This is a genomic window from Bradyrhizobium sp. CCBAU 11434, assembly GCF_028128895.1.
GTDB classification, from domain to species: Bacteria; Pseudomonadota; Alphaproteobacteria; order Rhizobiales; family Xanthobacteraceae; genus Bradyrhizobium; species Bradyrhizobium zhengyangense.
Genome location: NZ_LBJX01000099.1, coordinates 171,916 through 285,016, shown reverse-complemented (window position 1 = coordinate 285,016; position 113,101 = coordinate 171,916). Strand labels below are relative to the sequence as shown.

Below are 113,101 nucleotides of genomic sequence, written 5' to 3'. Positions count from 1 at the left end.
CAACGCCAAGACCGAAGGCTATTTGAAGATCCTGCGCGAGATCGCCGGCCTCGACATGTTCTGGATCGAGATCGACAGCTTCAATCCAGAGGCCCTCGGCTATATCCGCCGCCAGAGCCCGCATCCGATCTCATCTTGCGAGACCCTGCTCGGCTTGCGCGAATTCCTGCCCTATTTCCGCGAGCAGGCAATGGATGTCGCCATCATCGACACGCCATGGAACGGTGTGTGGCAGTCGATGAAGATCGCCTCAGCCGCCGAAGCCTTCGAGGTCAACGTCGCGCCGCATAATTTCTACGGCCACCTCTGCTCGATGATGAACGCGCATTTCTGCGCTGCGGTGCCGAACCTGCGCATCATGGAGATCGACATCGATCGCCTCGCCTGGGATCGCGACCTGTTCACGCATGAACCGGACATCCAGAACGGGCACCTGATCATTCCCGACAGGCCCGGCTGGGGCACCGAGCCGAACGAGGAGGCGCTTCGCGCGCATCCGCCAAAGACCACAGGCGGGCTCCTCAGCTACGGCCGCAAGAGCTGACGTTTATGGCTGCACCGGATTGATGGTCGGGGACGTCTTGGGCCCCGGCCGTTCCGGTTCGACCGGCGATTTCGGTTCGGTCGGAAGCACCTTGGCGCCTGCCGCGCGGGCGGCTTCGCCTGTGGTCGCATACATCGCGACATGAGCCGGCTGGGTCTTGGCGCGGCTCCACGGCCCGTGGTCGACGATCAGCATCGCAGCAATCGTCACAGTGGCGACGACCATCGCGATCACGCCGGGATGCCGAAGCGCTATTGAGATCGAGTTTGCGAAGCGACCTGTTGCCATCGAATAATCCGCACCTTTTCCTCTCGTGGACCAACGCAAAGCTGGCCCGACGAGTTCCGCTTCCGAATAGGCAAGTTCCGAGCCAATGCGAGGGGAACTAACGGCACCTCTGCTCAACGCTTGACGTCGGGCCGCGCGTCGCCGACGAATTTGTCGCGGTTCGGCATTTTGATCGCTGCGAGCGACTTGGCATCGAGCGTGGCATCGTCTCGCACCAATCCGTTCAGGTTCAGGATGTAGGCCGACACTGCGTACACGTCTTCATTGCTGAGCGATTGCGGCGCGTTCTGCGGCATCGCGCGGCGAATGTAGTCAAACAGCGTCGGCGCATAAGGCCAGTAACTCCCGACCGTGCGGATCGGCTTCGGTGTCCCGATCGTGCCTTGTCCGCCGACGAGTCGATCGCCAATAGCGCCCTCGCCCTTCTCGCCATGGCACGACGCGCATTGTTGAGCGAATACATCGCGTCCCTGGCTGACCGAGCCGCTTCCTGCCGGCAGATTGCTGCCGTCGGGTCCGACATCGATATTCCAGCCCGCAATCTCCGCCGCCGTGGCCTGCCGCCCGATGCCATAGGTACTTTGCGCCTGCGCGCTCCTCGCTGAGGCGCAGAGCAAGACTATGAGAGCAACGCCGCAGATCTCACGCCAGCGCATTGGTCACCTCCCCATCGGCGCTGATGTGCCAGGGCCAGATAGCATTGTTGTGGTAGAAGTAATTCTCGCCACGCACTGCGAGCAGTTCGGCGAGCGTCGGCTGCACATAGCCGGTCTCGTCAATCGCACGGCTCTGGATCACCGCAGGCTTGCCATCCCAATGCCAGGGCAAGCGGAAGCGCGTGAGCGCGCGCGTCAACACCGGCTCCTGCAATCGCGCATCCTGCCAGCTCTTGCCGTCATCGACCGACACCTCGACCCGCTTGATCTTTCCGTGGCCGCTCCAGGCGATGCCGGTGATTTCGTGGAAGCCGGGTGCGTTGAGGCGCTGACCACCGGAGGGACGGGTGATGATCGACTTCGCCTCCATGTAGAAAGAGAACTCGCGTGCCGTGCCATCAGGCAAAAGATCGGTGTATTTCGAAGTCTCTTCGCGCGAGTACGCGGGCTCCGCCGTCACGTGCAGACGCCGCAACCATTTCACATTCATATTGCCTTCGAAGCCCGGCAACAGCAGCCGCAACGGATAACCCTGCTGCGGGCGCAGCCGCTCGCCGTTCTGGCTATAGGCGAGCATGGCATCCTCAAGGCATTTCTCGATGGGAATGCTGCGGGTCAGCGCGGCCGCGTCGGCGCCTTCGGCAATGATCCATTTGGCCTCCGGCTTCAGCCCGGCCTCCTGAAGCACCAGCTTCAGGCTCACGCCCGTCCATTCCCCACAGCTTAACAGACCCACCAGGTCCGATGCCGTCTTGCCGTAAGGCTTGGTGTATCCGGGATTTCCGGAGCACTCGAGAAAGTGGATGCGCGATTCCGAAGGAAAACGCCGCAGATCGTCCATCGTGAAGATCAGAGGGCGCTCGACGAGGCCGTGAAGCATCAAGCGGTGCTGCGCCGGATCGATGGTCGGCACACACCGCCGTGGTGACGCTCGTAGAACAGCCCGTTCGGCGTGATGGTGCCGTCAAGTTCCTGCAACGGCGTACGGCCGGACGCGGAGATGTACTGTTTGAGGTTCTTCGAGATGTTCTTGACGACGCCCTTCTCGAACGGCGACGGCGCACCATAGGGCTGGCTTCCCATGGGATCGCCGGGGGCCTTCATCCAATCGGGGACGTTGGGCGGAAGGTTTTCCGTCTCCGCTGCAGCCGACGCACCGGTTCCCAGGACAACGCCTGCCACGACACCGCTACTTTGCAGGAAGCGGCGGCGTGTGGTCCTATTGGGTTTGTCGCTTGTGTCGATCTTGTTGCTCATGGCGGACCCTCGGCTGAAGCTGAGCCCGCATAAGACCTTCCGCGAAGCGCATTTGCAATTCGCGCACGTTTCAAAAGCAGGCGATTTCGATCAGGGCTGATCTAATCCGCCGACCGTGGCGGCAGTTCCGTTCTTTGCAATGCACAAACGGACCGTAGGTCACTCACCCGGCGCGATCGCATTGCTGGGCGTCGGCCGATCGGTGATCTGCTGGCCGAACAGGCTGCCGATCAGTTCGACCGCGGTGCGCGCGGTGCGCCCGCGCTCATCCAGGAACGGGTTGAGCTCGACGATGTCGACCGATCCCACCACCCCGGAATCATGCAGCAGCTCCATGATCAGATGGGCTTCGCGATAGGTCGCACCTCCCGGCACCGTGGTCCCCACGCCCGGCGCCACGCAGGGATCGAGAAAATCGACATCGAAGCTGACATGCAGCACGCCGTTATTCGCCTTGACGCGCTCGATTAAGCGTCGGATCAGCACCGCCACGCCAAACTCGTCGATCTGGCGCATGTCGACGACCCTGATCCGGCGCGCGCGCATCAGCTCCTTTTCGAGCTTGTCGATGGAACGCGCGCCGAACAGATCGAGCCTGTCAGGATCAATCGAGGCGCGAGGATCATCGCCCAGGAGGCCGTCGAGGCCCGCCTCGCCGCACAGGAAGGCGGCCGACATGCCGTGCATGTTGGCCGTAATCGTCGTCTCCGGCGTGTTGTAGTCGGCATGCGCGTCGAGCCAAAGCACGAACAGCTCGCGCCCGTGCTCCCGCCAATGGCGCGCCATGGCGTTGACCGATCCCATCGACAAGGTGTGATCACCTCCCAGGAAGATCGGCAACGCACCGGTTTGCGCGATTTCATAGCCGCGACGACTGAGGATACGCGTCCAGCGCTGGATTTCACGGTAATGATTGGCGTTTGCCGGCGGCCTGTCGACGAGATCCCTGATCTCGGCCACCGAGAGATCGCCGTAATCGACGACTTCGAAATCCAGGCTTTCAAGCAGTGTTGCAAGACCAGCGGTCCGCAGCGCCGCGGGGCCCATCAAGGTGCCGCGCTGCGAGGCGCCCATGTCGATGGGCGCGCCCAGCAACGCGATGCGCCGGGCTCGATCCGTGATGGCTCGATCGGTCACGGCAATCTCCTGAGGTCAGCAAGGCTGCACCAGCGTAACAGAGATTCGCACCCGTCGTTTCACGGGGGAGCCGGAACAAATTCCCGCGCGCGGCATTTTCACTGCAAGGCCGGTACCCGCCGTTCAAAACGGCGCCTGTCGCGGATAGCCAAAGGCCCTCGGGCCCGCTGTTCAAAACGAGCGCACGCGCGGATAGCCAAAGGTGCCGGCCTCAGTTCTTCCGTCAGGTCTGGAGGTCGCGAGCTTGAGCACGGACATACCGCAGCCCAATCCCCAGCCCGGCATGGCCGAGCGCGCCATCGATGCAGCCGCCGACATATCTCATACCATCGGCGAGGTTGCTGGAGGCTTGCGTACCGCCGTCGATCGCCTCACTTACGCAATCGACGAAGCGCGAAAGCCGGGCCGGCCGCTCTCGACAGTGGCGGCGATCACGCGCGAGGCCCCCCTCGCCAGCCTGTTCGTCGCGTTCCTCTTTGGCGTGGCGATCGCGCGCCGGCGCTGACGATCAGTTCAGGCGGCGCTGACGGCTTCGAGCTCGGCCGCCAAGAATGTCTTTTCAAACGCGTCGGCAGGCATCGGGCGACCGAAGAAATAGCCCTGCCCTTCTTCGCATCCCATGCTGACCAGGAAGTCGGCGGTGGCGCGGTTCTCGATTCCTTCGGCAACAACCGTCAGGCCGAGCTGCTTGCTGAGGCCGATGGTCGAGCCGACGATGGCGGCATCGTCGGAATCGGCGAGCAGATCGGTCACAAACGAGCGGTCGATCTTGAGCCCGTCGAGTGGAAATTTCTTCAAATAGCTCAGGCTGGCATAGCCCGTCCCGAAATCGTCGAACAGAATGCGCACGCCGAGTTGCTGGATGCGCTTGAATATGTCGAGCACCCGGACCTCGTCGTGCAGCAGGATGTCCTCGGTGACCTCTATCTCGAGCAGCGAAGGAGTAAGTCCTGTCGTCCTCAGCAGCCCCGCAACGGAATGCGCGAGATCGCCGGAGTGGAGCTGCGATGGCGAGAGGTTGATTGCGACGCGGACCGCATTGCCCGACAATTCCCACGCACGCGCCTGCCGGCCGGCGGTCTCCATCACCCAGCTCGCGATCCGCTCGGACAGCGCCGAGGTGTTGACCACCGGCATGAACTCTCCGGGCGAGACGTAGCCGCGCACCGGGTGGCGCCAGCGGATCAGCGCTTCGGCTCCGACCAGGCTGCCGTCGATCAGTCGGACCTGGGGCTGATAGAACAGCTCGAACTCACCGCGGTCCGCGGCAAGCGCCAGCTCGCTCTCCAGCGTCAGCCGGCTTTCCAGCTCCTGCCGGATCGCGCTTTCGAAGATCACGTGACCTCCGCGCCGCGTCAGCTTCGCCTTGGTGAGCGCAAGATGGCCGTTGCCGAGGAGATCGTCCGCGTTCTGTCCACCGTCGGGGTAGACGGCGACACCCATGCTGATCCTAACGCGGTGCTGGCGCGCACCCGTTGCGAGCGGCGCATCGAACGCGCGCCCAATCCGCTCGGCGAACCCGGCAACAGGCTCGCCGATACCGGCGCAATCCAGCGCAATCGCAAACTCGTCACCGCTGAGCCTGGCGACAAGCGCCTTGCCGTGGACTTCGGTTCGCAGGCGCTCGGCCACTGCCCGCAGCACGAGGTCGCCGGCTGTGTGTCCGAGCATGTCGTTGATCTGCTGGAAGCCGTCGAGCCCGAGCACGAGCAATGCGACCTCGGAGGATCGCCGCTCCGCAGCGGCAATCAGACCGACGAGACCGGCGTGCAGCGTGTTGCGGTTGGCAAGTGCAGTCAGCGCATCGTATTCGGCGAGATATCTGACACGTTCGGCCTCGCGCTTACGCACCGAGATGTCACGCAAGATCGCGCCATACTGGAAGCCGTCCGTTCCCTGCCAACCCGAAAAACTCGCCTCGACCGGGAAGCTTTCGCCGTTCTTGCGTCGTCCTTCGAACTCGACGACCACGGCGCCGCCGGGAACCAGCAGCGCCTGCCGCGCGGCGTCTCGGATGGCGAAGGCCTTCGCGCCGGCTTCCGCCGGAAGCGCGCAAAGCGTTTCGAACGGGTGACCGATGATCTCGGTCGGCATATAGCCGAAGATTGCGCTTGCACCGGGATTCCAGACCGTGATCCGGTGATGCTCATCGGTGCAGACCAGACCGTCACCGAGCGACATCGCGATACGATGAAACCGGCTTTCGGCGATGCGTCCCAGAAGGCTGCGGAAGTCGATCTCATCCAGCGCGATGGCTGCCAGATAGGCGATGACCGCGATGTGGAAGAGCGAGGTGTCGATGATGAGCGGCCAACGCTGCTGCACCAGGACCGCAGTCAGTTCGATACCGGCTCCGGCTGCAACCAGGATGACGACGCGGGCACCCGGCGCAACACGGCGCCACGAATACATCATCAGCAGACAGATCACGGCAAGGCCGACAACCATGCCGACATCGGACGTCCAGCGCAGCATACGGTTCTGAAGGACCGATTCTGCCGCCAGCGCCTGCAGCACGGGCCCCGCGACGATGCGGCCATTCGGGACACTGAAGCGGTCGCCCAGTTCGAGCGCCGTGGCGCCGACGATGACCTTCTTGTCCCTGAGCTTGTCGAGTGCTGCGGCGTCACCCCGCAGCACGTCGATATAAGAAACAACCGGAATAGATCCTGCCCGAATGCTGAAGTCGATCAGGAAAGGCGGACGCCGATCGACGTTCTGCCCGGCCAAGACGACCGCCATCGACGGTATCTGCGCATCGCCGAGCTTCTCCCCGACCGGATAGCGGCGAACCAGCCCATCGGATTCAACCGCGACGTTGACGACGGCCGGCCATGACTGATTGCTGAACGGCTTGAGGGGACGATTGATGTGAGCCGCGCCGCCATTTGGCGTGGGCTGCTTGAAGGACGGCAGGATCGTCGAGCCGCCGACCGTCCGAAGCGCGGTGAGGAAAGCCTCGTCGGAGGCTGGATCCGATGGCGTGCTGAAATCGATGTCGAAAGCTATATCCTGCGCGCCGGCGGCCTCGAGCCTGTGCAGGATGTCGGCGTGCAGGGTGCGCGGCCACGGCCATACGCCGATCTGATCGATGGAGGGAGCATCGATCGCCACCACGACGACGCTGCCGGTGGCGGAACGCGACTGCCAGGCAAAGCGCAGATCGGTGAGCGCGTTACGCAGCGCGCCGTGCCATCCCGTGGACAGCACGACCGCCAGCGCGATCACGACAAGAATATGCGGCCGATAGCGTTTCACCCGATCCTCCCGCGCACCCGCTCAGACAGGTGCGCCCCCATTCCGCTAGAATATCGCCCTATTTTTTGTGGCCATTCGCGTTGCCGTTTCCATTCCCATTCCCATTCCCATTACCATTGCCGTTGCTGCCGTTACCGCCGCCGTTTCCGTTGCCGTTACCGTTGTTGCCCTTACCGTTGCCGGTGGCAGCACTGTTGCTGGCGGCATTGTCACCGTTGCCTTTGCCAGGATTGCTGTTGCCGTTGTTGCCCGACGCCGCATCGTTGGTCGACCCGGCACTCGTCGCAACATTGGTTGTTGCACCTGACGACGTCGACGAGGCGCTGGCCGCGGATCCGCTGCCGCTGACCGTGACCGCCGTGACGCTCGTACTATTGCCGTTCGTGGTCGTCGTGCTCGACTTGCCATCGCTCCACACGGTGTCCGTGCTGGCCTTCGCATTGCGCACCTGTCCTGGTGCGACGGCGCTATGGGCGAGCCCGTGCGTAACCTTGTCGAAGTTCAGCTTGACCTCGCCGAGCGAGCTCGAGATGTGCACGACGCCGGCCCTGGGCGCGTGAGCTCCACTTGCCTGATGCGAACGGGTCGGCGCGCCGGCGACCTTGGCCCCCTTCTCGATCGTGCCGAGCGCATGGATGGCATGGCCATTGGCCGCATTGCGGGGCGCGGACAAGCCCGACTTCGGCACGGGGACGCGCTCGATCGTCGATGCGCGCGGCTTGCCTTGCTCGATCGGATTGAGCGTACCAGGCCCGTCAAGCTTGAGACCGGACTTGCCGTGTTCGAAGGCGGTGGCCACCTGGCCGGGCATCACCTGGGCGATCTGGCCGGTCTTGAAATCGGACACTTCAACCTGCCCACGGAGCACGCCGACCTTGGTGCTGCCGGCGCCCACCGTGACGCTGAAATGCGTTCCCTTGACCACGGCGGCGAGATACGGCGTCTCGACCTCGAAATGCTTGACGTTGCGCTTCTCGACCTCGAGCAGGATCGAGCCCGCCTGCTGGATGATGGTGGTCGAAAGACCGTCCTTCTTCTCGGCCGGCACGCCGACCACCGAGTTGGGGGAGATCAGAATCGTCTCTTCGCCGCGGACGAGCAGGACGCGCCCGTTCCGGCCGGTGCGGATGGTATCGCCCGGCTTGAGTGTCTCTTCCTGGTTCAGCGAGACCTGATGCGCGCCGTTCGTCGCAAGCCAGACCTCACCCGATGACTTGCTGACCGACCAGACGCCGTCATCAGCAGCGGACGCACCGGACACCGTTGCCAGGACCAGCGCTGCCAGGATGGCGCACCGCATTCCAATTCGGATGAGCATGATGACCCTCAGCCTCAGTTGCTGCGAGCCTTCTGCGTATCCGAGATCACTCAAGATTAGCTTAGCGGGAACCCCGGAGTCGGGCGGCCGCATTAACGGATCATTGACCATAAAAAACTATGAAAAATCATGCGGCTACTGAATCCTTACCGGAACCAGGGGACATCTCCGTCAAACTACGGAGAGCGATCCGTGCGTGGCGCCGCCGGGCGGTATCTTGCTGCCGCATTGGTATTGTTAGGGCCGACATTTACGGGCATTCCCCAAGCATTCGCGCAGCAGGCGAACCAACCGGGATTTAATCCGCTTCAGCCGGAGAAATACTTTGAAAACCAAACCAAGCAGGAATCCCTCGGCCGCCCGCCTGTGAAGCTGCCTTCGGTCGGCCAGCCCAATACTGGCGGGGATAGCAAGCCTCAATTCGTGCTGCGCGACGTCAACGTCACCGGCGCCCGCGCCATTCCCCACGATCGCATCGCCGCAGTCTACCAGTCCTATCTCGGCAAGCAGGTCTCACAGGCCGACCTCGCGACGATCGCCGGCGCGATCAGCGATCTCTACCGGGCCCAGGGTTACCATCTGAGCCGGGCGATCGTGCCGGCGCAGGACATCGCCGACGGGCGCGTCCGGATCCAGATGATCGAAGGCTCGATCGTCGAGGCCGAGCTGAAGGGTGATGGTGCCGAACAGTTCGGCGTGAGGCCGATGCTTGGGCCGATCCTGGCCGAGCAACCATCGCGCCTGGCAACGCTCGAACGCCAACTCTACCTCGTCAACGGCTGGCCGGGCGTGCGCATCGCCGACACCGCGCTGGAAGAGATCGGCGGCGCGACCGGCCGCTTCCGCATCACCGTCTATCTGAAGACCTGGCATGTCTTCACCTCGTTCGGCTTGGATAATCTTGGCTCGTCGTCGGTCGGTCCGTGGCAGACCTACGCGACAGGCGCGTTCAACTCCTACCTCACGCCCGGTGACACGCTCGCCGTCAACCTGTCGACGATTGCCAACGACCCGCGCGAACTCGGCTTCTCGCGGCTGTCCTATGACGCCCCGGTCGGCGTCGACGGCGTTCGGCTCGGTGGATCGGTGCTGTATAGCGCGGTCAGGCCTGGGGATGCGCGGCGCATTGCCAGCGACATCACCACGACCGAGGCGTTCGAGCTGCGTGCCAGCATCATCCCGCTCCAATCCCAATCGTCCACGCTGACCCTGACTGCGGCGACGACGTTCAGCAATGTGTCGGAGTACGATCTCTACGGCCCCTGGTACAACGACCACATCAGAACCGCGAGCCTCACGGCCGACTACCGGCTGCAAGATGGCTTCGGCGGCACCAACTACGCGACGATGACGTTTCGCCAGGGCCTCGATGTCTTCGGGGCATCGCATGTCAACGACGATCTGTTGTCGCGCGACGGTGCGTCCTCGAATTTCTCGGTGCTGAACTTCTGGTTCACGCGCTACCAGACGCTCAACGACGCATGGTCGCTCAAGCTATCTGCGGCGAGCCAGACCGCGTCACGGCCGCTGTTCACCTCGCAGCAATTCTATCTCGGCGGCGCAGCCTTCGGCCGCGGCTACGGCGCGGCCGAGATCAGCGGCGACAACGGTCTTGCCGGCTCGCTCGAGCTGCGCTTCGACCAGAAGCTCAATTTCCCGTACTGGAGCGGCTACCAGCTCTACGCGTTCGGTGACGCCGGCGCCGTCTGGAACGACGGCTACCGGCTGAGCGACGGCCTGTCGCTGACATCGGCGGGTGCAGGCGTACGCTTCTTCCTGCCTCAGGATCTCCAGGCCGATTTCGGCGTGGCGGTGCCCTTGAGCTACCGCGCGCCGGACAATGAGCGGCGCAGCCCGCGCTTCCTGTTCACCCTGTCAAGTGCGTTCCGGCTCTGCCCCGAACGCGGCCGAAACGGCTGCCTTTAGCCGCGCGGCCCTTGCCTTGACGCGGCCCTTTTGCGGCTGTCCTCACAGACTTGCCTAAATTTAATCCCGCAATCTGGTCACGATCGCTCGATCCGGGCGTTTTCAATAGCCATGTTCAGTCAAAAGTGATTGAGACGGAACCCATGAAAAGGGTGTTTGCAATTCTGGCTTTTCTCTGCGTCCTCGCGGTGGGTCAGTACATTATCGTCAGTAAATTCGCGATCCGCCACGAGATGCTGTCCTTGTTTGACGCCTCGCGTCAGCGGCCGATCTCGGTCGAGATCGCGGTGCGGCGCGACTACGAGACCAAGGCCAATCTCGGTCTTTGGAAGCTTCCGGTTGCCATCATCAGCAATGGCAACACGGTCAAGGCCACCGAATATTCCTTCCTTGCCAACGTCCTTGCGGCGCGCGGCTATCTCGTCGCCAGCATCCAGCAGGACCTGCCGAGCGATCCGCCCCTGATGACCCGTGTCGGCCAGAAATATGTCGGCCGACGCGAGGTCTATATGCGCTGCGAGGCCAACATCCTCTTCGTGCTGAACACGTTGAAGGCGCGGCAGGAGAATGCCGACTACGACCACATCACGCTCGTCGGTCATTCCAACGGCGGCGACGTCTCCATGTATGTCGCGCAGCAGCATCCCGAACTGGTGTCGAAGGTGATTACGCTCGACAATCTCAGGGTGCCGTTCGTCCTCAACGACCATATGAAGATTCTGTCGTTCCGCTCCAAGGATCCGCATTTCCTGACCGACCCCGGCGTGCTGCCGACGCCGGAAGAGGCAAAGGCGCGCGGCATCGACATCATCCATACCGGTGCGCAACACACCGAGATGAGCGATCGTGGGCCCGACTCGGTCAAGGAGAAGATCCAGGCGACACTTGACCGCTTCCTGCGGGACAGCGCCAGCAGCGCGCTCGCGCCGGCCGATACCACCACCCCGATGATCATGAATCCCGGCGACTATTAGCCGGGACCCTTTGCGGCAGATCAACGCAGCTCCATGCCGGCCGGGATAAATGGCCATACAGCACCGGAGAGGCACGTGTTACACTATACCGAAAGGCTTGATGCGACGAGGCTTGACATGGAGAGCCTTGGCCTTCCCCCGGCGAGGGTGCCTGCACCCATGCGCCATTTCTATCGCTCGGCTCGCAAGCTGCTCCGCGCGATCATCGCACGTATCGACCTCTCGCAATTTCCGGGATCATGCTGCGGCTGACTAGACGGTCCGCAAGCGAATGTAGGCAGGTGATGAGATGCGCGCAGCTGCGAGACGAATTTGGCTTCTGCTAACGACAGTCGCGAGTTTGGGTATATCGCCTGTTCTGGCGGCTGATGCCAATCATGGCGCCGATCTGGCCCGGCGCTGGTGCGCAAGCTGCCATCTCGTGACGAGCAGCCAGGCTCAGGCCAACGCCGATGTGCCCTCCTTCGCATCGGTTGCGCGGAAGCCTGATTTCAGCGCAGAGAAGCTCGCGTTCTTCCTGCTTGACCCGCATCCGAAGATGCCCAACTTTCCGTTGAGCCGCACCGAGGCCGCCGACATCGCAGCCTATATCGGATCGCTGCGCCAGTAGCTGGCTGGTCGCTCCAAACCCTCAAAATGCAAATCCCTGCCGAATGAACCGACAGGGATCAGCAGAAACCACGATGGACGGCGGATGAGGTTTATCCGGTGGCCCATCATGGACCTGCATGGGAATTGAAATGCGCATCACGCCGCTGCGCAAGATCAATTTATGAGCGGTCAATCCAGATCAGGACTTGCCCTTGCCCGGCTGCATAAAGTTGCCGGTCATCTGGCGCATGTGATCGCCGGCGTTCGTGAACTGGCTCCGCAGGAACTCGGACTGGATTCTCATCGCCTCCTGAACGTCGGTCGCGTGAACCAGCTTGCGGGCATGCTCGAATGCCGCCTTCATGTTCTGCTCGGTGAAGGCGAGCGCCTGCTTGGACACGTCCGCGCCTGCGCCGGGAACCGACGACATCGATTTGGTGGCGGCATCGAAAAACATGCCGAATGCCTTCTCCGCCTGGTCGATTGTCTTCTCCGCCAGGTCGCGCAGTTCAGCTGGAACTTCGAGCTTCGGTTCGATCATGGTCGTACTCCTCCCTCTTTTTCCTGACTGATTATCACATTTGTCGCACCGCCTTCCAGCGGCGATACTTCAGCCGGGACCGCCATCTGGCGGTCTATCGCCGGCCGGGAGGGCGGCCAGAGCGTATTGCCGGCGCTCGGCCAAGCTTAGGACAAGGGATGGTCGGGGAGCGTTTCGTCGGTGACGAGATCTTCGACGAGCTTGATGACTTCAAAGCGCTGGCGGGGGGCGAGCTTGAGAAAGGCGCGCAGCAGGCGGAGGCTCTCGACCGTGCCGGTCGCGGGTGCACCGAGTTTTAGATGCAGTTCAGCCGCGAAATTGAGGTTCTTCATCTCGCACCTATGACAGGATCGGCCCTTCGGGTCGGGCGTCGGGAGGCCCGATCGAGGACCGGTTGTCGTCACCGAACGCCACGGCGACGACGAACTCTAGGTCGGAGCACCCCAGCAAGCTGGCGCGCTGAGCTGCAAATCTGAACAGACGCGGCCCGACCCGAGAAGTTGCAATTATGTCAAGGAACAACCCGTCCGGCAAGCCAAACCGTGACACTTAGCGATGCTTCGTCAGCATTCGTGCCACGGCAATTCCGGATAACAGGAATACGCGCCGCCGTCACCCACCTGCGTCAAGAAGCAGCATCAGTCACCACAAGGCCCCGATCGCTGTCAATTCGACCAACGTTTCGCGATGTTTCTGACATGCTCGGAAACTGGCAAAACGCGGATTAGCGCTTCTTCAGCGTATACACGTAATCGTTGAGCCCGATCTCGGCGGTTGTATCGTCCACGAAATGAACGTCGATCTCGCAGCCCGTCTCCAGAGTCCTGATACGGGGCCCGGCGAAGCCGAGCGAAGCGGCAAGCGCCTTCGGATCGACTTTCTTGTCGGCGCTGCGCATCTCGTCGAATGCGCCCCGGAAAAGCATGTCAGGACCATAATCCATCAACTTGTAGTGCGGTTTGGTACAGGCAAATGCACGCGGACCGGAGATTTCCCCGGTCTTGAGAGCCACTGTCTTACCCATCAGCCGCGCGCGCTCGGCATCGTCAGGCTTGCGGTGCGGATCGGCCCAAGGCGCAACCACGGCCGTCGTGAAGGTCCAGTTTCCGACAAAAAACGGATCGGCGGCCACGGCGGAGCCTACCGTGCCAAGCGATGCGAACAGACAAGCAATACGGGCGAATTTCATGCGGCAAGTCCCCCTTCACGGCTTGGACTCGTCGCCCCGCATTACGGTTCATCATGATCCGATATTTCTCGCTCCGTGAACCGTCGTTCAAGATCGTGCGACCAAGCGGTTGCGGAACGGCCACGCAGATTAAGGGCGCCATGGCTGACGAACGATTTTGATTCGGGCGCACTCAGGACCAAAGGACGACGGCATGCTTTCTCGCTGCGATCTCGTCAAGGGCGCCGCGGTTGCGCTTCTTACACTCTCGATTCAAGGCGCGTGGGCGCAGGAGACCAAAATGAACCTGTTCAAGATTGTCACCGTCAAGGACGAGATCATCATCGGGCTGTCGCCCGACGAGTTGCAGGCGCTCGGTGGCAGTGACGCAAGCGCGGTCGCGCACGCTCTGGCGCAGAAGGGCGATCTCACCGTCTGGCAGTACAACGTACATCGCGGACAGAACGGTGAAATGCAGCAGGCGCCCACGGCAAAAATCGGACTTCTGGCCAACGCCTCGCTCCGCGTCGAGCCCTACACCACGCCCTACCAGATCATGCCGCATCCGTGACGCGAGATCGCGGATGGGCCGGCGACAAAGGCCGCCGGCCCATCCTTCAGCGGTGCCGCGCTGACACATCTGTCGCAAAGCCGTAGACCAGGGCCAGCCGGTCGAGGCATTCGCGAAAACGCCGGGCGAAATAGTCGTTCCAGCGCTGGGTGCGGACGGCACGTCGCTGCCCGATCTGGTCCATGGTCAGGCCGAGCACCAGCACGTCATGCACCAGCGCGGCGCCATCGGTGCCAAGCTCGCGTTCGACCCGGTTCAGCCGCAGCACAGCCTGGCGCTGACGCTCGGTCAGCGGCTCGCGAGAGCGCGTGCCGTCGACATATTCGCGGGTCGGATCCATGGCCTGCGGGCCCCGTTCTGCCCTCTCCCAGTCGTTCTGGTAGGCGCGCCCTCCTCGATATTGTGCCTCATCGATCTGGCGATGCGAGTGGAGCCGGCCGAGCGGATCATTGCGGATCGATCGAATGGTCATGATCTTCTCGTCGGAATCAAGCGCGAGGGGATTATCGACCTCTGCCTCCGTGACCTCGGCATTGAACGGCAGGACGTGCGAGCGCCGGTCGTGAAGTTCGGTCAATCTGTAGGACTTGTTACGTCTGGCACGAGCCACTCGGAAACTCCTTGCGAATTGACATGAAAAGGGACAGTCACGCGCGAGTCAGGCGGCGGAGACGAGCCTCAGCACGACGGCAGCAGCCGTATGGGCCGCACCGGGACCGCGAGTAAGGCGCACATGCGGCGCGCAATAGCTTGAGCCGGGTTGACGTGGGTGGCCGCAGAAGCCGATCTCCTCCCCCTCCTTGTCGCCGCCATACGGGTAGCGGCAATCGGCTCGTTCGAGCTCGTTCAGCGTGACCAGGCGCGGCCGCACGCCGACGCAGCGCAGTTTGACCGGAGTGGCCGGCTTCAGGGCCGATGGCGGCGGCAGGTTCAGGCCCGGTGGCGTGACACGAGGCGGTGTGAGCGGAGCAGACCCGCCCGGCAAGGACGGCACGATCGACGGACTTATGATTCGTTCGGGCGTGCTGAGCCCGAGCCCGATCCGCTTGGCGCGACCGATCACTGCGTTGCGCGTGTAAGCCGTTCCAAACCTTGCGTTAATCTGTCTTCCGATCTCCGCATATGACAGTCCTTTGAGGAAATAGTCGCGAAGCGCGTCGGAATGCTCCGACGACCAATGGCCCGGTTCCATGCTGCTATCCTGTGATGCACTTCCGACCTCATGATCCGGAAGCGAAACACACTTTCCGTTATTCCGAAGGCCAAGTCAAGCCGTAATTCTGATATTCATAATTGCATTAATTCCGAATTTCGGACTACAAGGGGCAGAGCCATGGGCAATCGAGGGAATCACCATGTTGGACGTTGCGATGATCGAGCGGGGCCTGGAAAAGACGGGCAAGAGCAAGGGCGGCCTGGCCGCGGCGATGGGCGTCCGCCCAGGTGCGGTGTCGGAAATCCTCGGCGGCGAACGCCTGGTGAAAGCTTCGGAAATCATTCCGATCATGCAATATCTTGAGCTGAACCTCGCGCCGATCATGGGCCGCGTCGGTGCCGGCGCCGTGATCGAGCCCGACGTCGAGCAGGTCCCGCCGGAGGGGCTGGGCGACATCGCGCTGCCCTTCCCGATCATGGAAGAGACCGTCGCGTTCGAGATCGTCGGCGATTCGATGCTGCCCAAGTATGAAAGCGGCGACGTGATCGTGGTCTACAAGGACCAGCGTCATCCGCTGTCGAGCTTCTATGGCGAAGAGGCCGTGGTCCGGCTCAAGACCGGCGAGCGTTATCTGAAGACCATCGAACGGGGCAAATCTCCCTCCCTCGTCAACCTCGTCAGCTTCAACGCCAAGCCGATCGTCGGCGTCAAGCTCGACTGGGTCGGAGAAATCTGCCTCTCGATGCCCAAAGGCCAGCTCGAGCGGCTGCGCGCCAAGTCGGCCCGCCCGCGCAAGAAGAGCCGGTAAGCGATCGATTTCCGATTTACGGAAATAGATCTTGACTTGATTCCGTTTTTCAGAAATACTCTGCTGCGCACCCGGCCTTTAGGGGCGCGGCAGGATCGTTTGATGCAGTATTTCGTCGTGATGATCGATTACGGACGACGCGGTCGCGAGGCTGTCGTCGATCCCGAGATCACCAGGCGCGGGGTCATCTCCCGCGTCAGCTCCGGCGAATATCAGAACATTTTGTTCATCCACGAAATCGCGGAGAATCCCGTCGACGATGTGACCGAAGCCATTTTGGCCGAGGCCGCCCTCCCCGAAATCCCGCCTGAAGACGTTGACCTCCAGGCGATCCGTCATGATCACGCTCGCGACCTGCGCAAGCACGAGAAAGCGTGACGCCGGCTGAACCAGCCTGCGTCACAGCTCAATCCGAACTCACACCGTCAGGACGGTCGATCCCGTGGTCTTGCGCGCGGCAAGATCGGCATGCGCCTTGGCGGCGTCCTTCAGCGCATAGGTCTGGTGCACCTCGATCTTGACCGCATCGGACTTGACGACGTCGAACAGCTCGTTCGCCATGGCAACCAGGTTTTCGCGCTTGGCCGCGTAGGTGAACAATGTCGGCCGGGTCACATACAGCGAACCCTTCTGCGCGAGCAGACCAAGATTGAGCGGTTCGACCGCGCCGGAGGACGCACCGAACAGCGCGGCGACGCCAAGTGGCGCAAGGCAGTCCAGCGACTTCAGAAATGTGTCCTTGCCGACGGAATCGTAGACCACCGGCACCTTCTTGCCGCCGGTAATCTCGTCGACGCGCTTCACGAAATCCTCGCGCGTATAGATGATGACGTGGTCGCAGCCATGGGCCTTGGCGAGTTTCGCCTTCTCGTCGCTGCTGACGGTACCGATCACGGTCGCGCCAAGATGTTTCGCCCATTGACTCAGGATCAGGCCAACGCCGCCCGCTGCGGCATGCAGCAGAATGGTGTCGCCGGCCTTCACACGATAGGTCTGCCGGATCAAATATTGCGTGGTCAGCCCCTTCAGCATCATCGCGGCCGCGGTCTTGTCGTCGACGCCGTCAGGCAGCTTCAACAGCCGGTCGGCAGGGATCAGTCGCGCCTCGGAGTAGGCGCCAAGCGGTGATGCACCATAAGCGACGCGGTCACCGGGCTTCAGATCGGTGACGCCCTGTCCGACTTCCTCGACGACGCCGGCCCCTTCGCTGCCGAGCCCACTCGGCAATTGCACCGGATAGACGCCGGAGCGATTGTAGATGTCGACGAAGTTGAGGCCCACGGCGGTATGGCGGATGCGCGCCTCGCCCGGCCCGGGCTTGCCGACACTGACCTCCTCCCAAACCAGGACTTCCGGACCACCGGTCTTGTGAAAACGAATGGCGTGAGTCATGGGCGTTGCTCCCTTATCGTTGCGTTGACGGTCCGAAAAAAAGCGGATCGGCCGGAGAAATAGGCATTTGGTCCGCCCGTTACAGTATAGAAGCCGTAACAAGAATGTCACAGCGAACGACAAACCCTCGCTGTTCCGCCTCTGTTCGAAAGAGTTGATGAGGGTCTCCGAGCCACCGGCAGTAGCTTCTGCGCGGGGTTTGGTGGTCGCCTGCGAAGGAGAGCCGAGATGCCAGCTTATGTACAGCATCATCAGGAACTCGAAATCGCGCCTGTGATTTGCCCGACATGCATGGGGTTCCTGCCGATGTATGTGCGCGAGGTCGAGCCGCACTGGAGCCTTGCCAAGATCGACTTCGTGTATGAATGCGCCGATTGCGGCGCCGAGGTCAGACAGACCATCCGCAAGCCGGAGCTGCTGCGCCACTGATCGCACGATCAGTTGCCCTTAAGTATTTGCGCTGAACGGAAAAAGCTGATGTCAGCGCGGGTCTGGCCGTCCCAAACGAGGCTTGTTCTTTGCCGGGAACGCAGGCAGAACAAGCTTCAAGCAAGACATTTGGGAGCGCCATTTCGTGGCTGATCAGAAGGCCTCTTCCGCGATCGAGGCAGTGGAGAGCGGCCTCGCCGCGCAGGGCTATATCGCGAGCCGGCAGATCGCGACCGCCGTCTATTTGTCGCAGCAGATCGAGAAGCCGATCCTGGTCGAGGGCCCCGCGGGTGTCGGTAAGACCGAGCTCGCCAAGGCAATCGCTGCCTGGCGCGGCAAGAAGATGATCCGTCTGCAATGCTACGAAGGCCTCGACGAGGCCAAGGCGCTCTATGAGTGGAAATACGCCAAGCAGCTGCTCTACACCCAGATCCTCAAGGACAAGCTCGGCGAAGTCCTTGGCGGCGCGCAGACGCTGCATGCCGCCCTCGATCAGCTGCATGATTTCGGCGACGTGTTCTTCTCCAAGGAATTCGTCGAGCCGCGCCCCCTGCTCCAGGCGCTGGAGCAGCCGGGCGGCTGCGTGCTGCTGATCGACGAGATCGACAAATCAGACGCCGAATTCGAATCGCTACTGCTGGAGATCCTCTCGGACTTCCAGGTCACGATCCCCGAGCTCGGCACAGTCTCGGCGATCACACCGCCGACCGTGATCCTCACCTCGAACAGCGAGCGCGATCTCGGCGACGCCTTGAAGCGCCGCTGCCTGCATCTGCACATCGGCTTCCCCGAGCAGCGGCTGGAGGAGCGTATCGTCGAGAGCCGCGTGCCCGGCATCTCCCAGACGCTGCGCCGGCAGATGGTTGGCTTCATCCACGAGATTCGCTCGCTCGACCTGAAGAAGCTGCCCTCGGTTAGCGAGACCATCGACTGGGCGCGCGTGCTGGTGCTGCTCCAGGCGAGCGAGCTCGACACCGAGATCGTCAAGGACACGCTCAACGTGCTCTTGAAATACGAGGCCGACATCGAGGCGGCTGCGCCGCAAGTGACGACCTTTATTGCCAAGGCGGCCCGGTCCAACGTCTTCGGTTGACGCCCGATGCGCGAGAATCTCCATCGTTTCTTTCGGGCGGCGCGGGGCGCCGGTGTCCACGTCTCGCCCGCCGAAAGCATCGATGCAATGCGCGCGGTCGCGCAGGTCGGCCTCACCGACCGCGCCATCCTCCGTGACGCGCTGCTGCTGACGCTCGCCAAATCGCAGGACGAGAAGCTCGCGCTCGGCGATTGCTTTGATCTCTTCTTCAGCCAGCCCGAGCCGCGGCAGGATCAACCCGAGGCCAACGACAATGACGAGGCCTCGCAAGGCTCGGATCAGTCGCCCTCGTCAGGCTCGAACAGCGAAGCGGGCGGAGGCCAACCTCAGGAAGGATTGGGCCCGCTCGCACAGATGCTGCTGTCGCAGGATCGCAGCGCGATCCAGGCCGCCATCGCCAGTGCTTCCGGCGCAGCGTCACTCTCCGATATCCGCTACTCTACCCAGCGCGGCATCTTCTCCAGCCGCATCCTCGACGCGATGGGGCTCCAACGCCTGCGCGACGATCTCGACGAGCTGACCGGGACGAACCCGGCACTCGCCGAACGCCTGCGCGCCGCGCTCGATGCCTTGCGCGAGGCTGTGCGTGATACCGTCTCGCAGGGGCTTGCGCTCTACGCCCGCGAAGAAGCTGAAAACCTCCGCAACGACATCCTGCGCAATGCACCTCTTGCCCGCATCGAGCGGCGGCAGGTCGCCGAGATGCGCGCCCTGATCCGCCAGATCGCGCGACGCCTGCGCGAGCGCTATTCGAAGCCGCGCAAGCGCCAGCGCCGCGGTCATCTCGACGTTCGCCGTACGCTTCGCCGCAACGCCGCCTGGGGCGGCGTGCCCTTTCTCACCGCATGGAAGCGCAAGCATCGCGACCGGCCGAAGATTGTCGCACTGTGCGACGTCTCCGGCTCCGTCGCACAGGTCTCCGATTTCTTCCTGCTCTTGATCCATTCACTGCATGAAGTCGTGGACGACGTCCGTTCCTTCGCATTCTCGTCGCATCTGATCGAGGTCAGCGACATCCTGGAGAAAAAATCGCCCGAAGAGGCGATGGCCGAGATCATGTCCAAGGTCGGCTTCGGCTCGTCCGACTACGGCTCATCGCTGGTCGATTTCGAAAAAGACTTCATGAGCGCGCTGACGCCGCAGACAACGGTAATCGTGCTCGGCGATGCCCGGAGCAACAATCTCGATCCGCGCGCGGACATCCTGCGCCGCGTCTCCGAACGCTCGAAGCGGCTGGTCTGGCTCAACCCCGAAGGTCGGCTCGCCTGGGGCTTTGGCGATTCCGAGATGCCGCGTTATGCGACTTTTTGCAGCGTGGTGCGGCAATGCGCCACCGCGCAGCAGCTCGAGCGCGCAGTCTCCGATATCGTTGCCACTTATCAGTAAGTCTCGTCACTAAGTCTTGGGCTCGCGGCGAACGTCAGTTTCGTGCAAGCTCTGCGTAGACGACATTGCACTCGCGAAAGTGATAGGCAATTTCGTCGAGCGCGCGCTGTTCCCATTCCTGGGCTTGCGCCAGCCAGAAAACCCGACGCTCGAAATCGAGCGCGGCGCGCTCACGGCATAGGGATTCCTGACTGCGAATTTCGACCAGCCTGTTCATGCAATCACACTCCTTGTCGTGTGAAGCCATTCCCCGCAAATCAGCCTAGCAGAGTCACGAACCCAGCGTCTCACCATTTCTGTGCATATCGCGACGCAGAATGAGACAGCAACGCTTCCCGTGCACTGCGGCCGTCGCAGCGCAGCATCAAATGAAGATCATCAATTAGTGATCGGCGATCGGGACGATAGTCGCGTCTAGTCGATCTTAACTATTGTGGCGCAACAGACTGCGGCAATTCGTGAAGAGAAGTTCTAAACAGCTCACCGAATTCCCGACTCATTGTCGTCGCATGGTCTTCATGCAGCGCCGCTAACAGAGGCGCGCGAACGTGACTATCGCTTGAGGCAACATGAGCAACGACGTCGACTTTGATCTTTCATCGGACCAGTGGGAAGCGCTGAAAGCGCTTCGCAACCCGGTGCCGAGCGGTCGCCTCGCGAAGGCTTATCTCCTCGAAGGCCTCGCCAGGCTTGGCCTCGTCGATGTCAATGACGGAGTGCCCGCAATGACACCAGCTGGACGCAAGGTGCTGGTGCGCGGATCATGCCGATTGCTGGATCTGGCGGCGTAGCACGCGCATCAAAAAATCTGGGCTGTCACGATTGCGTAAGCAATGAACACAACGCCAAGTCCCCACACCATCGCAGGAATCCGCGATCGCCGGCCGATCGTCACTTCCAGCGCGATGTAGCTCAGAGTCCCCAGAGCCATACCGTTGATGAGGTTGTTAGTCAGCACGGTGACCAACAGCGTCAGAACGATCGGAATCGCATTGCCGAGATCGGTCATGTCGATCCGGGCGAGGCCCTGCATCATCAGCACACCAACGAGCACCAGCGCAGGCGCGGTTGCTTGCGATGGGATAATGACAAAGATCGGCCAGAAGAACAGCGCGAGGAAGAAGAACCCCGCGACGGTCAGCGACGTCAGACCGGTCCGGCCGCCGGCCTGCACCCCGGTGATCGATTCGATATAGGCCGTCACCACCGACGCGCCGAACAGTGGGCCGACGATGGACGCCGTCGCATCGGTCGCAAAGGCCGCGGTGGCATTCGGGATCGATCCGTCCGGCTTGCGCAAATTGGCGGCGCCCGTCACACCAATCAGCGTGCCCAGCGTCGAAAAGAACTCGGCGCACAGGAAATAGAACAGCAGCGGCAGTGCCACGACGAAATGGCTGAAGAGATAGCCGACGTCGAGCGCCATGAAAGTGCTGGTCGGCCAGCGTGGCCACGACATGATCGCCGATGGCATCGAGGTCACCATCTTGCCGTTGGCACCGGGAACGAAGAAGCCGATCACGGTCAACAGCACGATCGACAGGATCAACGCCGCCGGGACCCGTCTCACCACCAGCACCGGCGTGAGCAGGAGGCCGAACAGCGTCAGCAGCACTGGCGGACTGCGGAGCGATCCCATGGCGATATAGGTTGACGGATTCTGGACGACGAATCCGGCCCCTCGCAGTGCAATAAAGACGATGAGGGTGCCGACAGCCGCCTGGATGCCGATCTTCAGCGCTTCCGGCACGTCCTTCGCGACCTTCTCGCGCAGCTTCGACAGGCTGAGGATCAGGAACAGCACGCCGGTGAAGGCGACCATGGCGAGCGCGCCCTGCCAGGGCATGCCCATCTGCTTGACGATGACATAGGTGAAGATGACATTCGAACCCATTGCGGGTGCAACCGCCAGCGGCAGGTTTGCCCACAACCCCATCATCACCGAGCCGAAGATCGCGGCCAACGCCGTGGCACTGACGAGATCGGCACGATCCATTCCGGCGTTGGACATGATCGCGGGATTCACGGCAATAATATAAGCCATCGCTGCGAACGTAGTCGCTCCGGCCATCATCTCGCGGCCGACACTCGTGCCACGCTCGGTGAGGCGAAAGGCCCGATCGAGCAGCCCGGTCGCTGCGCGCGGTTCCGGCTCTGCGGAAGCGGCTTGTGGCTTCGTCATCTCGTTCATCGCAGTCCTCCCCCTACCAGACCACCGGGTGCGCTTCGCCCGTCTGCACGTTGATAAAACCGAGCGGCGCCTGCTCGCACGGCGCCACCAGCACCCAGCTCCACGGCGCGCAGGTGAGCGTGGCAAACATGAGTCTCTCAGGAAATCCCGGATACCAGCGCGGCCGAAACGTCGGTTCGTACATCCAGTCGACCTTACGGCCTTCCGCGTAGAGCGCCTGCATCTCGGCATCAAGCGCTTGCGCCGAACGACAGCTCATCAGGCCGCCGACCTCGAAGCGCACGGTGGCGACGAGCTCGCCCGCGCGCATCAGCGCCCATCCACCCTGAAGCTCGATCAGCGCGTTCACCGCCTTTGCCATCGCGGCGTCGGACGAACCGACCACCCAGATATTGTGCTTGTCGTGCGCCACCGAACAGGCGAGCGCCGTTTCCGGCGTGCGCGGTCCACAACCGCGCCAGAACATCTTTGCGACCCGTCCATCGCCGGAGAAGCGGTCGACGATGGCGAATTTGGTGATGGCTTCGCTCTCGTCGCGCTGCACGGCACCGTCCCGCACGGGCAGATCAAGCGTGTAGAACTCAGGATGCCAATGGAAGGGGCGGATCACCGCCGCTTTCATCGTGGCCCGGCCGGGCTCAGCTCGCAGCTCGAAATCTTCAGGCTTGATCGTGCGCTTGATGTTGACCGTCTTGGTCGCCCACTCGGGCCATTCGATCCTGGGCACTTCTCCGAGGTAGCGTTTGCCTTCGGAGACCTGCGCGCCATCGGCCCACACCTCGACGATTTCGAGTTTGGCAACATCCGACAGCAGCACGACGTCGCCGAAGCGTCCCGGCGCAAGACTGCCGACGAACGGCGTGAGACGCATGTGCCGCGCCGGATTGATGGTCAGACACTGGATTGCGATCTCAGGCGAAAGGCCGGCCTCGATCGCAACCCGCGCATTGTGATCGCTGGCGCCGAGCTCCAGCGTATGGCTGGCGCTGCGGTCATCCGTGGTGAACGCAATCTGCGACCAATCCTGCAGACCCTTCGCAATCAGCCATTTCACGATCTCGTCCATGGCGTAAACGCGGAGCTCGACAAACAAGCCGCGCGTAAGCTTGTCCCAGGTCTCTTCCGGCGTCTGCACTTCATGGTCGGATGCAAGCCCGGCCGCGGCAAAGGCGTTGATGGAGGGCAGATCCCGCAGGCCGGACGCGTGGCCTTCGACGACACCACGCGCCGCGAACGTCGCCTCGATCATGCCCCACAGCCGCTTGTAGGACGGGTTGTCCGGGTTCCAAACCGCCGGCCAGTCCATGACCTCATCGAGGCCGGTGACCATCAGGCTTTCGGCCATGAAGCGCGCCTGCTCGTCGCGGCCATACCAGCCGCCACCCCATTCATACGCGGTCGGCGGCACCGCTGAGCCCGGCTGCGGAAAGATTTTCAGCGGCGAGCCGCGGCGGCGTGCCTCGAACCAGAATTCGAGATTGCGCGCACCATTGACGTTGGAGAATTCGTGGCTGGCCTCGCACGTCCAGGTATTACCGTGCGGCAGCACCAGCGCCGCTTCCCATTCCGGCGTCAGGTGCGAGCTTTCGATATGCTTGTGCACCTCGCCAAAGCCAGGCACGGCCGCAAACTCAGGCCGGTGCACGCGTTCGCGGACCTCGCCGGGATAGCTTCCGGCCGGCCCCACCCAGGCGATACGCCGGCCTTTGAAGACGATCTCCTGGTCCTCGCTCCAGGTGCGGCTGTGCACGTCCAGTAACTTGCCGACCCGCAAGGCGCGATCGGCAGGACGGCGACCGAGCGCCGTCAGCACCAGGTCCTGGCGAATGCGAACCTCGTCGGGCGCATTGATCAAGAGGTCGTCGGGTATCGCGTTCATGGCCTGCCTCACTTTATTCCGGTACTTTCGCAGCCGCGGCCCGCTTCCGCTGCGGTTTCTCCATCTTGCCGGCGCGCGCACCGGCGGCATCGCGCTGCCGAACATCCTTCAGGAGCGTCGTGAGCGCCCACTCGATCGCGTCAGCGATCTCGCCGCTTGTCATGCCAAAATCCTCGCGCATCGCATTCCAGGCCAGCACGTTGTTGAGGTAGGACGCGAGCGCCTCTGCCTGGCGGACCTCCTTTGCTGGAAGGTGCCGCACCAGCGGCGCCATTGCCTTGCGATGCTGATCGATCAGGTGCCGCCTGAAGCCGGCGCGCACACGGCGGCCCGCCCTGGTCATCGCGATGGCGCGCGCCAGATGCGGATGACGGTCGAACCGCTTACACAGCTTGCGGAAAATCTCGGGCAGTTCGTCGGGCGAGGTGAAGGGGATGTAGCTGAAGACGTTGTCCTCGATCCATTCGCCGGCCGCCGCAAACAGCTCCGCGCGAGTCCTGAAGTGCCGATAGATGGTTCGTTCAGCCACCTTCGCACGCTTGGCCACCGCGGCCATCGAGATGTCGTCGGCCTCCTCATCCTCCAGGGTCTCGACAAACGCCGCAACGATGCGCTGCCGCGTCATCTCGGCATATTCGTCGCGAAGGCTTGCGCCATGTCTTTCTGCTGTACTCATGTCATAAGTCTGACACCAGCCGAATTGGACGGTCAAGCCGAGACTTGAGGCACGCCACGCTGCAACAATGGGCGTCAAGGCGTTCCGGGCTCGGCGGCCCCGCGAGCACGACCATCGCCCGCCGCCTGAAAAATGGACTTTTGCCCACCACCAAAATCGGATTTGCTCTGCCGAGAAACGATCGCGCGCAACGACGCCGCGCCAGATACGCAAGGGAGCTGGTCATGAACGGGCTTGGCGGACTGAACAAATCTCCCAACGGCGTGGTCATCGGGCTCGTGCAATTGCAGCTGCCGAACGTCGTGACCCGTGCCGATCTCGCCAGGCAGACCGAGCGTATCGTCTGGATGGTCGGCAAGGCCCGCCGCAACCTCTCCACCATGGACCTGGTGGTGTTCCCCGAATACTCGCTGCATGGCCTCTCGATGGACACCAATCCCGAGATCATGTGCCGCCTCGACGGGCCGGAGGTCGCGGCTTTCAAGCAGGCCTGCATCGACAACAGGATCTGGGGCTGCTTCTCCATCATGGAGTTCAATCCGCACGGCAATCCCTACAATTCCGGCCTGATCATCGACGACCACGGCGAGATCAAGCTGTATTACCGCAAGCTTCATCCCTGGATTCCAGTCGAACCGTGGGAGCCCGGCGACATCGGCATTCCCGTGATCGAAGGCCCGAACGGCGCGAAGATCGCGCTGATCATCTGCCATGACGGCATGTTTCCGGAGATGGCGCGGGAGTGCGCCTACAAGGGCGCCGAGATCATGATCCGCACCGCCGGCTATACCGCGCCGATCCGCGACGCCTGGCGCTTCACCAATCAGGCCAATTCGTTCCAGAACCTGATGGTCACCGCAAACGTCTGCATGTGCGGCTCGGACGGCTCGTTCGATTCCATGGGCGAAGGCATGATCGTCAATTTCGACGGCAGCGTGCTGGCGCACGGCACCACAGGTCGCGCCGACGAGATCATCACGGCCGAGGTGCGGCCGGACCTCGTGCGCGAGGCCCGTATCAATTGGGGCGTCGAGAACAACATCTATCAGCTTTGGCACCGCGGCTACGTCGCGGTGAAGGGCGGCGCGATGGATTGTCCTTACACGTTCATGCAGGACATGGTTGCAGGCACCTATCGGCTGCCCTGGGAAGACCAGGTCAAGGTCACCGACGGCACCTCGTGCGGCTTCCCGGCGCCGGTACGGATGTTCGGGAAGACGGCAAAAGCCGCGGAATAGACGGTTTCCCGGCCGAAACCGCGACATTCTGGCACGGTTGTTGCTCCTTTTGGCGTCCAAGTCGCGTCAAACTGGGGGAATCCACCATGTCGACCATCACCGCGGCACCCACCGCCGAGCCCAAGCCACTCTACACCTCCCTGTTCGTCCAGGTCCTGGCCGCACTGGTTCTGGGCATCGTCCTCGGCGTGGCCGCCCCGGACTTTGCGATCGGTCTGAAGATCCTCAGCGACGCCTTCCTGAAGCTGATCTCGATGATCGTGGCGCCGATCGTGTTCTGCGTCGTGGTGCACGGCATTGCCGGTGCCGGCGATCTCAAGAAGGTTGGTCGGGTCGGTGTCAAGGCGCTGCTGTATTTCGAAGCGATGACGACGGTGGCGCTCGTGGTCGGGCTCATTTTGGCCTACGTCTTCGGTCCCGGCCATGGCATGAACATCGATCCCTCGACGCTCGATGCCAAGGCGCTCAGTAGCTATGCCGACAATGCGCACAAGCTACAGGGCGCAGGCGTCGGCGCCTTCCTGATGAACGTGATTCCGACCACCTCGTTCGACGCGCTGTCGCGCAATGACGTGCTCCAGGTGCTGTTCTTCGCCGTGCTGTTCGGCGTCGGTCTCGCGCTGGTCGGCGGCGAGAAGGGCGCGCTCGTCACCTCGGTAATCGACGCGGCCTCCACGGTGCTGTTCCGCGTCATGGGGCTAATCGTTCGCGTTGCACCGCTCGGTGTGCTTGGCGCGGTCGCCTATACGGTCGGAAAATATGGCGTCGGCTCGCTGAAGCAGCTGGTCTCGCTGGTGATGCTGTTCTACATCTCGGTCGGCATCTTCGTCCTTGGCGTGCTCGGCAGCGTGATGGCGCTCGCCAGCATCAACATCCTGAAATTCCTGTCCTACCTGCGCGAGGAACTGATGATCGTGCTAGCAACCGCGTCGTCCGACGCGGTGCTGCCGCAGATCATGAAGAAGCTCGAGCGCATGGGCGTAAAGGATTCCGTAGTCGGCCTCGTCATCCCGACCGGCTACTCCTTCAACCTCGACGCCTTCTCGATCTATCTCACACTCGCCGTCGTCTTCATCGCGCAGGCCACCAACACGCCGCTGTCCTTCGGCGATCTCCTGCTGGTGCTGGGCGTCTCCCTGATCACATCGAAGGGCGCGCACGGCGTCCCGGGCTCGGCGATCGTGATCCTGGCCGCGACGCTGAACGCGGTGCCGAGCATTCCGGCGATCGGCCTCGTGCTCGTGCTGTCGGTCGACTGGTTCATCGGCATGGCCCGCGCAGTCGGCAACCTCATCGGCAATTGCGTCGCGACCGTGGTCGTCGCCGCCTGGGAAGGCGATCTCGACCGTGCCAAGGCGGCCAAGGTGCTCGAAGGCGGCGAGCTGGTGGACGTGACGGCGGGCTGAGGCCGGCTCGTGCTAGCGCAGGTGCCCGCTGTCGTAATGCCTACGCTCGGCCGCCGTGAGCGGCGGCCGGGCGGCGCTTGCGGGCGTCACCGCAGCGACGACGGTCGCGCTTGACCTCTGCGATGTCAGCACCAGGACATCGACACCGTCTGCAGTGACCTGCATCGCATAATCATGGCCGCTGAGGAGCCGGGCGACCACGCGACGCAGCGGTCCATCGAAGACGCCCGTCATCTGGGCCTCGAGCGCGTCGACCGTGCGATAACGCAGATTGAACCGCTCTTGCAGCGCGGCCAACACGTCATGGAGCGAGGCGTCATGCACCTCGAGATGAACCGCGTCCGGTCGCCCCTCGACCTTCACCTCGGCCGACGCAGTTCGGCTAAAGGCCAGAACGATGGAACACACGATCACGGGGACCAAAAGTAACTGAGACGTCGTCATATCAGCTCCGCCTCCGGAATCTCGCGCGCCAGGCGCTCGCGGAGCGGCCCTAATCGTTCGGCATGGTGCCGCCATTTCCCGACCGAGGATGCGTAGATCGGACGGCGCACCTGAACGGCACTGGCGGTCGCCGATGGCGCCGGGCTTTCGTGAAAACGCATCACCCCATCTTCCCAGGAAAGCCCCAGAAACCGGATGATGTCCCGGCTCGCCGCAGCCTGGTCCCGAACGACGTCCTCGTAGTTGATCTCCATGAGCACATCAGGCGGCAGCACGTCGCGCCAGTGCCGCGTCAGACGGCGATAGGCGAGATAGTAATCCGCAAGCTGGGTTTGATCATAGGAGAACGCGAACTTGTTGCGGAAGTGCGCCTTGTAGATCGCCCAGCACGCATCCATCGGATGTCGCTGCACGAGGATGATCTTTGCCGAGGGGAGCGCCGCGTGAATGAGGCCACAATAAAGGTAGTTCTCCAGCGTCTTGTCGACGAAGCGAACGTTGTTCGGCACGCGGAGCGCCGTGGCCTGATCCAGGTAGCGCCTGCCGATACCTTCGAGGTCGCTTCCCCTTGGACGTTCCGCCATGGTGCGGCGCATCTCCGCAGCAAACGCGCTGGTCTCGCCTACGGAATGCATCGCGGAATGGCTGGCGATAATCCGTTCCACCAGCGTGGTACCGGTACGTGGCAGGCCGCTGACGAAGACAGGCGCCGCATCGGCGTAGCCGCGCGGCGCAGCATCAATCCAGCGTCGCGTGTGCGCCCGGATGATCGCATCGACCTCACCAATTTCAGCGGCGGGATCGCGCGGGAGCGACCGCCGCTGCAAGTTATTGCCTGCCTCGACGTGTGCGAAAGCGCGGTCCCAGCGCTCCAGATCCTCGCACTCCTTGCCAAGCGCAAAGCGCAGCATGATTTCGCTCGGCGCCGACAAACGCCCTTCGGCAATCACGGCCTCCATCTCGTCGAGATGGTTGCGGTCGCGGCTCTGGATTCGCAGGTCCGAACGAAGGTAGTGAGCCAATCCGTAGCGGCGATCGCACGCAATCGCCGCATCGCAATGCGCTTCGGCGTCTCCGAGTGCGCCGATCATCCGCTCGGCGGCGGCCAGGTTGAACAGATATTGCGGTACGCCGGGCTTCCGGGCGACAGCGCGGCGGAAAAGCTCCCTCGCCTGCTGTTGAAGCCCCAGCAAGCCAAACATGGCACCGACTGAATCAAGCGCGTCCGCCTCCTCGCCAGCATGCCTGGCCGCAACGTCCGTCACTGCACTGGCCTGACGCGCCTCTCCCTTCATGAAGAGGCATTTCGCACGCAACACCAGCGTGATCGGATTGGTCGGAGCGAGAGCGACGGCGCGTTCCGCGCTGACCGTTGCCGCATCGAGACGATCACGCATCAGCGCAGTCTCGGTCAGGAGCGCCCAGGCGCGCCAATCCAACGAATTGCCCGCGAGCACCTTTGCACAGATCGTTTCGGTGGAGCTCAGATCGCCGCTTGCAAAGGCACGGCGCGCCGCCTCTATCGAAGCCGCGCTGGCGGCATGCTGTCCTGTGGCGTCCACGCGTATTGCTCCATGCGATTCAGATGAGATCGACCGGCGGCTGGGCAGCCGCCGGGTCATGCTGATGAAGGCTGCTCCGATCAGTCCTGGTCGTTGTCGTGATCGTCGTCGTGACGATCGGCGAAGTTGAAGTTGCCGAAGAGATCGCCGATCGAGGGCCGGTTGACGGGAACGTAGGGATTGTCGTCCGACGCAATCGGATTCGGCAAGGTGTCGCGCGTCTTGGGTCCGAGCGGCTTGAGATGCCAATTGCGTTCGATGAACTTGGTGATCGAGACGTGGTCACCATATTCATGCGACACATGGCCGCCGCGCGAGTATTTCGAGACGACGAGAAGCGGGATGCGCGTGCCGTCGCCGAAGAAGTCGACCGGCTGGATATAGCCGGAGTCGTAGTAACCGCCGCCCTCGTCCATGGTGATGACGATCGCGGTCGACTTCCAAAGCTCCTTGTTGGACTTCACCTGATCGACGATCTTCTTGGTGAAGGCCTCGAAGAGGTCGACACGGGAGGAGGCTGGATGACCGTCGTTGAAGGTGCTCGGCTTGACGAACGACACGGCGGGCAGATTGCCTTTGGCAATGGCGTCGTAGAGATCGAGCGTGTCCTTCATGTGCGCATCGCGCTGCTCCGCATGGGTCATGACCGAAGCGGAGAACAGGAAGGGGTTGCAGATGTTGCAATAGAGGTAGGCGACCGGGTCCAGCGCACCGAAATTGGTGCCCTCTCCAGGGGCTGTCTTGAAGTCGTTCCAGCGCTCGCCGAAATAGGCCCAGGAGACATCGGCCTGGGTCAGCGCATCGCCGATATGCCGCTGCTTGATAACAGGCGGCAGGGTGAACGGCCCGTTGTTGATCGGATCGGTGGCACCACTGCCGACAAAGGCGGGAACGTAGTTGTTCAGCAGATAAAAGGCGTTGGGCGCACAGCGCGGCGACACGTGGATGGCATTGAGGTAGGTGATGACAGGGCCCACGCCCGGCTGGCTGGGTTCCGAGCAGTTCGAATAGCTCCCGCCGCCATAGCCGTCGTTGAGATACCAGTTGTTGGTGCCCGGCGCCGGATTCGGGTTCTCGATCTCGTTGACATATTGCGGCGGGTTGGAGCCGGGTACGAGCACGTGGTCGGGCTTGGCAGGGTCGCCCTTGTCGTCGGCATAATAGAGCGCGTCGGCATAGCCGATCATCATGTGATTGGCGAAAGTGCCCCCCATCACGCTCTGATGGAAGTTGTCATTGAGCGTGTACTTGCGCGCAAGCTCGGTCAGATAGGGCGCATCGCCTTTGGCGACGTTATAAAAGCCGAGTGCGATGCCGCCTTCCTTCAGCGCATGCGGGGTCGGATTGCCATTGCTGCCCGAAGAGACGCTCTGTTCCACAAAGGTGAAGAGATCGGCCTGGCAGCCGCTCGGATTGTGATGGGTCGCCTTGGCAACGTCGCAGTCGAGCTGCTGCCACATCTGGTAGAAGCGGTGCACCGGGCTGCCGCCATAGGTCTTGTAGAGGCTGGTCGGGGCTTCGCCGCCCTGCGCCAGGGTCACGAGCGGATAGGGACCGTTCGGCAGATTGTCGGAGTCCAGGATACGCGTGTCGGGCGAATTGCCCGGCAGGCCGGTCGCACCGGTCGTCAACAGCGGCAGATCCTGCTGGCTCAAGCCGTAATCCGCTTGCTGCGCGATTTGGATCGTGGCGAGACATCCCGGACCATTGAGCGCTGCCTGATCGACGGAAGTGTAGCAGGATTGCGGCGCATAGGATGTGCCGGGCGTCTGCACCTTGTTGGTCGTGTGATTATACGGCGTCTTCGGGGTCGGATTGATCGAGTAAGTATTGTTGACGACGGTGGAGGACTGCGCGGCCCTGGCGTAATTCGGCCCGGGTTGACCGTCCCTGGTAATGATGCCCCTGGAGAGCAGATTGTCGACGCGTTCGCCGGGATGACGCGGCTCGTAGGTGGCGAAGACGTGGTCGAAGGTGCGGTTTTCGCCGAGAATGACGATCACATGCTTGATCGGGCTCTCGGTGCGGTCGCCGTTCTTGTTGCTGCCGCCGAGCATGTCCATCGCATAAACGTCATGTCCCATCAGCGACAGGATAGCGGCTGTCACCACCGTACGGTCACGCAGACGTCGCGTCGTTTTTGAAAGCATTACACACCCCTCCGTTCGTTTCCTGAATGCAGAGAAATTGTTTCAACGCATGTCAGGTTAAGGGGCGCGCTTGTCAGACGTGCTGCTTGGCCGTGTCACTTCCGTTACGAGATTATGACGACGAGCAGAGACCTATTGTCGCAACCAGCAGGCGCTTCCGGATTGCCATCAATGGCTTGCTGACGATTTGGCCTGTCATTCCAACGCGGCCGGCCGCAGGAAGATCGCGGCTCAGTCGTTGCAGCGGAGCAAGGGCGTCCCGTAGGCCCGGCTCCAGACGGAGAGGAAGCGCGGGAACCAGGAATGCGCCACCGCGCCTTTATAGGCCCAGGTGCGATACTTCAATCCCTGCTCCGAGATCAGCTCCTGGTAACCGCCGTGGACCTCGGTCGCGGTGCGGATGTCCTTCAATATCCCTTGTGCGCAGGCGCGATAGGTATCGCTCCCCGAGAGCTCGTCAAAGTCCAGCATGCGATCGGCGAATTCGACGTTGAACGTCGGCCACGACGAGCGCCCCTGATAGGCCGGCGCCGCGATCTTGTGGATCATCTTGTTCCGCGGGTTATCCGCCGAGACCAGGAAGTGGAACGTGCTGGGGATGCGGAAGCGGGGCTCGGCCAGGATCAGATCCGTTGTGGCCGAGAACAACGCGCGCTCGCTCGCATCGTTCAAGTCCCAGAAGCCGCGATGCACGCTGACGAAATCCAGCGCGACCATGGAGACCGGCGTACCCGCCGGGCCATCCAGCGAATGCCTGATGTAGCCGTCCTTGCCAAACAGGCGGAGCAGACCCTTCTTGTATTCTGCGAGGTCGCGCCCGAGTAGCCGCTTCAGCTCGACCTCGTCGACGATGCCGAGTTGCACGGCCCACGCGAATGTCGTGTAGACGCAGGCATTGGTGACGAAACGCCGGCGCTCGGCGCGGGTGTCGGTTGCCGCCGAACGAGGTCCGCTGGCGTCGCAGAGCAAATATCTGACACTGTCAGCGTCGAACGGCTCGAGCTCGCTCGCGAGCTTCAGGATCGCGCGCTTTAAATCGGGGCCATATTCGGCCAGCAGCAGGCGACCCGCATGCGCGCATTGCGACATCGCCAGATAGGACGACGCCCGCACCTCGGCCGAGAGCATCTGCTGCAGACCAGCCAAAATGCCGAGCAACGTATCCGAGGGACGCGAGAAATAGTTCACACCGAGATATCGGCCGCGTCCGGCCGGAACGATGGTCGTCGTGACGACATCGGCGCGAACCGCCTCGAGCAGCAGGCGCACGCTCTTTTCGAGCAGGCGTGCCCGACGCACCGCATCCTGCGCATCCATGATGGTCTCGGGGTCGAGGACGTCAGGGTAGAACCAGGCAAAGTCGCGCGGATAGTAGGCGGAGGCGTGCGGAGCGCCTGTCACAAGGAAAGTCTCGGTCACCGAAAAGGCGCTGTCCATCGAGTGCCGATAGAGGTCCTCGATCGCCGACAGCGAATGCTGCGACTTTCTCATGAACCGGTCACCGAGAAAATTGACTGCCTGAAGGGCGTTGGCGACCAAGGTCGCAGCCGCACCCTGGTAAAACCGGCTCTCTCGATGGCCTGAAAGGGAAATGTCGCTGTTCATTTGTCTAAGTCGGCTGACGTCTGGTGAAGCTGCACCATTTACACTTCTCTGATTCGTGTCTCTACCCGGTGACTTCCGGGCCTACGACGCTCGCGGCTTGAAATGCTCGATCACCCGCAGCACGACCCGTGCGCCGGCGTCGGCGTCAGCCAGCTCGACATGCTCGTCTGGATGATGGCTGATGCCACCGCGGCAGCGAACGAAGATCATCCCGACATCGGCAATGTCGATCATCGCCATGCCGTCATGCCCCGCCCCGCTCGGCAGCTCGAAGGCGGCAAAACCTTCGGCTGCGATCGCCTGTGCGATCTGGTCCTTCAGCCAGGGCGCGCAAGGAACAGTGCGGTTCTCATGGGTGACGTCAAGCTGAAGCGCCAGATGCCTGCGCTTGGCGATCGCCTCGATCTGGCGGACGACGTCGGCGACCGCGCGCTTGCGATGCATGTCGGTCGGCGCACGCATGTCGATGGTGAAGGATACTTCACCCGGAATGACATTGGTCGCGCCGGGCCTTGCCTGGATGTAGCCGACGGTGCCGACCAGCCCGCCCTCGTCGGTACGGCAGAACTGCTCGATCGCGCCGATGCATTCGGCAGCACCTGTAAGCGCGTCACGGCGCAGCGCCATCGGGACGGTGCCGGCGTGACCGGCCATGCCGGTCAGCCGCGCCGCCAGCCGTGTTGCGCCCGCAATCGCGGTCACGACGCCGACAGGAAGATTCCGTGCTTCCAGCACCGGCCCCTGCTCGATGTGCAATTCGAGATAGGCCAATAACTCGCGCCGGGCGCGCGCTGCCGCACCGATATGATCAGGGTCGAGGCCAAATTGGATGAGCGCATCACGCATCGACACACCGTCCCGGTCGCGCGCGTTCAAAGCGCTTGCGTCAAATGTGCCGGCCATGGCGCGACTGCCGAGCAGCGTCGAGGCGAAGCGCACGCCTTCCTCGTCGGCAAAGCCGACCACCTCGATCGCGAACGACAGACGCTTGCCGCGGCGGTTGAGGTCGGCGACACAGGCGATCGCCGTGATCACGCCGAGCGGCCCATCCCATTTGCCGGCATCGCGTACCGTGTCGTAATGCGAGCCAAGCATCAGGCAGGGCGCTCCCGGCCGCTCACCTTCGTAACGGCCGCAGACGTTGCCGATCGCGTCGAGATGCGCGCTCATGCCGGCCTCACGCATCCAGCCGAGAATGACATCGGAGGCTGCGCGCAGCTCTTTGGTAAGAAAGACGCGAGTGAGCTTGTCGCCATCTTCCGAGATCGCCGCGAGCTCGTTGACCCGGCGCACGATCTCTTCGCCGAGCGCTGCATTCTGAACGGCGTTACCAGCACCCATCTCGGTCAAGCTTCCCATCCTGGAGACCGCATGGGCGGTCGCAGCGTCAATCGATACAAGTTCGGTGCCAGCGAATTCAGACCAGCGCCGTCGCGGGGCATCGCGTGGTTAGCACGTCCATGGGCGGCCAGCCGAACGGCCTGCGGTCGTCCACGCACGCGCGAGAGCCGCTAAGACTTGCTTAACTCAATTGCATACAATCATAAAATATTGCCTAAAATTTAATCTGAAGAACTCCTGACCAAAATTTGCACATTCCATATATATAATGTTTTTTCAATTACTTGAGTTCGTATGCATACCCCTTAGCCTCTGGCACGAAGCTTGCGACATCCCATCCCGGGCTCCGCCAAACCGGCGCAGCCGCGAGATTGAGGCGGTCAATCCGCCAAGGGGAGCAAGCAATGGATTTTGGCAGGATTTCACGACGTCATTTGTTGCAGGGCGGTGCCGCCCTCACCCTGGGCGCAGCGGCCGGCGCACGCCCGGCCTTCGCGGCCGAGACCACAATCGGCTTCATCTATGTCGGCTCGCGCGACGACTACGGCTACAACCAGGCCCACGCGCAGGGCGCGGCGGCGTTGAAGAAGATTCCGGGTCTCAAGGTCGTCGAGGAAGAGAAGGTGCCCGAGACCGACGCTGTCGAGAAGACGATCGAGTCCATGATCAACCTCGACGGCGCCACCCTGCTCTTCCCGACCTCGTTCGGTTACTACAATCCGCACATGATCAAGATGGCCGCCAAGTACCCGAAGCTGCGCTTCGAGCACTGTGGCGGTCTCTGGACCGACAAGGATCCGAAGAACGCCGGCAGCTATTTCGGCTATATCGACGAAGCCCAGTATATCTCCGGAATCGTCGCGGGCCTGACGTCGAAGAGCGGCAAGCTCGGCTTCGTCGCGGCCAAGCCGATCCCCCAGGTGCTGCGCAACATCAACGCCTTCACGCTCGGTGCGAAGTCCGTCAATCCAAAGGCCACGACGCAAGTGATCTTCACCGGCGACTGGTCGATGCCGGTCAAGGAGGCTGAAGCCACCAACAGCCTGATCGACCAGGGTGTGGACGTGCTGACCTGCCACGTCGACGGCCCCAAGACCATGGTCGAGAACGCCGCACGGCGCGGCGCCTTCGTCTGTGGCTATCACACCAACCAGTCGGCGCTGGCGCCCAAGGCCTATCTCACCGGCGCTGAGTGGAACTGGGAAGCGCTCTATCCGAAGTTCGTCAAGATGATCGCCGCCGGCGAGAGCATCCCGAACTTCTATCGCGGCGGCCTGAAGGAAGAGATCGTCAAGGTCTCCGCCTATGGCGAGGCCGTCTCGCCGGAAGCGCGCAAGGCGGCAGACGAGGCCAAGGCCAAATTCCTGTCCGCGGACGGGTTTGCCATCTTCAAGGGCGGGCTGGTCGACAACAAGGGCAAGACCGTGATCGCGGCCGGCACCGATCGCGGCCAGAAGGATCCCGAGCTCGAAAAGATGGACTACCTCGTCGAAGGCGTGATCGGAGCGACTTCGTGACATCGGAAGCAGCGGATTCTGCCGAGGCGGTCGGGACAATTGCCCCGACCGCCGACCTCGGCTTTCTGCGACGCCACGGCGGCACGATCGAGTATGTCCTGATCCCGTGCGCGGCGCTGGCCGGCGCACTCGTGGTGTTCGGCATCTTCGTCATGCTGTTCGGCAAGAACCCGCTCGACCTCTATTTCTATATGTACTACGGCGCCTTCGGCACCTGGTTCTCCTGGCAGAACACGCTGACGCGTGCCGCGCCCCTCATCCTCACCGCGCTTTGCACGGCACTGCCGGCGCAACTCGGCATGGTCATCATCGGCGGCGAGGGCGCGCTGCTGATCGGCGCGTTGTCGGCGACGAGCGCCGCATTGTTGCTTCAGGGCATGCCGCCGCTCGTCGTGCAGATCGCCATGGTTGTTGCCGGCGTCATCGGCGGCGGTCTGTGGATCATGCTGGCGGGCGCCTTGCGGCAATATCGCGGCGTCAACGAAACGATCTCGAGCTTGCTGCTCGTCTACATCGCACTCGCGATCCTCAATCATCTCGTCGAAGGTATGATGCGGGATCCCGCTAGTCTCAACAAGCCATCGACGCGCGAGATCGGCGCCGTCAACATGATCGGCTCCATTCCCGGCACGGACGTGCATTGGGGCTTGGTCTTCGGCCTTATCGCCGCGGTGGCCGCCTACATCCTGATCTATCACACCGTCTTCGGCTTCGCCGCGCGCGTTGCCGGCGGCAACATCCGCGCTGCAAAAATCGTCGGCCTCGGCGTCAGCAAGCTGATCCTCACCATCTGCTTCCTCGCCGGCGGCGCCGCGGGTCTTGCCGGCATGGTCGAGGTCGCCGCTGTCCAGGGCCGCACCAATGCCAACCTCGCTGCAGGTTACGGCTTCACCGGCATCCTGGTTGCCTTCCTGGCGCGGCAAAATCCGCTCGCCATCATCCCTGTCGCAATCCTGCTCGGCGGCATCAGCGCCAGCGGCGGCCTGTTGCAGCGCCGCCTGGGATTGCCTGATGCATCGGTGTTGGTGCTCCAAGGCATCATCTTCGTCTTCGTGCTGGCCAGCGATGCGCTCTACGGCCGCATCGGATTCCTGAAAGGCAAATCCTGATGGCAGACGGATCAATCGGACTCTGGACCGTCCCGCTCGCCGTGCTCGGCGGCGCCATTCGCGTCTCGACGCCGTTCCTGTTCGTAAGCCTCGGTGAATGCATCACCGAGCGTTCGGGCCGCATCAATCTCGGCCTCGAGGGCACGCTGGTGATGGGCGCGATGAGCGCTTATGGCATCTCCTACCTCACGGGATCTCCTTGGCTGGGCGTGCTCGCCGCCGGTATCACGGGTGCTCTTCTCGGCGCTCTGCATGCGGGCATCTGCTCGCTGCCGCGCGTCAACGACGTCGCGGTCGGCATCGCCTTGATGCTATTCGGCACCGGCCTAGCCTTCTATCTCGGCAAGCCCCTGATCGAGCCGACCGCACCGCGCCTGCCCGCGATCGATTTCGGCTGGTGGAGCGACATCCCGCAGGTGCGCGCCGCGCTGCGGGTCAACGTCCTGTTCCTGATTGGCGTCGCGCTCGCACCAATACTCTACTGGGCCTTCCGCACCACGCGTTGGGGCCTCCTCATCCGCACCGCCGGCGAGAGTTCGGATGCGGCACGCGCGATGGGCCACTCTGTGCTGCTGATCCGCTTGCGTGCCACCATGGTCGGCGGCTTCCTCGCCGGCATCGGCGGCTCGTTTCTGTCGCTGTTCTATCCTGGAAGCTGGAACGAGGGCCTCTCCTCGGGCCAGGGCATCACCGCGGTCGCGCTCGTGATCTTCGCGCGCTGGGATCCCCTGCTGTGCCTGTGGGCCTCGCTCGCCTTCGGCGGCGCTGCTGCGCTGGGACCGGCACTGCAGTCGGTCGGCGTTACCTCCGGCTATCACCTCTTCAACGCCGCGCCCTACATCCTGACGCTGGCGATCATGATCATCACCTGCTCGCCGAAACGCACCCTGACCGGAGCCCCGGCCGAATTGTCGATCACCCGCTAGAGAGCGAAATCATGCCCGAGCGCACCATCAAGTCCGAGCCCTATGCCTGGCCCTACAACGGCGATCTGCGTCCGCAAAACACCGCGCTCATCATTATCGACATGCAGACCGATTTCTGCGGCGTCGGCGGCTATGTCGACAAGATGGGCTATGACCTCTCGCTGACGCGGGCGCCGATCGAGCCGATCAAGAAGCTGCTCGCGGTGATGCGCAGCCAAGGCTTCCACATCATCCACACCCGCGAAGGCCATCGCCCCGATCTCTCCGACCTGCCAGCCAACAAGCGCTGGCGCTCGCGGCAGATCGGCGCCGGCATCGGCGATCCCGGCCCATGCGGCCGCATCCTGGTGCGCGGCGAGCCCGGGTGGGACATCATCGAAGAGCTGGCACCGCTGCCGGGCGAGCCGATCATCGACAAGCCTGGCAAGGGCTCGTTTTGCGCCACCGATCTGGAGCTGATCCTGCGCGTGCGCGGCATCGAGAACATCGTACTCACGGGAATCACCACCGACGTCTGCGTCCACACCACCATGCGCGAGGCCAACGACCGCGGCTTCGAATGCGTGTTGCTGCACGATTGCTGCGGCGCGACCGACAAGAGCAACCACGACCACGCGCTGAAAATGATCAAGATGCAGGGCGGCGTGTTCGGCGCGGTCTCGACCTCGGACGCCTTCATCGGAGCGATCTCGTGATCATTGGTGAGCCGCCTCCGCTCGTCGGCGCCTTCGGCGTCGACGCCATCGCGATGACGATGCGCTTCGGCGACTTTCTCGCGCTTGACAATGTCGAGCTGAAGGTACGGCCCGGCTCGTTCCATGCACTGCTTGGCGAGAATGGCGCGGGCAAATCGACCCTCGTCAAATGCATCATGGGCTACTATCACGCGACCGAGGGCGACATTCTCGTCGGCGGCCGCGAGCAGGCGATCGCCAATCCTAAGGACGCCCACGCGCTCGGCCTCGGCATGGTCTACCAGCACTTTACGCTGGTACCCGCCATGACGGTTGCCGAAAACCTCGTGCTGGCCCGCGACGATGTGCCGGCCGTGGTGAATTGGCCGAAGGAAATGAAGGAGCTCGAGGCCTTCCTGGCGCGGATGCCCTTCAAGGTGCCTCTCTCAGCAAAGGTCTCCGACATCTCCGCCGGCGAGCGGCAGAAATGCGAGATCCTGAAGCAGCTCTATCTGAAGCGCCGCTTCCTGATCCTGGACGAACCGACCTCGGTGCTGACGCCGGCTGAAGCCGACGAGGTGCTCGGCATGCTGCGGGACATGGTCGTCAAGGGCGAGCTGACCATCCTGATGATCACGCATAAGTTCCGCGAGGTCATGGCCTTTGCCGACGAGGTTACGATCCTGCGCCGCGGCAAGCTCGCCGGTGCCGGCAAGGTGTCCGAGCTGACGCCGGACGCGATGGCGCGCACCATGATCGGCGCCGAGGAGCTGACCGTGCAGCCGCCACGCACCGGAGAAGCCGGCAAGGCGCGCCTGGAGCTGGCCAACGTCCGCACGCTCGACGATGCCGGCGCCGTTGCCGTGCATGACGTCTCCCTGACCGTGCGCGCCGGCGAGATTGTCGGCATTGCCGGCGTCTCCGGCAACGGCCAGCGCCAGCTGGTCGAAGTCCTCGCCGGTCAGCGCGAGGCCGAAGGCGGCGAAATCCGCGTCGCCGGCGATCCCTATCACGCCAGCCGCGAGGAGATGCGGCGCCACAAGATGTCGCTGCTGCCGGAGGAGCCGCTGAAGAACGCCTGCGTCGGCGGCATGAGCGTCGCCGACAATATCGCCTTCCGTGAGTTCGACCGCGCGCCTTTTGCCAGTGGCGGCTGGTGGCTCAACCGCGGCGCCTTTCGCGACGACGCGAAGAAGAAGATCGGACAATACAAGATCAAGACGCGCACGCCGGAGACGCCGATCTCGGCGCTCTCAGGCGGCAACGTCCAACGCGCCGTGCTCGCCCGCGAGCTAGCCGGCGATGTCGAGGTGCTGATCGCGGCCAATCCCTGCTTCGGGCTCGACTTCGCCGCCGTGGCGCAGATCCACGCCGAGATCATGGCCGCACGCAACCGCGGCGCGGCGGTGCTGCTGGTGAGCGAAGATCTCGATGAATTGCTCGAACTCTCAGACCGGCTGGTGGTAATGTTCCATGGCGAATTCGTGTATGAAGCACGGACCAGCGAGGCCGATCTTACCGAGGTCGGCCGGCACATGGCGGGGCACTAGACGCGGAGCATCGATGGACAGCGCAGGCGAACGCGACGAGCACTTTTTGCGTTTGTCCTTCGCGGTCGCCCGCCGTTCCCTCACGCATGGCAACCATCCCTTCGGCTGCATCGTCGTCGGTGCCGATGGCAAGGTGCTGATCGAAGCCGAGAACGGCTACATGCCTGATCATGACGGCACTGCGCATGCCGAGCGCCTCGCCGCCACGCAAGCCTGCCGCACGCTGGGCCGCGAGGTGCTGGCGTCGGCGACGCTCTATTCCTCCGCCGAACCCTGCGCGATGTGTTCGGGCGCGATCTACTGGGCCGGCATCGGCCGCGTCGTCTACGGCCTCAGCGAGCACCGTCTGCGTGGCATCACCGGCAACCACCCGGAGAACCCGACACTCGACCTGCCCTGCCGCGACGTCTTTTTGAGCGGCCAGCGGCCGACCGAGGTGGTGGGGCCGTTGCTCGAAGACGAAGCCGCGGCGCTGCACGACGGCGTGTGGACGAAGTAGGTTCTCCAATTGCCGGTACCGCAGGACGGATTGCGAAACCCATCATATGCTCCCTTCCCTCCTTGCCGGCTCGCGCTCCGGCAAAAAACGAAAACAACCCCATGCACAGTAGAACCGCAGTTGCTCGCCGGCACGAAGTCCACTCGGTCAGGTCGTTGCAGGCGTCGCGCAAATCGGCGGCAAGCGGGCAGCCGTGTCGCCAGTCGGTCGCATTCAGGTTGACGTTTCTTCGTTTTTTTCGAATATCGCTTGACGCGCCGGGCAAAACAGTGGCATGATGTCATCATCGCAGATTTGAAAATGCCACCGGCCAGTCGCCGCGGGCGATGCGCGCAGTCCCCGCTTCAGAGAGTCGAACTTGCAGAGGCAGCGCGATATGCAACGAGAGCGCAGGTCACTGGAATTATCGTGTCTCACTTCAGGGGTGCAGTCCAGTGTCTCACTTCAGGGGGCAGTCCAGCACTGTCACCGTAATTCCGATTTTGCTACTTCGATCGAGGTTCTTCGTGAGCCTTGAGCCCCGTTTGCACAGAAGAAGCCACTCGTTGAGCAACCTCATCAATACCAGCCCCGGGTGGAAGTGTTTCGATTCGCGTAGGATCGTCCTCCCAACCACGATCGGATCGCTTCCGGCCCTGGATAACGTGATAGAGGCCGTTCTTCTCCTCGATAGTCCAGTATAAGCAACTCCTTTGAAAGGCAGGCCAGGATTTTACCTTCGCGTATTTGAGCACGACCGGTTTGGGGAAGGTAGCGCGTGTTGGCGTTGGAATTTTGGGATTGCCTCGACCAATGGCTTGTTTGACAGCGCGTTGCAAAACTTCGGTATCAATTGCGGAAACGACCTCAACTGGGTCTACGTCAAGGTAAAAGCCCGCGTCAGTCTGCGCTACCGTCGGGATAAACGCCGTGCGATCCCTTAGGTAAATATGCCACGCCATATTGCCTCACGGAACAGTAGTAACAACGATGCCGACGCCCAAGCTTTGGGCACGTGTCGTGGCAGCATCTATCGCGGCTTGTTGGGCCGCAGAAGGGCCGGTGGACGGTATCGCCAATTGGAGCTGCCGCGCCGTTATTTGGGAGGAACGAATTTCGGTGCCAGCGAAAGTTGCACCATTGAAATTAGCAACTGCATCAACGTATCCGTTTAGCCTCGAGGTGAGGCTACCTATATTCTGGTAGGTCGCGGCATTCAGGTCAATCGACTTAATGCTCGTTGCAGTACCGCTGGCAAATCTATCAATCACTGGAAAACTACTTGGAAGGTTGGCGCCCAGAGACTGCTCAACTGCCTGAATTACGGTGACAGTGCACTAAATAGATCATTCGTCTTCCACGGAGGGCTTTCGCCCGCGCTTGGCCGGCTTGAGGACGCGTCCGGTCTGGCGTTCGAGACGGGCGAGAAAGCGGCTATCTCCCAGCGGTCGCCCGACGCTCTCCGCGGAACGCAGCGCGCCGAACAGATCGGCTTCCGGTTCGGTTGCCAACAGATCGGCGAAATCAGGAAAACGATCGCGGATCGGCCCTAGCGCGGTCAGGCCATCGTCGCGCCCGCGCAAATGCGCGCGCGTGCTCGACCAGCGCCAATCCTGGGCGCGCTGCACCAGACGCGCCCGTACCGGATTGGGAATTACGGTGACAGTGCACTAAATAGATCATTCGTCTTCCACGGCGGGCTTTGGCCCGCGCTTGGCCGGCTTGAGGACGCGTCCGGTCTGGCGTTCGATACGGGCGAGAAAGCGGCTATCTCCCAGTGGTCGTCCGACACTCTCCGCGGAACGCAGCGCGCCGAACAGATCGGCTTCCGGTTCGGTTGCCAACAGATCGGCGAAATCAGGAAAACGATCGCGGATCGGCCTTAGCACGGTCAGGCCATCGTCGCGCCCGCGCAAATGTGCGCGCGTGCTCGACCAGCGCCAATCCTGGGCGCGCTGCACCAGACGCGCCCGCACCGGATTGAGCGACACGTAGCGCAGCGCCGCAGCAAGATGCTGCTCGTCCATGGCGACGGCGCCGAACCGGCCTTGCCAGAAATGACCGGTGCGCTTGCGCCGCGCCTGGATGGTCCCGGCATAGCTGCGGTGAACGCGTGCGAGCGCATGGCGCAGCCCGTCGGGATCGGACGGCACCAGGATGAGGTGCACGTGGTTGGGCATCAGGCACCAGGCCCACACCTCGACCCCGGCGGCCTTGCAATTCGCCGCGAGCAGGTCGCGATACAGCGCGTAGTCGTCATCGCCGAAGAACGTGCGTGCCCGGCCATTGCCGCGCTGGGTGACATGGTGGGGATGGCCGGGGATGACGACACGGGCGAGACGAGCCATGCCGCATCATGCCCTCGAAGGCGGGTGGCGTCAATTTAGTGCACTGTCACCGTAATTTCTGTCACCGTAATTTCGTAATTTGTAATTTCTACGGCGGACAAGTCGCCTTGCTCACCCTACGGCAGCGGTTCTCTCCGCAAACACGAATGGCGCCGCGCATTCCTGCGCGGCGCCACTCGAACCTGAAACCTCAGGCGATCAGAACTTCACCGTCACGCCACCATAGACGGTGGACTCGGTGCAGCTGTTGGTGCTCTGGCCGGTCGCGGCGACCGTGCAGACGCCGGGCATGGCGTTGTGGTCGAGGCCGAACTTGTTCTGCCAGTAGCGATAGGCGACCCAGAGGTCGACGAAGTGCGAGTACTTGTCACCCCAGGCGGCCTTCGACGCGTCGAAGGTCAGGCGGATCGGTTCGCTGTTCAGCTCGGTCTTCGAAGCGGTCGAGAACCGGCCGATGCCTGAGAGCGCGGGAAGACCGTTCGAATCGCCCTTCGGGCCATACCAGCCGGCACGGCCGCTGATCGACCAGAACTGCATGTTCGGCGGCAGGAAGCCGAGGTCCATGTAGTAGTTGATTTCGACGGCCCAGGTCGCGCGATAGCTGACGTTTCCGTCCGAGTTACAGGTCACACCCGCGACACCAGCGCCGAACAGGCCGCACTGTGTGAAGGCGTTGTGATTCAGGAACTCCCAGTACACCAACGGCGCGACGTCGATGTAGCCCTTGTACGGAAGGTCGAAGGCGAACTGGAGACCGCCAACCACGTCACGCTTGGCGGGCGCGAGGAAGTTGTTTTCGGTGTTCGCGTCCATACCGACTTCGAACGAGATGTTGTGCAGCGGGCCCGCGGTGAAGGTCTTGGTGTTGAACAGCTCGTTCCAGCCGAAGGTCGAGCGGAACAGGCCATAGATCTCGGTCGCGCCGGCGCAATTGCTCGGGGTGCCGAAAATGTTCACGCCCGGGGCCGTACACGGAGAGGCAGGGTCGTTGTGACCCGACTTGAACATCGAGATCGTGAAGAAGTTGGTGCCGTAGGCCCAGAGGTCGAAATGCGTGAACGAGTAGACCTGCTTGGCAGTCGTGCCGTTGATGCTGCCGTCCGGCCGGGTGCTCCACATGCCAGGATCGGTGCCCTTCGGCATCCAGGAGAACGACACGCGGTCATCGATCACCAGGAAGAACGGAAGGTCAGGCGCCTTCTTGGCCGCCTTGACCGGCAGATCTGCCGCGTGAGCCCAGCCACCGATGGCCAGCGTAGCAAGTGACAGCGCCGTTGCTGCAACTGCCTTGAAACGAAACGACATCCTGAATACCCCCAAGTTTGGACACGTAAAAATGAACGTCCCTTGGGTGCGACACTTGCGCCGAAGTCCCGGAGTGAGAAGCCTCAACTTTTTTCAAGGCATGCCGCATGTTTCGGCAACGAGCGACGATTCACTGCGGAAATCTGCGGGTTTTTGCGTGTCGTTGCCGCGCAGGATCGACGACGCAATGCCAAACATTCCCGGTTGATATCGTTTGCGTTTTATCCCGACCGCGCGATGCGAATCCCAATGCGGGCAATGGCTGTCGTGGAGAACCCGCATTGCATACGCAGGCTGGCGCGATTTTGCTCAACATCACATCAAGCCTGCCCAGCGAGTTCCGATTTGGTTTAAACCGTCACAAATTTGCAACAGGCCTCGCCTGCAGGCCGCGCCGCAACGGCCCCGGCCCCTCACCTGGAGGCTCATGGTTCGACGAGCCCCCGCGACTCGCGGCCCCCTCTCCTGCCGAAGCGTTAAGCAAGGGATGACGCTTTTTCACACCTTACGCGGCGGTTCAAACTAGCCCACTATTGAGGCACTGCATCCCATGCAAGCGCATCAACGAATGTTAGATCCGACGCCTAACGGCCTGCATTCCGGCGAGTCCCCGTTGCTCAAGACGGTCGGGCTGACCAAGCGCTATGGGGATTTCCTCGCCAACGATTCCATCGACATCGACGTCTGGCCGAAGGAAATCCACGCCCTGCTTGGCGAGAACGGCGCCGGCAAATCGACGCTGGTGAAGGCGATCTATGGGCTGATCCAGCCCTCTGCCGGCGAAATCCGCTGGCAGGGCGAACCAATCGTGCTGTCCGGTCCCTCCGAGGCGCGCAGCCGCGGCATCGGCATGGTGTTCCAGCACTTCTCGCTGTTCGACAACCTCACCGTCGCCGAAAACGTCGCCCTTGGCCTCGACGGCAAGGAATCGTTCAAGGACATGTCGGCGCGGCTGGAGCAGGTGTCCAGGACCTACGGACTGCCGCTCGATCCCGGACGGGAGGTCTGGCAACTCTCGGTCGGCGAGCGCCAGCGAATCGAGATCGTTCGCGCGCTGATGCAGAATCCAAGATTCCTGATCCTGGATGAGCCCACCGCGGTGCTGACGCCGCAGGAGGCGGACCAGCTCTTCGTCGTGCTGGAGCGGCTCAAGACCGAGGGCCGCGCCATCCTCTACATCAGCCACAAGCTCGAGGAGGTGAAGCGCCTCTGCGACACCGCCACTATTTTGCGCGGCGGCAAGAAGATCCAGACCTGCAATCCCAGGCAGGAGACCGCCGCCTCGCTCGCGCGCATGATGGTTGGCGGCGAGATCAGGGAAGTGAAGGCGGCGGCCGGGCGGCAGACGACGATACCGCGGCTCGTCGTCAACGATCTTTCGCTCGCGCCCGACGAGGCGCATGGGGTGCGGCTCGAACACATCTCGTTCGAGCTCAAGGGCGGCGAAATCCTCGGCATCGCCGGCGTCGCCGGCAACGGTCAGGACGAACTGTTTGCCGCGCTGTCCGGCGAGCGGCGGTCGAAGGATCCCGGAACGATCGTGATCGAAGGCATCGCTGCCGGCCACCTCTCGATCACCAAGCGCCGCAAGCTCGGCGCCGCCTTCGTGCCCGAAGAGCGGCTCGGCCACGGCACCGCGCCGCGCATGAAGCTATCGGAGAACGCGCTGCTGACGGGACACGCCGCCAGCGGCATGGTCAATCACGGCTTCATCGACACCGCGGCCACGCTGAAGACGGTGGACAAGGCGACCGAGACCTTCGACGTGCGCAAGGCCAAGCGCGACCCGGAAGCGGCATCCCTCTCCGGGGGTAATCTGCAGAAATTCATCGTCGGTCGCGAGATCCTGCGTAACCCCGCCGTGCTGGTGGTGAGCCAGCCGACCTGGGGCGTCGATGCCGGAGCTGCCGCCGTCATCCGCCAGGCGTTGCTTGACCTTGCCTCCGCAGGCGCCGCGGTGCTTGTCACAAGCCAGGATCTCGACGAACTCACCGAGATCGCCGACCGCATCGCCGTGATGTTCCATGGCCGGCTATCCGCTCCGCTGGCAGCAAGCGAAGCGACGCGCGAGAAGCTCGGCCTGTTGATGGGCGGCAGCAGCCTGGAGCCGAAGGAGGGCGCGCATGCAGTTGGTGCTTGAGAAGCGCACCGAGCGCTCCAACACGATCGCGCTGGTCTCGCCGCTGATCGCGATCGGTCTGACGATCGTGACCATGACCATCCTGTTCGCGATCCTTGGCAAGAATCCGTTTCTCGCGCTGCAGGCCTATTTCATTGCGCCATTGACCGACAGCTATTCGCTCCAGGAGATCGCGGTGAAGGCGACGCCGCTGGTGATGATCGCGATCGGGCTGTCGCTCTGCTACCTCGCCAATGCCTGGAACATCGGCGCTGAAGGACAATTCCTGATCGGCGCGGTCGCCGGAAGCTGGATCGCGGTGAAGACGCAAGGCACCGACGCCGGGGCCTGGGTGCTGCCGGCGATGCTGGTGCTCGCGGCGGTCGCAGGCGCGCTCTATGCGCTGATCCCGGCGATCTGCAAGGTGAAGTTCGGCGCCAGCGAGATCCTGACCAGCCTGATGTTGGTTTATGTCGCCGACCTCTTCCTCGACTACCTCGTGCGCGGACCCTGGCGCGATCCGCACGGCTTCAACTTCCCCACCACGGCGGAGTTCGATCCCGTGGCAACGGTGCCGCTGCTGATCGAAGGCGGCCGGCTGCATCTCGGCTCGATCATCGCCTTGCTCGTCGTCGCGGCGGCTGCGATCCTGCTCGGGCGCACCATCAAGGGCTTTGAGATCCGTGTCGTTGGCGCTGCTCCTCGCGCCGCGCGGTTTGGCGGTTTCAACGCCAACCAGCTGATCATCCTGACCTTCGCGGTGTCCGGCGCGCTCGCGGGCCTTGCCGGCATCATCGAGGTCGCAGGTCCCGTCGGACACCTTCAGCCCGGTATCTCGCCTGGCTACGGTTTCACCGCGATCATCGTTGCCTTCCTCGGCCGGCTGAACCCGCTTGGAATATTAATTGCAGGCCTTTTTCTCGCCCTGACCTTTATCGGCGGCGAGCAGGCGCAGATCGCAATGAAGATCCCGTTGGACGTCACCAAGGTGTTCCAGGGCATCCTGCTCTTCTACGTGCTCGCCTGCGATTCTCTCATTCTCTACCGCTTCAAGCTGGTTGTCCCGAGCCGACAGGTGACCCGTGGAGCTGGTTGAAGCCATCATCCTGTCGGTGCTCGCCGCCTCGACACCGCTGCTGATCGCGGCAACCGGCGAGCTCGTGACCGAGCGGTCCGGCGTGCTCAATCTCGGCGTGGAGGGCATGATGATCGTCGGCGCAGCCTGCGGCTTTGGCGGCGCCTGGCTCACCGGATCAATCTTCATCGGCGCGCTGTTCGGCATCATCGCGGGAGTGCTGATGTCGCTGATCTTCGCACTGATGGCACTCGGCCTCGCGGTCAACCAGGTCGCAACGGGTCTGGCGTTGACCATCCTCGGCGTCGGCCTGTCCGGCCTGATCGGCGCGGGTTTTGTCGGCGAGCGCCTCACGCCGGCTGCACATCTGCACATTCCCGGCCTCACCGACATTCCGCTGATCGGCCGCGTGCTGTTCGGCGAAGACGCATTCGTTTATTTCTCCATCGCTCTCATCATCGGCGTGTGGTGGTTCCTGTATCGCACGCGTGCGGGACTGATCCTGCGCGCCTGTGGCGACAATCACGTCTCCGCACATGCACTCGGCTATCCCGTGCTGCGCATCCGCACCCTCGCCGTGATGTTCGGGGGCGCCTGCGCAGGTCTCGCCGGCGCCTATCTGCCGCTCGCCTATACGCCGTTCTTCATTCCCGGCATGACCGCGGGCCGCGGCTGGATCGCGCTCGCGCTGGTCGTGTTCGCATCCTGGCGACCGGGCCGGCTCGTGGTCGGCGCTTACCTGTTCGGCGCCGTGACGATCCTGCAACTGCATGCGCAAGGCTGGGGCGTCGGCATTCCCTCGCAATTTATGTCGGCGCTACCGTATCTCGCGACGGTCATCGTACTGGTTCTGCTCTCTCGCGCGCGCACCGGCGGCTCGACCGCGCCAGCCGCGCTCGGGACCGTGTTCGTGCCTGACCGCTAAAGCGCAATGAGATTGGGTTGAATCGTCATCGCGCTTTAGCTCTTTGTTTGAGCATGATCTTTTCGGAAAACCGCTTCACACTTTTCCGGATCATGCTCTAGAGTTTTGGTTTTCGCAGCGTGCGCGATGGGGCGCGCAGGTCGCGGATCGTGGCTTTCCCCTGATGTTTGGAGATTGATGATGAGGAAATCACTTCTTGCGCTGGCAGCCGGTCTTCTGCTTGCCGGAAGCGTCAGTGCAGCTTCCGCCGCCGACAAGCTGAAAGTCGGCTTCATTTACCTCGGCCCGATCGGCGATCTCGGCTGGACCTATCAGCACGAGCTTGCGCGCCAGGCGCTGGTTAAGGAGTTCGGCGACAAGATCGAGACCACCTATCTCGAAAACGTCCCTGAAGGTCCCGACGCCGAGCGCGCCATCGAGCAGCTGGTCCGCGCCGGCAACAAGCTGATCTTCACGACGTCGTTCGGCTACATGGATCCGACACTGAAGGTCGCCAAGAAATATCCGAACGTGCATTTCGAGCACGCGACCGGCTACAAGCGCGACAAGAACATGTCGACCTATTCTTCGAAGTGGTATCAGGGCCGCTACATCCAAGGCCTGATCGCCGCCAAGATGTCGAAGTCAGGCGTGCTCGGCTATATCGGCTCATTCCCGATTCCCGAGGTCGTCTCCGGCATCAACGCGACGATGATCGCGGCGCAGAGCATCAACCCGAACATCAAGGTCAAGATCATCTGGGCCAACACCTGGTTCGACCCGGGCAAGGAAGCCGACGCCGCCAAGGCGCTGATCGACCAGGGCGCCGACGTGATCATGCAGCACACCGACTCGCCCGCCGCGATGCAGATCGCCAGCGAACGCGGCAAGCTCGCCTTCGGCCAGGACTCCGAGATGATCAAGTTCGGGCCCAAGACCCAGCTGACCTCGATCCTCGACACCTGGGCCCCCTACTACATCGCCCGCGTCAAGGCCGAGCTCGACGGCACCTGGAAGTCGGAAGACACCTGGGGCGGCCTCGACAGCCACATGTTCGCGATGGCGCCGTACACCAACATGCCTGACGACGTGAAGAAGGTCGCCGAGGATGCCCAGGCGGCGATCACGGCCGGCAAGCTGCACCCGTTCAAATGCCCGGTCGTTGGGCAGGACGGCAAGGAGATCGAGTGCAAGGGCGGCGCCAATCTCGACGACGGCCAGATCCTCGGCATGAATTTCTACGTCAAGGGCATCGACGACAAGCTGCCGGGCAAGTAGCACGCTTCTTGCATTGCCTAAATCACCTGCTCCTCCCGGAGGAGGTTCGGAGGGGGTGGCCAGAAGCACCCGGCACTTGTGGCCGCCCCCTCTTTCTATCCTAAAGCGCGATGAGATTGGGCTGAATCGTCATCGCGCTTTAGCTCTTTGTTTGAGCATGATCTTTCCGGAAAACCGCTTCACGCTTTTCCGGATCATGCTCTATCCCGCCTGCATCGCCCGCGCTGCGGCGCTGTGCCGGCGGATGAGGTCCGGAACGTCCAGTCCCGGGATGGCACCGTCGATCACGGCCCAGTTCCCCGCCACCATCACCCTCTCAGCCCGATGCGCGCCGCACAGCACCAGCGCGGCCATGGGATCGCCATGGCCGGAGAAGCGCAGCTCATCGAGCCTGAACAGCGCGAGGTCGGCCGCCTTGCCGACCGCGATCTCGCCGAGTTCCGGACGGCCGACGCAGGCCGCCGAACCCTTTGTCGCCCAGCGTAGCGCATCCTTATGGCTGACCTTGGTCACGCCGTAGCGCGCCCGCTGCAACAGGAAGGCCGCGCGCACCTCCTGCATCAGATTGGACCCGTCATTCGATGCCGAGCCGTCGACGCCGAGACCGATGCCGACGCCCGCCTCTTCCATCTCGCAAACCGGACAGCAGCCCGACGCCAGCAGCTGGTTGCTGCACGCACAGTGGCTGATTGTGGTCTTGGCCTTGCCGAGCCGTTTCATCTCGTCGGCGTTGAAAAAGATGCCGTGCGCGAGCCAAGTCCGCCCGTTGAGCCAGCCGCATTGCTCGAGATAGTCGAGCGGACGGCAGCCATACATCTGCTGGCAGAATTTGTTCTCGTCCTCGGTCTCGGCGAGATGGGTGTGCAGACGCACGTCGAGCTTGTCGGCGAGATCGGCGGTGGCGCGCATCAAGGACGTCGTCACCGAGAACGGCGAGCATGGCGCCAGCGCAATCTGCACCATCGCATCCGCACCGCGCTGGTGATGCTTGGCGACGACGCGCGCGCTATCGGCGAGGATGGTGTCCTCGTCCTGGACGACGCTGTCGGGCGGCAGGCCGCCATCGCGCTGCGACAGGTTCATCGAGCCGCGCGTCAGCAGCACGCGGACGCCGAGCCGCCTTGCGACGCCGACCTCGATATCGACGGATTCTTCGAGCCCCTTGGGGAAGACGTAGTGATGGTCGGTCGTCGTCGTGCAGCCCGAGAGTAGCAGTTCCGACATCGCCACGGTGACGCCGAGCTCGAGCGCCTCGGGCGTCAGCTTCGCCCACACCGGATAGAGCGCCTGGAGCCAGGGAAACAGCTCGCGGTCCATCGCCGCCGGCAGCGCCCGCGTCAACGTCTGATAAAAATGATGATGGGTGTTGATGAGGCCAGGCAGCACGACATGCCCACTCGCATCGAACACGGCGACGTCTGCGGTCACGGGCGTCCCGCCGGCCGGAACGAGCTCGACGATGCGGCCATCCTTCACGACGATCCCGCGCCCGGCGCCGTCAGCGAGAATGGCGAGGGGATCCCTGATCCAGACCGGCTTTGCGTCGCTCATGACTCTGTTTCTCCCGACCCTCGTTAACAAAGCGCCTGCAAGGCAGAGGCCATCCCGACAGCGTTATGGCTGCGACTTGTTGTTGCTACTTGGCGCTGGTCTTGCAAGACTTTCCCTCGACAAATCACTTCGGCGCAGGCGTTGTTGCGGCCATGGACTTGAATACCATCACAGCGGTGTCTCATCCGCAAACGCGCTCCGATCTGCCCGTTTGGACGCCAGGTGATGCTTGGCTCGCGGGCGGCACGTGGCTGTTCTCCGAACCGCAAGTTCACCTCACGCGGCTGATCGATCTCACCGATCTGAAATGGCCTGCGCTGACGATCACGCCCGGTCACCTCAGCATCGCCGCCACCTGCACCATCTCGCAACTCGATGCGTTCACCTCTCCGCCCGACTGGCTCGCTGCACCGCTGATCGGCCAATGCTGCCGCGCCTTCCTCGCCTCCTTCAAGATCTGGAAGACGGCGACGGTGGGCGGCAATCTCTGCATGTCGCTGCCGGCGGGACCGATGATCTCGCTGACCGCCGCACTCGACGGGGTCTGCACCATCTGGAAGGCCGGCGGCGGCGAGCAAAGGATTCCCGTCACCGACTTCGTCACCGGCAACCAGCGCAACCGCCTGTCGCCGGGCGACCTGCTGCGGCAGATCGATATCCCGATTGCGGCGCTGAAGCGTCGCTCCGCGTTTCGCCAGATTTCGCTCGCACCGGTCGGCCGCTCCGCGGCGCTTCTGATCGGAAGCTTCGATGCAACTGGCGCGCTGAAGCTGACCGTGACCGCATCGACCGTACGCCCGATCCAGATGTCGTTTCCCGGACCGATCGATGCGGGCACGCTTCGCACCGCGATCTCCGAGGAGATCCCCGACGATCTCTATCACACCGACATTCATGGCAAGCCACTCTGGCGCAAGCACATGACGCTCCGGCTCGCCGAGGAGGTCCGCGCCGAACTGCTGGGTGCAATATCGCCATGAGTTTCGAAGTCAACGGCACGACATTTACGCAAACGCCGCGCACCGGCCAGTGCCTGCGCACATTCCTGCGGGAGCTTGGCCAATTCGGGGTGAAAAAGGGCTGCGACGCCGGCGATTGCGGCGCCTGCACCGTGCTGCTCGACGGCGAACCCGTGCACAGCTGCCTGATCCCCGCGTTTCGCGCGGAGGGGCGCGCCGTCACCACGATCGAAGGGCTCGGCGGCGAGGACGGCGCGCATCCGATGCAGCAGGCCTTCCTCGACGCGCAGGGATTCCAGTGCGGCTTCTGCACCGCCGGCATGATCCTGACCTGCGCTTCGCTGAACCAGGCGCAGCGCACCGATCTCGGCGCAGCGCTGAAGGGCAATATCTGCCGCTGCACCGGCTACCGCGCGATCGAGGATGCGATCCACGGCAGGAGCAATGTCGAGGAGGATATCAAGGCAGGCGGCGCATTCGGCCGCAGCCTGCCGGCGCCGGCAGGTCCGGACGTCGTGCGCGGCAAGGCGCGCTACACGTTCGACACGCACGTCGATGGCCTGCTGCACATCAAGCTGCTGCGCTCGCCGCATGCGCACGCGCGGATCGTTTCGATCGACAGATCGTCGGCGATGGCCGTTCCGGGCGTGCACGCAATCCTGACGCATGAGGATGCGCCGTCGGTGCTGACATCGACCGCGCGGCATGAGAAGGATTGGATGGATCCCGAGGATACCCGCATCCTCGACGACGTCGTCCGCTTCATCGGCCAGAGGGTCGCGGCGGTGGTGGCCGAGAGTGAAGGCGCGGCCGAGGAAGCCTGCCGCCGGTTGACGGTCACATACGAGATTCTGCCCGCGCTGATCGATCCGGAGCAGGCGATGATGCCGGGCGCGCCGCTCGTTCATCCCGACAGGACCAGCGCCAACCGCGTTGCCGACGCGCAGCGCAATCTGGTCGCGGAGATTCATGGCGAATTCGGCGATGTCGCCGCCGCGCTCGCCACATCCGCCGTCACTTATGAAGCCACCTTCCACAGCCATCGTGTGCAGCATGCGGCGCTGGAGACCCATGGCGGCCTCGCCTGGCTCGACGCGACAGGCGTGCTCAACGTCCGCACCTCGACGCAGGTCCCGTTCCTGACGCGGCGCGCGCTCTCGGACATCTTCCAGCTTCCCATGGACAAGGTCCGCGTGTTCTGCGAGCGGGTCGGCGGCGGCTTCGGCGGCAAGCAGGAGATGTTCGTCGAGGATATTCTGGCGCTGGCCGCACTGAAGACCGGACGCCCCGTCAAGCTCGAGCTGACCCGCGAGGAGCAGTTCATCGCGACCTCGACGCGGCATCCGATGCGCGTCCACGTCAAGGCCGGCGCCGATGCCCAGGGCAAGCTCACCGCGCTGCAGCTCGACGTGCTCTCCAACACCGGCGCCTATGGCAATCACGGCCCCTCCGTGATGTTCCACGCGGTGAACGAGTCGATCGCCGTCTATAACTGCCCGAACAAGCGCGTCGACGGCTTCGTCGTTTACACCAATACGGTGCCAGCAGGCGCGTTTCGCGGCTATGGCTTGCCGCAGTCCGTGATCGCGGTGGAAGCCGCAATCGACGAACTGGCGAAGCAGCTCGACATCAGCCCCTACGAGATCCGTCGCCGCAATGTCGTCAGGCCCGGCGATCCCATGCTGTCGCCGCCTGAATCCGAATATCACGACGTGCTCTACGGCTCCTACGGGCTCGACCAGTGCATCGATCTCGTCGAGCGCGCGATGCGGGTGGATCAGTCGCAAGGCGAGCTGTCGCCGGACTGGCTGACCGGCGACGGCATCGCGCTGACCATGATCGACACCGCGCCGCCCGCCGGCCACATCGCCGACGCCATGATCGCGCTCAACGACGATGGCGGCTTCGATCTCACCGTCGGTACCGCCGAGTTCGGCAATGGCACCAGCACCGTGCACCGGCAGATCGCCGCCACTGTGCTCGCGACCACCGTCGATAGAATCCGCCTGCGCCAGTCCGACACCGCCCATGGCGGCCACGACACCGGCGCCTATGGCAGCACCGGCACCTTCGTGGCCGGCAAGGCAACGCAGGCCGCCGCGATGCAGCTTGCAGCCGAGCTGAAGGCAGCCGCAGCCGGCGCGTGGCTTTGCGATGTCGCGACGTGCACGCTCGAGGGCGAGTTCGTCGTCAGCGGCGTGCGACGCATGTCCTTTACCGAGCTTGCCAGGCTGGCGCGCGAGGCGGGTCGTCCGCTCGTCGCTCACGGCAATTCCGAGGGAACGCCGCGTTCGGTCGGCTTCAACGTGCAGGGCTTTCGCGTCGCCGTGAACAAGGGCACCGGCGAGGTCAGGATTCTCAGGAGCGTGCAGGCGGCCGATGCCGGCGTCGTCGCCAATCCCATGCAATGCCGGGGGCAGGTCGAAGGCGGTGTCGCCCAGGCGCTCGGTGCTGCGCTCTACGAGGAGATGGTGATCGACGCCGAGGGCCGCGTCACCAATCCCAAATTCCGCGATTACCATCTGCCGTCCTTCGCGGACGTGCCGCGCACGGAAGTGTTGTTCGCCGAGACCTCCGACACGATCGGACCGCTGGGCGCGAAGTCGATGAGCGAGAGCCCCTACAATCCGGTCGCCGCGGCCCTCGGCAACGCCATCGCTGATGCCACCGGCATCCGCTTCACCGCACCGCCGTTCAAGCCGGACCGGCTGTTTCCGGCGCTACACGACAAGTTCGGCGACTAGCTCCCGCGATAGGTCGAGTAGCTCCACGGCGTGACCAGCAGTGGCACGTGGTAGTGGCCTTCCGGCTCGCTGATCGCGAAGCGCAGCGGGATCTCGTCGAGGAACGGCGGATCGGGAAGCTGCACATTGCGTTCGGCGTAATACCTTCCGACGTTGAAGCGGAGCTCGTAGCGGCCGATCGGCAGCGGGCGGCCGCCGATCAGCGGCTGGTCGGTGCGGCCGTCAGCGTTGGTGACGCCGCGCGCGATGACGCGATTCTCGCCGAGCGCGGCTAGCTCGACGAGCTCCACCGCGATTCCGGGGGCCGGCTTGCCTATGTGATTATCCAGCACATGGGTCGAGAGCCGGCCGTGCACTTTCAGTCTGTCATCGGCGACGACGAGCTGATCGAGCCGCAGGGCCGCGATACGGCCGATCTCCTCGATCGCGCGGCGCGTCTCAGTCTTGGCAATGTTGCGCAGACGCGTCTCGAAGTCGTGCAGCACCGAATCCTTGGTGTGGCGCCGCACGCAGACGATATAGGGGAAGCCGAATTTTTCGCGGTAGGCGTTGTTGACGCGCTCGAACGCGGAATATTCGGCCTCCGACAGCCGGTCGAGGCCGGCGCTGTTCTGCTCGCTGGTCGATTCCGCCGTCAGGCCCGCGGCGCGCTGGGTCTTGTCGGCGAGATCGGGATGCGCGCGGATCAGCGCCAGCTGTACGTCGGGTTCGGCAGCCTGGATCGCCGCCATTAGCGCGGCGTGCAGCTGGTTGATACCGGCGAACGGCCGCTGTGCCGCGAGCTGCTCGGCGATCCACGGCGAATATTCGACAACGTTGGCGAGCACGGCGACGAAGTCGGCCCTGCTTGCGGTGTTGAGATCGGCGAGCGAGATTTGCGCCATCAGATCTTTACCGGATCTCGAAAGCGTTGTCGGCAAGACCCGCATGCTTGTCGTGCCAATGCTGCGCGATCTGAAGTCGCGTCGGCACCCAGACGCGATCGTGCTTGCCGATGTAATCGAGGAAGCGGATCAGGCCCGCGGCGCGGCCGGGCCGGCCGGCGAGGCGGCAGTGCAGCCCCACCGACATCATCTTCGGCGCGGTCTCACCTTCGGCATAGAGCACGTCGAAGGCGTCCTTCAGATAGGTGTAGAACTGCTCGCCTTCGGCAAACCCTTGCGGGTTGATGAAGCGCATGTCGTTGGCATCTAACGTATAGGGAATGACGAGCTGCTTGCCGTTCGCGCCCTTGACCCAATAGGGCAGATCGTCGGCGTAGGAATCGCAGAGATAAAGGAAGCCGCCCTCCTCCATCAGCAGACGGTTGGTGTTGATCGAGGAGCGCCCGGTGTACCAGCCGAGCGGACGCGCGCCGGTGGCCTCGGTGTGGACGCGAATGGACTCGGCGATCTCGGCGCGCTCCTGCGCTTCCGTCATGTCCTTGTGCTCGATCCATTTCAGGCTGTGGCTCGCAATGTCCCAACCGGACTCCTTCATCGCCGCGACGATTTCCGGATTGCGCTTCAGCGCGGTGGCAACACCGAACACGGTGGTCGGCCAGTTGCGCTCATTGAACATGCGCCACAAGCGCCAGAAGCCGGCGCGCGAGCCATATTCGAACATGGATTCGATATTGGCGTGACGCTGGCCGGGCCAGGGCTGCGCGCCCAGCACGTCGGACAGGAACGCTTCCGACGCACGGTCGCCGTGCAGAATGTTGTTCTCGCCGCCCTCCTCGAAATTGACGACGAACTGCACCGCGACCCGCGCATGGCCGGGCCACTCCGGATGCGGCGGGTTGCGACCGTAACCGCGGAGATCGCGCGGGTAGCTGATATCAGTCACTTAGACTTCCTCGAAGCGGATCGGCAGTGCGCCCTTCCACAGCACGCTCTTGCCCAGCGTCGCCAGGTTCTCCAGGCCCGAAGTCACGGTGATGAAGTGATTGCCGGCGAGCTGGCCCATCTTGCTGGCGAAGTGCACGCCGCCATAGGCAAGCAGGATCTCGGTCTCGCTGATGCCGCCAGGATAGAGGATGATCTGGCCCGGCGCGGGATAGCTGGTGTGGTTCTCATAGCCGACGCCAAAGTCGAGATCGCCGAGCGGCATCCAGACGCCTTCGCCGCTCCAGCGTACATGGATGATGTGGCTCTCGAACGGCAGCGCCTTGCGGAACGCCGCGACAGTCTTGGGTGCGGCCTCCTCTTCGAAGCGGGCATCGAAGGTGAAATCGCCGGCGCGGATAACGAGTTTGCTCATCTCATCTCTCTGGATCGGGGGGTGAGGCCCCACGGGGAACTTGCACGCAAAGAGCATTCCAGCGGGCTTCGCGCAAGGGCGCTAGGACCCATTACCTGCGGTCGTAGGACCAGCCAAATATGCCGCTCCGCCGCACCTCCGGCTCGGGCTCCGCAGCGGCGGCTGCCGCCGGCGCCTCCTTCAGTTCCGCCTGGGGCGGTGGCGGAGGCGGTGCCGGCAGGTTCTCGCATTTCATGGAATAGACCAGCTTGCCGTCCGCGGTGCGTCCGATCGGAGCGCAGGGGTCAGGATGTGCCGCCGAGATTTTGGGAGCGGTTTTGACCTGCGCCACAGCCGGCGAGGCGATCAAAAGCAGGACCAGCAGATATTTCGACATCATTGTCGCGCCTGAAACCTTTGTTGCCCCCATTCAACCTGATGGCGCTGGTCAAGTCCATCCGGCCCCCGCCAGGAGGCTGCCGAATATTTAGCCGGGACCAAAAAATTTGCTCGCCCCATCGTGAACCCGGCGACAGTGATATCAGGCTGGCGGCATCGCCATGTCAGCCGCGACGACGACGACATTTCTCACGACCGGGACGTCGTCACGGGAGATACAACCATGCAGAAGACTCTTGCCATTCTCGGCGCGACGCTGATCGCTGCCATCACCATCCAGACCGCGGCCGCGAACGACCATCACCACCTTCGCAAGGCACGACCTGCTCCCATCACCCAGTCGGCGCGCGACTCCAACGCGGCCATGTGGCCATCGCAGCCGACGGAACCTGACTGGTCGCGCTACGCCAATGGCGCAATGTCGGCGCCGGCGGGACGGTGATACGGAAGGCGTAGGGCGCGGCTCTCGTGTCCCGGACGCGCTGCAGCGTGCAACGCTGCTGCGCAGAGCGCAGCGTAATCCGGGACGCTTGCGACATGCTCCAGTGATCCCGGATTTCGCTGCGCTCCATCCGGGCTACGGCATCCGTCAATACGGATCGTAGTAGCGCGGTCCACCGTAATAGCCGTAGCCGGGACCATAATAGCGCGGGCCGCCATAGTAATAGTTGTCGTAATATTCCTGGCGCCGGCTCTCGGCGATCGCGCCTCCGATCATACCAACCGCGGCGCCCATGAAGGCAAGGCCCGCAGCGCTCGGCCCACGCCGGTAATAGCGATGACGGCGCGCGGCGCTGAAATCGGTCGCGTTGGACGAGCCCTGCCCGGCCACAGCGGCAGTCGCGGCCTTGGCCGCTGCCGGCGACGCGGCAGCTGACGGCGAGACGGAAGCAACGACCAAAGCGAGACTGGCGAATGCGGCGAGTGCGGTGCTGCGGCCAACTCTCGATTTCACGGACCTGTCACTCATCCTCACGTCCTCCGCTCTCGCCAAAGAAAAGATATGGAAACACCACATAATGCGCAAAGCACCGAAATGGTTTCGTGATCGCGGCAATCTGCCACGTTTTGACTGGTCGCGCTACCTCTAGGCCCTGTAACTCCAATACTTCCGCAACGCATCGCCCGCGACCTGGAGATCAAAACGCTGGTCGGGCGCGAGTTGCTGCACGATCAGATTGAACATGTCGTTCAGGATCGAGCGCTTCTCGCCGAAATAAGAATGGCGCAGGCCGACCAGGCTGGTGTCGACCAGCGAGGCATCGATCGTATCGACGCCGTCGACAACGGTCAGCGCGTCACCGGCCTCGCCCGCCCGGGGATAGCCGTGCACGAATTTGGAGGCCAGCAGCGCCACGTCGCGCGACGACGCATAGAGCGTGACGCGCGCAGCGCAGCCTTTGAACCTGGCCGCGAGCTGGACGAAACGGTCGCGGTCGATGTCGGGCGCGGCAAAGATGATCTGACCGAGCTTTGCGGCGCCGGCCGGCAGCTGCCACGACGTCACGCGCTCGAGCGTGTTGATCACCGCGCGGTTGCCCATGCTGTGAGCGATGACGTGGACCTTGCCGGCACCGATCTCGCCGAGCGCAAGCTGGAGAAATGTCTCGAAATGATCGCGCGACCAGTCGATCGTGCTCTCGTCCACCGTGTACTTCTTGGTGTCCGCCGCCGACGCCCAGCTATACAGCAGCGTCCTGCCGGCGAATTTCAGATCCACCGCAAGCTGCCCGGCGCGCCGCGCCGCGTCCTCGAAAGTGACGTTGTAGCCGTGCACGAAGATCAGGACGTCGTGCAAATCCGCGGCCGCAAGCGAGTCCTTCAGACTCGTAACGAACGTGTCCCTGCCAAGCGCTCCCACTGACTTGAGGATGACATGCTTTTCCGGATTGGCCGAGAATTCGAGGTGCCACCAGCTCGGGCTGGTGAGTTCGCCGAGGTCGCGGCCACGCGTGGGCACGCTGACCTCCGCGATTCCGAATGACGGCGTCCCGCGCGCACCGCCAAAATAGTGCGCCGGCGTGTCGTCGCCGCGGGCGCGGTCGGTGCCGTAGAACACGGGGATGGTGACGACGCCGGTCGCCTCATCCGTGCTCGGCCCGACAATGTCCGGGACGACCAGCGGCGTTACCCGGCCGCGGCGGGTCACAGTCTCCGTGGCAGCCATGGGCGCCGTCATGTCTTCCATCAAATGCTCGACGAGTTCCGTGGCCGGCGCCTCGGCGAGCAGCCGCACGAGCAGCAGGTCAAGCGACTGACGAAGCCTGGCCGGATCCTCGCCCTTGCCGGCGCGGCCGGCCAATTCCTGCAATTCGTCGGCGTAAGGGGGCCATTTGTCGCCCAGCAGATCCTTCAGCCGGGGCCCGAGTTCGAGCAAGGCAAGCAACAGGCGAAGCGTGTCCGACATCGCACGTCCCTCGTCGCTGGATGCGGCCAGGCGCCAGCCCCGCCGTCGATCCCTAGCCTAGAGGTTGTGAACGATCTGGCAAGTCCGCCCAGCGTGCCAGCGTCAACTTGCCCGGGGTGAAGACCTCAGGACAGCGCCCCCAGCACGCCGCGCGTGGCCTTGTCGATCTCCTCGACATAGCGGCGACGGGCGGTGGTCTCGGTCAGGAAGCCGACCACCTTGCGGCTGTCGGTGGAATCGACCACCGCCAGCATTTCGGCCTCGGCCTCGTCGAACACAGCCATGGCAGACTTCACGTTCATTTCCGGGATCAGCACGATTTCGGTCAGCCGCGCGAGCTCGATGATCTGGATATCATCGGCGATGGTGTCGAGGTCGCTGGAGAACAAGTCGGGCAGCAGGACCAGGCCGACATATTCGTCGGAATTGTTGACGATGACGACGCCCGGGCGCGACCCCAGCGGAAATTCGCTGCGGGTCGCGGCGATCGTCGTGCTCGACGGCACCTTGCCGACGTCGGAGCGCATCAGCCGCTCGACGGTGAGGTTGCGCAGCCAACCGACGTCATTGGCGCTACGGATGGTCTCGCCGCGCAGATGCAGGCGCCAGGTCGAGAAGGAATGGCCGAACATGAAGCGGACGCAGATCGAGGTGACGATGCAGCCGGCCAGCACCACGGCGGTGACGTCGACATTGCGGGTCATCTCGAGCACGAGGAACGACATGGTCAGCGGGCCGCCGACGATGGCCACGCCCAGCGTCGCCATGCCGGTCAGCATCGCCACCAGCGGATCGATCGCGAAGTTCGGGCTGATCAAGAGCAGCACCGCGGCGAAGAACTTACCGATCAGGCTGCCGACGAACAGGGAGGCGAAGAAAAGACCGCCGCGGAAGCCCGAGGCCAGCGAGATCAGGCAGGCCGTCACCTTCAGCGCGATGATGATCGCGACCAGTCCGATCGTCATGTCGTGGAAGAGGTCGAGCACCATGGCGCCGTGGCCGGCCGCCAGCACCTGCGGCGTGACGAGGGCGAAGCTTCCGACGACGAGACCGCCGATCACGGGGCGCAGCCAGACCGGCAGCCATTTGAACAGCCGCTCGAACATCGAGGACGAGCGCATCACGGCAATGCCGACGCCGCTGGTGACAAGCGCGAGCCCGATCAGCGCCAGATATTGCTCGACGCCGACGGCGCTGACCTTCGGTATTTCGATGGAGTAAGGCGCGCCGCCGAGCCATTGCGCGGTGAGCGCGCCGGCGAGCGAGGCCGCCAAAATCGGCGCCGCGCTGCCGACGGAATAGACACCGACAATCAGCTCGCAGGCGTAGAACGCGCCGGTGATCGGCGCGCCGAAAGCGGCCGCGATCGCCGCCGCGGCGCCGCAGCCGACCATCAGGCGGAGATCGTTACGGCGGAGGTTGAAGAACTTGCCGAACAGCGAGGCGATGCCCGAGCCGATCTGGGTGTAGCCGGCCTCGAGGCCGACGGAGGCGCCGCAACCGTTCGAGATCAGCGTCTGGCTCGACACCACCACGCTGTCGCGCATCGACAGAATGCCGCCGCGCAGCGCATTGGCCTCGATCGGGTCGACTGCGCTCGAGATCTTCAGCCGTCGCCGCCACCATTCCATGATGCCGAGCACGAGGCCGCCGAGCGCCGGCGCGATCATTGCCGCCCAGGGGCTGATATAGGCGTTGGCAGAGAGGCGCACGTCGATCGGAATGCCAAAGATCACGACGTGGGCGATCTGCGCGATCACGGCCATCAGCGTCACGATCGCACCGGCCAGCGTGCCGATCACGAGCGCGAGCGGGATCAGGTAGAACTCGTTGCTGCGCAACAGTGCGCGCAGCCGAACCATCGTGCGGTTGGTGCCCTTGCCGTCGACGAAATATCTGATCCGCGCGAACACCGCTTGCGAGCCCTACCCTTCCGATAGGCCGTAGCCGGCCATGCGCTGACGGACCCGCTCGATCTCGGCGCTCGAGAGCAGCGGCGGTTTGCCGATCTGGAGACAGCCGTGATACTGCCGCGCCAGCGTCTCGACCTCGACGGCGAGCCACATCGCCTTGTCGAGCGTCTGGCCGAGCGCGATCATGCCGTGATGGTCCAGCAGACAGGCGAGCCGGCCCTCCAGCGCGCGCACCGCATGCGCGGATAGCTCCACGGTCCCGAAGGTGGCATAGGGCGCGCAGCGGATGCTGTCGCCGCCGGCCGCCGCGATCATGTAGTGCACCGGCGGGATCTCCATGCCCATGATCGCCAGGATGGTGCAATAGGTTGGATGGGCGTGCACGACGGCGTTGACGTCGGCGCGCGCCTTCAGGATGTCCAGATGGAAGCGCCACTCGCTGGACGGCTTCTGGCCTGGGGCATGCGAGCCGTCCATCGCCATGAAGACGATCTGGTCCGGCGTCATGGTGTCATAGGGCAGGCTGGTGGGCGTGATCAGGAGCCCGTCCCCATGCCGCACGCTGATATTGCCTGATGTGCCCTGGTTGATGCCGAGCGCATTCATGCGGCGGCAGGCGTCGATGATGGCCTGTCTCTTTGCGAGTTCGTCCGCTGTCATCGACTTCGATTTCATCTCGACCTTCTTGTCGATTTCTTCGATGGGCTCTTGTTAGACCCGAAGTACGTCAAAGCAATATGGCAGTGCAAGCGAAAGCGGACCTGTTCAGGCACTGGATTTCTGGCGCGCCCGCCCGGGACATGAATTTATCGTAAAATCAACAGATTAACAGTTTGTCGCAGGCCCGCAGACCTCAAGACAGGCTCGCCCGGACAGCCGCAATGCCGTTGATCACGAATTGCACCGAATAGGCCGCCAGCAGCATGCCGAGCACCCGCGAGAGCACGGCATTTCCGGTGCGCCCGAGCGTGCGCGCAATCAGGTGCGCCGAGACGAAGCAGAGCATGCAGAGCAGGCAGACCGCCAGCACGATCGCGATGATGATGGCGAGCCTTGCCCCATAGCCGGCATCGCCCGCCAGCAACAGCGTGGTTGCGATCGCTCCGGGACCGGCCATCATGGGGATTGCGAGCGGAAACACCGCGACATCGGAGGCGTGCTCGGCCGTCGCCTTGTCCGCCTCCCGCGCCTCGCGATGCGGCCGGTCGCCGAAGATCATCTGGTAGGACACGCCGAACAGCAGCAGCCCGCCCGCGATCTGGAAGGCGGGGATGCCGATCCCGAGCTGGCGCAGCAGCCAGTTTCCGACCAGCGCGATCACGACCAGGATCGAGGCCGCGATGAACGGCGCCCGCACCGCCACCGTCCGCTTGCTCGCGTCGGGCATGCCGCCGGTCGCGGCCAGAAACGCCGGTGCGAGGCCGACGGGATCGACCACCAGCAGCAGCGTGACGAAGGCGGACAGGGCGAAGTCGAGCATGTGTCAGGCGCCTCGGGCGAGGATGGAAGGCCAGCCATAGCGGCTCGCGCAGACCTTCGCGAGGAACATTTGCCCGTCCCGGCTCTTGATCGCGTGAGGATTGAGGAAGGACGGGCCTTCCCGTGTCGCCTCATGAGGAGGACCAATGGCGAAGAAAGCAAAGAAACGTGCACCCGCGAAAAAGACCGCGTCGCGCCGCCCGCGTCGGGCGCCTAAGATGCTGAGCGACCTTTTCCTGGAAACGCTGAAGGACATTTATTACGCGGAGAACAAGATCATCAAGACGCTGCCGAAGATGGCCAAGGCCGCGCATTCGAAGGACCTTGCCGCCGCCTTCAACAAACACCTGCGGGAGACGCAGGGCCAGGTCAGACGGCTCGAGCAGATCTTCGGGATGCTGAACAAGCCCGCGCGCGGCAAACCGTGCGAAGCGATCAACGGCATCACCGACGAGGGCGCCGAGATCATGAAGGACTTCAAGAACGCCCCTGCCCTCGATGCCGGGCTGCTCGCGGCGGCGCAGGCCGTCGAGCACTACGAAATCTCCCGTTACGGCACACTTCGCACCTGGGCCGAAGAGCTCGGCATGCCCGAGGCGGCAAGGCTGCTCCAGGATACGCTGGACGAGGAAGAGGCGACCGACCACACCCTGACCGAGCTCGCCACGTCGGTCATCAACCTCGAAGCCGAGGCCGAATACCGCGAAGCCGCCTGATCCAGACCACCCAATTGTTACCTCCGGCGCCGCGGAACATCTTTCGCGGCGTCGATGCGTCTGAGCGCAAGGGCCTGCTCCGCCAAGAGAGGCAGGCATGCCGCAAACGCGCGATGCTGGAATTTGCGGGAACCATCACCATATCCCGTTTTCCAACCGCAGCGCCTTCCCCGAGTTTTGCCATGCAACCCAAGAATCCCTTTGACTGGATGCTGTCCGAGGCCCTCGACCAGCTGACCCGCGCCGAACGGATGCGGCAGCAGTTCGGCCGTCAGGACACCTGCTGGGAGCCGCCGATCGACGTGCTCGAGACCGAGCATGAGCTTCTGATCCTGGTCGCGCTTCCCGGCGTCAATCCGGACAATGTCGAGACCGTCATCCATGACGGCGTGCTGGTCATATCCGGCCAGCGCACGCTGCCGCCGGAGCTTCGCAACGCCCGCATCCACCGGCTCGAGCTGCCGCAGGGGCGTTTTGAGCGCCGCATTGCATTGCCCCTTGGCCGCTACGCCATCAGCCGCTTCGTGATGGACGGCTGCGTCGCGCTGCGCCTCGCCAAATCCTGAGGTCGATCATGGCCACCGAACAGATGAATACCGCACAGACCAATCCTGACGTGAATATCCCCGACGACGCACTGATCATCATCCCGGTGCGCGAGATGGTGCTGTTCCCCGGCGCCATCGCGCCGATCGCGATCGCACGCCCGAAATCCGTCGCCGCCGCGCAGCAGGCGCTGCGCGAGCAGCGGCCGGTCGGCATCGTGCTGCAGCGCAGCCCCGAGACCGACGAGCCCGGCCCTGATGATCTCTACAAGGTCGCGACCATCGCCAACATCGTGCGCTACATCACCGCACCCGACGGCACGCATCACATCGTCTGCCAGGGCGTGCAGCGCGCGCGTATCCTCGACTTCCTGCCGGGGACGCCGTTCCTGGCTGCGCGCTTCCAGCAGATCCCCGAGCCGACCACGACCTCAGCCGAGATCGAGGCACGGGCGCTGAACCTGCAGCGCCAGGCCATCGAGGCGATCGAGCTGCTGCCGCAGGCCCCGCCCGAGCTGGTCGCGATGTTCCAGAGCACCAGTGCGCCCGGCGCGCTGGCGGACCTGGCGACGTCGTTCATGGACATCAAGCCGTCCGACAAGCAGGAGGTGCTGGAGACCATCGACCTCTCCTTGCGCGTCGAGAAGGTGTCGAAGCACCTGGCCGAGCGGCTGGAGGTGCTGCGCATCTCCAACGAGATCGGCCAGAAGACCCGCGCCTCGTTCGACGAGCGGCAGCGCGAGGCGATCCTGCGCGAGCAGATGGCGACCATCCAGCGGCAACTGGGCGAAGGCGACGGCAAGTCTGCCGAGGTCGCCGACCTGACGGCTGCGATCGCCAAGGCCAACATGCCGCCGGAGGCGGACGCGCACGCCAGGAAGGAACTGCGCCGCTACGAGCGCATGCCCGAGGCTGCCGGCGAAGCCGGCATGGTCCGCACGTACCTCGACTGGCTGATTGAGTTGCCCTGGGCGCTCCCCGCGGAGAAGCCGATCGACATCAAGGAGGCACGTCGCATCCTGGATGCGGATCACTTTGGCCTGGAGAAGATCAAGAGCCGGATCATCGAATATCTGGCGGTGCGCAAGCTGGCGCCGCAGGGCAAGGCCCCGATCCTGTGCTTCGTCGGCCCGCCCGGCGTCGGCAAGACCTCGCTCGGCCAGTCCATCGCGCGTGCGATGGATCGCCCCTTCGTGCGCGTCAGCCTGGGTGGCGTGCATGACGAGGCCGAGATCCGCGGTCACCGGCGCACCTATATCGGCGCGCTGCCCGGCAACATCATCCAGGGCATCAAGAAGGCGGGCGCCCGCAACTGCGTCATGATGCTGGACGAGATCGACAAGATGGGCCGTGGCGTCCAGGGCGATCCTTCCGCCGCGATGCTGGAGGTGCTCGACCCCGAGCAGAACGGGACGTTCCGGGACAATTACCTGGGCGTGCCCTTCGACCTGTCGCGCGTCGTCTTCATCGCGACCGCCAACATGCTGGACCAGATTCCGGGTCCGCTGCTGGACCGCATGGAGCTGATCAGCCTGGCCGGTTACACCGAGGATGAGAAGCTGGAGATCGCGCGGCGGTATCTGGTGCGGCGGCAGCTGGAGGCCAATGGCCTGACGGCCGAGCAGGCCGAGATCGAGCCGGATGCGCTGAGGCTAGTGGTCAAGGGTTACACCCGTGAGGCCGGCGTGCGTAACCTCGAGCGTGAGATCGGCAAGGTGTTCCGCCATGCCGCGGTGCAGGTCGCCGAAGGCACGACCACAAAGGTGGTGGTGACGGCGAAGGACATCGGCGACGTGCTGGGACAGCCGCGCTTCGAAGGCGAGATCGCGCAGCGCACCAGCATTCCGGGCGTGGCCACCGGCCTTGCCTGGACGCCTGTGGGCGGCGACATCCTGTTCATCGAGGCCTCGCGCGTGCCCGGCCGCGGCGGCATGATCCTGACCGGCCAGCTTGGCGAGGTCATGCGCGAGAGCGTGCAGGCCGCGCTGACGCTGGTGAAGAGCAAAGCGAACCAGCTCGGCATCGATCCCCAGGTGTTCGAGAAGAGCGACATCCACGTTCACGTTCCTGCGGGCGCAACCCCGAAAGACGGACCGAGCGCGGGCGTGGCGATGTTCACGGCGCTGACATCACTGCTCACCAATCGCACCGTGCGGAGCGACACCGCGATGACCGGCGAGATCTCGCTGCGCGGCCTGGTGCTGCCGGTCGGCGGCATCAAGGAGAAGGTGGTGGCTGCGGCCGCCGCCGGATTGAAGCGGGTGATGCTGCCGGCGCGCAACAAGCGGGACTATGACGACATCCCGAAGAGCGCGCGGGACAACCTCGAATTCATCTGGCTGGAGCGCGTCGACGAGGCCATCGCCGCGGCGCTCGAGCCGGTGGGAGTCGATGCGAAGGTCGAAGCGGCGGAGTGATGCGATGAAGAAACTGCTGGAAGACGCAAAGCGATCGCGAAAAACGCAAAAGCTGCGCCAGCTGCTCGGCCGTGCCATCGACCGGGTGCGCGATGCACTTGCAGGACCTGAGCCGCGGCTTCAGCCGATCCCGGTCCGGGTGAGGCGCCGCAAGGGCTGATCCCCTCCGATCGGCCCCTGCGGTCCATTCAAACCAAAAGGCCCCCTCTCATCGAGGGGGCCTTTGCGTTATCAGGCCACGGCGTCCTTGGCGGCCTTGACGGGGCGGGCGCGGACGATCTTCCGGGCCGGCTTGGCCTTGAACATCATCTCTTCGCCCGTGAACGGGTTGGTGCCCTTGCGCGCCTTGGTCGCGGGCTTCTTGATGACCACGAACTTGGCGAAGCCCGGCACCAGGAACAGGCCGTTCTTCTTGAGCTCCTTGTGGCCGACGTCGGTCAGCGTCTCCATGACGCTCTTGACGTCGCGCTTGGAAAGCTCGGTGGCGGTCGCAATCTTTTCGATCAACTGCGATTTGGACATTTGGGCTGGCATCGTGTCTCCTCTGATTCGTTGCCGGTTGCATATTAGACCAACCGGCGAAGGCCTATAGCCTTCTGCACAGTTTTGTCGCGGTTTTACGGGCTTTTTTGGCCCCCTGAGACAAAAAACCCTGCATTTTAGCGGCTTCCAGAACGGATGGCGCCTCGCGCAGCGGTTTTTGCCTTGTTTCAAAGGCCCGCAAGCAGCCTTGCTAAAGCTGATTCGATGCTTTCGACAAGCGACGACCGGCCTCTTTGTGCGAGGAGAAGCGCGATTCACCCTGAAAAATAAGGCTTGATCGTCGCCCTGCGACGTTTTTCCCTGCTTTTTACGGGCCGCGGCGCACTAGATGCGCTCGATGATGATGGCCGGAGCCATGCCACCGGCCGCGCACATCGTGACGAGACCGCGCTTGAGGTCGCGCCGTTCGAGTTCGTCGAGCACAGTGCCGATCAGGATCGAGCCCGTCGCCCCGATGGGATGACCGAGCGCGATCGAGCCGCCATTGACGTTGACCTTGGCGCGATCGAGCTTGAGATCCCTGATATATTTTTCGGCCACCACCGCAAAGGCCTCGTTGATCTCGAACAGGTCGATGTCGTCGATGGTGAGCCCCGCCTTCGCCAGCACCTTGCGCGTCGCCGGCACCGGCGCGTTCAGCATCAGGGTCGGCGAGTCCCCCATATTGGCCATGGCGACCACGCGGGCGCGGGCTTTGAGGCCATGCGCCTTGGCGTAAGAAGGTGACGCGAGCAGGATCGCTGCGGCGCCGTCGACGACGCCCGACGAATTGCCGGCGTGGTGCATGAAGTCGATGTCGAGGTCAGGGAATTTTTGCAGGATCAGGCCGCGATAGGTCGTACCCTTGTCGTCCAGCGCATAGTCGGCGATCGCCGGGAATGCCGGCTTCAGCGCCGCCAGCCCTTCCATCGTGGTCTGCGGCCGCGGATATTCTTCATGGTCGAGCGCGAGGCTGCCGTCCTCGCGATAAACCGGCACGAGGCTCTTCTTGAAATACCCGCCGGCAATCGCATGGGCGGCGCGCTTCTGGCTTTCAAGGCCAAGCGCGTCGACGTCCCGACGCGTGATGCCTTCCAGCGTCGCGATCGCATCCGCGCAGACGCCCTGATGCGACTGCGGATGTTTTGCACGAAGCCGCAGATTGCCGGAGTCCATCATCATCGGGCCGCCGCCGCGACGTCCCTCCATCGACATCATCTCGCAGCCGCCGGCGATGACGAGTTCTTCCGCGCCCGCCATGATCGAGGAGGCCGCCATGTTGACGCTGGTGATGCCGGAACCGCAGAAGCGATCCAGCGTCACGGCGCTGGCGCGCACGTCATAGCCGGCATCGAGCGCCGACATACGGCCGAGATCGCCGCTCTGCGTCGCCACCTGCGCGCTGCAGCCCCAGACGATATCGTCGACATCGGCGGTGTTGATCCCGGTGCGATCGGCCAGCGCGCGCAGCACGGTGGCGCCGAGCTGCTGCGGATGAATGCCTGAGAGAGCCCCCTTGCCGGCCTTGCCGACGCCGCGCGGGGTGCGGCAGGCATCGATGATCAGCGCGTCGGTCATGGGCGTTGTCCTCTTGTTATGCGTGTTGAGGACGGTTTTGAATCAGGGGGAGAGGGGAGTCAATGAGCGGCTGTCTCAGCAAAAATGGGATCAGACGGACTCGCGGAGACTCCCCCTCACCCGGATTTTCCGCTGCGCGTAAAATCCGGCCTCTCCCCGCATGCGGGGAGAGGCAAAGAGTTCACGCCACCGCCGCGTTATTCGCGATCACGTTGCGGTAACAGCTTGCGCAGAGCTTCGCCGTACGCACCTGGGTGTCGAAATTGACGTGGTAGAGCCCGAAGCGCCTGTTGAGCCCGAAGACCCATTCGCAGTCGGGGCATCGACCACCCGTGAAATGCAAGGCATGGACCCAGTGTCCGAACAATCCGGCGGCCGCCCTGCCAAGACCGGACTCCTCAACTATGCGAATTCCAGCACATCGGCCACCGGACGGCGCGGCTTCTGTGGCCAGTTTCCGGGACGCTCCCCCCCTACGGACAACAGCATGACCGGCACTTCGTCCTCGTCCAGCGCGAACTCTCGGGCCACTGCTTCGGCATCGAAACCGATCATCGGCGTCGAACCGAGGCCCAGCGAGCGGGCCGCATAGATTATCGCCGCCGCCCCGAAGGTGGCGGTACGTACTGCCTCGTCGCGTTGGCGCTGCGGGTACTCCATGTACAGATCGCGTGCGGGGATTTCCCAATCCGGCACCATCTTTGCCGGCATGATGCCCGCCTGCACCAGTGGCGCGAGGCGCTTTGGTATTACGCTGGAATCGGCCAACTGGCCGCAGACGATGAAGGTGACGGCTGCTTCGGTGATCGCGGGCTGATGCCAGGCAATCGGATGCAACCGAGCCTTTGCTTCAGGCGTACGTACGGCGATGAAGCGCCAATTCTGCAAGTGGAGGGATGTCGGCGCGGTGGTGCCGATTCGCACCAGTTCGCGGATTTGGTCGTCGCTTAAGATGGCAGCAGGGTCGTAGTACTTGGCGGCGCTACGGCTCAGAATGCATTCGATGACGGTGTTGGTCATCGTGATTCCGTCGCTCATGGAGATTCCTATAAGTGAGAGCTAGGTTGAAGTGTAGAAGTGTTTCCGCTGGTGGCACTCGTGCCTTGCTCGCATCGGCGCTCACCTGCCGTCCAGCTACGGTGCCGGCCGGCTGCGTGCATCAATGGGCATGCGTCGCTCAGGGACGAACGCGGATGATCGTCTTCCCCGTGCGTCGCTTGGTCGGGTTCAAGGCGGCGACGGCAGTGTCAAGGGTCGAGACGCTGCCGATGTTCGTCCGCAGTCGTCCGTCCCGCACCCGCTGAACGATCTCACTCAGTTGGGCCTGATCGGACTCGACGACGAAGTCGACCACGCGGCCGTCGACGGGCCGCGCCTCGGCCGGCCCGACGATGGACACCAGCGTTCCTCCGGTTCGAATAAGGTCAGCGGAGCGCTTCCCGATGTTGCCGCCGATGCCATCGAGCACCAGATCGACCTCGCCGACGTCCTCCAGCGCGTCGCTATCGAGGTCGACGAACTCCTTCGCGCCGAACTCGAGCACCGTCTGACGGTCGGCAGCACGTCCGGTGCCGATGATGTAGGCGCCGAACTCTCGTGCGAGCTGCGTCACCATCGAACCGACTGCGCCCGCCGCGCCGTGCACGAGTACGCTCTGCCCCGCCTGAAGGCGGCCGTGCTGGAACAGTCCCTGCCACGCGGTGAGGCCCGAAATTGGCAGACTCGCGCCCACCGTGAAGTCGACGTCGCCCGGAAGCGGCGCGAGGTTGCGTGCCTCCATGGCTACATACTCCGCCAGGGTGCCGTCGCGATACCAGTCGGCGAGGCCGAACACTCGCTGTCCCACCGACAGTCCCGTCGTGCCGTAGCCGAGAGCGGTGACCACTCCGGCCAGCTCGTGCCCAGGGATCGACGGCGTTCGATCACGGTCGAGGCGATCGGTCCAGGTCGAGGGCCACTCCAGCTCAGTCGGGACGAATCCCGACGCATGAACCTGAACGATGACGTCGTTTATCGCCGCCTGCGGCTCGGGTCGCTTCACCAGCTTCATTCCGGCGGTTCCCGCCGCCTGGTCCGTTACGACGATTGCCTTCATGATCAATTTCTCTTGGGTCGTTTGTCTCTCTGGGCTCGGGCGCGTGGACGCTGCGGCTATCGACAAAATGTCATCCATTGTGGAACTCCTATCGGTGTCTACAATCTGCGCTGTCTGCTTGACCGCGGTTCCCACCAAGCCTGATGGATCGGGATCGCTCCGGTCGCGAGCGATGGCGGATAGATGCATTGCGCCTGATCAGAGAAACAGTCCCAAGATTGCCGATTTTGGCTGTACCATCGCGCGATGGCTGTCCTCCCGATCCAACTCGATCGTGCCAGAAGGACTCCGCTGGCTACCCAGATTTATTCGGCGATCCGAGACGGCATTGAAAACGGACGGCTCGCCCCGGGGGCGCGGTTGCCCTCTTGGCAGGATCTGGCCGCTCAACTCGGCGTCTCTCGCGGCACCGTGCGTGTGGCTTACGAGCGTCTCGTCGCGGAGCAATTCGTGATTGGTCTCGGGCCGGCAGGAACGCGTGTGGCCGAGCGGCAGTCCCGATCCTCAGCACCTGATTGGTCGCCGGAATCCCCGCTTCTGCCGGACCTCTTCTACGAATTCGGAAACGCGCCGCTGGCATTTCAAATGGGCGTGCCCGCTCAAGACGCTTTCCCGTTCAAGCTGTGGTCACGCATCCTGACTCGTGAGACCCGGCGGGTTGCAGCGGCGCCGGTGACGTATCCGGATCCGCGTGGCGATCCGGAGCTGCGAAAGGAGGTCGCGGCTTACTTGGGGCTGGCCCGCGGCCTTCAGTGCAATCCCTCTCAGGTGCTGATAACGGGTGGATTCTCCGGTGCACTCGGTCTGGCGATCCGAGGACTCCAGCTTGGAAGGATGGGAGCCTGGATCGAGGATCCAGGTTTTCCGCTCACTCGCACCGCACTCGGCCTAGCTGGCATGGCCGTGACAGCTATCCCGGTCGATGCGGAAGGACTGGACGTTGCAGCCGGTGTCCAGACCGCCGCTGGAGCGAAATTGGCAGTTGTGACGCCAGGCCAGCAGGCGCCGCTCGGCATGACGATGTCTCAGCCGCGGCGGTTTGCACTGATCGAGTGGGCTCGGCGCAACGACGCCTGGATCATCGAGGACGATTACCTGAGCGAACTACAGCTGAAGGGACGGGCGGCTCCGGCTCTTGCATCTCTCGATCATGGAGGTCGGGTGCTGCACATAGGCAGTTTCAGCAAAACGATCAGCCCGGCGCTGCGCCTGGGTTTCATGGTCGTGCCGCCGGAACTGAGTCGCCGGTTCGCTGAGCTTGCTGCTTCCCTGGCGCCGGCGCCGGCCGCAGGCATGCAGCGTGCCGTGGCGGAATTCCTGCGGGACGGTCATTATCTTCGCCATCTGCGCCGCATGAAGCGGCTTTACGCCGCTCGAAGAGAGGCTCTGCTTCGTTGCCTGGGAGAAATGGCGCCAGACTCGATAAAGGTGCAGGCGACCGCCGGTCTTGCAGTCGTGATCTTGCTTCCCAAGTCCGCGTCAGACGTGGACATCGCTTCACGTGCGCTGGAGTGCGGGCTCGCGCCGCGTCCGATATCGGCGTGGTACATGCAACCGCCCCGGCAGCAGGGACTATTGCTCTGTGTGACCAACCTCAACGAACGGCGGCTGCCGGCGGACTGTCGTCGGCTGTTGGAATTGGCGCGATAGCAGTCGGACGAGCTAAGCCCCCGCCGCGTTCTTCGCGATGACGTTGCGGTAGAAGCTCGCGCTGAGTTTTGGTGTCCGCACCTGGGTGTCGAAATTGACGTGGTAGAGTCCGAAACGCTTGTTGAGGCCGAACACCCATTCGAAATTGTCGAGCAGGCTCCAGAGGAAATAACCGCGCACCGGCACGCCTTCCGCGGTGGCGCGCTGGAGCTGGGCAAGATAGTTGCGCAGATACATGATGCGGTCGGTGTCGTAGATCTTGCCGTCTTGCATCACCTGATCCTCACCGGATGTGCCGTTCTCGCTGATATAGATCGCATCGGTCTTCCAGATCTTTGCGGCGAGCTTCGGCACCCAATAGATCGTCTCGGGTCCGACGCGCAGCCAGTCCGAGTTCATGTGCGGAAAGGATTTCGGGATCGGCAGCGGCATGAAGCCCGCGCCCTGGTCGGACGCGACAATGTAGTGCTGCGGCGCGTAGATGTTGAGGCCGAGGAAGTCGACCGGCGAGGAGATGATCTTCAATTCCGCGTCTGTGTATTTCGGCGCGTCGCGGCCTGCATATTTCAGAAACGCGTCGGTATAGCGGCCGGTCATGATGACGTTGAGATAGCCGGCGTTCAGCTCGCGCAGCGCGATCTCGGCGGCGCGGACGTTCTCGGGCGTGTCGATCGCGGGAATGCAGGCATCGATGTTCTCGGCAGGTCCGACGCGCGTGCCGCGGCGGCCATGGGCGCGCACCGCCTGCACCGCGAGCCCATGCGCGAGCGCGCTGTTATGCCTGACCTGGTTCACGTCGACCTGCGGCAGCGTCAGGCCGGGCGCGTCGATGCCGATGCCATAGCCAAAATAAACGAAGCGGCCACTCTCGTTCAGCGTAAACACGTTCTTGACGCGATCGGTGAGGTGCTCGGCGACATAGGCCGCGTAGTCGCCAAAGATCTTGCAGGTCTCGGTCGACCGCCAGCCGCCGAAGCGGTCCTGCAATGATTGCGGCAGGTCCCAGTGATAAAGCGTCAGCCACGGGTCGATGCCGTTCTTCAGGAGCTCGTCGATCAGGCGATTGTAGAAGTCGAGCCCCTTCGGGTTCGGCTTGCCATCGCCGTCAGGAAACACCCGCGGCCAGGCCACCGAGAACCGATAGGCCTTGCAGCCGAGCTCCTTGATGAGTGCGACGTCATCCTTGTAGCGGTGATAATGCTCAGCGGCGCGGTCGCCATTGGTGCCGTCCTCGATCTTTCCGGGGATGCGCACGAACTTGTCCCAGATCGAGGCCCCTCGCCCGTCCTCCTCGACCGCGCCCTCGACTTGATAGGAGGAGGTCGCCGTGCCCCAGAGAAAGCCTGCCGGGAATCCGCCGGCGCTGCGCGGTACCGCAGCCGGCTTGGCGTCGGCGATCTCAAGGGGACTTGCGATTCCGGCTGCGGATAGTCCCGCGACTTTCGCGAACTGGCGACGCGAGACCTTGTCCGACATTGATGCTGCCTCGAGATTGATGGTACGGCGGCACAATGACGGGGTGCGGTCCGTTTGAGAAGCGCCGGCACCGGAATTTGAGGATACGGCATCGCGCTGACCCAGGGCGCGAGATGTCGCGGCAAGCCATGCTGCGCTCAGCGCGAGCGTTTGGGCAGCTTTGGCAGTTTCGCGGGATTGAAGGCTGGGATCTCCCCGGTCCGTTCAGGCGCCGCCGCGGGCTGTTCCGTCAGAATGAGCGTTCCCTCGAGGACGACGCCCTGCGCCTGCCCCGCGGTCGCCGTGTAGGTCGCGATCTTGCCGGGGCACGTGCCTTCGATGTCCAGCGTGAGTTCATCATAGACGCCGAACACCGTGTCACGCCCTTCGGTGTGACGCTTCGTCGATACGGTCGCGGTGAAACGATCGCCATTGACCCGGCAGGAACCGTGATACGTCATCAGGCTGTCGCGGCCCCAGATCTGGCCGTCGGCGACATGGACGATGCCGGTGCCCTGGTCGAATGGCGTCTTGTACCACGCCGCGTAGGTGCCATCCTTCAGCATGGGAGCGGTCTCCCCCTGATCTTGCTAGGCTAATCATCCACATGATCAGGGCTAAAGCGCGGTTAATGATCCGGCCCGTACCAATCCGGTGGTCCGCCTCAGGGCATCAACTTCCTCAATCATGTTCAGGATGATGAACGCCGGGCGAGCGAGTTTTGGCGCGATTTCGCGCGAACGACGCCTCCTGTTGCACGCTCGACGTGCTTTTGCTACGGTTGAGGTACGCGCCTCATTTCACCTCATGGGCCGACGGGTGATCCCGCCCCTGCCGCAAAGATGCGGATTGGCGGCCGACCTTTGCGTCCCGTGAGGAGGGTGAGGCATGTGCCCAATTCGGGCTGAAGCAGAGTTGGCCTCCATCAAGGGCTGACCGCACAAGGGGAGGATGACATGCAGCGTCACTTGATCGCAGGCGTATCTGTCGCGTTCGCACTGGTTCTGGGCCTCGGCTCGGCCAATGCGGCCGACAAGAAGGTTCTGGCCTTCGTCGTCAACGGCGCGTCCGACTTCTGGAAGATCGCGGAAGCCGGCGTGAAGAAGGCCCAGGGCGAACTGCCCAACTACAATCTTCAGCTCAAATATCCAGAACAGGCCGCCGCTGCCGTCCAGCAGCGCATGATGGACGACCTCGTCGCCGCCGGTGCCGCCGGCATCATGGTCAGCGCGGTCGATCCGAAGAACCAGGTCGAGCACCTCAACAAGATCGCCTCGCAGACGCTGCTGTTCACCACCGACAGCGACGCGCCGAACTCGAAGCGCATCGCCTATATCGGCTCGTCCAACGTCGACCTCGGCAAGGACGCCGGCAAGCTGATGCTCAAGGCGCTGCCGAACGGCGGCAAGTGCGTCGGCTTCGTCGGCCTGCCCGGCGCCGACAACGCCCGCGAACGCATCGAGGGCGTCAAGGAGACCATCAAGGGCTCGAAGGTCGAGCTGGTCGACGTTCGCGGCGACGAGATCGATCAGACCCGCGCCAAGCGCAACGTCGAGGACATTCTCGCTGCCATGCCCGACGTGAGCTGCCTGGTCGGCTTCTACTCCTACAACACGCCTCGCATCTATGAAGTGCTCAAGGAAGCCGGCAAGCTCGGCAAGATCCAGATCATCGGCTTCGACGAGGATCCGATCACGCTGGGCGGCGTCAAGGAAGGTGCGATCGCCGGCACCGTCGTGCAGCAGCCGTTCGAGTGGGGTTATCAGGGCATGAAGCTGATGGCGAAGTACATTGAGGGCGACAAGTCCGGCGTGCCCGCCAACGGCATCATCATCGTACCCGGCAAGGTCATCGACAAGAGCAACGTCGACGACTTCATGGGCTCGATGAAGGCAATGCTCAAAAAGTAGGAGACGTGCGGGCATTGCCCGCAGCCTTCAATGACTGAGCCGTTCCTCGAACTCGTCGACATCAGCAAGAGCTACCCCGGCGTGGTCGCACTCGACCACGTCGGCCTTGCCGTGTCGCCGGGCGAGGTGATCGCGCTGATCGGCGAGAACGGCGCCGGCAAGTCGACCTTGATGAAGGTGCTCGGCGGCGTGGTTGAGCCGAGCGGCGGCCGCATCCGCGTCGACGGTGTCGAGCGGAACGCGCTGACGGTGGCTGAGGCGATCACCGCAGGCATCGCCTTCGTCCATCAGGAGCTCAACCTCTTCGACAATCTCGACGTTGCCGGCAATGTGTTCATCGGCCGCGAGCCCGTGCATGGCGGGCCGCTGCGGCTGATCGACCGCAAGGCGCTCTACGCCAAGACGCAGCCGCTGCTGGACCGCTTGGGGGCCGATTTCGCGCCGGACGCGCCGCTCGCCGAGCTGTCGCTGGCCCAGCGTCAGCTCGTCGAGATCATGAAGGCGCTGTCGCTCGATGCGCGCCTTGTGATCATGGACGAGCCGACATCGAGCCTGACCCTTTCCGAGACCGACCGGCTGATGCGGGTCATCGCAGCCCTGAAGGCCCACGGCGTCAGCATCATCTTCATCACCCATCGCCTCAACGAGGTGATGCAATGCGCCGACCGCGCGGTGGTCTTGCGCGACGGCCGCATGGTCGGCGCGCTGACCCGCGCCGAGCTGTCGCCGGCGGCGATGATCCGGTTGATGATCGGGCGCGACCTCAAATCGCTCTACGTGCCGCCGGCCGCCCCACCTGGCGAGCCCGTGCTCGACATCGTCGAGGCGGTCACCGATACCTATCCGGAGCGCGCAGTGAGCCTGTCGGTTCGCCGCGGCGAGATTTTGGGGCTGGCCGGCCTCGTCGGCTCCGGCCGGACCGAGCTGGCGCGCGTCGTTTTTGGCGTCGATGCGCTCCGGGGCGGCGCGATCAAGCTGAACGGCGAAGCGATCCGCGTGACAAACCCGCGCGCGGCGATCGACCATGGCATCTACCTTATCCCGGAGGACCGCAAGGGCTGCGGGCTCCTGCTCGACGTGTCGATCGCCGAGAACATTTCGCTGCCGGACCTGGCGTCCTATCTGCGCTACTTCCTGGTCAACACGGCGCAGGAGACGAAGAATGCCCGGGTCCAGCGCGAGCAGCTCAAGATCCGTGCGCCGGACGTTGCAACCACGGTCGGCTCGCTGTCCGGCGGCAATCAGCAGAAGGTCGTGCTGGCCAAATGGCTGTCGATGCGGCCCAAGGTGCTGATCTTCGACGAGCCGACGCGCGGCGTCGACGTCGGCGCCAAGCAGGAAATCTATGAGATGCTGCGCCGGCTGACCGACGCCGGCGTCGCGATCCTGATGATTTCGAGCGACATGGAGGAGGTGATCGGGGTCAGCGACCGGATCGCCGTCATGCACGAGGGGGCGATCTCGGGTTTCCTTGATCGCAGCCAGTTCAGCGAGCACAACGTGCTTCAATTGGCCGTCGGCCACGCGGTTTGAGATGAGGGTGCCTTGAACAAGAAAGATCTGAGCCTGCTGGTCCTGATCCTCGTCGTCGGCGCGGTCGTGGCCTTCATCAATCCGCGTTTCCTCTACGTCGGCAATCTCTCCAACACGCTGAACCAGGTCGGGATGTTCGGCATCTTCTCGATCGCGGAAGCTTTCGTGATCATCATCGGCGGGATCGAGCTCTCGGTCGGATCGGTGATCGCCCTGCTCGGCGTTCTCTTCATCGACCTCATCGTCAATCACGACGTCAACTGGATGGTCGCCTTTGCCGCGATCATCGCGAGCGGCCTCGTGATCGGCCTCGTGCACGGCGCACTGGTGACGCGGATGCATATCCAGCCGTTCGTGGTGACGCTGTGCGGACTTCTGATCTATCGCGGCGCGGCGCGCTATTACACCGAGGACGCGACGGCCGGCTTCGGCTTCGGCGCCAGCTTCCCGACGCTGGAATGGCTGACCGCGGGCCGAACCAATTTGCTGGGCTTTCCGGTCCCGCACAGCCTTGTGGCGCTGATCGTCGTCGCCGCCATTGCATGGGTGCTGCTGCACCGCTCGGTGTTCGGCCGTTATCTCTACGCCGTCGGCAAGAACGAGGAGGCCGCGCGCTATTCCGGCATCCGCTCCGAACGCGTGATGGTTTCGGCCTATGTCATCTGCGGCGGGCTGACCGCGTTCGCGGCGATCCTGTTCGCGATGTATACCCGCTCGATCTCGCCCGCCGTGCACGGCTCGTTCTACGAGCTCTATGCCATCGCCGCGGCCGTGCTCGGCGGCTGCTCGTTGCGCGGCGGCGAAGGCTCGATCGTCGGCGTCGTGCTCGGCACCGTGCTGCTGCAGGTGCTGCAGAACCTGGTCAATCTGCTGGGAATCCCGAGCTCGCTGAATTTCGCTGTGATGGGCGCAGTGATCCTGATCGGCGTGCTCGCCGACCAGTATCTCGTCCAGCGCCGGCAACGCGTGAGCACGGCCAAGGGCCGGACGCAGGCAAGCCTCGCCGCCGCCCCCCTCGAAGGGTGAAGGTGAGGTGAGCGGCGCGCCGCTTACGCAGCGGCGTCGGTTTTGCTCACCTGAACCGGCGCCGGCAAGGCGTCAGAAGCCACACTCCGCATAGCCTTTCCGCGCCAGGCGGAAGTGCGAGCCGTCGCCGACGAAATCAACGTCCAGACATTGGTTGCCGCGACGAAACGCGCCCAATCCCTCGCAATGCAGATATTCGAGGTTGATGCGCCATCGCTTCTCCGACGGCAGATAGGTCGCGAAATCGTGTTGGGCGCGCGCAGGGCCCTTGCATATCCCGGCAATATATTGCCGGATATCGCTCGGAAGGACGCCGATGTGCTCTGAATTCAAGGGATCGTCATGACCGACGCCTCCCGATCGCGCGTCGGCTGGAAGCGCTGCGAAAACCGTCAAGCTCAATCCCAGCTGGAATGTTCTGATCCACATTGCCTCTGCCTTATCGTGCTCGCGTAACGTCGCACTATAGCGCCGGAGAGCTTACGGGCAGCTGGCAACATCGTGCCTTGCGGCCGATCAAGGTTTGGACCGGGATGTCGGGGCCGGAGACCGCGGCTGCCGCCGGGTAGTGTCTCAGTTTGAAATTCATCGGAACATTCGGTCGGCGATTTCAACCAGAACGCGGACCGCGCCGGGAAGCAGAAAGAAACCAACGATCCAGCCGACTATGGCAATGGGCCATGATGGGGTCGCGGGCAGCCGCGTTGCGGTCCAAAAGACCAGCGCCGATGCTATCGCCGAGCAGGCACCAATAACTACTGACTCGCGATCTTTGAAGGCGGCTTGCGGAAGTCCGACCAGCAAACCGATTGCAAGTAGGCCGAATGACCAGCCGCCTCCGAAGAGAATTGCTCTTAGCAATCCCTTCATGTTGCCCTCCGTTGCGCCGGTAGCTCGCGGGAACCGTTTGTTCTCAACCATATGACCTAGTTGATACCCAACGGAAGCTGCGCCAATTGAAATATCTGCACGCGCGTTGATAAATCTCGTGAACGAATAAACAGTATCTCACCTAAGAGCGTCTTTGATGCCTCATCTTCAACGTACAGTTCGCAGTCGGGATGCGGGGCGTCGTCCATCTTAGACATTGCGAATTGTGCGCTTACTGAGAGACTACCTGCCGCCGGGCAGCCGTCCGGGTCGCCTGGTTGGCCACGGCCATGGATGCGGCGGAAGACTCTGCCTCAGAACGTCACCCGCGCCCCCGCATAGAAAGCCCTTGGCCTTGCCGGGCTCAGCGAGCGCGGATCGGTGAAGGGGTTGCCGCCGTTGGTGAAGTTCGGCAGCGCGCCGGTGTCGAAGAACTGTCCGTAGGTCGCGTAGCGATTGTCGAGGACGTTGTCGACCTTGCCGTAGAGCTGGACGTTCTTGGTGACCTGGTAGGACGTATGCAGGTTGAAGACCGTGTAGGACGGCAGCTTCGAAGATTGGTTGGACTCGTCGCCGACCAGGTATTGGCTGGAGACGAACAGCGCATTGCCGCCGACTTTCCACTCGTCAGTAACAGCGTAGTCGACGCCGACCTTGACGCGGTGGCGCGGGATCGCGGGGATCTGGTCGCCGGGCAAGACCTGGATGTGGCCATCAGCATCGGCGAACGGGCTGTTCGAGCCGAGGGTCAGTGGATCGAGGAAGCGGGCATCGATGAAGGTGTAGCTCGCCTGGAACTGAAGCGCCTGTGATTTGATGTTGACCTCGGCCTCCAACCCCTGACGCCGCGTCCTGCCGACATTGGTGAAATAGCCAAAGCCGGTTCTATCAGGGACAGGGACGGCCAGGATGTCGTCATAGTTGGTGGCGCGGAAGCCACCGAGCTTCCAGCCGAGCGTACCGATGTTCAGCTCCCTGGTGCCGCGCAGCCCCGCTTCCACGGTCTTGGACACAACCTGCTTCAACGGCGGATCGGAGACCAGAAACGCCGCGATGAGACAGGGATTGTTCGGATCGGCGCAGCCGAGCTCGAGCGGCGTTGGCACACGGTTGGCCTCGGAATAGCCGGCATAGGCGGTCAGCTCCGACGTGATCTTGTAGGTGCCGCCGATCACCGGATTGAACCGTGTGTAGGTATAGTCGCCGTTGAGCGCGGTGCCGAGCTGATCCTCCAGCGAGATGCGCGCCACATTGAAGCGGCCTCCGCCCGTGATCGAGAAGGCGTCCGTCACGTTGAACGTATCGGTCGCATAGAGGCCGTTATATTGATTGACCGTCCGCAGCGAGACGGGACCGGCAAGCCCGGTCGCGACCGTGCCTGATGGCCCCAGGAAGACGCCGCTGCCAGTCACGACGTAGTTCTCTCCGATCGAGCCGATCTCCGCCATGGCATCGTAGCGCGTGGTGCTGGCATCGTAGCTCGTACCGACCACGAAGCGGTTCTCGTGCCCGAACAACTGATCGGTGTTGGTGGCCTGCCCCGAGACGCCAAAGCTGGTCGACCGTATCGAGCTCCGATCGATCTCGCCGAGGATCGTGCCCGGCGCAAAGGGATTGCCGAGCTGGACGCCGTTCGTGCCGTTCGCAGGAGTCGCACCGTCGCCGAAGCACAGCAGTGTCGCGTCCGCCGCACACTCGCCGACCTCGGTCGGATTGCCGTCGACGACCTTGTGCTCGTACCGGCGCACGTGAGCGGTGCCTTCGAGCGTCCAGGTCGGCGTCGCGTCGGCCTTGGCAGTCAGGTTGAGATAGCCGACGCGGTTGGAACTGGTCTGCGGTGTCGTGTAGGTCGCGCCCCAATAATTGTTCAGGAGCTCAGCCGGCACGGTGGCGCTGGCGCCGAAATCGTTCTTGGCAGCTCCGACATTGAGGTGGAATTCGCTGTCGCCCGCCTTGTAGCCGACGTCACTGTAGAAGCGCCGCACATCCGATTGGGAGAAGTTGCGGAAACCGTTGTCGTGCAGGCCTTCGAGCGCGGCGTAGACGCCGTAGTTCTGATCGACCTGCTTGCCCCATTGTGCCGAGCCCTGGATGCGGCCGAACGAGCCGCCCATGACATCAAGCTCCGTGCCTTGATAGGTGAAGCCATCCTTCATCTGCAGATTGATCGCGCCACCGAGCGCGTTGAGGCCGAAGGCCGGATTATTTGTCACCAGCGTCGCCGACCTGATCGCTGCGGTCGGGATCAGGTCCCAGTTGACGGCGTCCGAGAACGCTTCGTTGATGCGCACGCCGTTCTGGTACACGGCCAGTCCCTGCGGCGTGCCCGTCACGGGCGAGGCGATAAAGCCGCGAAACTCGACGTTGGGCTGGAACGGGTTGCCGGTGACCTCGCTGATGCTGACGCCGGCGATGTTGTCGCGCAGAGCATCCGTGACGTTGAGCGAGCCGGTGCGCTTGATCTGGTTGGCGTCGACGGCGTTGATCGCCGACGGAACCTTGTCGACCTCGAGACCTCTGCCGGTGCCAGGCGCCGTCGGATAGACGTAGATCCTGCCACTACTCCTCGGCTTGCCCGAATTCGAAGCCGTCCGCGCGACGGGGCGCGACGGCGCGCGACGCGCGGTCGGCTGCGGCGCCACCACCTCGACCGCGGGCAAATTCTGGACGTTGGTCTCCTCATCCTGCGCGGCGCGCGCGTCGGCCGCGAAAACCAGGCTGGACAGCAGCCCGGTCGAGGCCGAGGCCATCAGCAGATTTCGCGCGTGTCCCAGCTTGCCCATTCCCTCGCCCCATCAGGCACCACCGGCTGTTTTCATGTTCGCCGTTTGGTCGAGACGAGTGTATTCGGCGGCAGCTCACGCACTAGCCACAAAAGGTCGGGCAGTATCCGCACCCGTTTTCCCGACCAAATCGGGAATTTTTCCCGATCGGGAAATTTCCTGCTTGAAGCGGGCGCGATCAGGCGGCCGCGGTTGGAACCAGCGCCTCTACGGTCACGCCGCGTTCGCCCGTGGCGACGTTGAGGGTGCCACCGAGCGCGAGGATGCGCTCGCGCATGCCGACGAGGCCGAAGCCGAGCTTCTGGCCAGGCTCCATGCCGCGCCCGTTGTCGCTGACCCGCACACGCGCACAGAAGCGGCCATCGCGGCCCGGCTGCTCCGCGGGCTCGATCACGACATTGATTGCGGTCGCGCCGGCGTGGCGGAACGCGTTGGTGAGAGCCTCCTGTACGACGCGATAGATGGTGAGGTCGGCAGTCTCACCCGTGACGCCGAGTGCGGGAGAGATCGTGGTCTCGATGGTGACGTCGGGATGAGATTCCCGCCACAACCGCGATAGCGATTCCAACGCCTTGCCGAGACCTAGCTCGGCAAGCCCGACCGGCCGCAACCTCTCCAGCACGCGGCGCGTGAACTGCTGCAGCGCGTTGATCTGCTCCAGCAGCGCGCCGCCGTGTTTTCTCACGGCGTCCGCACTCGGCGCCCGTCCATCGGCGAGCTTCGCCAGCGCACTGGCATGCGCGCGCAGCGAGAACAGATAGGGCCCGAACTCGTCATGCAGCTCGCGCGCGATCTCCTTGCGCTCGACGTCCTGGAGCGACACCGCGCGCTCGGCAAGGCGACGCTTGTCCTCGACCGCCTCGCCCAGCGTCGCCGCAAGATGATTGAGCCTGGTGCAGATCGCCGCAAGCTCGGGCGCGCCACCGGGCGCAACGCGCGCATCGTAGTCGCCGTCCTCGATCTCCCCCATGGTCTGCGCCAGGGACTGGAGCGGCGCAAGCGCCCGGCCGACAACCGTCATCATCACCAGGAACAGCACCAGCGCGATCACCGAGCCGACCTCGAGCTGGGTAACGATCGCGTCCCAGATCTCGGCAATCTCGTCATTGGGATGCGAGGTGATCACCAGCGAGCCCGGCTTGCCATGAACGGAGACCGGCACACTGACGGCGGTCTGTTCGGGATGAACCAGGCTGACGAACCAGGCCGGCGGCCCCGGCGTATCGTCATCCGCATCGGGCCGCGGTGGGGTCAGCGGGTTACCACCGGCATCGCGGAGCGCGATGCTGACATGACGCAGACGGTTCAGATCGTGCGCGATCTGGTTCAGCCTGGCGTCGGGATCCAGCGCCTCGTTGAGATCGGCAACGATCATCTCGATGAATTCACGCGCCAGCCGGATCACGCTCTGGTCCTCGGCCTGCACGCGCGGCCCCGCCTCCGCGACCTGGCGGGCGATGTTGACCGCGAGCCCAAGTGCCAGCAGCAGCGCCAGCAGAAGGTTGATGCGCCCGCGCAAGGAAAGATTTTGCCACATTGCTTTCGCCCGTGCCCCGCCATGGGTCGCCCGCGCCTGTCCGATAGCGTTGACAGGGGCGAAGCGCCCGATATCTAATCGGAAGCGTACAGCAATCCCGGCCGGGTTGCATGACCGGACATTTTTCCTCGTTCGGCATCATGCGGCGCGAAATCGCGAAACCAAAGAGTCCGGCGCTGTCACGGGGAACGCCTATGCGCATTCTGATCGTCGACGATCATCCCATTGTCGCCTCCGGCTGCCGCGCCGTGCTGGCCGACGAGGGCGAGATCGAGATCCTGGAGGCTGCTGACGCCGAAGACGGGGAGAGCATCTTCATCGTCGAGCGCCCCGACCTCTGCGTCATCGACATCAACCTGCCGACGGTCTCCGGCTTCGAGCTGGCGCGCCGCATCCTCGAGCGCGCGCCTGAAGCGCGCATCATCATGTTCAGCATGAACGACGACCCGGCTTTCGCCGCGCGCGCGATCGAATGCGGCGCCAAGGGCTATGTCTCCAAGACCGGCGACCCTGATGATCTCGTCGAGGCGATCCGCAGCGTCGGCGGCGGCGGCACCTATCTGCCGAGCGCGATTGCCCGCAGCATCGCCTTCGCAGGACCCACGCTGGCGCAGAGCCCGCTCTCGAAGCTGAACGCACGCGAGATGGAGATCTTGCGGCTGCTCAGCGCGGGAAAAAGCCTCTCCGAGATCGCCTGGCTGGTGCAATCGTCCTACAAGACCGTCGCCAACACCTCCTCGATCATGCGCCAGAAGCTGGGGGTGAAGACCTCGGTCGAGCTGGTGCGGCTGGCGATCGACAGCGGCGTGGCTTAAAGAGCGCCACAAATTTCGGTCACACAAGCATTGCATTCTCAATGTGGTGAGATGCCACGGAGCTATCAGGCATGACGATCCAGACTGTCTCGACCAACAGATCCTATGGCGGCGTGCAGGGCGTGTACCGCCATGCGAGCCAGACGACCGGAACCGACATGGTGTTCTCGGTCTATGTTCCCCCGCATGCCGAAAGCGCCAAGCTGCCCGTGGTCTGGTATCTCTCCGGCCTCACCTGCACCCACGCCAACGTCACCGAGAAAGGCGAATTCCGCAAAGCCTGCGCCGAGCTCGGGCTGATCTTCGTCGCTCCCGACACCTCGCCGCGCGGGCCCGACGTGCCTGGCGACGCCAACAACACCTATGATTTCGGCCTGGGAGCCGGCTTCTATGTCGACGCCACGCAAGAGCCGTTCGCGCGGAATTACCGGATGTGGAGCTATGTGACCGACGAGTTGCCGAAGGTCGTGGCGGGAAATTTTCCCGTCGATGCCAAGCGACAATCGATCATGGGCCATTCCATGGGCGGCCACGGCGCGCTGACGGTAGCGCTGCGCAACCCGCACCGCTACCGCGCCGCCAGCGCATTCGCCCCGATCGTGGCACCATCCCAGGTGCCGTGGGGTATCAAGGCGCTCACCGGATATCTCGGACCGAACAAGGATACCTGGCGCAGCCATGACACTGTGGCGCTGATCGAGGACGGCGCGAAATATTCCGGCTTCCTGGTCGATGTCGGCGAGGCCGATAATTTCCTGAAAGAACAACTCAGGCCCGAGCTGCTGGAGGCGGCTTGCACCAAGGCCAACATCCCGCTGACGCTGCGGCGCCAGCCGGGCTATGACCACAGCTATTATTTCATCTCGACCTTCATGAGCGATCATCTGCACTGGCATGCGGAGAGATTGAAGGGGTGAGATCTTTCTTCTCCCCTTGTGAGGAGGGGTATACCTCCACAACCGCAGTATCGTAGGGTGGGCAAAGCGAAGCGTGCCCATGATTTCTCTCGAATCATTGATTGAAGGTGGGCACGACGCAAGTGCGCCTTTGCCCACCCTACGATCCCCGACTCGCTGAGCGAATATCCTACTACGGCTTGCCGTAGTTCGGCGCCAGCAGGCGGTTGCGGATCAGATAGCTCATCGTGCGCGTCCAGGATTCATCGGTATTGCCGCGCATGTCGGCGCTCGCCGCAGTGATCATGTTGCCGGTCTTCACGTCGCGCAGATAGATGTTGAGATTGATGATCAGGTTCGAGACCTTCTGCACCATGCCTGTGATCTCGACGTCCGCACCCAACTGTCCGGCAAGCTTGAGGTCGCAACCGCCGCAGGCCTGCAGATTGCTGTGACGGGCCGCATCCCTGACCGGCGCGATATCGAGCACCTGGAACTTGCCTGAATCGGCCAGTTCCTTGCGGAGCTGCTCACTGATACGATCGAGGCGCGCCTCTTCCGGCTTCGAGCCATAGAACTCGCCGGGCAGGCTGGTGTCGATCAGCTCGAAATCGAACACGGCAAGCTTCGGCGGGTCGGCCAGTGCGGCCGATCCCGTCAACAGCAATGCCGCGAAACACAGCAGCGCTCGCACGATCGTGATTCCAGCGCTTGCGCGCGTGAGGACGAAATGCGGGGTTGCAAGCCTTGCCAAATCGGTCATGCTTCCAGCAGAAACAATTCTCCACCGGCGGTCAAGCCGGGGAGGACGTGACGGAGGAAGCATGATCCGATGGTTGCTCGGCCCGATCGGCCTGTGTCTGGCAGCAGCGCAAGCGCTCGCGGCCGACCCTGTGACGATCGGCGTCGGCTATCTCGGCGTCGCCGGCACCAGATCGACACTGTCGCTGGTCGAGCAGCCCGCCGAGAATGACGGCCTCGCCGGCGCCAAGCTCGCGATCGAGGACAACAACACCACCGGCAAATTCCTGGGCCAGCGCTTCACGCTGGAGGAGCACCGCATCAAGGAGGGAGAGGATCCGGTCCAGGCTGCATCCGCGCTCGCCGAGCACAATGGTTTTATTGTCGCCGACCTGCCGGCCGATGCACTTCTGAAAGTGGCCGACGCCTTGCGCGACCGCGGCACGCTGCTGTTCAACGCCGGCGCCATCGACGAGCGACTGCGCGAGGCCGATTGCCGCGCCAACGTGATCCACACCGCGCCGACGCGCGCGATGCTGGCGGATGCGCTCGGCCAGTATCTGGTGTGGAAGAAATGGTCGCGCTGGCTTCTGGTGGTCGGCTCGCATGACGAGGACAAGCTCTATGCCGACGCGCTCCGCCGCGCCGCGACGCGGTTCGGCGCCAAGATCGTACAGGAGCGCACCTTCGAGGACACCGGCGGCGCACGCCGCACGGATTCCGGCGTCACGCTGATCCAGCGGCAGATGCCGGTGTTCACGCAACAGGCGCCCGCTTACGATGTGCTCGTCGCCGCTGATGAAAGCGAGGTGTTCGCGGCCTATCTGCCCTATCGCACATGGGATGCTCGCCCCGTCGCGGGCTCGGCCGGCCTCGTGCCGCGCAGCTGGGACGCCGCGCAGGACCAATGGGGCGCGACGCAGATGCAGAATCGCTTCATGAAGCTGAACGCGCGCCGCATGACCGCGCTTGACATGCAGGCCTGGACCGCAGTGCGCATGATTGGCGAGGCCACCTCGCGGACCAATTCCGGCGACGTCAAGAAAGTCACCGACTTCATCAAGGGGCCGAATTTCGAGGTCGCCGCCTTCAAAGGCACCCGACTCACCTTGCGCGACTGGAATCTTCAGCTGCGGCAGCCGATCCTGCTGGTCGACGGCCGCATGGTGGTGTCGGTATCGCCGCAGGAAGGGTTTCTGCACCAGGTCTCCGAGCTCGACACGCTCGGCTATGATCGCCCGGAGAGCAAATGCAAGCTGAAATGAGGATTTGGATGTTGCGTGTGGGATTGCTGTCCGGACTGGTGCTGGCGGCAGCGCCCGCGCATGCTTTCATTGCCTATGTCTCGAACGAGAAGAGCAACACGGTGTCGGTGATCGACACCGACAGCTGGACCGTGACCAAGACCATCAAGGTCGGCCAGCGTCCGCGCGGCATCGAGTTCACCCGCGACGGCAAGTTCGTGATGGTCGCGGTCGGCGACGATGACACGATCCAGCTTATCGACGCCAAGACGCAAGGCGTGGTGGACACCCTGCCCTCCGGCCCCGACCCTGAACTGTTCACCCAGGATGCCGCCGGCAAGACGCTCTACGTCGCCAACGAGAACGACAACACGGTGACCGTGATCGACCTGGAGAAGCGCGCCCGCCTCGGCGACATCCAGGTCGGCGTCGAGCCCGAGGGCATGACCATCAGCCCTGACGGCAAGACCCTGATCAACACGTCCGAGACGACCAACATGGCGCATTTCATCGACACGTCATCGCGCCAGATCGTCGCCAACGTGCTGGTCGATCCGCGGCCGCGCTTTGCCGAGTTCAAGCACGACGCCTCCGAATTATGGGTGTCCTCCGAGATCGGCGGCACCGTTTCGATCGTCGACCCTGGAAAGCACGAGGTGATCGGCAAGGTCACATTCGACATTCCGGGCCTGCGGAAGGAGGCGATCCAGCCCGTTGGCATCGGCATGACCAAGGATGACAAGACCGCCTTTGTGGCGCTCGGGCCCGCCAACCGCATCGCGGTGGTCGACATCGCCACGCGCAAGGTGACGAAATATCTCCTGGTGGGACAGCGCGTCTGGCACATGGCGTTCACGCCGGATGAAAAATACCTGCTCACGACCAACGGCGTTTCCAACGACATCTCCGTCATCGACGTCGCCGCGCAGAAAGTGATCAAGACCATTCAGGTGGGCGAGCTGCCCTGGGGCATCACGATCGCGCCATGACCAGCCCTGCTCCCATCGCCGAACTACACAAGACGCCACGGCCCGATCCCGCCGCGGTGCCGGCGCTGTCGATCGATAGCGTCAGCCATGCCTACGGCCCGCGCCGGGCGCTGACCGACGTCTCCTTCAATGTGCAGCCGGCGAGCTTTACCGCCCTGCTCGGCCTCAACGGCGCCGGCAAGAGCACACTGTTCTCGCTGATCACGCGGCTGTTCGGCATCCAGACCGGGCGCGTCGGCATCTTTGGCCATGACGTCAGCAAGAGCCCCGGCGAGGCGCTGCGCCTGCTCGGCGTCGTGTTCCAGCCGCGCACGCTCGATCTCGACCTGTCGCTGACGCAGAACCTGCTCTATCACGCCGCTCTCCACGGCATCAGCCGGCGCGAGGCGGCCACCCGCAGCGCCGAGCTGCTCGGCCGCATTGGGCTCGAAGACCGCGCCGGCAGCAAGGTGCGCGATCTCTCCGGCGGCCAGATGCGGCGGCTCGAGATCGCACGCGCGCTGCTGCACCGGCCACGACTGCTGCTGCTGGACGAACCGACCGTCGGCCTCGACGTCAAGGCGCGTGCCGACATCATCAGCCATGTCCGCCAGCTCGTGACCGAGCAGGGCATCGGCGTGCTCTGGGCCACACATCTGTTCGACGAGATCATGCCCAGCGACGATCTTGTGGTGCTGCACCAGGGCAAGGTGCTGGCGCGGGGCCCCATGAACCGCGTCATCACCGAGGCCGGTGCGCTAGACGTCAACACCGCCTTCATGCGCCTGACCGGCGCGCAAGTGATGCCCGGAGGCGGCGCATGAGCAGCATCACCACGCGCGATGTGCCACGCGGCTTCACGGCTGCCGAGTACATGACCTGCCTGACCGGCATCGTCTGGCGCGAGGGCCTGCGCTTCCTGCATCAGCGCGAGCGCTTCGTCTCGGCGCTGGTGCGGCCGCTGGTATGGCTGTTCATCTTTGCCGCCGGCTTCCGCCAGGTGCTCGGGATCTCCATCATCCCGCCTTACGAAACCTACATCCTCTACGAGGTCTTCATCGCGCCGGGGCTGATGGCGATGATCCAGCTCTTCAACGGCATGCAATCCTCGCTCTCGATGGTCTACGACCGCGAGATGGGCAATATGCGCACGCTGCTGGTGAGCCCGCTGCCGCGCGGCTTTCTCTTGTTCTGCAAGCTGCTGGCGGGCACCGCGGTGTCGCTGCTCCAGGTCTATGCGTTCCTGATCATCGCCTGGTTCTGGGACATCACGCCACCTCCGATCGGCTACCTCACCGTGCTGCCGGCGCTGATACTATCAGGGCTGATGCTGGGATCGCTCGGCATGCTGATCTCCTCCGGCATCAAGCAATTGGAGAACTTTGCCGGCGTGATGAACTTCGTCATCTTCCCGATGTTCTTTGCGTCATCCGCACTTTACCCGCTCTGGCGGGTACAGGAGGGCAGTCCCTATCTCTATTATGTCTGCCAAGCCAATCCGTTCACCCATGCAGTCGAGCTGATACGTTTTGCGCTGTATGGGCAGATCAACTGGATCTCGCTCGCCGTGGTCGGCGCTTGCACAATCGTCTTCATGATCGGCGCGATTTTCGCCTATGATCCGTCACGCGGGCTGGCACGGCGCGGGCCTGCGGGAGGCGAAGGATGAAGGTTCGGACAGCAGCCATGGCGGCCCTTGCGTTCGCGGTCTCCGCCACCGCCGCGCGCGCCGCCGATCCGCGCTATCCCAACTGGCCGTGTGCGCAGGCCAAGGTTCCGGAGATTTCACTGGCCGCCGTCTGGGCCGGTCCGGAGCTCGGCGACGCCGAGACCAAGTGGAAGGACGACGGCAAGATCAGCGCGCTGGTCTCGAAGCTTGCGGCGCGCAAGACGCCGCTGGACGAGGCCGAGAAGTCGGTGAAGGAATTCCTGGCCGGCTCCGCCGCCGACAAGAGTACCAACGCAAAGCTGCTGTTCGCAGGCCTGTTCGACACGCTGAACGCCCAGCGCTCCCAGGTCATGGGCGGTCTCGAACGCGTCAGCCGCAAGCAGCGCGAGGCCGCCGACAAGATCCGCGAGGAGACCATCCAGCTCCAGGCGCTCCAGGACGCCACGCCGCGCGACGACACCAAGGTCGATGCCATGAGCAACCAGCTGATCTGGGAGACCCGCATTTTTGAGGACCGCCGCAAGGTGGTGCGCTTCGTCTGCGAGGTTCCGACCACGATCGACCAGCGCCTGTTCGCGCTCGGCCGCGTCATTCAGCAGGAAATGGAATAGCGTCAGCCCTGCTGACGACTTTCATAAAAGTTCCCGCGATATCAACACGATCATTAATGTTTGCCGCGCTATCTGCCGGAACCAAATCGATCTAGGATGGCTTGTCCCGTGAATCCAAAACGCCGGGAGGCCGCGATGGGAACAGCAAAATTCATCCTCGCAAGCGCTGCAGCCATCACCATGCTCACATCCAACGCCTTTGCTGACGACATGACCGGAATGGTCACGAGCATCAACAGGCTCAACAACACGATCTCGATCCAGGAGACGCAGAAGGGCACGGTCGGCGGAAGTGCCGGCGGCGCCGGCGCGCTCCAGCAGTACAAGGCCAAGGACGCCGCGATGCTGGATGCCGTCCATGCCGGCGACAGGGTGACCTACACCGCGACCGATACGGATGGGGCGAGCACGCTGACGAAGTTGCAGAAGCAGTAGGATTCAGGTCGCCGCAGTCGGACTGATTGATGTAAGCGAGACTGCATCCACGCCGTCATTGCGAAGAGCCCTTGCGGCGAAGCAATCCAGATTGCCTTCGCAGGAAAGATCCTGGATTGCTTCGCTGCGCTCGCAATGACGGGGAGAGCGCCGGGGCTATTGTTCAGGCCGCGGCTCCGGCTGCGCCTCCTCCGTCGGTAGCTTCGCGTGCTCCCAACCGTCTGTCCCTTCAGGATACCAGGCGACGTTGGAATAGCCGTAAGCCAGCGCGCGCTTGGCGGCGTTCCAGGACATCCAGCAATCGGCGAGGCAATAGATTACGAGCAGCGCGGCCTTGTCGCCGTGCGAGGCCTGCTTGAGCCCGCGCTGGAAATAATCATCCATCGCCGGCGGCAGCGCGCCATAGCCGGTGTCCGGCAGCCAGAGACTGCCCGGAATGTTTCTGCGCGGCGTATCGCGCCACACCGTGCCCGCGGGAAGGTTCTTCGGCTTCGGTGCGCGCGGAAGCACGTCGATGAAAGCACCGCCCTTCGCGCGCCAGATCGTCTCGGCGTCGGTCGTCGAGAGCACGCGCGCGCCTTCCAGGGTCTCCGGCACCGGCGCGCGGTAATTGTCGGCGCGATAGCCTTCCGGCTCGAACGGCTCTTGCTGCCGCGCCTGATCTTGTTGCGCCGATACCGGCACCGCCAGCAAGGCGGCGACCAGCGCAGCGGCAAGGGGCCGTCTCATGGCGCCTTCTTGGCCGCCTCCACGCCGAGCGGCCGATCGTTCTCGTCGAGCAGGGGCACACCGAAGTCGATCAGGATCTTGTTGATCTCGCCCTGGTTCTCCTGGATCAATTTGTTGAGCTGCCGCTTCCAGTTCTGGTCGGCGGCACGCACGCCCATGCCGATGCGATAGACCAGTTTTGGGCCAGAGGTCTCCTTCACCAGCGGCGTCACGTGCAGCGAGCCGGCCTTCTTGGCGTAGTACCCCGCCATTGGTCCCCACAGCACGCCGGCATCGATCTTTCCCGAGGTAAGATCGTCGATCATCGCCTGCGCCGAATTGTCATAGCGTGTGTCGATCATCAACGGATAGGGCTTGGCGTCGCTCATCAGCCCGGCGATCGCCATGTTGGTTGCCGGCGGCGTGCCGGCGATGATACCGACATGCTTGCCCTTCAGCTTTGGATCCTCGAGCGTGTCGATATCCTCGAGCCCGCTGCCGGCCTTGGCCACCAGCGCATAGGTGGTGCGGTAATAGGGATTGGTGCCTTGCACGATGTCGTCACCCTGGGGAAAACCCATGATAACGTCGCAGCGATGCGCGCCCAGCGTCATACGCACGAAGCCTGTCGCTTGCGGGAAGAACACGTAGTCGAGCTTCTTCTGCAGCTTGTCGGCGAACAGCTCGGCGAGCTTGTTCTCGATGCCTTCGCCCTTCTCGTTGGAGAACGGCATGTTGCGCGGATCGGCGCAGACCCGCAGCACCTTCGGGTCGACCAGCTCGAACGAGAGATCGCCACCATCACTCGTCTGCGCGCGGGCAACGTCGCCGATCGCACAAGACGCCGCCATCAGACATAGTGAAAACAACCAGCGACGATGTCGTCCGGCCTCCATCGCGCTTCCTCCTCATTTCCCTCGAATGCTATCCATGCAAGGCAGGACGCACCCTCTATTGTTTGCCAAACTTAGTGTTGGCTCGTTGTGTTGCAGTGCAATGAGGCAAATCCTGAACTGAGGCGGAAAAGTGTCGCAGCTCATCTCAAAGATCGCAGCCCTATCTCTGCTTGGACTCGCGACGCTAGCACGCGTCGGGGCGGCCGAATTGCCTGTGAGCGAAGTCGCGGCCGGAATCTTCGTGCACTCCGGGGCCATTGCCCTGATGACCCGCGAGAACGAGGGCGATATCGCCAATGTCGGCTTCATTGTCGGCGACGACGCGGTGGCCGTGATCGATACCGGCGGCAGCCTGCGTGAAGGCGAGGCGCTGTTGGCGGCGGTGCGGGCCCACACCAGGAAGCCGATCCGCTACGTCATCAACACCCACGGCCATCCCGACCATGTCTTCGGCAATGCCGCTTTTGTCGCAGAGGGAACCAGCTTCGTCGGACACAGCAAGCTCCCGCAAGCGCTGGCGACGCGTGGACCGTATTATCTCGATAATTTCCGCCGCATCATGGGTGGCGAACTGATAGATCCCGTGAAGATCGTGCCGCCGACCGTGCTGGTGAAGGACACGATGACGGTTGACCTCGGATCCAGACGGCTGACCTTGCGCGCATGGCCGGCCGCGCACAGCGACAACGATCTGACCGTGTATGACGAGACCACGAAGACGCTGTTCGCGGGCGACCTCGTCTTTCTCCGCCACATTCCGGTAATGGATGGCAGCATTCGCGGCTGGCTGGGCCTGCTGAAGGAGCTCGAGGCCGTCCCGGCGATCCACGTCGTCCCCGGTCACGGCCCTGTGAGCGACTGGCCTGCCGCTTTGGCCGATGAAAAGCGTTATCTCACGACGCTGCTGTCGGATGTCCGTGCCCTAAACAAGAAGGGCGAGCCGATCCGAACGGCGGCTGACACGGCCGCCGCGACCGAGCGGTCGCATTGGGAACTTTTCGACGATTACAACGCCCGCAACGCAACCGCAGCATTTTCTGAAATTGAATGGGAATAGCGGGCGCGCTACGTTGGGATCAGCTACGCTGACCCAGACTGCTTCGACCGTGCGAGACCACGACCATGATGGGATGCACACGCCGCCTGCCCCTGATCGCCGCGCTACTCGGCATCGCCTTTGCGTTGCCTGCGAGCGCCGAAGAGGCCTACGATCCCTGGCCGGGCCTGGTGCAGGATATCTTCAATAACCGTCCGATGAACGACGGCGCTGATGTCATCGCCATCGAGATGCCATATCGCGCCGAGGATGCGGCGATCGTGCCGGTGACTTTGCGCAGCAAGCTATCGCCCGCCGATAGCCGCCGCATCCGCTCGATCACGCTGGTGATCGATCGCAACCCGGCGCCGATGGCCGCGAAATTCGATCTCGGGCCGGATGCCAATGTCACCGAAATCTCTACGCGCGTGCGCGTCAACAATTACACCGATGTGCATGCGGTCGCCGAACTCAGCGACGGGCAGCTCTACGTCTCCAAGACCTATGTGAAGGCATCGGGCGGCTGTTCGGCGCCGGCAGGGAAGAATGCCGAAGAAGCCAACAACCGCCTCGGCCAGATGCGCTACCGGCAATTCGCACGCGAGGACGCGCCGGCGAGCCGCATCCGTGAAGCCCAGATCATGATCGGCCATCCCAACAATTCCGGCCTGCAGATGGATCAGGTAACGCAGCTCTATACTCCCGCCTTCTTCATCAATCAGCTGAAGCTGACGCAGGACGACAGCCCGGTGCTGTCGATGGAAGGCGGCATCTCGATCTCGGAAGATCCCAACCTGCGCTTCACCTATGTCTCCAACGGCGCCAAGCGTTTCCGCGCGGAGGCCAAGGACACCGACGGACACTTGTTCCGGAACGAGTGGGACGTGGAGAAGTCTGGTACGTAGACCCCTTGCTGTCATTCCGGGGCGGTCCGCAGGACCGAACCTGGAATCTCGAGATTCTCAGGTGCGCAATTGCGCACCATGGTTCGCGCTTCGCGCGCCCCGCAATGACGGTGCTAAGTCAAAAACACCTCACCTCGGCTTCAGCCTGCGCCCGTCTGAGATCATTCACGGCCGCATTCGCCTGCTCGGATGTCCGGAACTGGGTCCCGAGATTGCCGCGAACCTGGGACATGCTGAGCGCGGTTTCGGCGGTGACGTAGCGCTCGTAAGAGACGATCGAGGCGACCACGTCGATTGAGCAGGAGCATTGCTCGATCGCCTGCCGCGTCTCGCCATTGGCTTTCATGCAGCCGTAAACATATTCCGCGCGCGCCGAGGTCGGATAGTCATTGGCCTCCTCAGCCCTGGCCGCGTACACGGTCGCGGCCAGCACAATCACAGCGGCGACAATCGGTCGTATCCGTCCCGCACAATCCATGAGCGTCCTCCGGCTGGTTGCGATGGAAGCTATGCTATGCGTATTGTCCTGAAAAGCACTCTGTCCGAGGAAATGGCTCACAAGGTGATGAGAGTTTTGGCACGAACAATAGTGCCGGCGATGATGCTGGCGCTGGGCATGCCGGCCCAAGCCGCCGACACCATCCGCCTTGCGGTGCAGAAGACCGGAACGTTCTCCTGGGAACTGGCGACGATTCGCGAGGCGGGGCTCGACAAGGAGGCCGATCTGTCGCTGGAGGTCACCGAGCTTGCGAGCCCCGAGGCTGGCAAGATCGCGATGCGTGCCGGCAACGCCGACATCATGCTGTCGGATTGGCTCTGGGTGTCGCGCGAGCGCACGCTCGGCGCCAAGCTGACCTTCTATCCCTATTCCAGCGCGCTCGGCGCAGTGATGGTGCCCGCATCCTCGCCGATCAAGACGCTCGCCGATCTGAAGGGCCGCAAGCTCGGCGTCGGCGGCGGCCCGATCGACAAAAGCTGGCTGCTGCTGCAGGCGCGGATGAAGCAGGACGGCCTCGACCTCAAGTCGGATGCGACCATCGTCTATGGCGCGCCCCCCCTGATCGCCGCCAAGGCGCTCGACGGCGAGATGGATGCGAGCCTGAATTTCTGGAATTTCTGCGCCCAGCTCGAGGCCAAGGGCTTCAGGCGTCTCGCCGGTATCGAGGAGATCTTGCCGAAACTCGGCGCCAAGGGCGCGGTCTCCGCCGTCGGCTATGTCTTCGATGAGGGCTGGGCCGCGAGCCATCGCGACGCCGTGGCGCGCTTCATCGCCATGACCCGCAAGGCCAAGCAGCTTCTGGTCACCTCCGACGCGGCCTGGGACAAGATCGCTCCGCTCACCGGCGCGACCGATCCGGCCATGTTAAAGACCTATCGCGACCGCTATCGCGACGGCATTCCGCGCCGGAGCATCAATGACGAGGAAGCCGATGCGCGCGTGCTCTATCGCGTGCTGGCCGAGATCGGCAGCCGCGATCTGGTCGGGCCGGCGGCGGAGCTCGATCCCGGCACATTCTATCACGCCGTGCCCGGAGACTGAGGTGCTGCGCCTTCTGTCGATTGCCCTGTTGCTTGCGATCTGGTGGACAGCCGCGCTGTTCGTCGACGGTGCAAAACTGCCCTCCCCGCCTGTCGTACTCCACGTCATCATCGCGGAAGCGGCCTCAGGCGCGCTTTTCCTGCATCTCGGCGCCACGCTCGCGCGCGTCGCGCTCGCCTTCGTGCTGGCAATGTCGCTCGGCAGTGCCATCGGCTATCTGATGGGACGCGTGAAGCTTGCAGACCGGCTCGGTGATCCCTGGCTGATCCTGCTGCTCAATCTGCCGGCGCTGGTGGTGATCGTGCTGGCGTATATCTGGGCGGGGCTCACCGAGGCCGCGGCGATCGCGGCGATTGCCATCAACAAGCTGCCGACCGCGGTCGTCACCTTGCGCGAAGGCACGCGCGCACTCGACCGTTCGCTCGACGAGATGGCGACCGTCTTTGCGATGCCGCGCTGGCGCGCCTTCCGCCATGTCGTGTTGCCGCAGCTAGCACCCTACATCGCGGCCTCAGCCCGCTCCGGCCTGTCGCTGGTCTGGAAGATCGTGCTGGTCGCCGAGCTCCTGGGGCGGCCGAATGGCGTCGGTTTCGAGATCGGCGTAGCCTTCCAGCTGTTCGACACGCCGCGCCTGCTCGCCTACTCCCTGACCTTCGCCGCGGTCGTGCTCGTGATCGAGACGGCGCTGGTGCAGCCGTTCGAAGCCCGCGCAACACGGTGGCGGCCCCGTGCGGCTTGAGGTCGAGATCACGGGCAAGACCTACCGGAGCGCTGCGGGCGGAACGCACGAGGTGCTGTCGCCCCTGAAATTCGCGTTGCAGTCCGGCGAGGTCGGCGTGCTGATCGGCCCCTCCGGCTGCGGCAAGAGCACGATGCTGCGCATCATCCTCGGGCTCGATCGCGACTTCGACGGCCAAGTCGCGCGCCCACCGGAAGCGCGGATCGGCATGGTGTTCCAGGAGCCACGGCTATTGCCGTGGCGCTCGGTCGAGCAGAATGTGCGGCTTGCTGCGCCTGACGTCACCGATGGCAAGCTGTCGGAGCTGTTCAGGATTCTCGAGCTCGACGCGCACCGCAGCCACTTCCCCGGCGAATTGTCGCTGGGCCTCGCACGCCGCGTCGCGCTCGCCCGTGCCTTCGCAGTCGAGCCCGATTTGCTGGTGCTCGACGAGCCCCTCGCCTCGCTCGACGATGCGCTCGCCGGCCGCCTGCGCGACGAGATCGCGACCCTGGTGGCAAGCCGTCCCGTGATGACGCTGCTGGTTACCCACAGCCTCGACGACGCCATCCGCCTCGGCGATCGCCTGTTCTTCCTGTCGCCCCGCCCTGCACGCATCGTGCAGGAGGTGCCGATCCCGATTCCGCGCGCAGAGCGCAGCGAGGTTGAGCTCGCCAGGATCAGGACGGAGCTTGCGGCCTTGCTGCTTGAATCGAAATGAGAACTCGTGGTCAATTGCGCTCAACGAGACTGTCCAGGGAGGTCACCATGCGCCGTCAGCTGATTGCCACAGGCATCCTGTTGGTTGCGATGCCAGGCGTGGCGCTCGCGCAGGCCAAGGGCAAGGGCATCCGTCTCTGGAATTTGACCAGCGAGACGATCTCCGGCTTTCAGCTCGCACCGTCAGGCAAGACCGACTGGGGCCCGAACCAGTGCCTGAACGACAAGGACAAGGAGGTCGACCACGACGAACGTCTGCGCATCACCGGCGTCGAACCCGGCCGCTACGACGCCAAGGTCAGCTATCCCAATTCACGGCAATGCGTCGTCCGCGACATCGAGATCAAGGCCGACGCGGTGTTCTCGATCGCCGACAAGGATTTAAAGGACTGCACGAAGTAGCGTGCGCATCACGCCTTGTCATGCGTATGCGGATATTCGCAGCGCCAGCGCACCGCCTGCCATTTCGGGTGATCACCGATCCATTGCGCGATATAGGGCGGCGCGGCCATGGAGCATTGCGCCGGCGAGCCGCCGAAGTTGAACACCAGATGCTGCTCCTCGCAGGTCGCAGGCGAGAGCAGCGCACACACAGTCACCACCAGGTCGATCGGGTTCATGCCGGGAATCCTTCAGGGATCGAAGAAAACTACCATAAAAACCTACGTCCTGGGCAGTCAGAAGTTTCAAACAGGCGCGAGCCATGCGGGGCAACGGTTATGGCTTCGTTCCCACACGCACCTCGGTTGCCGCAGTGACAGAGGTGCAGCCGGCGCCTTGCCGCCCGTTGATTTCGTCAATAAGCTGGTCCCGACAACTGCTAACAGGCTGATGGCTCTTACGGAAACCTCCCGCCGCGGCGTCGCGGCCGCAGTCTGCGTGCTGGTGCTTTTGGCCAGCACCTGGGCTGTCACGGGTTACATCCGGCGAGCTGCTGCCGAGGCACCGCCGGACAAATCGAATTCTGCCCGCACCGCGCCTTCCGGCACCGCAGACAGCGACCAGCCCGTGGTCAAGCTGACGCCGAGCCAGCAAACACAGATCGGGCTCGAAACCGCGCTTCTGGAAGCCGCGCCACATCCGGAGCAATTCCGCGCCTATGGTGCCGTGCTCGATATCTCCCGCATTACGGAGCTCACAAACAACTACGCCAATGCGCAAGCTCAATTCCAGACAGCGCAGGCCAAGCTCGAAGTCGCCAAGAGCGCCTACGACCGCACCAAGAATCTCGTCGACTCCGCCGCCCTTCCGAAGAAAGAAGCCGAGACCGCGGAGGGAACGCTGCGGGTCGACAAGGCCGCACTGGCCGCGGCAGAATCGCAGCTCAGAACTCTCACCGCTACGGCACAGCAGGAATGGGGGCCAGTCGTCGGCCGGGGAATCGTCGAGCGCTCGCCTGCCGTTGTCAAACTAATCGAACGCGACCAGCTGCTGGTTCAGGTGACACTGCCGCCCGGCGTGACCGTCACCGGCACTCCGGGAACGGCTCTGGCGCAGGCACCGACGCGGAATGCCAATATCGATCTCCAGTACATCTCTCCGGCAACGCGCACCGACCCTCGTATTCAGGGATTGAGCTATTTCTTCTCCGTGCCGGGGGACAGCGGCCTACTGCCGGGCATGAACACCACTGTCTATGTGCCGTCAGGTAACACCTATGAGGGTGTATTCATCGAGGACACCGCGATCGTGCGATGGCAGGGGCGATCGTGGGTTTACCTGCGCGTGAGCCCCGACAGCTTCCGACGGCACCCGATCAGCACGGATCAGCCGGTCTCAGACGACGACTATGTCGTCCGGGACATCCCATCCGGATCCGAAATCGTCATGCGCGGAGCACAAGTCCTGCTGTCCGAAGAGGCCAAGAGCGAGCTTCGGGGCGGCGATGACGACTGATGACACCGGCTCCGGCAGGTCAGGCCCACAAGCCGCTCTCGTCGCATTCGCCATCCGCTTCCGCGGCATCGTGCTGGCGCTTTCCTTTGCTCTGCTGGGCTACGGCTTGTTCGCAATCGGCGAAGCCAAATACGGGGTCTTTCCCGAATTCGCCCCGCCTCAGGTGACCATACAAACCGAAGCCCCTGGCCTCAGCCCGGAGCACGTCGAGATCCTGGTCACACAGCCGATCGAGACGTCGATCAATGGCCTGGCCGGCGTCGAGAGTCTGCGCTCGTCATCGATCCAGGGCCTCTCGGTCGTAACCGTCGTCTTCCAGCCGCGCAGCGATATCTACCGCGCGCGACAATTGGTGACGGAACGTCTCGCGGTCGTCGCCGCGCGACTGCCGCAAGGCGTTCAACCGCCGTCGATGACGCCATTGACCCCGCTGGCCGGCACGGTGCTGGTCATCGGCCTGACGTCCGACAAGCGATCGCTGATGGATCTGCGCACCATCGCGGACTGGACCGTGGCACGACGGCTGCTGGCCGTCCCGGGCGTGGCGCAAGTCTCGACTTACGGCAAGGACGTCAGGTCTTTGCAGGTTCAGGTCCGTCCAAATGATCTGATCCGCTTTCGAGTCGGCCTAAACGATGTGCTGGCCGCCGCGCGTAAGGCCACAGGCGTGCGCGGCGCCGGGTTCATCGACACCGCCAATCAGCGCATCACGCTGCAAACCCAGGGCCAGTCACTGACGCCCGACCAACTTGCCCGCACCGTTCTTCTGCACGAAGGCGGCGCCAGCGTGGTCCTCGGCGACGTCGCCACCGTCGTAACCGCTCCCGAACCGCCGATTGGCGCCGCCCTCATCGACGGCGCACCTGGCATCATGCTCATGGTCAGCCAGCAATATGGCGCGAATACACGAGAGATCACCACGCGCGCCGAAGCCGCGCTGCAAGAGCTGCGTCCCGGCCTCGAGGCCGACAACGTCAAGCTATATGCGGACATATTTCGTCCCGCCAGCTTCATCGACGCCGCAACGAAGAACGTCCTCAATGCCCTGTTGATCGGCGGGGCACTGGTGGTCATCGTTCTTTTTCTATTCCTGTTCGACTGGCGCACCTCGATCATCAGTTGCACTGCAATCCCCCTGTCGTTGATAGCGGCCGTACTCGCATTGCAATGGATGGGCGAGACTCTGAACACGATGACTCTCGGCGGCCTCGCGATTGCGATCGGCGAGGTCGTCGATGATGCCGTCATCGGCGTCGAAAACGTCGTGCGCCGGTTGCGCGAAAATCGCCGGGCGACGGTGCCGAGACCCGAGCCTCGCGTCGTGCTCGACGCCTTCCTCGAGGTGCGCACCGCGGTTGCTTATGCGACGTTTGCGGTACTGCTGGTCTTCTTTCCGGTTTTGGCCCTTTCCGGCATTGCCGGCCGCCTGTTCGCCCCCCTGGGTATCGCTTACATCCTCGCCGTGATCGCCTCGCTCGCGGTCGCCCTCACGGTGACGCCGGCGCTCTCCATGCTGCTCCTCGTCGGCAGAAGCGGCAGAGAGCGCCTGCATGAACCGCCTGCGGTGCGATGGTCGCGTCGCCATTACCAGGCCCTGCTACGTCATATCGGCCGCTTCCCGAAGCTCGTGATGGCGGCCGCCGCGGCTGTCACGATCGCCGGCGCAGCGATGTTGCCCTTCTTCGGCGGAACCTTCCTGCCGGATCTGCGCGAAGGCCATCTGATCTTGCACGTCTCCGCGATCCCCGGGACCTCGCTCGACGAATCCCTTCGCATCGGCAAACTGATGACGGACGCGCTGCAAAATATCCCGGGCATCCGCAGGGTAGCGCAGCACGCAGGGCGAGCCGAGGCTGGCATCGACACAGTTGGTCCGCACTCCAGCGAGTTCGAGGTCGATCTGGAGCCGGAGCTCTCGGGTCAGGAGCAATCCGAAGCCGAAGCACGCATCAGGGCCGCCTTGGCCGACTTCCCGGGAATTTCCTTCTCCAGCAAGACCTATCTGACGGAGCGCGTGGAAGAAACCGTCTCTGGCTTCAGCGCAGCTGTCGTCATCAACATCTATGGGCCGGATCTCGACTCACTCGACCGCGCCGCGCGCGACGTCGCGCGCGAACTCGACGAGGTCGGGGGTGCGGCCGACGTGCAGCGGCGAACTCCGCCGGGAATGCCGCAGGTCAATGTGACGCTTCGCCCGACCGATCTGCAACGTTGGGGGCTCGATGCGGTCGAGGTGCTCGAGCTGGTGCGCACGGCCTATCAGGGCGACATCGTCGGACAAGGATATGAAGGCAATGCTGTCTTCAATGTCATCGTGATTCTCGATGCACATGTCCGAGCGCGGCTCACCCAGATCGGAGACTTGCCGGTGCGCACGCCGAGCGGAGCTTACATTCTGCTCAAGCAGATCGCTGACGTTTACGAAACCTCCGGACGGTATCAAATCCAGCACCAGAATGCGCAGCGCGTTCAGACGGTCACGTCGAATGTCAACGGACGCGACCTCGAATCCTTCGTAGCGGCGGCGAAACGAAAACTGGCTCGCGAGGTCACGCTGCCCACCGGTGCCCGCCTCGAATTTGCCGGAGCCGCCGAGGCCCAGGCCCGGTCTCGGCGCGATCTCATCGTCAACTCCTTGCTGGCCGGAACGGGCATCATCATTCTCCTTGCGATGGTAACGGGCCATTGGCGCAATCTGTTGCTGGTCATGATCAACTTGCCATTTGCCTTCGTCGGCGGAGTGTTCGCTTTGGCGCTGACGGGTGGCCTGCTTTCGCTCGGATCGATGGTCGGCTTTGTCACGCTGTTCGGCATCACGCTGCGCAACTCCATCCTCATCATCTCTCACTACGAACATCTCGTCCTCGTCGATGGTCGCGTCTGGGACCTCGATACCGCGATCGAAGGTGCGTCCGACCGTCTCGTTCCGATTCTGATGACGTCGCTTGTGACAGGCCTGGGATTGCTGCCACTCGCGATCGGCGCGGGAGAGCCCGGGCGTGAAATCGAGGGACCCATGGCGATCGTCATCCTTGGAGGATTGATGACGTCGATGGCACTTAGTCTGCTGGTCCTGCCGACCCTGGCGCTTCGATATGCGCGTTTCAAGAACCACCCCGATGGGGCGCAGAAGCACGACGATACGCAGCTTCAAACTCAGCCACACTGACCGACCGTCAGCGAAAGGCGGTGCGCGGAAAACACAGGCCGGACTTTAGCGGGAGAGGACCGAGCCCAAGCTCGATCAGATGTGGCTTTGTGTGAATGGCGAGTCGGAGCGAGCCACATGACGAGCTGCGACCACAATTCCAATACTACCACGGCTTCGAGGGCATCTGCCATCGAAGCCGTGGCAAGCCGTCAGTCTTACTTGCGCGCAGCGCAGGCGTACATGTTGATTTCCATGCCGACCGGCACTTCCACGATCTTCGGAGCTTTCCAGGCCATTCGGGGTCTCCCCAAGTATTGAGCGCGACATCGCGCCGGGCAAAACCTAGGGCTGCGTCAAGCACAGCGCAAGTCTGGAATCGGACCGCAAGCACAGCGAAGTATCGCGTAACACACGCAAATTTCGCTCTCGGGCAAAGCGCCTTCGCTCCCAGTCAAGCGCTGATGACCTCAGCGCAACAATCGCAGCAATGCGCGTCCTGCACGCGAATTCAGCTCCTTGGCGTCGAGCGTGCCGTCCTTGTCAGGATTTGCGGCGTTGAAGCGCTGCTCCACGACGGCGAGATATTCATCGAGCGTCAGCGTGCCGTCGTGATCGGGGTCCGCGGCGGCGAGTTCTTTCGCCGACAAGCGTCCGCGCAATTCGCGGACATCGAGCGTGCCATCATGGTCCGGATCGAGCTTGGCGAACAGCGCTGCTGCGGCCTTCTTCACCTCGGCCAGATCGAGCGTGCCGTCATTGTCGGTGTCGAACAACTTGACGGCGCTGCCGGAGGCAGACCAGGCCGGACCGGACACCACGGCAAACGTGAGCGCAAGCGCAACTGAGCGACGCGATATCATTTTGACCTCCCTGACCATGAGCCCGATTCGCCGGGTTCGCGACAACATAAGTCCGCAAGACGGCCATGGTTCAAGTCCGGAATTGCAGCTATGGCACTGCACAACCGGCGGAGCCAGACTGTCCACGCGGCTGCTCACTACAGGCCTTGCATCATGCCACGGAATTTTTTCAGCGTCTGCGCGCAAGTCGGAGTTGTTCGTCAGGTTTCCCTCAGGTGACCAGTGCCTGGCATCCAACATATCGGCAGCGCAGTTTCGACTTTCGTATTGACGGCTTTTGCTTTCCGACAGAGTGTTGCAATCGCAGCGTCAAAAGACGCGCATATTGGGAGGAACGGGATGAAACGCCTTGCGATGGCCGCGAGCCTCGTCATATCCGCATGCTCGGTTGCGAGCGCACAGACGACCGATCAACTGGTCAAGGGCGCAACCGATACGTCGAACGTTCTCAATTACGGGATGGGCTACAATCTTCAGCGCTTCTCGACGCTGAACCAGATCAACAAGGATACCGTCAAGAACCTCGTCCCGGTCTGGAATTACTCGCTCAACGACGATCGCAGCGAGGAATCGCAGCCGCTGGTGTATCAGGGCGTGATCTACGTGACCTCTCACAATGCGACCATGGCGGTCGACGCCAAGACCGGCAAGCAGATCTGGAAATCCAAGATCGAATATCCGGCGGAGACACCGCGCATCGTCTGCTGCGGCATCATCAACCGCGGCGGCGCGCTGTTCGACGGCAAGCTGTTCCGCACCACGTTAGACGCCAACGTGATTGCGATCGACATCAAGGACGGCAAGGAGCTGTGGCGGCAGAAGGCGGCCGACATCAAGGAAGGCTACTCGATGACGGTCGCGCCGCTGGTGGCTGACGGCGTCGTCATCACCGGCATCTCCGGCGCCGAATTCGGCACCCGTGGCTTCATCGACGGCTGGGATCCTGCAACGGGCAAGCATCTCTGGCGCACCCACTCGATCCCCTCGCCGGACGAGCCCGGTGGCGACACCTGGAAGGGCGACACCTGGAAGCTCGGCGGCGGCTCGACCTGGATCACAGGGTCCTATGATCCCGAGCTGAACACGGTGTACTGGGGCATCGGCAATCCCGGCCCGTTCAACGCGGCCGTGCGTCCGGGCGACAATCTCTACACCTGCTCCGTGCTGGCGATGGATCCCAAGACCGGCAAGATCAAGTGGCACTACCAGTTCTCGCCGAACAATCCGTTCGACTATGACTCGGTGGCCGAGATGGTCCTCGCCGACATGAATGTCGAGGGCAAGCCGACCAAAGTGCTGATGGATGCGAACCGCAACGGCTTCTTTTATGTGCTCGACCGCACCAACGGAAAGGTGCTCGCCGCCAATCCTTACGTGAAGGTGAATTGGGCGAGCGGCGTTGACCTGAAGACGGGCAAGCCGATCGAGACCGACGTTGTCAAGGATGCCCGCGACGGCAAGAAGGTCACCGTCTATCCGTCGATCCTCGGCGGCAAGAACTGGGAGCCGATGTCGTTCAACCCGCAGACCGGCCTTGCCTACGCCAACACGCTCGCCTTCGGCGGCAAGTACAAGTCGGAGCCAGCCACCTTCAAACAGGGTGAATGGTATCTCGGCATGGACCTGACCGATCCCTGGGAGTGGGGCACCGGACCGCGCGGCCATCTGAAGGCGATCGATCCGATGACCGGCAAGGCCAAGTGGGAAGCGGCCAGCGACATCCCGCGCTTCTCCGGCGTGCTGTCGACCGCGGGCGGCGTCGTCTTCACAGGCGCACTGACCGGCGAGTTCGAGGCCTTCGACGCCGACACCGGCAAGAAGCTCTGGCAGTTCCAGACCGGTTCCGGCATCGAGGGACAGCCGGTGACCTGGCAGCAGGACGGCGTGCAGTACGTCGCCGTCACGAGCGGCTATGGCGGCGTGTACTCGCTGTTCTCCGGCGACGAACGGCTGGCCAAGGTGCCGCCCGGCGGCTCGCTCTGGGTCTTTGCGGTGAAGCAGTAACGGCAAGACATTTTGAGGCACATATCTCACAAGACGGTGGCGATCCTCGCCACCGTCGCGGTGCTGACGGTCGCGCTTGCGGCGACCGTCCGTGCCGCGGATGATTCGAACGGCAATCCGTTGCAGGCGCAGATCGACCATGGCAAGTCGACCTATGCCGAAAAATGCTCGCACTGCCACGGCCCCAATTTGATGAACTCCGGCACCATCACGCCGGACCTGCGCGCCTTCCCTGACGACAGGACGCGTTTCGTCACCACCGTGAAGAACGGCAAGAACAACAAGATGCCGCCCTGGGGCGATGTTCTGAGCGACGATGACATCGGCAATCTCTGGGCCTTCATCTCGAGCCGGAGGAAGCCATGAAGGACCGGTTTGCGGCGGTCGCGCTGCTGACGATGCTCGCAGCTCCGGCGACGGCGGCCTGGACGTCGGCTTGGGCAGCCGATCCCCTCGCTATCTGTCTCGACGAGGACCGTCCGCCACTCTCGGCGCATCACAAGGGCAAGCCGGACTCGGGCTTCGACGTGCTGCTGGCGCAGGCGATCGCGGACCGGATGGGACGGCCGCTCAAAATCCAATGGTTTGAGAGCAAGCTGGATGAGGATTCGAGCCCGCAGCTCGAGGCCAATGCGCTGCTCTCCGATGGACGCTGCTCGCTGATCGGCGGCTACGCGCTGACGACGGATTCGCTCGTCAAGCCAGGCGTGCAAACGGCGCGGCTGCCGGATTTTGCCGGCGCCACGCGCGACGATCGGCGCCGCCGCGTTGCGCTCGGCATGCTCGCGCCGACCAGGCCTTACGTTTACTCACCGATGACCGTCGTCCTCGGCTCGAAGGCGCGCGAGCGCAGGATTGCCGATATCGGCGATCTCGCCGGGCTTCGCCTCGCGATCGAGAGCGGCTCTCTCGGCGACGCCATCCTCATGACCTTCGACAAGGGAAAGCTGATCGACAACATCACCCATCTCGTCCCCGGCCGCGACGATCTCCTCGGCGCGCTCAATCGCGGTGACTATGACGCGACCCTGATTGACCTTGCTCGCTACGACGCCCATCGCGCCGCGCATCCTGATACGGCCATCACCGCCTCCGGCTATTATTATCCGATCGGTGCCAACCGCGGCTACGTCGGACTCGGCAGCGATCCTGCCTTGATCGAGGCCGTCAACAAGGCGCTGGCGGATCTTGTCACCGAGGGCAAGATCGCCGAACTCGGCAAACAGGCCGGCCTCACCTATCTGCCGCCACGCGAGCCCGCGATCCTTGGCGATGTCTGGACGAAAATCATTCAGCGGTGACCAAGAACGTTCCTGTATCCCGGACGCGCTGCAACGCCCCTTAGCGTTGTTGCGCGGAGCCGGGACCCATGCCGCGTCGTGCACCTCGCTGCGTGGGCCCCGGCTCTGCAGCGCACCGCTGAAGTAGCGCTCCGCTGCGTCCGGGGTACAAGCAAGGATCGCATCCGACCAACGCCTAGTGTTACAAGCACATGGGCCGGCTATAATCACGCGCTGTCGCCCCGGACGAGAAAGGCCGAGCGCATGAAACCCGATGCCGTCGCCGTCACAGCCCTGGTCATCCTGCTTTTTCCGATGGGCTATTTCCTGCTGGCCTCGCCCGCATTCCTGCTGGTGAAGCTGGACATTCCGCCCGTCACGCAATTGCTGCGCGGGATGTTCAACATCCAGTTCAGAATGATTGCCGTGACCGGTGTCCTTGCGACCATGGCTTTCCTCGTCGCAGGTCGGCCGCTTTTCGCCATGGGCATCGGCTTGATCGCGGCCCTCGCGATCCAGGGACGCGGCTGGTTCATGCAACGGATGGACGATGAGCTCAGCGCCAGGGATGCGGGTGACATTGATGCCGTGCGCCGGCTACGCCGGCTGCATTGGAGCGGAATGCTCTGCAACGCCACGCTGGTCGCGGCGCTGGTGACCAGCATTCCCTACGTCGCCACGTCGAATTGAGCGGGCCGGGCCTAGGTTTCGTCCACCGCGACGGCACCCTGCTGGGCCTTGTGGATCGAGGACGGCACCACGCCGAAATACTTCCGGAACACGCGGCTGAAATGCGATGAGCTGGAGAAGCCCCAGGAGAACGCGACATCGGTGATGGTCTTGCCACCGTGGGCCTCGAGCTCCTGGCGGCAGTTCTGCAGGCGCGCTTGCCAGATGTAGTCGCTCACCGTGGTGCCGCGCTCCGAGAACAGCATGTGCAGATAACGCTTGGAGCAGCCCAGCTCGGCGGAGATCTGGTCGATGCACAGATCCGGATCACGCAGATGTTCGCGGATGAAAAATTGTGCACGTACGTACATCGCCTCGGGCCCGACCCGATCGAACATCGTATCGGCCTCGCGCAGCGGCAGCAGCAACAGGTCGATCAGCGAATCGGCAACGCCGACCGCACTGTTGGCCGACAGCTTCGCCGCCTCGTCGAACGTGGCATGGACGAAATCATGGGCAATCCGCCCCGTTCCCGTCTTCGCCGATAGCTTGCAGGCCGGCATGCGCTGTGACGGGAAGCCGCGATCGCGCAAAAGCGCCTTCGGTACGATCACCACGTCGTGGCGCGTGAAGGCGGGGCTGACGATCAAGTGCGGACAGGAAACGTCATAGGCGATGATGTCGCCCGGATTCAGCTCGATGTGGCGGCCTTCCTGCTCGAAGTAAGACACGCCATAGGTCTGGAAGTGAATCTTGATGTACGGGTGTTCATTGGCCTTGGCGCGCGCGAGCGTGTGCGCGATGCGATGCTGGCTGACTTCGATCTGACAAAGCTTCAGCCGCGAGACCGTGGTGTAGTCGATGCGCCCTTCGAGCGAGGATGCCTCCAGCGGATCGACATCGAAGTGACCACACAGACTCGTCAGTCCGTCGACCCAGCTCTGGATCTGACGCTTGGGCGTCAGACCCGTCGTCGAGAGCGTGTGAATTGTGTCGGACATTAATCCAGCCACTGGTGATACCCGGAGATCCGACGCGAATCGCGGCCAGCGCCTGCTGAAGCCCTCAGCCATGATTGCGTGACGTTTACCTCAAATTTGGGCGGTCTTTTGAAACGAGCGCCAGCGTTCCATTGCCACCCTTGACGGTTAATCCTCCGCCTTAGTTGCACCGCCGTCAAGGGGAACCTGAGCGTTGAGCACGGCACCGCGCCGCGCCGAAGCCGCTGAATTCGCTACCGCAAAATCAAAAACTTTGCGTTCGTGCGCTGTCGAGCAAAGCGGGTTCACTCTTGGGCAAGTTTCCCGTTGGCGAAGTCGTTAGGGATTGCAGCAGGAACAAAAAGAACGGGCCGCTCCTGCACGTGGACCCGTAGCTCTCATCAGGAGGAGGAAACAGCACAGCATCGTTTCTGGTCCCCAAAGTGACCGCCCTGCACGAGCAGACGCCGGACGAGAAGCCCGGTGATTAAGCAATGCTTCGGAAATAATAAACGAGACCAACGGAGGAATGACTATGCGCAAGGTGCTACTGGCGACCTTTCTTGGCTCCGCGGCGGCTCTCGCCGTCGGGACCGCGTCGGCCAATGACGAGCTGAACAAGATGTCGCAGAACCCGAAAGATTGGGTGATGCCGACCGGCGACTACGCCAACAACCGCTACTCCAAGCTCAATCAGATCAACGCTCAAAATGTCGGCAAGCTCCAAGTTGCCTGGACCTTCTCGACCGGTGTGCTGCGCGGCCACGAAGGCGGCCCGCTGATCATCGGCAACATGATGTACGTCCATACGCCTTTCCCGAACAAGGTCTACGCCATTGACCTTTCAAACGAGAACAAGATCGTCTGGAAGTACGAGCCGAAGCAGGATCCGAACGTCATCCCAGTGATGTGCTGCGACACGGTTAACCGCGGCCTCGCATTCGGCGACGGCAAGATCTTCCTGCACCAGGCCGACACGACCCTCGTCGCGCTCGACGCCAAGACCGGTCAGGTCGCATGGACCGCCAAGAACGGCGATCCGAGCAAGGGCGAGACCGGCACCTCGGCACCGATGGTCGTCAAGGACAAGGTGCTGATCGGCATCTCCGGTGGCGAGTTCGGCGTTCAGGCCCATATGAGCGCCTACGACATCAAGACCGGCAAGCTGGCCTGGCGCGGCTATTCGGAAGGTCCGGATGACCAGATCCTGGTCAACGACAGCACCACCGCACTCGGCAAGCCGATCGGCAAGGATTCGAGCCTCAAGACCTGGCAAGGCGATCAGTGGAAGATCGGCGGCGGCGCCACCTGGGGCTGGATCTCCTACGATCCCGAGCTGAACCTGATCTACTACGGGTCGGGCAACCCCTCGACCTGGAATCCGAAGCAGCGTCCCGGCGACAACAAATGGTCGATGACGATCTGGGCACGTAACCCGGACACCGGCGCGGCCAAGTGGGTCTATCAGATGACGCCCCATGACGAATGGGACTATGACGGCGTCAACGAGATGATCCTCTCGGATCAGTCGATCAACGGCCAGGCACGCAAGCTGCTGACGCATTTCGATCGTAACGGCCTCGGCTATACGCTCGATCGCGCAACCGGCGAGCTTCTGGTCGCCGAGAAGTACGATCCGAAGGTGAACTGGACCTCCGGCGTCGACATGGACAAGAACTCGCCGACCTATGGTCGTCCGAAGGTGCTCGACGCAGCTTCGACCGACAAGGCGGGTGAAGACCACAACGTGAAGGGCATCTGCCCGGCCGCGCTCGGCACCAAGGACGAGCAGCCGGCAGCCTACTCGCCGGACACGCAGCTGTTCTACGTCCCGACCAACCACGTCTGCATGGACTACGAACCGTTCAAGGTGAGCTACACCGCGGGCCAGCCCTATGTGGGTGCGACGCTCTCGATGTATCCGCCGCAGGGCGATACCAACATGGGTAACTTCATCGCCTGGGACGGCAAGACCGGCAAGATCGTGTGGTCGAACAAGGAGCAGTTCTCGGTCTGGTCGGGTGCGCTCGCAACCGCCGGCGGCGTGGTGTTCTACGGCACGCTCGAAGGCTACCTGAAGGCGGTCGACGCCAAGACCGGCAAGGAGCTCTACAAGTTCAAGACTCCCTCCGGCATCATCGGCAACGTCACCACCTATGAGAACGGCGGCAAGCAGTATGTCGCAGTGCTCTCCGGCGTCGGCGGCTGGGCCGGTATCGGTCTGGCAGCAGGTCTGACTGATCCGACCGCGGGCCTCGGCGCGGTCGGTGGCTACGCGGCGCTCAGCAACTACACGGCCCTCGGCGGCACGCTGACCGTGTTCTCGCTGCCCAACTAGCCTCTGTTCAGAATCGCTCCGGCGCGTGGATCAGATCCACGCGCCGGCTCGTCTCCATCTGACGCCTTCGAGGAACAGCTCTTGCGTAAAATCTGCTCTGTCATTGCTACTATGATCTTCGTTGCGTCCGGGGGAATTGCTGTTGCGGACGGCTCGGGCGATCCGACTGCCGTCAAGCAGAACGAAACTGGCGAATGGCTCGATAAGGACGGAAATCCGACCTACAAGATCAACGGCGACTCCGTCGATTGGTACACCTATTCCGGATACCGCCGCTATCACTCGGACTGCCACGTCTGTCATGGCCCTGACGGCATGGGCTCGACCTATGCACCCGCATTGAAGGATTCGCTCAAGACGATGAGCTATGCCGACTTTCTCGGCGTCGTCGCCTCCGGTCGCAAGAACATCTCGACCGCCTCGGAGAACGTGATGCCGGCCTTCGGCGATAACCCGAACGTCGCCTGCTACATGGACGATCTCTACGTCTATCTGCGCGCCCGCTCCAACGAGGCCTGGGGCCGTGCCCGCCCGGGCAAGCACGAGGACAAGAACGACGCCTATACCAAGAATGAAGATTCGTGCATGGGCAAGAAGTGAACGTTTGCAGCCCGGCCGAGACTTACGTCTTGGCATCCTGCGAGAATTTGAGGAGTTACCGATGAAGACACGTGCCGCCGTCGCTTTCGAAGCCAAAAAACCGCTCGAAATCGTCGAAGTCGATCTGGAAGGACCGAAGGCCGGCGAGGTCCTGGTCGAGATCAAGGCGACCGGCATCTGCCATACCGACGCCTACACACTCGACGGTTTCGACAGCGAAGGAATCTTCCCGTCGATCCTCGGCCACGAGGGCGCCGGGATCATCCGCGAGATTGGCGCGGGCGTCACCTCGGTGAAGCCGGGCGATCACGTCATTCCGCTCTACACGCCGGAATGCCGGCAGTGCAAAAGCTGCCTGAGCCAGAAGACCAATCTCTGCACCGCGATCCGCGCGACGCAAGGAAAGGGCGTGATGCCCGACGGCACCAGCCGTTTCTCCTACAAGGGCAAGCCGATCTACCACTATATGGGCTGCTCGACCTTCTCCAACTTCACGGTGCTGCCGGAAATCGCGGTGGCGAAGATCCGCGAGGACGCCCCCTTCGACAAGAGCTGCTACATCGGCTGCGGCGTCACCACCGGCGTCGGCGCCGTCGTCAACACCGCGAAGGTTACGCCCGGCTCCAACGTCGTGGTGTTCGGTCTCGGCGGTATTGGGCTGAACGTGATCCAGGGCGCCAAGATGGCCGGCGCCGACAAGATCATCGGTGTCGACATCAACGACTCCAAGGAGGAATGGGGCCGCCGGTTCGGCATGACCGACTTCGTCAATCCCAAGAAACTCACCGGCGACATCGTCCCGCATCTCGTCACGCTGACCGACGGTGGCGCCGATTACACCTTC

General features: G+C 63.3%; 111 protein-coding genes and 2 pseudogenes (2 of these 113 running past the window's edge). 58 read left to right on the top strand and 55 right to left on the bottom strand.

The genetic code is table 11. From position 1 onward, the window contains the following. Window positions 1–544, top strand: partial view of a mandelate racemase/muconate lactonizing enzyme family protein gene (locus tag XI06_RS32155; protein WP_271607221.1) — the final stretch only. The gene continues 671 nt to the left of window position 1, outside the view; only the last 544 of its 1,215 coding nucleotides appear in the window; its start codon lies off the left edge, out of view; its stop codon occupies window positions 542–544. A gap of 3 nt (window positions 545–547) precedes the next feature. Here XI06_RS32155 and XI06_RS32150 read toward each other — a convergent pair whose 3' ends face one another. From XI06_RS32150 to rocF, 4 genes and pseudogenes are all read right to left on the bottom strand, one after another. Next, the gene (locus XI06_RS32150) at window positions 548–832 is read right to left on the bottom strand and encodes a hypothetical protein (protein ID WP_271607220.1); all 285 of its coding nucleotides are present in this window, start codon (window positions 830–832) and stop codon (window positions 548–550) included. 113 nt (window positions 833–945) lie between these two features. Beyond that, window positions 946–1,488 (bottom strand): c-type cytochrome, encoded by a 543-nt coding sequence (locus XI06_RS32145; protein ID WP_271607219.1) that lies wholly within the window; start codon window positions 1,486–1,488, stop codon window positions 946–948. Beyond that, window positions 1,475–2,745 (bottom strand): annotated as a pseudogene (gene soxC / locus XI06_RS32140) (sulfite dehydrogenase). Before soxC ends, XI06_RS32145 begins: the two are co-directional and overlap by 14 nt. Before the next feature lie 159 nt (window positions 2,746–2,904). Continuing rightward, complete coding sequence (gene rocF / locus XI06_RS32135) at window positions 2,905–3,882, bottom strand: arginase (RefSeq protein ID WP_271607218.1); 978 nt, start codon at window positions 3,880–3,882, stop codon at window positions 2,905–2,907. A 244-nt stretch (window positions 3,883–4,126) separates the two neighbouring features. Between rocF and XI06_RS32130 the strand changes: the two genes are divergently transcribed. Then, window positions 4,127–4,387, top strand: coding sequence for a hypothetical protein (locus tag XI06_RS32130; RefSeq protein WP_237864677.1), 261 nt, complete (start codon window positions 4,127–4,129; stop codon window positions 4,385–4,387). An 8-nt stretch (window positions 4,388–4,395) separates the two neighbouring features. Here XI06_RS32130 and XI06_RS32125 read toward each other — a convergent pair whose 3' ends face one another. Together XI06_RS32125 and XI06_RS32120 are read right to left on the bottom strand one after the other, a co-directional pair. Next, window positions 4,396–7,140, bottom strand: a complete 2,745-nt coding sequence (locus tag XI06_RS32125) for an EAL domain-containing protein (protein WP_237872938.1) — start codon at window positions 7,138–7,140, stop codon at window positions 4,396–4,398. Window positions 7,141–7,198: 58 nt separating this feature from the next. Continuing rightward, window positions 7,199–8,458 carry a FecR family protein gene (locus XI06_RS32120; protein ID WP_271607217.1) on the bottom strand — a complete coding sequence of 420 codons (1,260 nt, stop codon included), beginning with the start codon at window positions 8,456–8,458 and terminating at the stop codon, window positions 7,199–7,201. A 129-nt stretch (window positions 8,459–8,587) separates the two neighbouring features. On the opposite strand from XI06_RS32120, the gene XI06_RS32115 reads away from it, so the two are divergent. The 3 genes from XI06_RS32115 (at window position 8,588) to XI06_RS32105 (ending at window position 11,968) form a co-directional block, all read left to right on the top strand. After that, window positions 8,588–10,384 carry a ShlB/FhaC/HecB family hemolysin secretion/activation protein gene (locus XI06_RS32115; RefSeq protein ID WP_271607216.1) on the top strand — a complete coding sequence of 599 codons (1,797 nt, stop codon included), beginning with the start codon at window positions 8,588–8,590 and terminating at the stop codon, window positions 10,382–10,384. Between the two features lie 143 nt (window positions 10,385–10,527). Next, the gene (locus XI06_RS32110; protein ID WP_237864680.1) at window positions 10,528–11,358 is read left to right on the top strand and encodes an alpha/beta fold hydrolase; all 831 of its coding nucleotides are present in this window, start codon (window positions 10,528–10,530) and stop codon (window positions 11,356–11,358) included. Window positions 11,359–11,647: 289 nt separating this feature from the next. Then, on the top strand, window positions 11,648–11,968 hold the full coding sequence (locus XI06_RS32105) for a c-type cytochrome (protein WP_271607215.1): 321 nt from the start codon (window positions 11,648–11,650) through the stop codon (window positions 11,966–11,968). A gap of 180 nt (window positions 11,969–12,148) precedes the next feature. On the opposite strand, the gene XI06_RS32100 is transcribed toward XI06_RS32105, so the two are convergent. The 3 genes from XI06_RS32100 to XI06_RS32090 all read right to left on the bottom strand — a co-directional run bounded on the left by XI06_RS32100 (window position 12,149) and on the right by XI06_RS32090 (window position 13,679). Beyond that, window positions 12,149–12,490, bottom strand: coding sequence for a phasin (locus XI06_RS32100; protein ID WP_212328811.1), 342 nt, complete (start codon window positions 12,488–12,490; stop codon window positions 12,149–12,151). A gap of 146 nt (window positions 12,491–12,636) precedes the next feature. Further along, window positions 12,637–12,822 carry a hypothetical protein gene (locus XI06_RS32095; protein WP_128950591.1) on the bottom strand — a complete coding sequence of 62 codons (186 nt, stop codon included), beginning with the start codon at window positions 12,820–12,822 and terminating at the stop codon, window positions 12,637–12,639. A 392-nt stretch (window positions 12,823–13,214) separates the two neighbouring features. After that, complete coding sequence (locus XI06_RS32090) at window positions 13,215–13,679, bottom strand: hypothetical protein (protein ID WP_271607214.1); 465 nt, start codon at window positions 13,677–13,679, stop codon at window positions 13,215–13,217. A gap of 193 nt (window positions 13,680–13,872) precedes the next feature. On the opposite strand from XI06_RS32090, the gene XI06_RS32085 reads away from it, so the two are divergent. After that, window positions 13,873–14,229: a hypothetical protein gene (locus XI06_RS32085; RefSeq protein ID WP_237864683.1), complete on the top strand. Its 357-nt coding sequence runs from the start codon at window positions 13,873–13,875 to the stop codon at window positions 14,227–14,229. Window positions 14,230–14,275: 46 nt separating this feature from the next. On the opposite strand, the gene XI06_RS32080 is transcribed toward XI06_RS32085, so the two are convergent. Continuing rightward, window positions 14,276–14,839 (bottom strand): hypothetical protein, encoded by a 564-nt coding sequence (locus XI06_RS32080; RefSeq protein ID WP_271607213.1) that lies wholly within the window; start codon window positions 14,837–14,839, stop codon window positions 14,276–14,278. Window positions 14,840–14,887: 48 nt separating this feature from the next. Next, window positions 14,888–15,421 (bottom strand): GcrA family cell cycle regulator, encoded by a 534-nt coding sequence (locus tag XI06_RS32075; protein ID WP_271607212.1) that lies wholly within the window; start codon window positions 15,419–15,421, stop codon window positions 14,888–14,890. A 163-nt stretch (window positions 15,422–15,584) separates the two neighbouring features. On the opposite strand from XI06_RS32075, the gene XI06_RS32070 reads away from it, so the two are divergent. Together XI06_RS32070 and XI06_RS32065 are read left to right on the top strand one after the other, a co-directional pair. Then, window positions 15,585–16,193 (top strand): S24 family peptidase, encoded by a 609-nt coding sequence (locus XI06_RS32070; protein ID WP_237864686.1) that lies wholly within the window; start codon window positions 15,585–15,587, stop codon window positions 16,191–16,193. A gap of 102 nt (window positions 16,194–16,295) precedes the next feature. Continuing rightward, window positions 16,296–16,571, top strand: coding sequence for a hypothetical protein (locus tag XI06_RS32065; protein ID WP_271607211.1), 276 nt, complete (start codon window positions 16,296–16,298; stop codon window positions 16,569–16,571). 39 nt (window positions 16,572–16,610) lie between these two features. Here XI06_RS32065 and XI06_RS32060 read toward each other — a convergent pair whose 3' ends face one another. Then, window positions 16,611–17,585 carry a quinone oxidoreductase family protein gene (locus tag XI06_RS32060; protein ID WP_237872945.1) on the bottom strand — a complete coding sequence of 325 codons (975 nt, stop codon included), beginning with the start codon at window positions 17,583–17,585 and terminating at the stop codon, window positions 16,611–16,613. Between the two features lie 228 nt (window positions 17,586–17,813). On the opposite strand from XI06_RS32060, the gene XI06_RS32055 reads away from it, so the two are divergent. The 3 genes from XI06_RS32055 (at window position 17,814) to XI06_RS32045 (ending at window position 20,493) form a co-directional block, all read left to right on the top strand. Continuing rightward, on the top strand, window positions 17,814–18,014 hold the full coding sequence (locus XI06_RS32055; RefSeq protein ID WP_237864689.1) for a hypothetical protein: 201 nt from the start codon (window positions 17,814–17,816) through the stop codon (window positions 18,012–18,014). A gap of 145 nt (window positions 18,015–18,159) precedes the next feature. Beyond that, window positions 18,160–19,107 (top strand): AAA family ATPase, encoded by a 948-nt coding sequence (locus XI06_RS32050; RefSeq protein WP_237864690.1) that lies wholly within the window; start codon window positions 18,160–18,162, stop codon window positions 19,105–19,107. Window positions 19,108–19,113: 6 nt separating this feature from the next. Then, window positions 19,114–20,493: a vWA domain-containing protein gene (locus XI06_RS32045; RefSeq protein WP_237872947.1), complete on the top strand. Its 1,380-nt coding sequence runs from the start codon at window positions 19,114–19,116 to the stop codon at window positions 20,491–20,493. A gap of 34 nt (window positions 20,494–20,527) precedes the next feature. Here XI06_RS32045 and XI06_RS32040 read toward each other — a convergent pair whose 3' ends face one another. Continuing rightward, window positions 20,528–20,710 carry a hypothetical protein gene (locus XI06_RS32040; protein WP_237864692.1) on the bottom strand — a complete coding sequence of 61 codons (183 nt, stop codon included), beginning with the start codon at window positions 20,708–20,710 and terminating at the stop codon, window positions 20,528–20,530. 352 nt (window positions 20,711–21,062) lie between these two features. On the opposite strand from XI06_RS32040, the gene XI06_RS32035 reads away from it, so the two are divergent. Beyond that, a complete protein-coding gene (locus XI06_RS32035; RefSeq protein ID WP_237864693.1) occupies window positions 21,063–21,284 on the top strand; it encodes a hypothetical protein in 222 nt (73 codons plus the stop codon). Between the two features lie 8 nt (window positions 21,285–21,292). Here XI06_RS32035 and XI06_RS32030 read toward each other — a convergent pair whose 3' ends face one another. From XI06_RS32030 to XI06_RS32020, 3 genes are read right to left on the bottom strand one after another with little or no spacing between them, the layout of a single operon-like run. Continuing rightward, entirely contained in the window at window positions 21,293–22,684 is a 1,392-nt protein-coding gene (locus tag XI06_RS32030; protein ID WP_271607210.1) for an NCS2 family permease, read from the bottom strand. 13 nt (window positions 22,685–22,697) lie between these two features. Next, a complete protein-coding gene (locus XI06_RS32025; protein WP_271607209.1) occupies window positions 22,698–24,563 on the bottom strand; it encodes an adenine deaminase in 1,866 nt (621 codons plus the stop codon). A gap of 13 nt (window positions 24,564–24,576) precedes the next feature. Further along, on the bottom strand, window positions 24,577–25,239 hold the full coding sequence (locus XI06_RS32020; protein ID WP_271607208.1) for a TetR/AcrR family transcriptional regulator: 663 nt from the start codon (window positions 25,237–25,239) through the stop codon (window positions 24,577–24,579). 224 nt (window positions 25,240–25,463) lie between these two features. Between XI06_RS32020 and XI06_RS32015 the strand changes: the two genes are divergently transcribed. Together XI06_RS32015 and XI06_RS32010 are read left to right on the top strand one after the other, a co-directional pair. Then, a complete protein-coding gene (locus XI06_RS32015) occupies window positions 25,464–26,477 on the top strand; it encodes a formamidase (protein ID WP_237864697.1) in 1,014 nt (337 codons plus the stop codon). 86 nt (window positions 26,478–26,563) lie between these two features. Beyond that, window positions 26,564–27,883 carry a dicarboxylate/amino acid:cation symporter gene (locus tag XI06_RS32010; protein ID WP_271607207.1) on the top strand — a complete coding sequence of 440 codons (1,320 nt, stop codon included), beginning with the start codon at window positions 26,564–26,566 and terminating at the stop codon, window positions 27,881–27,883. A gap of 12 nt (window positions 27,884–27,895) precedes the next feature. Here XI06_RS32010 and XI06_RS32005 read toward each other — a convergent pair whose 3' ends face one another. The 5 genes from XI06_RS32005 to XI06_RS31985 form a co-directional block, all read right to left on the bottom strand. Further along, entirely contained in the window at window positions 27,896–28,327 is a 432-nt protein-coding gene (locus XI06_RS32005) for a hypothetical protein (protein WP_237864699.1), read from the bottom strand. Continuing rightward, window positions 28,324–29,889 (bottom strand): tetratricopeptide repeat-containing sulfotransferase family protein, encoded by a 1,566-nt coding sequence (locus tag XI06_RS32000; RefSeq protein WP_271607206.1) that lies wholly within the window; start codon window positions 29,887–29,889, stop codon window positions 28,324–28,326. The genes XI06_RS32005 and XI06_RS32000 overlap by 4 nt, the downstream gene beginning before the upstream one ends. Window positions 29,890–29,969: 80 nt before the next feature. Continuing rightward, window positions 29,970–32,039 carry an alkaline phosphatase family protein gene (locus XI06_RS31995; protein ID WP_271607205.1) on the bottom strand — a complete coding sequence of 690 codons (2,070 nt, stop codon included), beginning with the start codon at window positions 32,037–32,039 and terminating at the stop codon, window positions 29,970–29,972. Between the two features lie 231 nt (window positions 32,040–32,270). Next, window positions 32,271–33,644 carry a hypothetical protein gene (locus XI06_RS31990; protein WP_271607204.1) on the bottom strand — a complete coding sequence of 458 codons (1,374 nt, stop codon included), beginning with the start codon at window positions 33,642–33,644 and terminating at the stop codon, window positions 32,271–32,273. A gap of 81 nt (window positions 33,645–33,725) precedes the next feature. Further along, window positions 33,726–34,985, bottom strand: a complete 1,260-nt coding sequence (locus tag XI06_RS31985; RefSeq protein WP_271607236.1) for an allantoate amidohydrolase — start codon at window positions 34,983–34,985, stop codon at window positions 33,726–33,728. A 404-nt stretch (window positions 34,986–35,389) separates the two neighbouring features. On the opposite strand from XI06_RS31985, the gene XI06_RS31980 reads away from it, so the two are divergent. From XI06_RS31980 to XI06_RS31955, 6 genes are read left to right on the top strand one after another with little or no spacing between them, the layout of a single operon-like run. Further along, the gene (locus XI06_RS31980) at window positions 35,390–36,502 is read left to right on the top strand and encodes a BMP family ABC transporter substrate-binding protein (protein WP_237872960.1); all 1,113 of its coding nucleotides are present in this window, start codon (window positions 35,390–35,392) and stop codon (window positions 36,500–36,502) included. Then, window positions 36,499–37,611: an ABC transporter permease gene (locus XI06_RS31975; RefSeq protein ID WP_237872961.1), complete on the top strand. Its 1,113-nt coding sequence runs from the start codon at window positions 36,499–36,501 to the stop codon at window positions 37,609–37,611. Before XI06_RS31980 ends, XI06_RS31975 begins: the two co-directional genes overlap by 4 nt. Continuing rightward, complete coding sequence (locus tag XI06_RS31970; RefSeq protein WP_007612833.1) at window positions 37,611–38,537, top strand: ABC transporter permease; 927 nt, start codon at window positions 37,611–37,613, stop codon at window positions 38,535–38,537. Before XI06_RS31975 ends, XI06_RS31970 begins: the two co-directional genes overlap by 1 nt. Before the next feature lie 11 nt (window positions 38,538–38,548). Beyond that, on the top strand, window positions 38,549–39,232 hold the full coding sequence (biuH, locus tag XI06_RS31965; RefSeq protein WP_237864705.1) for a biuret amidohydrolase: 684 nt from the start codon (window positions 38,549–38,551) through the stop codon (window positions 39,230–39,232). Beyond that, window positions 39,229–40,761, top strand: coding sequence for an ABC transporter ATP-binding protein (locus tag XI06_RS31960; RefSeq protein WP_271607203.1), 1,533 nt, complete (start codon window positions 39,229–39,231; stop codon window positions 40,759–40,761). The genes biuH and XI06_RS31960 overlap by 4 nt, the downstream gene beginning before the upstream one ends. 13 nt (window positions 40,762–40,774) lie before the next feature. Further along, entirely contained in the window at window positions 40,775–41,260 is a 486-nt protein-coding gene (locus tag XI06_RS31955) for a nucleoside deaminase (protein WP_271607202.1), read from the top strand. 485 nt (window positions 41,261–41,745) lie between these two features. On the opposite strand, the gene XI06_RS31950 is transcribed toward XI06_RS31955, so the two are convergent. The 5 genes from XI06_RS31950 to XI06_RS31935 form a co-directional block, all read right to left on the bottom strand. Then, entirely contained in the window at window positions 41,746–42,201 is a 456-nt protein-coding gene (locus XI06_RS31950) for a hypothetical protein (protein WP_271607201.1), read from the bottom strand. A 6-nt stretch (window positions 42,202–42,207) separates the two neighbouring features. After that, window positions 42,208–42,540 (bottom strand): hypothetical protein, encoded by a 333-nt coding sequence (locus XI06_RS44020; RefSeq protein WP_442869484.1) that lies wholly within the window; start codon window positions 42,538–42,540, stop codon window positions 42,208–42,210. A 45-nt stretch (window positions 42,541–42,585) separates the two neighbouring features. Next, window positions 42,586–42,867, bottom strand: coding sequence for a hypothetical protein (locus XI06_RS31945; protein ID WP_271607200.1), 282 nt, complete (start codon window positions 42,865–42,867; stop codon window positions 42,586–42,588). 51 nt (window positions 42,868–42,918) lie between these two features. After that, entirely contained in the window at window positions 42,919–43,587 is a 669-nt protein-coding gene (locus tag XI06_RS31940; RefSeq protein ID WP_271607199.1) for a transposase, read from the bottom strand. A gap of 198 nt (window positions 43,588–43,785) precedes the next feature. Further along, window positions 43,786–44,892, bottom strand: a complete 1,107-nt coding sequence (locus tag XI06_RS31935; protein ID WP_237864711.1) for a hypothetical protein — start codon at window positions 44,890–44,892, stop codon at window positions 43,786–43,788. Window positions 44,893–45,460: 568 nt separating this feature from the next. Here XI06_RS31935 and XI06_RS31930 point away from each other — a divergent pair. From XI06_RS31930 to XI06_RS31915, 4 genes are all read left to right on the top strand, one after another. Then, the gene (locus XI06_RS31930) at window positions 45,461–47,032 is read left to right on the top strand and encodes an ABC transporter ATP-binding protein (RefSeq protein ID WP_271607198.1); all 1,572 of its coding nucleotides are present in this window, start codon (window positions 45,461–45,463) and stop codon (window positions 47,030–47,032) included. Continuing rightward, complete coding sequence (locus tag XI06_RS31925) at window positions 47,016–48,107, top strand: ABC transporter permease (RefSeq protein WP_271607197.1); 1,092 nt, start codon at window positions 47,016–47,018, stop codon at window positions 48,105–48,107. Before XI06_RS31930 ends, XI06_RS31925 begins: the two co-directional genes overlap by 17 nt. Next, complete coding sequence (locus XI06_RS31920) at window positions 48,094–49,011, top strand: ABC transporter permease (protein WP_237864714.1); 918 nt, start codon at window positions 48,094–48,096, stop codon at window positions 49,009–49,011. The genes XI06_RS31925 and XI06_RS31920 overlap by 14 nt, the downstream gene beginning before the upstream one ends. Window positions 49,012–49,191: 180 nt before the next feature. Further along, a complete protein-coding gene (locus XI06_RS31915; RefSeq protein ID WP_271607235.1) occupies window positions 49,192–50,268 on the top strand; it encodes a BMP family ABC transporter substrate-binding protein in 1,077 nt (358 codons plus the stop codon). A gap of 201 nt (window positions 50,269–50,469) precedes the next feature. Here the strand turns inward: XI06_RS31915 and XI06_RS31910 are convergent, their stop codons facing one another. Then, window positions 50,470–51,819: an 8-oxoguanine deaminase gene (locus XI06_RS31910; protein WP_271607196.1), complete on the bottom strand. Its 1,350-nt coding sequence runs from the start codon at window positions 51,817–51,819 to the stop codon at window positions 50,470–50,472. A 152-nt stretch (window positions 51,820–51,971) separates the two neighbouring features. Between XI06_RS31910 and XI06_RS31905 the strand changes: the two genes are divergently transcribed. Together XI06_RS31905 and XI06_RS31900 are read left to right on the top strand one after the other, a co-directional pair. Further along, a complete protein-coding gene (locus XI06_RS31905; RefSeq protein WP_271607195.1) occupies window positions 51,972–52,799 on the top strand; it encodes an FAD binding domain-containing protein in 828 nt (275 codons plus the stop codon). Continuing rightward, a complete protein-coding gene (locus XI06_RS31900; RefSeq protein ID WP_271607194.1) occupies window positions 52,796–55,522 on the top strand; it encodes a molybdopterin-dependent oxidoreductase in 2,727 nt (908 codons plus the stop codon). Before XI06_RS31905 ends, XI06_RS31900 begins: the two co-directional genes overlap by 4 nt. Here the strand turns inward: XI06_RS31900 and uraD are convergent. The 4 genes from uraD to XI06_RS31880 form a co-directional block, all read right to left on the bottom strand. Next, window positions 55,519–56,406 (bottom strand): 2-oxo-4-hydroxy-4-carboxy-5-ureidoimidazoline decarboxylase, encoded by an 888-nt coding sequence (uraD, locus tag XI06_RS31895; RefSeq protein ID WP_271607193.1) that lies wholly within the window; start codon window positions 56,404–56,406, stop codon window positions 55,519–55,521. The two genes, XI06_RS31900 and uraD, sit on opposite strands and share 4 nt — an antisense overlap. A 7-nt stretch (window positions 56,407–56,413) precedes the next feature. After that, window positions 56,414–57,349 (bottom strand): allantoinase PuuE, encoded by a 936-nt coding sequence (puuE, locus tag XI06_RS31890; protein WP_271607192.1) that lies wholly within the window; start codon window positions 57,347–57,349, stop codon window positions 56,414–56,416. After that, the gene (locus tag XI06_RS31885) at window positions 57,350–57,763 is read right to left on the bottom strand and encodes a DUF3830 family protein (protein ID WP_128950562.1); all 414 of its coding nucleotides are present in this window, start codon (window positions 57,761–57,763) and stop codon (window positions 57,350–57,352) included. 91 nt (window positions 57,764–57,854) lie between these two features. Beyond that, window positions 57,855–58,139, bottom strand: coding sequence for a hypothetical protein (locus tag XI06_RS31880; protein WP_237873016.1), 285 nt, complete (start codon window positions 58,137–58,139; stop codon window positions 57,855–57,857). 225 nt (window positions 58,140–58,364) lie between these two features. Between XI06_RS31880 and XI06_RS31875 the strand changes: the two genes are divergently transcribed. Next, window positions 58,365–58,583, top strand: a complete 219-nt coding sequence (locus XI06_RS31875; RefSeq protein ID WP_237864722.1) for a hypothetical protein — start codon at window positions 58,365–58,367, stop codon at window positions 58,581–58,583. Window positions 58,584–58,730: 147 nt separating this feature from the next. Here the strand turns inward: XI06_RS31875 and XI06_RS31870 are convergent, their stop codons facing one another. The 5 genes from XI06_RS31870 to XI06_RS31850 all read right to left on the bottom strand — a co-directional run bounded on the left by XI06_RS31870 (window position 58,731) and on the right by XI06_RS31850 (window position 63,941). Continuing rightward, window positions 58,731–59,111, bottom strand: coding sequence for a hypothetical protein (locus tag XI06_RS31870; protein ID WP_237864723.1), 381 nt, complete (start codon window positions 59,109–59,111; stop codon window positions 58,731–58,733). Window positions 59,112–59,228: 117 nt separating this feature from the next. Further along, the gene (locus tag XI06_RS31865) at window positions 59,229–60,548 is read right to left on the bottom strand and encodes an alpha/beta hydrolase (RefSeq protein ID WP_271607191.1); all 1,320 of its coding nucleotides are present in this window, start codon (window positions 60,546–60,548) and stop codon (window positions 59,229–59,231) included. A 125-nt stretch (window positions 60,549–60,673) separates the two neighbouring features. Further along, entirely contained in the window at window positions 60,674–62,461 is a 1,788-nt protein-coding gene (locus tag XI06_RS31860) for a chloride channel protein (RefSeq protein ID WP_237864725.1), read from the bottom strand. A 12-nt stretch (window positions 62,462–62,473) separates the two neighbouring features. Then, window positions 62,474–63,121, bottom strand: a complete 648-nt coding sequence (locus XI06_RS31855; RefSeq protein ID WP_237890031.1) for an L-fuculose-phosphate aldolase — start codon at window positions 63,119–63,121, stop codon at window positions 62,474–62,476. 193 nt (window positions 63,122–63,314) lie between these two features. Beyond that, window positions 63,315–63,941 carry a MarC family protein gene (locus XI06_RS31850; RefSeq protein WP_271607190.1) on the bottom strand — a complete coding sequence of 209 codons (627 nt, stop codon included), beginning with the start codon at window positions 63,939–63,941 and terminating at the stop codon, window positions 63,315–63,317. Window positions 63,942–64,086: 145 nt separating this feature from the next. On the opposite strand from XI06_RS31850, the gene XI06_RS31845 reads away from it, so the two are divergent. The 4 genes from XI06_RS31845 to XI06_RS31830 all read left to right on the top strand — a co-directional run bounded on the left by XI06_RS31845 (window position 64,087) and on the right by XI06_RS31830 (window position 67,778). Then, complete coding sequence (locus XI06_RS31845) at window positions 64,087–64,656, top strand: YciE/YciF ferroxidase family protein (RefSeq protein WP_237864727.1); 570 nt, start codon at window positions 64,087–64,089, stop codon at window positions 64,654–64,656. 182 nt (window positions 64,657–64,838) lie between these two features. Further along, complete coding sequence (locus XI06_RS31840) at window positions 64,839–65,222, top strand: Hsp20/alpha crystallin family protein (protein WP_237872981.1); 384 nt, start codon at window positions 64,839–64,841, stop codon at window positions 65,220–65,222. An 8-nt stretch (window positions 65,223–65,230) separates the two neighbouring features. Continuing rightward, window positions 65,231–67,618 carry an endopeptidase La gene (gene lon, locus XI06_RS31835; RefSeq protein ID WP_271607189.1) on the top strand — a complete coding sequence of 796 codons (2,388 nt, stop codon included), beginning with the start codon at window positions 65,231–65,233 and terminating at the stop codon, window positions 67,616–67,618. A gap of 4 nt (window positions 67,619–67,622) precedes the next feature. Continuing rightward, window positions 67,623–67,778 (top strand): hypothetical protein, encoded by a 156-nt coding sequence (locus XI06_RS31830; protein ID WP_237864730.1) that lies wholly within the window; start codon window positions 67,623–67,625, stop codon window positions 67,776–67,778. Between the two features lie 71 nt (window positions 67,779–67,849). Here the strand turns inward: XI06_RS31830 and XI06_RS31825 are convergent, their stop codons facing one another. The 5 genes and pseudogenes from XI06_RS31825 to XI06_RS31805 all read right to left on the bottom strand — a co-directional run bounded on the left by XI06_RS31825 (window position 67,850) and on the right by XI06_RS31805 (window position 71,813). After that, a complete protein-coding gene (locus tag XI06_RS31825) occupies window positions 67,850–68,152 on the bottom strand; it encodes an HU family DNA-binding protein (RefSeq protein WP_008139488.1) in 303 nt (100 codons plus the stop codon). Window positions 68,153–68,485: 333 nt separating this feature from the next. Further along, window positions 68,486–69,718 carry an acetyl-CoA C-acetyltransferase gene (locus XI06_RS31820; protein WP_237864731.1) on the bottom strand — a complete coding sequence of 411 codons (1,233 nt, stop codon included), beginning with the start codon at window positions 69,716–69,718 and terminating at the stop codon, window positions 68,486–68,488. A 181-nt stretch (window positions 69,719–69,899) separates the two neighbouring features. Beyond that, a pseudogene (locus XI06_RS31815) lies at window positions 69,900–70,028 on the bottom strand (family 1 glycosylhydrolase); the annotation flags it as partial. Between the two features lie 92 nt (window positions 70,029–70,120). Continuing rightward, window positions 70,121–70,756, bottom strand: a complete 636-nt coding sequence (locus XI06_RS31810) for a nitroreductase family protein (protein ID WP_271607188.1) — start codon at window positions 70,754–70,756, stop codon at window positions 70,121–70,123. Window positions 70,757–70,895: 139 nt separating this feature from the next. Next, complete coding sequence (locus XI06_RS31805; protein WP_271607187.1) at window positions 70,896–71,813, bottom strand: NADP-dependent oxidoreductase; 918 nt, start codon at window positions 71,811–71,813, stop codon at window positions 70,896–70,898. Window positions 71,814–72,059: 246 nt separating this feature from the next. Between XI06_RS31805 and pdxR the strand changes: the two genes are divergently transcribed. Next, on the top strand, window positions 72,060–73,463 hold the full coding sequence (gene pdxR, locus XI06_RS31800; protein WP_271607186.1) for a MocR-like pyridoxine biosynthesis transcription factor PdxR: 1,404 nt from the start codon (window positions 72,060–72,062) through the stop codon (window positions 73,461–73,463). 12 nt (window positions 73,464–73,475) lie between these two features. Here the strand turns inward: pdxR and XI06_RS31795 are convergent, their stop codons facing one another. Together XI06_RS31795 and XI06_RS31790 are read right to left on the bottom strand one after the other, a co-directional pair. Then, window positions 73,476–74,939, bottom strand: a complete 1,464-nt coding sequence (locus XI06_RS31795; protein WP_271607185.1) for a GH1 family beta-glucosidase — start codon at window positions 74,937–74,939, stop codon at window positions 73,476–73,478. A 137-nt stretch (window positions 74,940–75,076) separates the two neighbouring features. Beyond that, on the bottom strand, window positions 75,077–75,484 hold the full coding sequence (locus XI06_RS31790) for a hypothetical protein (protein WP_271607184.1): 408 nt from the start codon (window positions 75,482–75,484) through the stop codon (window positions 75,077–75,079). A gap of 390 nt (window positions 75,485–75,874) precedes the next feature. On the opposite strand from XI06_RS31790, the gene XI06_RS31785 reads away from it, so the two are divergent. Genes XI06_RS31785 through XI06_RS31775 form a run of 3 tightly spaced genes read left to right on the top strand, consistent with a single transcriptional unit; the run spans window position 75,875 to window position 79,387 of the window. Beyond that, window positions 75,875–76,828, top strand: a complete 954-nt coding sequence (locus XI06_RS31785; RefSeq protein ID WP_237864737.1) for a sugar-binding protein — start codon at window positions 75,875–75,877, stop codon at window positions 76,826–76,828. 30 nt (window positions 76,829–76,858) lie between these two features. Continuing rightward, the gene (locus XI06_RS31780; protein ID WP_237864738.1) at window positions 76,859–78,361 is read left to right on the top strand and encodes a sugar ABC transporter ATP-binding protein; all 1,503 of its coding nucleotides are present in this window, start codon (window positions 76,859–76,861) and stop codon (window positions 78,359–78,361) included. A 12-nt stretch (window positions 78,362–78,373) separates the two neighbouring features. Then, complete coding sequence (locus XI06_RS31775) at window positions 78,374–79,387, top strand: ABC transporter permease (protein WP_237864739.1); 1,014 nt, start codon at window positions 78,374–78,376, stop codon at window positions 79,385–79,387. Between the two features lie 72 nt (window positions 79,388–79,459). On the opposite strand, the gene XI06_RS31770 is transcribed toward XI06_RS31775, so the two are convergent. The 4 genes from XI06_RS31770 to XI06_RS31755 all read right to left on the bottom strand — a co-directional run bounded on the left by XI06_RS31770 (window position 79,460) and on the right by XI06_RS31755 (window position 84,577). Then, a complete protein-coding gene (locus XI06_RS31770; protein WP_271607183.1) occupies window positions 79,460–79,783 on the bottom strand; it encodes a hypothetical protein in 324 nt (107 codons plus the stop codon). A gap of 189 nt (window positions 79,784–79,972) precedes the next feature. Then, window positions 79,973–80,257: a hypothetical protein gene (locus XI06_RS31765; protein WP_237889944.1), complete on the bottom strand. Its 285-nt coding sequence runs from the start codon at window positions 80,255–80,257 to the stop codon at window positions 79,973–79,975. Window positions 80,258–80,571: 314 nt separating this feature from the next. Continuing rightward, window positions 80,572–83,040, bottom strand: coding sequence for a TonB-dependent receptor (locus XI06_RS31760; RefSeq protein ID WP_271607182.1), 2,469 nt, complete (start codon window positions 83,038–83,040; stop codon window positions 80,572–80,574). 178 nt (window positions 83,041–83,218) lie between these two features. Continuing rightward, window positions 83,219–84,577, bottom strand: a complete 1,359-nt coding sequence (locus XI06_RS31755; RefSeq protein ID WP_271607181.1) for a histidine kinase — start codon at window positions 84,575–84,577, stop codon at window positions 83,219–83,221. 194 nt (window positions 84,578–84,771) lie between these two features. On the opposite strand from XI06_RS31755, the gene XI06_RS31750 reads away from it, so the two are divergent. Then, window positions 84,772–85,392, top strand: a complete 621-nt coding sequence (locus XI06_RS31750; protein WP_237864744.1) for a response regulator — start codon at window positions 84,772–84,774, stop codon at window positions 85,390–85,392. A 71-nt stretch (window positions 85,393–85,463) separates the two neighbouring features. After that, complete coding sequence (fghA, locus tag XI06_RS31745; protein ID WP_271607180.1) at window positions 85,464–86,309, top strand: S-formylglutathione hydrolase; 846 nt, start codon at window positions 85,464–85,466, stop codon at window positions 86,307–86,309. A gap of 172 nt (window positions 86,310–86,481) precedes the next feature. On the opposite strand, the gene XI06_RS31740 is transcribed toward fghA, so the two are convergent. Further along, entirely contained in the window at window positions 86,482–87,051 is a 570-nt protein-coding gene (locus XI06_RS31740) for a DUF3280 domain-containing protein (protein ID WP_271607179.1), read from the bottom strand. Between the two features lie 61 nt (window positions 87,052–87,112). Between XI06_RS31740 and XI06_RS31735 the strand changes: the two genes are divergently transcribed. From XI06_RS31735 to XI06_RS31710, 6 genes are all read left to right on the top strand, one after another. Then, on the top strand, window positions 87,113–88,294 hold the full coding sequence (locus XI06_RS31735; RefSeq protein WP_237864747.1) for an ABC transporter substrate-binding protein: 1,182 nt from the start codon (window positions 87,113–87,115) through the stop codon (window positions 88,292–88,294). After that, the gene (locus tag XI06_RS31730; protein ID WP_237872999.1) at window positions 88,279–89,262 is read left to right on the top strand and encodes a YVTN family beta-propeller repeat protein; all 984 of its coding nucleotides are present in this window, start codon (window positions 88,279–88,281) and stop codon (window positions 89,260–89,262) included. The genes XI06_RS31735 and XI06_RS31730 overlap by 16 nt, the downstream gene beginning before the upstream one ends. After that, entirely contained in the window at window positions 89,259–90,065 is an 807-nt protein-coding gene (locus XI06_RS31725) for an ABC transporter ATP-binding protein (protein WP_271607178.1), read from the top strand. Before XI06_RS31730 ends, XI06_RS31725 begins: the two co-directional genes overlap by 4 nt. After that, window positions 90,062–90,910 carry an ABC transporter permease gene (locus XI06_RS31720; protein ID WP_237864750.1) on the top strand — a complete coding sequence of 283 codons (849 nt, stop codon included), beginning with the start codon at window positions 90,062–90,064 and terminating at the stop codon, window positions 90,908–90,910. Before XI06_RS31725 ends, XI06_RS31720 begins: the two co-directional genes overlap by 4 nt. Continuing rightward, window positions 90,907–91,521 carry a hypothetical protein gene (locus XI06_RS31715; RefSeq protein WP_271607177.1) on the top strand — a complete coding sequence of 205 codons (615 nt, stop codon included), beginning with the start codon at window positions 90,907–90,909 and terminating at the stop codon, window positions 91,519–91,521. Before XI06_RS31720 ends, XI06_RS31715 begins: the two co-directional genes overlap by 4 nt. 135 nt (window positions 91,522–91,656) lie before the next feature. After that, window positions 91,657–91,956, top strand: a complete 300-nt coding sequence (locus tag XI06_RS31710; protein WP_271607176.1) for a copper-binding protein — start codon at window positions 91,657–91,659, stop codon at window positions 91,954–91,956. A 156-nt stretch (window positions 91,957–92,112) separates the two neighbouring features. Here XI06_RS31710 and XI06_RS31705 read toward each other — a convergent pair whose 3' ends face one another. Next, a complete protein-coding gene (locus XI06_RS31705) occupies window positions 92,113–92,685 on the bottom strand; it encodes a PQQ-dependent catabolism-associated CXXCW motif protein (RefSeq protein WP_271607175.1) in 573 nt (190 codons plus the stop codon). Next, window positions 92,682–93,515, bottom strand: coding sequence for a substrate-binding domain-containing protein (locus tag XI06_RS31700; RefSeq protein ID WP_237864920.1), 834 nt, complete (start codon window positions 93,513–93,515; stop codon window positions 92,682–92,684). The genes XI06_RS31705 and XI06_RS31700 overlap by 4 nt, the downstream gene beginning before the upstream one ends. A 310-nt stretch (window positions 93,516–93,825) precedes the next feature. Here XI06_RS31700 and XI06_RS31695 point away from each other — a divergent pair, with 310 nt between their 5' ends. Further along, window positions 93,826–94,617: a quinoprotein relay system zinc metallohydrolase 2 gene (locus tag XI06_RS31695; protein ID WP_377803191.1), complete on the top strand. Its 792-nt coding sequence runs from the start codon at window positions 93,826–93,828 to the stop codon at window positions 94,615–94,617. 65 nt (window positions 94,618–94,682) lie between these two features. Beyond that, window positions 94,683–95,501: a quinoprotein dehydrogenase-associated SoxYZ-like carrier gene (locus tag XI06_RS31690; RefSeq protein WP_271607174.1), complete on the top strand. Its 819-nt coding sequence runs from the start codon at window positions 94,683–94,685 to the stop codon at window positions 95,499–95,501. Window positions 95,502–95,619: 118 nt separating this feature from the next. Here the strand turns inward: XI06_RS31690 and XI06_RS31685 are convergent, their stop codons facing one another. Beyond that, the gene (locus XI06_RS31685; protein ID WP_237864756.1) at window positions 95,620–95,979 is read right to left on the bottom strand and encodes a hypothetical protein; all 360 of its coding nucleotides are present in this window, start codon (window positions 95,977–95,979) and stop codon (window positions 95,620–95,622) included. A gap of 87 nt (window positions 95,980–96,066) precedes the next feature. Here XI06_RS31685 and XI06_RS31680 point away from each other — a divergent pair, with 87 nt between their 5' ends. The 4 genes from XI06_RS31680 to XI06_RS31665 are packed head-to-tail and all read left to right on the top strand — an operon-like array spanning window position 96,067 to window position 98,881. Continuing rightward, window positions 96,067–97,041, top strand: a complete 975-nt coding sequence (locus tag XI06_RS31680) for an ABC transporter substrate-binding protein (RefSeq protein ID WP_271607234.1) — start codon at window positions 96,067–96,069, stop codon at window positions 97,039–97,041. Window position 97,042: 1 nt separating this feature from the next. Continuing rightward, window positions 97,043–97,780 (top strand): ABC transporter permease, encoded by a 738-nt coding sequence (locus XI06_RS31675; RefSeq protein WP_237864757.1) that lies wholly within the window; start codon window positions 97,043–97,045, stop codon window positions 97,778–97,780. Further along, window positions 97,770–98,480 (top strand): ABC transporter ATP-binding protein, encoded by a 711-nt coding sequence (locus tag XI06_RS31670; RefSeq protein ID WP_271607173.1) that lies wholly within the window; start codon window positions 97,770–97,772, stop codon window positions 98,478–98,480. Before XI06_RS31675 ends, XI06_RS31670 begins: the two co-directional genes overlap by 11 nt. A 47-nt stretch (window positions 98,481–98,527) precedes the next feature. Beyond that, entirely contained in the window at window positions 98,528–98,881 is a 354-nt protein-coding gene (locus tag XI06_RS31665) for a hypothetical protein (protein WP_237864759.1), read from the top strand. Window positions 98,882–98,889: 8 nt separating this feature from the next. On the opposite strand, the gene XI06_RS31660 is transcribed toward XI06_RS31665, so the two are convergent. Continuing rightward, on the bottom strand, window positions 98,890–99,099 hold the full coding sequence (locus XI06_RS31660) for a hypothetical protein (protein WP_128950524.1): 210 nt from the start codon (window positions 99,097–99,099) through the stop codon (window positions 98,890–98,892). A gap of 211 nt (window positions 99,100–99,310) precedes the next feature. Here XI06_RS31660 and XI06_RS31655 point away from each other — a divergent pair, with 211 nt between their 5' ends. Together XI06_RS31655 and XI06_RS31650 are read left to right on the top strand one after the other, a co-directional pair. Next, window positions 99,311–100,375, top strand: coding sequence for an efflux RND transporter periplasmic adaptor subunit (locus XI06_RS31655; RefSeq protein ID WP_237864760.1), 1,065 nt, complete (start codon window positions 99,311–99,313; stop codon window positions 100,373–100,375). Continuing rightward, entirely contained in the window at window positions 100,365–103,544 is a 3,180-nt protein-coding gene (locus tag XI06_RS31650; RefSeq protein WP_237889959.1) for an efflux RND transporter permease subunit, read from the top strand. The genes XI06_RS31655 and XI06_RS31650 overlap by 11 nt, the downstream gene beginning before the upstream one ends. A 197-nt stretch (window positions 103,545–103,741) precedes the next feature. Here XI06_RS31650 and pqqA read toward each other — a convergent pair whose 3' ends face one another. Together pqqA and XI06_RS31640 are read right to left on the bottom strand one after the other, a co-directional pair. Beyond that, complete coding sequence (gene pqqA, locus XI06_RS31645) at window positions 103,742–103,822, bottom strand: pyrroloquinoline quinone precursor peptide PqqA (protein ID WP_012029362.1); 81 nt, start codon at window positions 103,820–103,822, stop codon at window positions 103,742–103,744. A 171-nt stretch (window positions 103,823–103,993) separates the two neighbouring features. After that, a complete protein-coding gene (locus XI06_RS31640) occupies window positions 103,994–104,386 on the bottom strand; it encodes an EF-hand domain-containing protein (protein WP_237864762.1) in 393 nt (130 codons plus the stop codon). A 339-nt stretch (window positions 104,387–104,725) separates the two neighbouring features. On the opposite strand from XI06_RS31640, the gene XI06_RS31635 reads away from it, so the two are divergent. The 4 genes from XI06_RS31635 (at window position 104,726) to XI06_RS31620 (ending at window position 108,360) form a co-directional block, all read left to right on the top strand. After that, window positions 104,726–106,390, top strand: coding sequence for a methanol/ethanol family PQQ-dependent dehydrogenase (locus XI06_RS31635; protein WP_237864763.1), 1,665 nt, complete (start codon window positions 104,726–104,728; stop codon window positions 106,388–106,390). Window positions 106,391–106,399: 9 nt separating this feature from the next. Next, window positions 106,400–106,756, top strand: a complete 357-nt coding sequence (locus tag XI06_RS31630; protein WP_237864922.1) for a c-type cytochrome — start codon at window positions 106,400–106,402, stop codon at window positions 106,754–106,756. Then, a complete protein-coding gene (locus tag XI06_RS31625; protein ID WP_237889960.1) occupies window positions 106,753–107,691 on the top strand; it encodes a substrate-binding periplasmic protein in 939 nt (312 codons plus the stop codon). Before XI06_RS31630 ends, XI06_RS31625 begins: the two co-directional genes overlap by 4 nt. A 243-nt stretch (window positions 107,692–107,934) precedes the next feature. Next, the gene (locus tag XI06_RS31620; protein ID WP_237864765.1) at window positions 107,935–108,360 is read left to right on the top strand and encodes a hypothetical protein; all 426 of its coding nucleotides are present in this window, start codon (window positions 107,935–107,937) and stop codon (window positions 108,358–108,360) included. Between the two features lie 11 nt (window positions 108,361–108,371). Here XI06_RS31620 and XI06_RS31615 read toward each other — a convergent pair whose 3' ends face one another. Next, window positions 108,372–109,340 (bottom strand): helix-turn-helix domain-containing protein, encoded by a 969-nt coding sequence (locus XI06_RS31615; RefSeq protein WP_237864766.1) that lies wholly within the window; start codon window positions 109,338–109,340, stop codon window positions 108,372–108,374. Window positions 109,341–109,854: 514 nt separating this feature from the next. On the opposite strand from XI06_RS31615, the gene xoxF5 reads away from it, so the two are divergent. The 3 genes from xoxF5 to XI06_RS31600 form a co-directional block, all read left to right on the top strand. Further along, complete coding sequence (gene xoxF5, locus XI06_RS31610; RefSeq protein ID WP_237864767.1) at window positions 109,855–111,657, top strand: lanthanide-dependent methanol dehydrogenase XoxF5; 1,803 nt, start codon at window positions 109,855–109,857, stop codon at window positions 111,655–111,657. 111 nt (window positions 111,658–111,768) lie between these two features. Then, window positions 111,769–112,257, top strand: a complete 489-nt coding sequence (locus XI06_RS31605; protein WP_237864923.1) for a c-type cytochrome, methanol metabolism-related — start codon at window positions 111,769–111,771, stop codon at window positions 112,255–112,257. 61 nt (window positions 112,258–112,318) lie between these two features. After that, window positions 112,319–113,101, top strand: the 5' portion of a protein-coding gene (locus XI06_RS31600; protein WP_237864768.1) for an S-(hydroxymethyl)glutathione dehydrogenase/class III alcohol dehydrogenase. Its footprint extends 327 nt past the window's final position; 783 of the gene's 1,110 nt are visible here — the first part of the coding sequence; its start codon is at window positions 112,319–112,321; the stop codon falls past the right edge of the window.

Bases quoted from the DNA above. Each gene is read 5' to 3' on its own strand.
- XI06_RS32150 (WP_271607220.1), bottom strand. From the start codon at position 832: ATGGCAACAGGTCGCTTCGCAAACTCGATCTCAATAGCGCTTCGGCAT.
- XI06_RS32145 (WP_271607219.1), bottom strand. From the start codon at position 1,488: ATGCGCTGGCGTGAGATCTGCGGCGTTGCTCTCATAGTCTTGCTCTGC.
- XI06_RS32120 (WP_271607217.1), bottom strand. From the start codon at position 8,458: ATGCTCATCCGAATTGGAATGCGGTGCGCCATCCTGGCAGCGCTGGTC.
- XI06_RS32115 (WP_271607216.1), top strand. From the start codon at position 8,588: ATGCGGCTACTGAATCCTTACCGGAACCAGGGGACATCTCCGTCAAAC.
- XI06_RS32110 (WP_237864680.1), top strand. From the start codon at position 10,528: ATGAAAAGGGTGTTTGCAATTCTGGCTTTTCTCTGCGTCCTCGCGGTG.
- XI06_RS32105 (WP_271607215.1), top strand. From the start codon at position 11,648: ATGCGCGCAGCTGCGAGACGAATTTGGCTTCTGCTAACGACAGTCGCG.
- XI06_RS32100 (WP_212328811.1), bottom strand. From the start codon at position 12,490: ATGATCGAACCGAAGCTCGAAGTTCCAGCTGAACTGCGCGACCTGGCG.
- XI06_RS32095 (WP_128950591.1), bottom strand. From the start codon at position 12,822: ATGAAGAACCTCAATTTCGCGGCTGAACTGCATCTAAAACTCGGTGCA.
- XI06_RS32090 (WP_271607214.1), bottom strand. From the start codon at position 13,679: ATGAAATTCGCCCGTATTGCTTGTCTGTTCGCATCGCTTGGCACGGTA.
- XI06_RS32085 (WP_237864683.1), top strand. From the start codon at position 13,873: ATGCTTTCTCGCTGCGATCTCGTCAAGGGCGCCGCGGTTGCGCTTCTT.
- XI06_RS32075 (WP_271607212.1), bottom strand. From the start codon at position 15,421: ATGGAACCGGGCCATTGGTCGTCGGAGCATTCCGACGCGCTTCGCGAC.
- XI06_RS32070 (WP_237864686.1), top strand. From the start codon at position 15,585: ATGTTGGACGTTGCGATGATCGAGCGGGGCCTGGAAAAGACGGGCAAG.
- XI06_RS32065 (WP_271607211.1), top strand. From the start codon at position 16,296: ATGCAGTATTTCGTCGTGATGATCGATTACGGACGACGCGGTCGCGAG.
- XI06_RS32060 (WP_237872945.1), bottom strand. From the start codon at position 17,585: ATGACTCACGCCATTCGTTTTCACAAGACCGGTGGTCCGGAAGTCCTG.
- XI06_RS32055 (WP_237864689.1), top strand. From the start codon at position 17,814: ATGCCAGCTTATGTACAGCATCATCAGGAACTCGAAATCGCGCCTGTG.
- XI06_RS32045 (WP_237872947.1), top strand. From the start codon at position 19,114: ATGCGCGAGAATCTCCATCGTTTCTTTCGGGCGGCGCGGGGCGCCGGT.
- XI06_RS32040 (WP_237864692.1), bottom strand. From the start codon at position 20,710: ATGAACAGGCTGGTCGAAATTCGCAGTCAGGAATCCCTATGCCGTGAG.
- XI06_RS32035 (WP_237864693.1), top strand. From the start codon at position 21,063: ATGAGCAACGACGTCGACTTTGATCTTTCATCGGACCAGTGGGAAGCG.
- XI06_RS32030 (WP_271607210.1), bottom strand. From the start codon at position 22,684: ATGAACGAGATGACGAAGCCACAAGCCGCTTCCGCAGAGCCGGAACCG.
- XI06_RS32025 (WP_271607209.1), bottom strand. From the start codon at position 24,563: ATGAACGCGATACCCGACGACCTCTTGATCAATGCGCCCGACGAGGTT.
- XI06_RS32020 (WP_271607208.1), bottom strand. From the start codon at position 25,239: ATGAGTACAGCAGAAAGACATGGCGCAAGCCTTCGCGACGAATATGCC.
- XI06_RS32015 (WP_237864697.1), top strand. From the start codon at position 25,464: ATGAACGGGCTTGGCGGACTGAACAAATCTCCCAACGGCGTGGTCATC.
- XI06_RS32010 (WP_271607207.1), top strand. From the start codon at position 26,564: ATGTCGACCATCACCGCGGCACCCACCGCCGAGCCCAAGCCACTCTAC.
- XI06_RS32005 (WP_237864699.1), bottom strand. From the start codon at position 28,327: ATGACGACGTCTCAGTTACTTTTGGTCCCCGTGATCGTGTGTTCCATC.
- XI06_RS31995 (WP_271607205.1), bottom strand. From the start codon at position 32,039: ATGCTTTCAAAAACGACGCGACGTCTGCGTGACCGTACGGTGGTGACA.
- XI06_RS31990 (WP_271607204.1), bottom strand. From the start codon at position 33,644: ATGAACAGCGACATTTCCCTTTCAGGCCATCGAGAGAGCCGGTTTTAC.
- XI06_RS31985 (WP_271607236.1), bottom strand. From the start codon at position 34,985: ATGGGTGCTGGTAACGCCGTTCAGAATGCAGCGCTCGGCGAAGAGATC.
- XI06_RS31980 (WP_237872960.1), top strand. From the start codon at position 35,390: ATGGATTTTGGCAGGATTTCACGACGTCATTTGTTGCAGGGCGGTGCC.
- XI06_RS31970 (WP_007612833.1), top strand. From the start codon at position 37,611: ATGGCAGACGGATCAATCGGACTCTGGACCGTCCCGCTCGCCGTGCTC.
- biuH (WP_237864705.1), top strand. From the start codon at position 38,549: ATGCCCGAGCGCACCATCAAGTCCGAGCCCTATGCCTGGCCCTACAAC.
- XI06_RS31955 (WP_271607202.1), top strand. From the start codon at position 40,775: ATGGACAGCGCAGGCGAACGCGACGAGCACTTTTTGCGTTTGTCCTTC.
- XI06_RS31950 (WP_271607201.1), bottom strand. From the start codon at position 42,201: ATGGCGTGGCATATTTACCTAAGGGATCGCACGGCGTTTATCCCGACG.
- XI06_RS31940 (WP_271607199.1), bottom strand. From the start codon at position 43,587: ATGGCTCGTCTCGCCCGTGTCGTCATCCCCGGCCATCCCCACCATGTC.
- XI06_RS31935 (WP_237864711.1), bottom strand. From the start codon at position 44,892: ATGTCGTTTCGTTTCAAGGCAGTTGCAGCAACGGCGCTGTCACTTGCT.
- XI06_RS31930 (WP_271607198.1), top strand. From the start codon at position 45,461: ATGTTAGATCCGACGCCTAACGGCCTGCATTCCGGCGAGTCCCCGTTG.
- XI06_RS31925 (WP_271607197.1), top strand. From the start codon at position 47,016: ATGCAGTTGGTGCTTGAGAAGCGCACCGAGCGCTCCAACACGATCGCG.
- XI06_RS31915 (WP_271607235.1), top strand. From the start codon at position 49,192: ATGAGGAAATCACTTCTTGCGCTGGCAGCCGGTCTTCTGCTTGCCGGA.
- XI06_RS31910 (WP_271607196.1), bottom strand. From the start codon at position 51,819: ATGAGCGACGCAAAGCCGGTCTGGATCAGGGATCCCCTCGCCATTCTC.
- XI06_RS31905 (WP_271607195.1), top strand. From the start codon at position 51,972: ATGGACTTGAATACCATCACAGCGGTGTCTCATCCGCAAACGCGCTCC.
- XI06_RS31900 (WP_271607194.1), top strand. From the start codon at position 52,796: ATGAGTTTCGAAGTCAACGGCACGACATTTACGCAAACGCCGCGCACC.
- uraD (WP_271607193.1), bottom strand. From the start codon at position 56,406: ATGGCGCAAATCTCGCTCGCCGATCTCAACACCGCAAGCAGGGCCGAC.
- XI06_RS31885 (WP_128950562.1), bottom strand. From the start codon at position 57,763: ATGAGCAAACTCGTTATCCGCGCCGGCGATTTCACCTTCGATGCCCGC.
- XI06_RS31880 (WP_237873016.1), bottom strand. From the start codon at position 58,139: ATGTCGAAATATCTGCTGGTCCTGCTTTTGATCGCCTCGCCGGCTGTG.
- XI06_RS31875 (WP_237864722.1), top strand. From the start codon at position 58,365: ATGCAGAAGACTCTTGCCATTCTCGGCGCGACGCTGATCGCTGCCATC.
- XI06_RS31870 (WP_237864723.1), bottom strand. From the start codon at position 59,111: ATGAGTGACAGGTCCGTGAAATCGAGAGTTGGCCGCAGCACCGCACTC.
- XI06_RS31865 (WP_271607191.1), bottom strand. From the start codon at position 60,548: ATGTCGGACACGCTTCGCCTGTTGCTTGCCTTGCTCGAACTCGGGCCC.
- XI06_RS31855 (WP_237890031.1), bottom strand. From the start codon at position 63,121: ATGACAGCGGACGAACTCGCAAAGAGACAGGCCATCATCGACGCCTGC.
- XI06_RS31850 (WP_271607190.1), bottom strand. From the start codon at position 63,941: ATGCTCGACTTCGCCCTGTCCGCCTTCGTCACGCTGCTGCTGGTGGTC.
- XI06_RS31845 (WP_237864727.1), top strand. From the start codon at position 64,087: ATGGCGAAGAAAGCAAAGAAACGTGCACCCGCGAAAAAGACCGCGTCG.
- XI06_RS31840 (WP_237872981.1), top strand. From the start codon at position 64,839: ATGCAACCCAAGAATCCCTTTGACTGGATGCTGTCCGAGGCCCTCGAC.
- lon (WP_271607189.1), top strand. From the start codon at position 65,231: ATGGCCACCGAACAGATGAATACCGCACAGACCAATCCTGACGTGAAT.
- XI06_RS31830 (WP_237864730.1), top strand. From the start codon at position 67,623: ATGAAGAAACTGCTGGAAGACGCAAAGCGATCGCGAAAAACGCAAAAG.
- XI06_RS31825 (WP_008139488.1), bottom strand. From the start codon at position 68,152: ATGCCAGCCCAAATGTCCAAATCGCAGTTGATCGAAAAGATTGCGACC.
- XI06_RS31820 (WP_237864731.1), bottom strand. From the start codon at position 69,718: ATGACCGACGCGCTGATCATCGATGCCTGCCGCACCCCGCGCGGCGTC.
- XI06_RS31810 (WP_271607188.1), bottom strand. From the start codon at position 70,756: ATGAGCGACGGAATCACGATGACCAACACCGTCATCGAATGCATTCTG.
- XI06_RS31805 (WP_271607187.1), bottom strand. From the start codon at position 71,813: ATGAAGGCAATCGTCGTAACGGACCAGGCGGCGGGAACCGCCGGAATG.
- pdxR (WP_271607186.1), top strand. From the start codon at position 72,060: ATGGCTGTCCTCCCGATCCAACTCGATCGTGCCAGAAGGACTCCGCTG.
- XI06_RS31795 (WP_271607185.1), bottom strand. From the start codon at position 74,939: ATGTCGGACAAGGTCTCGCGTCGCCAGTTCGCGAAAGTCGCGGGACTA.
- XI06_RS31790 (WP_271607184.1), bottom strand. From the start codon at position 75,484: ATGCTGAAGGATGGCACCTACGCGGCGTGGTACAAGACGCCATTCGAC.
- XI06_RS31785 (WP_237864737.1), top strand. From the start codon at position 75,875: ATGCAGCGTCACTTGATCGCAGGCGTATCTGTCGCGTTCGCACTGGTT.
- XI06_RS31780 (WP_237864738.1), top strand. From the start codon at position 76,859: ATGACTGAGCCGTTCCTCGAACTCGTCGACATCAGCAAGAGCTACCCC.
- XI06_RS31765 (WP_237889944.1), bottom strand. From the start codon at position 80,257: ATGAAGGGATTGCTAAGAGCAATTCTCTTCGGAGGCGGCTGGTCATTC.
- XI06_RS31760 (WP_271607182.1), bottom strand. From the start codon at position 83,040: ATGGGCAAGCTGGGACACGCGCGAAATCTGCTGATGGCCTCGGCCTCG.
- XI06_RS31755 (WP_271607181.1), bottom strand. From the start codon at position 84,577: ATGTGGCAAAATCTTTCCTTGCGCGGGCGCATCAACCTTCTGCTGGCG.
- XI06_RS31750 (WP_237864744.1), top strand. From the start codon at position 84,772: ATGCGCATTCTGATCGTCGACGATCATCCCATTGTCGCCTCCGGCTGC.
- fghA (WP_271607180.1), top strand. From the start codon at position 85,464: ATGACGATCCAGACTGTCTCGACCAACAGATCCTATGGCGGCGTGCAG.
- XI06_RS31740 (WP_271607179.1), bottom strand. From the start codon at position 87,051: ATGACCGATTTGGCAAGGCTTGCAACCCCGCATTTCGTCCTCACGCGC.
- XI06_RS31735 (WP_237864747.1), top strand. From the start codon at position 87,113: ATGATCCGATGGTTGCTCGGCCCGATCGGCCTGTGTCTGGCAGCAGCG.
- XI06_RS31730 (WP_237872999.1), top strand. From the start codon at position 88,279: ATGCAAGCTGAAATGAGGATTTGGATGTTGCGTGTGGGATTGCTGTCC.
- XI06_RS31725 (WP_271607178.1), top strand. From the start codon at position 89,259: ATGACCAGCCCTGCTCCCATCGCCGAACTACACAAGACGCCACGGCCC.
- XI06_RS31720 (WP_237864750.1), top strand. From the start codon at position 90,062: ATGAGCAGCATCACCACGCGCGATGTGCCACGCGGCTTCACGGCTGCC.
- XI06_RS31715 (WP_271607177.1), top strand. From the start codon at position 90,907: ATGAAGGTTCGGACAGCAGCCATGGCGGCCCTTGCGTTCGCGGTCTCC.
- XI06_RS31710 (WP_271607176.1), top strand. From the start codon at position 91,657: ATGGGAACAGCAAAATTCATCCTCGCAAGCGCTGCAGCCATCACCATG.
- XI06_RS31705 (WP_271607175.1), bottom strand. From the start codon at position 92,685: ATGAGACGGCCCCTTGCCGCTGCGCTGGTCGCCGCCTTGCTGGCGGTG.
- XI06_RS31700 (WP_237864920.1), bottom strand. From the start codon at position 93,515: ATGGCGGCGTCTTGTGCGATCGGCGACGTTGCCCGCGCGCAGACGAGT.
- XI06_RS31695 (WP_377803191.1), top strand. From the start codon at position 93,826: ATGACCCGCGAGAACGAGGGCGATATCGCCAATGTCGGCTTCATTGTC.
- XI06_RS31690 (WP_271607174.1), top strand. From the start codon at position 94,683: ATGATGGGATGCACACGCCGCCTGCCCCTGATCGCCGCGCTACTCGGC.
- XI06_RS31685 (WP_237864756.1), bottom strand. From the start codon at position 95,979: ATGGATTGTGCGGGACGGATACGACCGATTGTCGCCGCTGTGATTGTG.
- XI06_RS31680 (WP_271607234.1), top strand. From the start codon at position 96,067: ATGAGAGTTTTGGCACGAACAATAGTGCCGGCGATGATGCTGGCGCTG.
- XI06_RS31665 (WP_237864759.1), top strand. From the start codon at position 98,528: ATGCGCCGTCAGCTGATTGCCACAGGCATCCTGTTGGTTGCGATGCCA.
- XI06_RS31660 (WP_128950524.1), bottom strand. From the start codon at position 99,099: ATGAACCCGATCGACCTGGTGGTGACTGTGTGTGCGCTGCTCTCGCCT.
- XI06_RS31655 (WP_237864760.1), top strand. From the start codon at position 99,311: ATGGCTCTTACGGAAACCTCCCGCCGCGGCGTCGCGGCCGCAGTCTGC.
- XI06_RS31650 (WP_237889959.1), top strand. From the start codon at position 100,365: ATGACGACTGATGACACCGGCTCCGGCAGGTCAGGCCCACAAGCCGCT.
- pqqA (WP_012029362.1), bottom strand. From the start codon at position 103,822: ATGGCCTGGAAAGCTCCGAAGATCGTGGAAGTGCCGGTCGGCATGGAA.
- XI06_RS31640 (WP_237864762.1), bottom strand. From the start codon at position 104,386: ATGATATCGCGTCGCTCAGTTGCGCTTGCGCTCACGTTTGCCGTGGTG.
- XI06_RS31635 (WP_237864763.1), top strand. From the start codon at position 104,726: ATGAAACGCCTTGCGATGGCCGCGAGCCTCGTCATATCCGCATGCTCG.
- XI06_RS31625 (WP_237889960.1), top strand. From the start codon at position 106,753: ATGAAGGACCGGTTTGCGGCGGTCGCGCTGCTGACGATGCTCGCAGCT.
- XI06_RS31620 (WP_237864765.1), top strand. From the start codon at position 107,935: ATGAAACCCGATGCCGTCGCCGTCACAGCCCTGGTCATCCTGCTTTTT.
- XI06_RS31615 (WP_237864766.1), bottom strand. From the start codon at position 109,340: ATGTCCGACACAATTCACACGCTCTCGACGACGGGTCTGACGCCCAAG.
- xoxF5 (WP_237864767.1), top strand. From the start codon at position 109,855: ATGCGCAAGGTGCTACTGGCGACCTTTCTTGGCTCCGCGGCGGCTCTC.
- XI06_RS31605 (WP_237864923.1), top strand. From the start codon at position 111,769: ATGATCTTCGTTGCGTCCGGGGGAATTGCTGTTGCGGACGGCTCGGGC.